The organism is Rhodococcus sp. 05-2254-2 (assembly GCF_002259095.1).
GTDB lineage: Bacteria > Actinomycetota > Actinomycetes > Mycobacteriales > Mycobacteriaceae > Rhodococcoides.
Window position 1 is genome coordinate 1 of the sequence record NZ_NOZJ01000001.1, and the last position, 114411, is coordinate 114411.

At 65.4% G+C, this 114411-nt stretch carries 110 protein-coding genes, 1 tRNA gene, 1 pseudogene and 1 riboswitch (1 of these 113 only partly in view); of the genes and pseudogenes, 70 read left to right on the forward strand and 42 right to left on the reverse strand.

Annotated elements, in window-relative coordinates:
* Window positions 1–660 (reverse strand): AMP-binding protein (locus CH283_RS00005; RefSeq protein WP_141216246.1); only part of this gene is annotated, 660 nt, incomplete at its 3' end.
* A 444-nt stretch (window positions 661–1104) separates the two neighbouring features.
* Between CH283_RS00005 and CH283_RS00010 the strand changes: the two genes are divergently transcribed.
* The 5 genes from CH283_RS00010 (at window position 1105) to CH283_RS00030 (ending at window position 7181) form a co-directional block, all read left to right on the forward strand.
* On the forward strand, window positions 1105–2727 hold the full coding sequence (locus CH283_RS00010; protein ID WP_094638619.1) for a peptide ABC transporter substrate-binding protein: 1623 nt from the start codon (window positions 1105–1107) through the stop codon (window positions 2725–2727).
* Between the two features lie 147 nt (window positions 2728–2874).
* Window positions 2875–3798 (forward strand): ABC transporter permease, encoded by a 924-nt coding sequence (locus CH283_RS00015; RefSeq protein ID WP_094638620.1) that lies wholly within the window; start codon window positions 2875–2877, stop codon window positions 3796–3798.
* Window positions 3791–4729, forward strand: coding sequence for an ABC transporter permease (locus CH283_RS00020; RefSeq protein WP_094638621.1), 939 nt, complete (start codon window positions 3791–3793; stop codon window positions 4727–4729). Before CH283_RS00015 ends, CH283_RS00020 begins: the two co-directional genes overlap by 8 nt.
* A 1-nt stretch (window position 4730) precedes the next feature.
* Window positions 4731–6404: an ABC transporter ATP-binding protein gene (locus CH283_RS00025; RefSeq protein WP_094638622.1), complete on the forward strand. Its 1674-nt coding sequence runs from the start codon at window positions 4731–4733 to the stop codon at window positions 6402–6404.
* A gap of 30 nt (window positions 6405–6434) precedes the next feature.
* Window positions 6435–7181, forward strand: coding sequence for an oxidoreductase (locus tag CH283_RS00030; RefSeq protein ID WP_094638623.1), 747 nt, complete (start codon window positions 6435–6437; stop codon window positions 7179–7181).
* A gap of 397 nt (window positions 7182–7578) precedes the next feature.
* On the opposite strand, the gene CH283_RS00035 is transcribed toward CH283_RS00030, so the two are convergent.
* Complete coding sequence (locus CH283_RS00035) at window positions 7579–8424, reverse strand: HAD family hydrolase (protein WP_373454860.1); 846 nt, start codon at window positions 8422–8424, stop codon at window positions 7579–7581.
* A gap of 334 nt (window positions 8425–8758) precedes the next feature.
* Between CH283_RS00035 and ssd the strand changes: the two genes are divergently transcribed.
* The 7 genes from ssd (at window position 8759) to CH283_RS00070 (ending at window position 13364) form a co-directional block, all read left to right on the forward strand.
* Window positions 8759–9874 carry a septum site-determining protein Ssd gene (ssd, locus tag CH283_RS00040; RefSeq protein WP_094638624.1) on the forward strand — a complete coding sequence of 372 codons (1116 nt, stop codon included), beginning with the start codon at window positions 8759–8761 and terminating at the stop codon, window positions 9872–9874.
* Window positions 9871–11055 (forward strand): TadA family conjugal transfer-associated ATPase, encoded by a 1185-nt coding sequence (locus CH283_RS00045; RefSeq protein WP_094638662.1) that lies wholly within the window; start codon window positions 9871–9873, stop codon window positions 11053–11055. Before ssd ends, CH283_RS00045 begins: the two co-directional genes overlap by 4 nt.
* Window positions 11052–11831, forward strand: a complete 780-nt coding sequence (locus CH283_RS00050; RefSeq protein ID WP_094638625.1) for a type II secretion system F family protein — start codon at window positions 11052–11054, stop codon at window positions 11829–11831. The genes CH283_RS00045 and CH283_RS00050 overlap by 4 nt, the downstream gene beginning before the upstream one ends.
* Window positions 11828–12400, forward strand: coding sequence for a type II secretion system F family protein (locus CH283_RS00055; RefSeq protein WP_255183027.1), 573 nt, complete (start codon window positions 11828–11830; stop codon window positions 12398–12400). The genes CH283_RS00050 and CH283_RS00055 overlap by 4 nt, the downstream gene beginning before the upstream one ends.
* A 63-nt stretch (window positions 12401–12463) precedes the next feature.
* Window positions 12464–12667, forward strand: coding sequence for a DUF4244 domain-containing protein (locus tag CH283_RS00060; protein ID WP_068054150.1), 204 nt, complete (start codon window positions 12464–12466; stop codon window positions 12665–12667).
* Window positions 12668–12690: 23 nt separating this feature from the next.
* On the forward strand, window positions 12691–13002 hold the full coding sequence (locus tag CH283_RS00065; protein ID WP_094638627.1) for a TadE family type IV pilus minor pilin: 312 nt from the start codon (window positions 12691–12693) through the stop codon (window positions 13000–13002).
* Between the two features lie 20 nt (window positions 13003–13022).
* Entirely contained in the window at window positions 13023–13364 is a 342-nt protein-coding gene (locus CH283_RS00070) for an Rv3654c family TadE-like protein (RefSeq protein WP_094638628.1), read from the forward strand.
* Window positions 13365–13552: 188 nt separating this feature from the next.
* On the opposite strand, the gene CH283_RS00075 is transcribed toward CH283_RS00070, so the two are convergent.
* Entirely contained in the window at window positions 13553–14815 is a 1263-nt protein-coding gene (locus CH283_RS00075; protein WP_094638629.1) for an alpha-hydroxy acid oxidase, read from the reverse strand.
* 52 nt (window positions 14816–14867) lie between these two features.
* Window positions 14868–16517, reverse strand: coding sequence for an L-lactate permease (locus CH283_RS00080; RefSeq protein WP_217901085.1), 1650 nt, complete (start codon window positions 16515–16517; stop codon window positions 14868–14870).
* Between the two features lie 157 nt (window positions 16518–16674).
* On the opposite strand from CH283_RS00080, the gene CH283_RS00085 reads away from it, so the two are divergent.
* Window positions 16675–17442 (forward strand): FadR/GntR family transcriptional regulator, encoded by a 768-nt coding sequence (locus tag CH283_RS00085; protein ID WP_094638631.1) that lies wholly within the window; start codon window positions 16675–16677, stop codon window positions 17440–17442.
* A gap of 266 nt (window positions 17443–17708) precedes the next feature.
* On the opposite strand, the gene CH283_RS00090 is transcribed toward CH283_RS00085, so the two are convergent.
* Window positions 17709–20078: a DEAD/DEAH box helicase gene (locus CH283_RS00090; protein WP_176460166.1), complete on the reverse strand. Its 2370-nt coding sequence runs from the start codon at window positions 20076–20078 to the stop codon at window positions 17709–17711.
* Window positions 20079–20469: 391 nt separating this feature from the next.
* On the opposite strand from CH283_RS00090, the gene CH283_RS00095 reads away from it, so the two are divergent.
* The 6 genes and pseudogenes from CH283_RS00095 to CH283_RS00115 all read left to right on the forward strand — a co-directional run bounded on the left by CH283_RS00095 (window position 20470) and on the right by CH283_RS00115 (window position 25972).
* Window positions 20470–20673 carry a cold-shock protein gene (locus tag CH283_RS00095; protein ID WP_005248460.1) on the forward strand — a complete coding sequence of 68 codons (204 nt, stop codon included), beginning with the start codon at window positions 20470–20472 and terminating at the stop codon, window positions 20671–20673.
* A gap of 147 nt (window positions 20674–20820) precedes the next feature.
* Window positions 20821–21408, forward strand: a complete 588-nt coding sequence (locus CH283_RS00100; RefSeq protein WP_094638632.1) for a hypothetical protein — start codon at window positions 20821–20823, stop codon at window positions 21406–21408.
* Between the two features lie 109 nt (window positions 21409–21517).
* Complete coding sequence (gene topA, locus CH283_RS00105; RefSeq protein ID WP_094638633.1) at window positions 21518–24526, forward strand: type I DNA topoisomerase; 3009 nt, start codon at window positions 21518–21520, stop codon at window positions 24524–24526.
* Window positions 24527–24642: 116 nt separating this feature from the next.
* A pseudogene (locus CH283_RS29110) lies at window positions 24643–24681 on the forward strand (hypothetical protein).
* Window positions 24678–25814, forward strand: coding sequence for a DNA polymerase III subunit delta' (locus CH283_RS00110; RefSeq protein ID WP_373454862.1), 1137 nt, complete (start codon window positions 24678–24680; stop codon window positions 25812–25814). The pseudogene CH283_RS29110 and the gene CH283_RS00110 overlap by 4 nt, the downstream one beginning before the upstream one ends.
* Window positions 25815–25899: 85 nt before the next feature.
* Window positions 25900–25972 (forward strand) — tRNA-Thr (locus CH283_RS00115).
* A gap of 878 nt (window positions 25973–26850) precedes the next feature.
* Here CH283_RS00115 and CH283_RS00120 read toward each other — a convergent pair.
* Window positions 26851–27357: a hypothetical protein gene (locus tag CH283_RS00120; protein WP_094638635.1), complete on the reverse strand. Its 507-nt coding sequence runs from the start codon at window positions 27355–27357 to the stop codon at window positions 26851–26853.
* Between the two features lie 258 nt (window positions 27358–27615).
* On the opposite strand from CH283_RS00120, the gene CH283_RS00125 reads away from it, so the two are divergent.
* A complete protein-coding gene (locus tag CH283_RS00125; RefSeq protein ID WP_094638636.1) occupies window positions 27616–28125 on the forward strand; it encodes an ImmA/IrrE family metallo-endopeptidase in 510 nt (169 codons plus the stop codon).
* On the forward strand, window positions 28122–28658 hold the full coding sequence (locus CH283_RS00130; RefSeq protein ID WP_094638637.1) for a hypothetical protein: 537 nt from the start codon (window positions 28122–28124) through the stop codon (window positions 28656–28658). Before CH283_RS00125 ends, CH283_RS00130 begins: the two co-directional genes overlap by 4 nt.
* A gap of 70 nt (window positions 28659–28728) precedes the next feature.
* Here the strand turns inward: CH283_RS00130 and CH283_RS28595 are convergent, their stop codons facing one another.
* The gene (locus tag CH283_RS28595) at window positions 28729–28860 is read right to left on the reverse strand and encodes a hypothetical protein (protein WP_255183028.1); all 132 of its coding nucleotides are present in this window, start codon (window positions 28858–28860) and stop codon (window positions 28729–28731) included.
* A 749-nt stretch (window positions 28861–29609) separates the two neighbouring features.
* On the opposite strand from CH283_RS28595, the gene CH283_RS00140 reads away from it, so the two are divergent.
* On the forward strand, window positions 29610–30653 hold the full coding sequence (locus CH283_RS00140) for a zinc-binding dehydrogenase (protein ID WP_217901080.1): 1044 nt from the start codon (window positions 29610–29612) through the stop codon (window positions 30651–30653).
* 21 nt (window positions 30654–30674) lie between these two features.
* The gene (locus tag CH283_RS00145) at window positions 30675–31484 is read left to right on the forward strand and encodes an esterase/lipase family protein (RefSeq protein WP_094638639.1); all 810 of its coding nucleotides are present in this window, start codon (window positions 30675–30677) and stop codon (window positions 31482–31484) included.
* Here the strand turns inward: CH283_RS00145 and CH283_RS00150 are convergent.
* The 4 genes from CH283_RS00150 to CH283_RS00165 are packed head-to-tail and all read right to left on the reverse strand — an operon-like array spanning window position 31474 to window position 35489.
* Window positions 31474–32286: an ABC transporter permease gene (locus CH283_RS00150; protein ID WP_094638640.1), complete on the reverse strand. Its 813-nt coding sequence runs from the start codon at window positions 32284–32286 to the stop codon at window positions 31474–31476. The two genes, CH283_RS00145 and CH283_RS00150, sit on opposite strands and share 11 nt — an antisense overlap.
* On the reverse strand, window positions 32283–33245 hold the full coding sequence (locus tag CH283_RS00155) for an ABC transporter ATP-binding protein (RefSeq protein WP_094638641.1): 963 nt from the start codon (window positions 33243–33245) through the stop codon (window positions 32283–32285). The genes CH283_RS00150 and CH283_RS00155 overlap by 4 nt, the downstream gene beginning before the upstream one ends.
* Complete coding sequence (locus CH283_RS00160; protein ID WP_094638642.1) at window positions 33242–34369, reverse strand: LolA family protein; 1128 nt, start codon at window positions 34367–34369, stop codon at window positions 33242–33244. The genes CH283_RS00155 and CH283_RS00160 overlap by 4 nt, the downstream gene beginning before the upstream one ends.
* Window positions 34370–34391: 22 nt before the next feature.
* Window positions 34392–35489, reverse strand: coding sequence for a DNA alkylation repair protein (locus CH283_RS00165; protein ID WP_094638643.1), 1098 nt, complete (start codon window positions 35487–35489; stop codon window positions 34392–34394).
* A gap of 312 nt (window positions 35490–35801) precedes the next feature.
* Here CH283_RS00165 and CH283_RS00170 point away from each other — a divergent pair, with 312 nt between their 5' ends.
* Entirely contained in the window at window positions 35802–38327 is a 2526-nt protein-coding gene (locus CH283_RS00170) for a putative bifunctional diguanylate cyclase/phosphodiesterase (protein ID WP_094638644.1), read from the forward strand.
* Between the two features lie 47 nt (window positions 38328–38374).
* Window positions 38375–39466 (forward strand): spore photoproduct lyase family protein, encoded by a 1092-nt coding sequence (locus tag CH283_RS00175; protein WP_094638645.1) that lies wholly within the window; start codon window positions 38375–38377, stop codon window positions 39464–39466.
* A gap of 52 nt (window positions 39467–39518) precedes the next feature.
* Here the strand turns inward: CH283_RS00175 and CH283_RS00180 are convergent, their stop codons facing one another.
* The 3 genes from CH283_RS00180 to CH283_RS00190 form a co-directional block, all read right to left on the reverse strand.
* A complete protein-coding gene (locus tag CH283_RS00180) occupies window positions 39519–40469 on the reverse strand; it encodes a manganese catalase family protein (RefSeq protein WP_068054204.1) in 951 nt (316 codons plus the stop codon).
* Between the two features lie 109 nt (window positions 40470–40578).
* A complete protein-coding gene (locus CH283_RS00185) occupies window positions 40579–41610 on the reverse strand; it encodes a DUF2087 domain-containing protein (RefSeq protein WP_094638646.1) in 1032 nt (343 codons plus the stop codon).
* A 61-nt stretch (window positions 41611–41671) separates the two neighbouring features.
* Window positions 41672–42040, reverse strand: a complete 369-nt coding sequence (locus CH283_RS00190; protein ID WP_068054212.1) for a winged helix-turn-helix transcriptional regulator — start codon at window positions 42038–42040, stop codon at window positions 41672–41674.
* A gap of 81 nt (window positions 42041–42121) precedes the next feature.
* Between CH283_RS00190 and CH283_RS00195 the strand changes: the two genes are divergently transcribed.
* From CH283_RS00195 to CH283_RS00205, 3 genes are all read left to right on the forward strand, one after another.
* Window positions 42122–42532 carry a RidA family protein gene (locus CH283_RS00195; RefSeq protein ID WP_068054214.1) on the forward strand — a complete coding sequence of 137 codons (411 nt, stop codon included), beginning with the start codon at window positions 42122–42124 and terminating at the stop codon, window positions 42530–42532.
* Between the two features lie 69 nt (window positions 42533–42601).
* Window positions 42602–43159: a dihydrofolate reductase family protein gene (locus CH283_RS00200; protein WP_068054217.1), complete on the forward strand. Its 558-nt coding sequence runs from the start codon at window positions 42602–42604 to the stop codon at window positions 43157–43159.
* A 40-nt stretch (window positions 43160–43199) separates the two neighbouring features.
* Complete coding sequence (locus tag CH283_RS00205; RefSeq protein ID WP_094638647.1) at window positions 43200–44426, forward strand: AGE family epimerase/isomerase; 1227 nt, start codon at window positions 43200–43202, stop codon at window positions 44424–44426.
* 30 nt (window positions 44427–44456) lie between these two features.
* Here CH283_RS00205 and CH283_RS00210 read toward each other — a convergent pair whose 3' ends face one another.
* The 4 genes from CH283_RS00210 to CH283_RS00225 are packed head-to-tail and all read right to left on the reverse strand — an operon-like array spanning window position 44457 to window position 48313.
* Window positions 44457–45284, reverse strand: coding sequence for a fumarylacetoacetate hydrolase family protein (locus CH283_RS00210; RefSeq protein WP_094638648.1), 828 nt, complete (start codon window positions 45282–45284; stop codon window positions 44457–44459).
* Between the two features lie 3 nt (window positions 45285–45287).
* The gene (locus tag CH283_RS00215) at window positions 45288–46220 is read right to left on the reverse strand and encodes a VOC family protein (RefSeq protein WP_094638649.1); all 933 of its coding nucleotides are present in this window, start codon (window positions 46218–46220) and stop codon (window positions 45288–45290) included.
* Between the two features lies 1 nt (window position 46221).
* Window positions 46222–46725: a DUF3237 domain-containing protein gene (locus CH283_RS00220; RefSeq protein ID WP_176460167.1), complete on the reverse strand. Its 504-nt coding sequence runs from the start codon at window positions 46723–46725 to the stop codon at window positions 46222–46224.
* 1 nt (window position 46726) lies between these two features.
* A complete protein-coding gene (locus tag CH283_RS00225) occupies window positions 46727–48313 on the reverse strand; it encodes an MFS transporter (RefSeq protein WP_094648534.1) in 1587 nt (528 codons plus the stop codon).
* Between the two features lie 147 nt (window positions 48314–48460).
* On the opposite strand from CH283_RS00225, the gene CH283_RS00230 reads away from it, so the two are divergent.
* The 4 genes from CH283_RS00230 to CH283_RS00245 are packed head-to-tail and all read left to right on the forward strand — an operon-like array spanning window position 48461 to window position 53944.
* On the forward strand, window positions 48461–49246 hold the full coding sequence (locus CH283_RS00230; RefSeq protein WP_094638652.1) for an IclR family transcriptional regulator: 786 nt from the start codon (window positions 48461–48463) through the stop codon (window positions 49244–49246).
* A gap of 59 nt (window positions 49247–49305) precedes the next feature.
* Window positions 49306–50937: an FAD-dependent monooxygenase gene (locus CH283_RS00235; protein ID WP_255183029.1), complete on the forward strand. Its 1632-nt coding sequence runs from the start codon at window positions 49306–49308 to the stop codon at window positions 50935–50937.
* Window positions 50930–52453 (forward strand): carotenoid oxygenase family protein, encoded by a 1524-nt coding sequence (locus CH283_RS00240; RefSeq protein ID WP_094638653.1) that lies wholly within the window; start codon window positions 50930–50932, stop codon window positions 52451–52453. The genes CH283_RS00235 and CH283_RS00240 overlap by 8 nt, the downstream gene beginning before the upstream one ends.
* A 39-nt stretch (window positions 52454–52492) precedes the next feature.
* Window positions 52493–53944 (forward strand): aldehyde dehydrogenase family protein, encoded by a 1452-nt coding sequence (locus CH283_RS00245; protein ID WP_094638654.1) that lies wholly within the window; start codon window positions 52493–52495, stop codon window positions 53942–53944.
* Window positions 53945–53977: 33 nt separating this feature from the next.
* Here the strand turns inward: CH283_RS00245 and CH283_RS00250 are convergent, their stop codons facing one another.
* Both CH283_RS00250 and CH283_RS00255 read right to left on the reverse strand, forming a co-directional pair.
* Complete coding sequence (locus CH283_RS00250) at window positions 53978–54289, reverse strand: hypothetical protein (protein ID WP_068284000.1); 312 nt, start codon at window positions 54287–54289, stop codon at window positions 53978–53980.
* A gap of 83 nt (window positions 54290–54372) precedes the next feature.
* Window positions 54373–54906, reverse strand: coding sequence for a CGNR zinc finger domain-containing protein (locus tag CH283_RS00255; protein WP_068054245.1), 534 nt, complete (start codon window positions 54904–54906; stop codon window positions 54373–54375).
* 39 nt (window positions 54907–54945) lie between these two features.
* On the opposite strand from CH283_RS00255, the gene CH283_RS00260 reads away from it, so the two are divergent.
* Complete coding sequence (locus tag CH283_RS00260) at window positions 54946–55947, forward strand: EamA family transporter (RefSeq protein WP_068054252.1); 1002 nt, start codon at window positions 54946–54948, stop codon at window positions 55945–55947.
* A gap of 23 nt (window positions 55948–55970) precedes the next feature.
* Here CH283_RS00260 and CH283_RS00265 read toward each other — a convergent pair whose 3' ends face one another.
* On the reverse strand, window positions 55971–56615 hold the full coding sequence (locus CH283_RS00265) for a TetR/AcrR family transcriptional regulator (RefSeq protein ID WP_068054255.1): 645 nt from the start codon (window positions 56613–56615) through the stop codon (window positions 55971–55973).
* Between the two features lie 73 nt (window positions 56616–56688).
* On the opposite strand from CH283_RS00265, the gene CH283_RS00270 reads away from it, so the two are divergent.
* From CH283_RS00270 to CH283_RS00280, 3 genes are read left to right on the forward strand one after another with little or no spacing between them, the layout of a single operon-like run.
* Entirely contained in the window at window positions 56689–57555 is an 867-nt protein-coding gene (locus CH283_RS00270) for an SDR family oxidoreductase (RefSeq protein WP_094638655.1), read from the forward strand.
* A 26-nt stretch (window positions 57556–57581) separates the two neighbouring features.
* On the forward strand, window positions 57582–59072 hold the full coding sequence (locus tag CH283_RS00275; RefSeq protein WP_094638656.1) for a flavin-containing monooxygenase: 1491 nt from the start codon (window positions 57582–57584) through the stop codon (window positions 59070–59072).
* Between the two features lie 39 nt (window positions 59073–59111).
* Window positions 59112–59771, forward strand: a complete 660-nt coding sequence (locus CH283_RS00280; RefSeq protein WP_094638657.1) for an NADPH-dependent F420 reductase — start codon at window positions 59112–59114, stop codon at window positions 59769–59771.
* Window positions 59772–59817: 46 nt separating this feature from the next.
* Here the strand turns inward: CH283_RS00280 and CH283_RS00285 are convergent, their stop codons facing one another.
* The 5 genes from CH283_RS00285 to CH283_RS00305 all read right to left on the reverse strand — a co-directional run bounded on the left by CH283_RS00285 (window position 59818) and on the right by CH283_RS00305 (window position 64714).
* Window positions 59818–60099 (reverse strand): protealysin inhibitor emfourin, encoded by a 282-nt coding sequence (locus CH283_RS00285; RefSeq protein WP_082899002.1) that lies wholly within the window; start codon window positions 60097–60099, stop codon window positions 59818–59820.
* Window positions 60100–60109: 10 nt separating this feature from the next.
* Window positions 60110–61198, reverse strand: a complete 1089-nt coding sequence (locus tag CH283_RS00290; RefSeq protein WP_094638658.1) for a M4 family metallopeptidase — start codon at window positions 61196–61198, stop codon at window positions 60110–60112.
* 87 nt (window positions 61199–61285) lie between these two features.
* Window positions 61286–62035, reverse strand: coding sequence for a 5'/3'-nucleotidase SurE (gene surE, locus CH283_RS00295; RefSeq protein WP_068054267.1), 750 nt, complete (start codon window positions 62033–62035; stop codon window positions 61286–61288).
* Window positions 62032–62985: a 1-phosphofructokinase family hexose kinase gene (locus CH283_RS00300; RefSeq protein ID WP_068054270.1), complete on the reverse strand. Its 954-nt coding sequence runs from the start codon at window positions 62983–62985 to the stop codon at window positions 62032–62034. The genes surE and CH283_RS00300 overlap by 4 nt, the downstream gene beginning before the upstream one ends.
* Before the next feature lie 55 nt (window positions 62986–63040).
* The gene (locus tag CH283_RS00305) at window positions 63041–64714 is read right to left on the reverse strand and encodes a phospholipase D family protein (protein ID WP_068054273.1); all 1674 of its coding nucleotides are present in this window, start codon (window positions 64712–64714) and stop codon (window positions 63041–63043) included.
* 54 nt (window positions 64715–64768) lie between these two features.
* On the opposite strand from CH283_RS00305, the gene CH283_RS00310 reads away from it, so the two are divergent.
* Window positions 64769–65617, forward strand: coding sequence for an aldo/keto reductase (locus CH283_RS00310; RefSeq protein WP_094638659.1), 849 nt, complete (start codon window positions 64769–64771; stop codon window positions 65615–65617).
* 56 nt (window positions 65618–65673) lie between these two features.
* Here the strand turns inward: CH283_RS00310 and CH283_RS00315 are convergent, their stop codons facing one another.
* Window positions 65674–66312 carry a 3-oxoacid CoA-transferase subunit B gene (locus CH283_RS00315; RefSeq protein WP_094638660.1) on the reverse strand — a complete coding sequence of 213 codons (639 nt, stop codon included), beginning with the start codon at window positions 66310–66312 and terminating at the stop codon, window positions 65674–65676.
* Window positions 66309–67070 carry a CoA transferase subunit A gene (locus CH283_RS00320; RefSeq protein ID WP_094638661.1) on the reverse strand — a complete coding sequence of 254 codons (762 nt, stop codon included), beginning with the start codon at window positions 67068–67070 and terminating at the stop codon, window positions 66309–66311. Before CH283_RS00320 ends, CH283_RS00315 begins: the two co-directional genes overlap by 4 nt.
* Before the next feature lie 143 nt (window positions 67071–67213).
* Here CH283_RS00320 and CH283_RS00325 point away from each other — a divergent pair, with 143 nt between their 5' ends.
* A complete protein-coding gene (locus CH283_RS00325; protein ID WP_176460168.1) occupies window positions 67214–67987 on the forward strand; it encodes an IclR family transcriptional regulator in 774 nt (257 codons plus the stop codon).
* On the opposite strand, the gene CH283_RS00330 is transcribed toward CH283_RS00325, so the two are convergent.
* Window positions 67984–68253, reverse strand: a complete 270-nt coding sequence (locus CH283_RS00330; RefSeq protein WP_068053513.1) for a hypothetical protein — start codon at window positions 68251–68253, stop codon at window positions 67984–67986. The two genes, CH283_RS00325 and CH283_RS00330, sit on opposite strands and share 4 nt — an antisense overlap.
* 142 nt (window positions 68254–68395) lie before the next feature.
* On the opposite strand from CH283_RS00330, the gene CH283_RS00335 reads away from it, so the two are divergent.
* Window positions 68396–70876, forward strand: coding sequence for an HNH endonuclease signature motif containing protein (locus CH283_RS00335; protein ID WP_094653723.1), 2481 nt, complete (start codon window positions 68396–68398; stop codon window positions 70874–70876).
* 33 nt (window positions 70877–70909) lie between these two features.
* Here the strand turns inward: CH283_RS00335 and CH283_RS00340 are convergent, their stop codons facing one another.
* The gene (locus tag CH283_RS00340) at window positions 70910–72055 is read right to left on the reverse strand and encodes an NADH:flavin oxidoreductase (RefSeq protein WP_176460424.1); all 1146 of its coding nucleotides are present in this window, start codon (window positions 72053–72055) and stop codon (window positions 70910–70912) included.
* 65 nt (window positions 72056–72120) lie between these two features.
* On the opposite strand from CH283_RS00340, the gene CH283_RS00345 reads away from it, so the two are divergent.
* The 3 genes from CH283_RS00345 (at window position 72121) to CH283_RS00355 (ending at window position 75051) form a co-directional block, all read left to right on the forward strand.
* On the forward strand, window positions 72121–72942 hold the full coding sequence (locus tag CH283_RS00345) for a sulfurtransferase (RefSeq protein WP_094640880.1): 822 nt from the start codon (window positions 72121–72123) through the stop codon (window positions 72940–72942).
* 72 nt (window positions 72943–73014) lie between these two features.
* Window positions 73015–73836, forward strand: a complete 822-nt coding sequence (locus CH283_RS00350) for an SDR family oxidoreductase (RefSeq protein WP_094640881.1) — start codon at window positions 73015–73017, stop codon at window positions 73834–73836.
* 69 nt (window positions 73837–73905) lie between these two features.
* On the forward strand, window positions 73906–75051 hold the full coding sequence (locus CH283_RS00355) for an acyl-CoA dehydrogenase family protein (RefSeq protein ID WP_373454783.1): 1146 nt from the start codon (window positions 73906–73908) through the stop codon (window positions 75049–75051).
* 7 nt (window positions 75052–75058) lie between these two features.
* Here CH283_RS00355 and CH283_RS29000 read toward each other — a convergent pair whose 3' ends face one another.
* Together CH283_RS29000 and CH283_RS00365 are read right to left on the reverse strand one after the other, a co-directional pair.
* Window positions 75059–76096 carry a TIGR03086 family metal-binding protein gene (locus tag CH283_RS29000; RefSeq protein ID WP_094640882.1) on the reverse strand — a complete coding sequence of 346 codons (1038 nt, stop codon included), beginning with the start codon at window positions 76094–76096 and terminating at the stop codon, window positions 75059–75061.
* A complete protein-coding gene (locus CH283_RS00365) occupies window positions 76093–76452 on the reverse strand; it encodes an ArsR/SmtB family transcription factor (RefSeq protein WP_094640883.1) in 360 nt (119 codons plus the stop codon). Before CH283_RS00365 ends, CH283_RS29000 begins: the two co-directional genes overlap by 4 nt.
* A 94-nt stretch (window positions 76453–76546) precedes the next feature.
* Here CH283_RS00365 and CH283_RS00370 point away from each other — a divergent pair, with 94 nt between their 5' ends.
* Entirely contained in the window at window positions 76547–77176 is a 630-nt protein-coding gene (locus tag CH283_RS00370) for a hypothetical protein (protein WP_094640884.1), read from the forward strand.
* A gap of 87 nt (window positions 77177–77263) precedes the next feature.
* On the opposite strand, the gene CH283_RS00375 is transcribed toward CH283_RS00370, so the two are convergent.
* Both CH283_RS00375 and CH283_RS00380 read right to left on the reverse strand, forming a co-directional pair.
* Window positions 77264–78373, reverse strand: coding sequence for an NDMA-dependent alcohol dehydrogenase (locus CH283_RS00375; RefSeq protein ID WP_068053551.1), 1110 nt, complete (start codon window positions 78371–78373; stop codon window positions 77264–77266).
* A gap of 142 nt (window positions 78374–78515) precedes the next feature.
* Window positions 78516–80144, reverse strand: coding sequence for a sigma-54-dependent Fis family transcriptional regulator (locus CH283_RS00380; protein WP_255183030.1), 1629 nt, complete (start codon window positions 80142–80144; stop codon window positions 78516–78518).
* Window positions 80145–80276: 132 nt separating this feature from the next.
* Between CH283_RS00380 and CH283_RS00385 the strand changes: the two genes are divergently transcribed.
* Genes CH283_RS00385 through CH283_RS00395 form a run of 3 tightly spaced genes read left to right on the forward strand, consistent with a single transcriptional unit; the run spans window position 80277 to window position 82580 of the window.
* The gene (locus CH283_RS00385; protein ID WP_094640885.1) at window positions 80277–80876 is read left to right on the forward strand and encodes a DJ-1/PfpI family protein; all 600 of its coding nucleotides are present in this window, start codon (window positions 80277–80279) and stop codon (window positions 80874–80876) included.
* Window positions 80873–81337, forward strand: a complete 465-nt coding sequence (locus tag CH283_RS00390) for a MarR family winged helix-turn-helix transcriptional regulator (RefSeq protein ID WP_068053555.1) — start codon at window positions 80873–80875, stop codon at window positions 81335–81337. Before CH283_RS00385 ends, CH283_RS00390 begins: the two co-directional genes overlap by 4 nt.
* Before the next feature lie 7 nt (window positions 81338–81344).
* The gene (locus CH283_RS00395; RefSeq protein ID WP_094640886.1) at window positions 81345–82580 is read left to right on the forward strand and encodes a hypothetical protein; all 1236 of its coding nucleotides are present in this window, start codon (window positions 81345–81347) and stop codon (window positions 82578–82580) included.
* On the opposite strand, the gene CH283_RS28600 is transcribed toward CH283_RS00395, so the two are convergent.
* The gene (locus CH283_RS28600; protein WP_255183031.1) at window positions 82562–82900 is read right to left on the reverse strand and encodes a dihydrofolate reductase family protein; all 339 of its coding nucleotides are present in this window, start codon (window positions 82898–82900) and stop codon (window positions 82562–82564) included. The genes CH283_RS00395 and CH283_RS28600 overlap by 19 nt on opposite strands.
* A 323-nt stretch (window positions 82901–83223) precedes the next feature.
* On the opposite strand from CH283_RS28600, the gene CH283_RS00405 reads away from it, so the two are divergent.
* From CH283_RS00405 to CH283_RS00420, 4 genes are all read left to right on the forward strand, one after another.
* Window positions 83224–84228 carry an aldo/keto reductase family protein gene (locus tag CH283_RS00405; protein ID WP_068053562.1) on the forward strand — a complete coding sequence of 335 codons (1005 nt, stop codon included), beginning with the start codon at window positions 83224–83226 and terminating at the stop codon, window positions 84226–84228.
* A gap of 45 nt (window positions 84229–84273) precedes the next feature.
* The gene (locus tag CH283_RS00410) at window positions 84274–85746 is read left to right on the forward strand and encodes a carboxylesterase/lipase family protein (RefSeq protein ID WP_094640887.1); all 1473 of its coding nucleotides are present in this window, start codon (window positions 84274–84276) and stop codon (window positions 85744–85746) included.
* Between the two features lie 63 nt (window positions 85747–85809).
* Window positions 85810–87180 carry an NAD(P)/FAD-dependent oxidoreductase gene (locus tag CH283_RS00415; protein ID WP_094640888.1) on the forward strand — a complete coding sequence of 457 codons (1371 nt, stop codon included), beginning with the start codon at window positions 85810–85812 and terminating at the stop codon, window positions 87178–87180.
* 8 nt (window positions 87181–87188) lie between these two features.
* On the forward strand, window positions 87189–87566 hold the full coding sequence (locus tag CH283_RS00420) for a VOC family protein (RefSeq protein ID WP_068053571.1): 378 nt from the start codon (window positions 87189–87191) through the stop codon (window positions 87564–87566).
* Window positions 87567–87616: 50 nt separating this feature from the next.
* Here CH283_RS00420 and CH283_RS00425 read toward each other — a convergent pair whose 3' ends face one another.
* Complete coding sequence (locus CH283_RS00425; RefSeq protein WP_094640889.1) at window positions 87617–89458, reverse strand: flavin-containing monooxygenase; 1842 nt, start codon at window positions 89456–89458, stop codon at window positions 87617–87619.
* A gap of 229 nt (window positions 89459–89687) precedes the next feature.
* Between CH283_RS00425 and CH283_RS00430 the strand changes: the two genes are divergently transcribed.
* The 13 genes from CH283_RS00430 to CH283_RS00490 all read left to right on the forward strand — a co-directional run bounded on the left by CH283_RS00430 (window position 89688) and on the right by CH283_RS00490 (window position 100625).
* On the forward strand, window positions 89688–90746 hold the full coding sequence (locus CH283_RS00430) for a 2,3-butanediol dehydrogenase (RefSeq protein ID WP_094640890.1): 1059 nt from the start codon (window positions 89688–89690) through the stop codon (window positions 90744–90746).
* Window positions 90743–91510: an acetoin reductase gene (locus CH283_RS00435; RefSeq protein WP_068053580.1), complete on the forward strand. Its 768-nt coding sequence runs from the start codon at window positions 90743–90745 to the stop codon at window positions 91508–91510. Before CH283_RS00430 ends, CH283_RS00435 begins: the two co-directional genes overlap by 4 nt.
* Window positions 91511–91554: 44 nt before the next feature.
* The gene (locus tag CH283_RS00440) at window positions 91555–92847 is read left to right on the forward strand and encodes a GAF domain-containing protein (protein ID WP_068053582.1); all 1293 of its coding nucleotides are present in this window, start codon (window positions 91555–91557) and stop codon (window positions 92845–92847) included.
* A 22-nt stretch (window positions 92848–92869) separates the two neighbouring features.
* A complete protein-coding gene (locus tag CH283_RS00445) occupies window positions 92870–94924 on the forward strand; it encodes an FUSC family protein (protein ID WP_094640891.1) in 2055 nt (684 codons plus the stop codon).
* A 34-nt stretch (window positions 94925–94958) separates the two neighbouring features.
* On the forward strand, window positions 94959–95585 hold the full coding sequence (locus CH283_RS00450) for a HEAT repeat domain-containing protein (RefSeq protein WP_094640892.1): 627 nt from the start codon (window positions 94959–94961) through the stop codon (window positions 95583–95585).
* 9 nt (window positions 95586–95594) lie between these two features.
* A complete protein-coding gene (locus tag CH283_RS00455; RefSeq protein ID WP_094640893.1) occupies window positions 95595–96569 on the forward strand; it encodes a HEAT repeat domain-containing protein in 975 nt (324 codons plus the stop codon).
* Between the two features lie 23 nt (window positions 96570–96592).
* Complete coding sequence (locus tag CH283_RS00460; RefSeq protein ID WP_094641386.1) at window positions 96593–96934, forward strand: cupredoxin domain-containing protein; 342 nt, start codon at window positions 96593–96595, stop codon at window positions 96932–96934.
* Window positions 96935–96965: 31 nt separating this feature from the next.
* A complete protein-coding gene (locus CH283_RS00465) occupies window positions 96966–97376 on the forward strand; it encodes a DUF2752 domain-containing protein (protein ID WP_094640894.1) in 411 nt (136 codons plus the stop codon).
* A gap of 113 nt (window positions 97377–97489) precedes the next feature.
* Window positions 97490–97687, forward strand: a complete 198-nt coding sequence (locus tag CH283_RS00470; RefSeq protein ID WP_094640895.1) for a hypothetical protein — start codon at window positions 97490–97492, stop codon at window positions 97685–97687.
* Between the two features lie 123 nt (window positions 97688–97810).
* On the forward strand, window positions 97811–98467 hold the full coding sequence (locus tag CH283_RS00475; protein ID WP_094640896.1) for a GntR family transcriptional regulator: 657 nt from the start codon (window positions 97811–97813) through the stop codon (window positions 98465–98467).
* Window positions 98464–99720, forward strand: a complete 1257-nt coding sequence (locus tag CH283_RS00480; protein ID WP_094640897.1) for an MFS transporter — start codon at window positions 98464–98466, stop codon at window positions 99718–99720. The genes CH283_RS00475 and CH283_RS00480 overlap by 4 nt, the downstream gene beginning before the upstream one ends.
* Before the next feature lie 30 nt (window positions 99721–99750).
* Window positions 99751–100371 carry a hypothetical protein gene (locus CH283_RS00485; protein ID WP_094640898.1) on the forward strand — a complete coding sequence of 207 codons (621 nt, stop codon included), beginning with the start codon at window positions 99751–99753 and terminating at the stop codon, window positions 100369–100371.
* 59 nt (window positions 100372–100430) lie between these two features.
* Window positions 100431–100625 carry a hypothetical protein gene (locus CH283_RS00490; RefSeq protein WP_094640899.1) on the forward strand — a complete coding sequence of 65 codons (195 nt, stop codon included), beginning with the start codon at window positions 100431–100433 and terminating at the stop codon, window positions 100623–100625.
* 85 nt (window positions 100626–100710) lie between these two features.
* Here the strand turns inward: CH283_RS00490 and CH283_RS00495 are convergent, their stop codons facing one another.
* Window positions 100711–102048, reverse strand: coding sequence for a M1 family metallopeptidase (locus tag CH283_RS00495; RefSeq protein ID WP_094640900.1), 1338 nt, complete (start codon window positions 102046–102048; stop codon window positions 100711–100713).
* Window positions 102049–102054: 6 nt separating this feature from the next.
* On the reverse strand, window positions 102055–105987 hold the full coding sequence (locus tag CH283_RS00500; RefSeq protein ID WP_255183068.1) for a Pls/PosA family non-ribosomal peptide synthetase: 3933 nt from the start codon (window positions 105985–105987) through the stop codon (window positions 102055–102057).
* 208 nt (window positions 105988–106195) lie between these two features.
* A riboswitch (SAM riboswitch) is annotated at window positions 106196–106311 on the forward strand.
* Between the two features lie 54 nt (window positions 106312–106365).
* Here CH283_RS00500 and CH283_RS00505 point away from each other — a divergent pair.
* Both CH283_RS00505 and CH283_RS00510 read left to right on the forward strand, forming a co-directional pair.
* On the forward strand, window positions 106366–107721 hold the full coding sequence (locus CH283_RS00505; protein WP_094640901.1) for an aminotransferase class V-fold PLP-dependent enzyme: 1356 nt from the start codon (window positions 106366–106368) through the stop codon (window positions 107719–107721).
* Window positions 107722–107872: 151 nt separating this feature from the next.
* Complete coding sequence (locus tag CH283_RS00510) at window positions 107873–108373, forward strand: hypothetical protein (RefSeq protein ID WP_094640902.1); 501 nt, start codon at window positions 107873–107875, stop codon at window positions 108371–108373.
* 30 nt (window positions 108374–108403) lie between these two features.
* Here CH283_RS00510 and CH283_RS00515 read toward each other — a convergent pair whose 3' ends face one another.
* The 3 genes from CH283_RS00515 to CH283_RS00525 form a co-directional block, all read right to left on the reverse strand.
* The gene (locus CH283_RS00515; RefSeq protein ID WP_068053615.1) at window positions 108404–108877 is read right to left on the reverse strand and encodes a YbaK/EbsC family protein; all 474 of its coding nucleotides are present in this window, start codon (window positions 108875–108877) and stop codon (window positions 108404–108406) included.
* Window positions 108878–108963: 86 nt separating this feature from the next.
* Window positions 108964–109938, reverse strand: a complete 975-nt coding sequence (alc, locus tag CH283_RS00520; RefSeq protein ID WP_094640903.1) for an allantoicase — start codon at window positions 109936–109938, stop codon at window positions 108964–108966.
* A 4-nt stretch (window positions 109939–109942) separates the two neighbouring features.
* The gene (locus CH283_RS00525) at window positions 109943–110947 is read right to left on the reverse strand and encodes a hypothetical protein (protein WP_094640904.1); all 1005 of its coding nucleotides are present in this window, start codon (window positions 110945–110947) and stop codon (window positions 109943–109945) included.
* Between the two features lie 52 nt (window positions 110948–110999).
* On the opposite strand from CH283_RS00525, the gene CH283_RS00530 reads away from it, so the two are divergent.
* Window positions 111000–111644: a TetR/AcrR family transcriptional regulator gene (locus CH283_RS00530; RefSeq protein WP_176460423.1), complete on the forward strand. Its 645-nt coding sequence runs from the start codon at window positions 111000–111002 to the stop codon at window positions 111642–111644.
* 29 nt (window positions 111645–111673) lie between these two features.
* Window positions 111674–111898 (forward strand): DUF6480 family protein, encoded by a 225-nt coding sequence (locus CH283_RS00535; RefSeq protein ID WP_068283967.1) that lies wholly within the window; start codon window positions 111674–111676, stop codon window positions 111896–111898.
* Window positions 111899–111935: 37 nt separating this feature from the next.
* On the opposite strand, the gene CH283_RS00540 is transcribed toward CH283_RS00535, so the two are convergent.
* Complete coding sequence (locus CH283_RS00540; RefSeq protein ID WP_094640905.1) at window positions 111936–112433, reverse strand: 2-oxo-4-hydroxy-4-carboxy-5-ureidoimidazoline decarboxylase; 498 nt, start codon at window positions 112431–112433, stop codon at window positions 111936–111938.
* Between the two features lie 119 nt (window positions 112434–112552).
* Between CH283_RS00540 and CH283_RS00545 the strand changes: the two genes are divergently transcribed.
* The 3 genes from CH283_RS00545 to CH283_RS00555 all read left to right on the forward strand — a co-directional run.
* Window positions 112553–113380, forward strand: a complete 828-nt coding sequence (locus tag CH283_RS00545) for a crotonase/enoyl-CoA hydratase family protein (RefSeq protein ID WP_068053633.1) — start codon at window positions 112553–112555, stop codon at window positions 113378–113380.
* Window position 113381: 1 nt separating this feature from the next.
* Complete coding sequence (locus CH283_RS00550; RefSeq protein WP_255183033.1) at window positions 113382–113846, forward strand: MarR family winged helix-turn-helix transcriptional regulator; 465 nt, start codon at window positions 113382–113384, stop codon at window positions 113844–113846.
* 78 nt (window positions 113847–113924) lie between these two features.
* Window positions 113925–114411, forward strand: partial view of a GGDEF domain-containing protein gene (locus tag CH283_RS00555; protein ID WP_094640907.1) — the start only. Its footprint extends 590 nt past the window's final position; the window shows 487 of its 1077 coding nt (coding positions 1–487); the start codon lies at window positions 113925–113927; its stop codon lies off the right edge, out of view.

The window sequence follows — 114411 nt, forward strand, 5'->3', positions numbered from 1 at the left end:
GGCAGCGTTCTCGAATGCACTGCCGGCGGCGCCGTCGACGGCTTCGTCGACGGTGTCCTTGATGGGAGCGGGCTTGCCGCGTCGCCACTGACCGTCGGTCGTGATGACGAGTTTGGCTTCGGCATCGTCGATGCGCGAGCGCAGCGCGGTGGCCGAGAAGCCGGCGAAGACGACGGAGTGGGTCAGTCCGAGGCGGGCGCACGCGAGCATCGAGACGATGGCCTCGGGAATCATGGGCATGTAGATCGCGACGCGGTCGCCGGAGACGAGGCCGAGTTCGGTCAGGGTGTTGGCGGCCTGGCTGACGTCCGCGAGCAGATCGGAGTAGGTGACGTCGCGGCTGTCGCCGGGTTCGCCTTCCCAGTGGATGGCCACCTGGTCGCCGTGACCATCGATCACGTGGCGGTCGACGCAGTTGTAGGCGACGTTGAGCTCGCCGTCGGCGAACCACTTGGCGACGGGGGCGTCGGACCAGTCGAGTACCTCGGTGAACGGGGTGTGCCAGTGGAGTCGGCGAGCCTGCTCGGCCCAGAAGCCGAGTCGATCGTTCTCCGCGGCGGCGTAGAGGTCGGCTCCGGCGTTGGCCTGAGCGGCGAACTCGGCCGAGGGCGCGTAGGAGGCAACCGCGGTCTCGTCGGTTCCGGAGGTACTGGTCGTCATCTCGAATAGCTCACTTTCGTCCGGTGCATTTCGCTCATGAAACTGCACTTCCGTGCCTGTCTCGAGCCCCTTGTGAGGGTAGTCACATGTGATGGCAATCGCACCGTTGCAATCGCCTGCAACCCCCTGATCTGCGGTGATCGGTAGTTTCTGCACGCTGGGCGGTAATCGGGACCGCCGGCGTGCACCCCGGGCGACGCCGATGTCCGAACTGTGAGAAATCGACTTGCCGAAACGTTTCGATCATGTTTCCGGCTTACTCACGGGTCAGCAAAATCTGGGGGAGTTCACATGTTCGTTTCAGGATGTGTCTAAAGTCCATCCCATCAGATCGTTGGAACGGCCCACCTGCCGTGCCATGCGGTCGCCCACGAATCCCCGGGCGTCGCGCCCGAGGAACTGAGCACGGACGACCCCGTGTTCACATCTGGATGGAGGATTTTCTTGCGTATCAAACGTGCCGCGGTAGTCACCACGGCTGTGCTGATGAGTGCGAGCCTGCTCGCCGCCTGTGGCGGCGGAGGCTCGAGCTCCGGCGGTAGCGCCGACGGTATCTACAGCATCTACATCGGCGAGCCCGAGAACCCGCTGATTCCGGGCAATACCACCGAGAGCGAGGGCAGCCAGGTTCTCGAGGCGCTCTTCACTCCGTTGGTCACGTTCAACGACGAGGACAACAGCGTCGAGTACAACGGAGTTGCCGAGTCCGTCGAGTCCGAGGACAACACCACCTGGACGGTCAAGCTCAAGGACGGCTGGACCTTCCACGACGGCACCCCCGTCACGGCCGAGTCCTACACCAAAGCCTGGAGCTACAACGCGTTGAGTACCAACGCTTTCGGTGCCTCCTACTTCTTCGAGAACATCGAAGGCTACGCAGACCTGCAGGGCAGCGACACCGCCGAGCCCGTCGCGACCGAACTGAGCGGCCTGAGCGTCGTCGACGACACGACCTTCACCGTCAAGCTCAACGGACCGTTCGCGATCTTCCCGCTCACGCTGGGATACACCGCATTCGACCCGCTGCCCGAGGCGTTCTATGCCGACCCCGACGCCTACGGCGCTCGCCCGATCGGTAACGGCCCGTTCAAGGCCGACGAGGACTTCGTTCCCGGACAGGGATTCACCGTCACCAAGTACGACGATTACGCAGGCGACAATGCGGCACAGTCCGCAGGCGTCAACTTCAAGGTCTACACCGAGGTGAGCACCGGCTACAACGACGTTCAGGGTGGCGGACTCGACGTCATGCTCGACCTCCCCGAGGACGCATGGGCCACTGCCCGCGACACGTTCGGTGACCGGTACGGCGAGCGCGCACGTCCCGACATCACCTCGCTCGGCTTCCCGACGTACGATCCGCGATTCCAGGATCCGAACGTGCGTAAGGCATTCTCGATGGCCATCGATCGCCAGGCCATCGCGACCGCGATCTTCACCGATACCCGCACTCCGGCAGGATCTTTCGCATCGCCCGTCGTCGACGGCTACCGCGAGGACGCCTGCGGTGCCAACTGCGAGCTCAACGCGGACGAGGCCAACCGTCTGCTCGACGAGGCCGGATTCGACCGCAGCCAGCCGGTGGATCTGTGGTTCAACGCCGGTGCGGGCCACGACTCGTGGATGACCGCCGTGGGCAACCAGTTGCGTGACAACCTGGGCGTGAACTACGCACTGCGCGGTGACCTCCAGTTCGCGCAGTACCTGCCGCTGCAGGACGCTCAGGGCATGACCGGCCCGTTCCGTTCGGGCTGGATCATGGACTACCCGTCGATCTACAACTTCCTCTCCCCGTTGTACTCGGCAGCCGCAACCCCGCCTGCAGGTAGCAACTACGTCTTCTTCAACGATCCGGCATTCGACGCCGCGCTGGCCGAAGGCAACAACGCTGCAGACATCGACGCTGCAACCGCGGACTACCAGAAGGCAGAGGACATCCTGATCGACCAGATGCCCGCTACTCCGCTGTTCTACGGCCTGAACCAGGCTGTGTGGTCCGATCGCGTCTCCGACGTCAAGATCGACAACCGAGGCAACATCATCCTCGAGGACGTCGTAGTCAGCTGACGACACACCCAGGTGGGTGGCAGCCGAGCGTGATGGGCTGTCACCCACCGGGTCTCGTTCAACCGTGGGGCGCATCCGCCCCACACCGACCTGCGCCGGCAAGACCCGAGGTGCAGGTTCGTCCCTTGTTCAAGGAGAAGACACACAGTGGGTCGCTACATCACTCGCCGATTACTGCTGACGATTCCCGTCCTGATCGGCTCCTCGTTCTTGATCTTCGCGATGGTCTACGCGCTGCCGGGTGATCCCATCCGCGCCCTCGCCGGAGATCGCCCCCTCGCCCCGGGCGTCGTCGCCCAGTTGCGAGACGAGTTCAACCTCGACGACAACCTGTTCGTGCAGTACTTCAAGTACATCGCCGGCTTCTTCCAGGGCGATTTCGGTACCGACTTCTCCGGACGCCCCGTTCTCGACACCATCGAGCGGGCGCTCCCGGTGACAGTCCGGTTGACCATCGTGGCCGTCGTCATCGAAACGATCATGGGCATCGCTGCAGGCGTGCTCGCCGCCCTCAAGCGCGGATCCTTCTTCGACAACCTCGTGCTCATCTCGACGACGCTGCTGGTGTCGGTGCCGGTGTTCGTTCTCGGCTTCATCGCCCAGTTCACCCTCGGTCTCAAGTTGGGGCTCTTCCCGATCTCCGGCATCAACGACGGCTGGTCGAGTTACCTGCTTCCCGGCCTGGTGCTCGCGTCGCTGTCGATGGCGTACGTGGCTCGTCTGACCCGCACCTCGGTGGCCGAGTCGATGGCCGCGGATTACATCCGCACCGCGAAGTCGAAGGGAATCAGCAACCGGCGCATCATCGTTCGACATGCGTTGCGCAACTCGCTGATTCCTGTTGTCACCTTCATCGGTGCCGACGTCGGTGGTCTGCTGGGCGGTGCCATCGTGACCGAAACGGTGTTCAACCTGCCCGGGCTCGGCCGCGCCATCTACGACGGTCTCGCCCGTCAGGAAGGTGCCGTCGTCGTCGGCATCGTGACGCTCTTCGTGTTCTTCTACATCTTCTTCAACCTCGTGGTGGACGTTCTCTACGCGGTTCTCGATCCAAGGATTCGCTATGAATAAAGAAGATTCGAGCGCAGCTCAGCACGCCGCGGACGAGGGCCAGCCCGGAAACGTCGTCACCGGCGAGGCCGTCGAGCTGGTCGGTCAGGCCAGCCTGTGGGGCAACGCGTGGAAGTACCTGCGCAAGAGCCCGTTCTTCATCATCGGCACGTTCCTGCTGTTGGTGCTGTTGGTCATGGCGGTGTTCCCGCAGCTGTTCGCCCGCGGCATCGATCCGCGAGTGTGCTCGCTGTCCGATTCCGGTCAAAAACCCAGTGCAGCACACTGGTTCGGCACCGACATCCAGGGCTGCGACTACTACGCCAACGTCATCTACGGTGCGCGGATCTCGCTGTCGATCGGTGTGCTCTCGGTGATCGGCGTGCTGATCATCGGCGTCCTCATCGGTGCTCTCGCCGGCTACTTCGGCGGTGCGATCGACAGCATCCTGGCGCGCTTCACCGACGTGTTCTTCGGGATTCCGCTGCTGCTCGGTGCTCTGATCCTGCTCACCGTCACCGCCCAGCGCACCATCTTCACCGTGTCGTTGGCCCTGGTGGCCTTCGGTTGGATGACGGCGATGCGCCTGGTGCGATCGTCGGTGATCTCCATCAAGAACAGTGAATACGTCCAGGCGGCACAGGCATTGGGAGCGTCGACCTACCGCATTCTGGTGCGACACATCCTTCCCAACGCGCTGGCCCCGGTGATCATCTACGCCACGATCTCGGTGGGTACGTTCATCGCGGCCGAGGCGACATTGACGTTCCTCGGAATCGGATTGCAAGCCCCCGAGATCTCCTGGGGCCTACAGATCAACCTCGGTCAAGCCAGGTTCCTCACGTCACCGCACCTGGTGCTGTTCCCGGCCGCGTTCCTCTCCGTCACGGTGCTGGCGTTCATCATGCTCGGCGACGCACTCCGTGACGCACTCGATCCGAAACGGAACTGACATGAGTATTCAGAAGGACACGGTTCTGAGCGTCACCGATCTGACGGTCGAGTTCGAGGTCGAGAAGGTCTGGCGCAAGGCGGTCGACACCGTCTCGTTCACGGTCGCCTCCGGTGAAGTTCTCGCCATAGTCGGTGAATCCGGATCCGGTAAGTCGACGACGGCGATGGCCGTCCCGGGCCTGCTGGCCGATAATTCGCGGGTGTCCGGCAGCATCAAGCTGGGCGAGAAAGAGCTGGTCGGGCTGCCCGAGAAGCAGCTCGCACCCATCCGCGGCAAGAACGTCGCGGTGATCTTCCAGGAGCCCATGACGGCGCTCAATCCGGTGTACTCGATCGGCTGGCAGATCACCGAGGCCATCCGCGCGCACACCTCGCTGTCGAAGAAGGAAGCTAAAGCGCGGGCCGTCGAGCTGCTCAAGCTCGTCGAGATGCCGGATCCGGAGACGCGGGTCAACTTCTACCCGCACCAGCTCTCCGGTGGTCAGCGTCAGCGCGCGATGATCGCCCAGGCGCTGTCCTCGGATCCGTCGTTGCTGATCGCGGACGAGCCGACCACGGCCCTGGACGTGACGGTGCAGGCAGAGATCCTCGACCTGATGCGTGATCTCCGGAACCGCATCGACGCGTCGATCGTCCTCATCACTCACGACATGGGTGTGGTGGCCGACATGGCCGACCGCATCGCGGTGATGAAGGACGGCGTCATCGTCGAAACAGACGCTGCGCAAACCATATTCAAGAACGCGTCGCATCCGTACACGCAGCAGTTGCTCGCCTCGGTTCCACACCTGGGCAGCAGCATCGAGGCCGTGACCGCGGGGAAGATCGCCGAGCCCAGTGCCGTCGAGGAGACCCGGGCTCTGAGCATCGTCGACGGTGTCATCGAGTACCCGGGCCGCACCGTGTTCCGGGCCGTCGACGGGGTCAGCCTCGACATCGAGATGGGTGAGGTGGTCGGCCTCGTCGGTGAGTCCGGCTCGGGCAAGTCCACGATCGGTAAGGCCGTGGTGGGACTGAACAAGCTCACCGGCGGCTCGTTGTCGATCGCAGGCGTCGACATCACCAACCTGTCGAATCGCGAACTGCGGTCGGTGCGAAGCAAGGTCGGCATCGTGTTCCAGGATCCGGGTTCGTCGCTGAACCCGCGCTGGCCGATCGGCCAGTCCATTGCCGAGCCGATGCTGTTGCACACCGAGCACAGTGCTGCAGACCGAAATCGAAAGGTCGAGGAACTGCTCGACCGGGTTCACCTGTCGCGGACCATGCGCAACCGCTACCCCCACCAGTTGTCCGGTGGGCAGCGTCAGCGCGTCGGTATCGCCCGGGCGCTCGCCCTGGAGCCGACGCTGCTGGTGGCCGACGAACCGACGTCCGCACTCGACGTGTCGGTGCAGGCCAAGGTGCTCGAGCTGTTCAAGGAACTACAGCGTGAGTACGGCTTCGCGTGCCTGTTCATCAGCCACGACCTCGCTGTGGTGGAGGTACTGGCCAAGCGCATAGCGGTGCTGAACAAGGGCAAACTCGCCGAGTTCGGTACGACGGATCAGATTCTGCGTCGTCCGACCAACGAGTACACCAAGCGGTTGCTCGCGGCCGTCCCGGTGCCCGACCCGGCCGAACAGGCCAAGCGTCGCCAGGCCCGCGCCGAGCTGTTGGCGGCAGGGGCAAAGTAAAGGCAAGGGGAGGGGGTACCGTCGTCTGTCGTGACGGACCCCCTCGCCCCGCTGCTGGAATTGCCCGGAGTTGTCGACTCCGCCGAACGGGCGCGTGACGCTCTCGGCGCGGTGCATCGACACAAGGCCAACCGTCGTGGCTGGCCGGCCACCGCGGCCGAGGCCGCGGTCCGCGCGGCCCGCTCGTCCTCGTCACTCGAGGGCGGGTCGATGGATTTCCCCCGCGAGGGCGAAGAAGGCGACCCCGTACTCGCCGGCGCGCTTCGAGTCGCGGCCGCCCTCGATGGCGACGCCCTGCAGAACACGCTCTCGACGTGGAAGCGCGCTCCGCTGCAGACCCTGGCTCGACTCCACTTGTTGGCAGCTGCAGATCTCGTCGACGACGCCTCCGCGCTCGGTCGTCCGCGCGGTGATGCGGGGGTCGGCGAGCGACTCGATCTGCTCGCTCAGCTCGTGACCGGTGGAACCTCTGCACCCGCTCCGGTGATCGCGGCGGTGGTGCACGGTGAGTTGTTGACGCTCAAAGCTTTCGGATCGGCCGACGGCATCGTTGCGCGGGCTGCATCGAGACTGGTGGCGGCGTCGTCGGGCTTCGACCCCCACAACCTCGGAGTGCCGGAAGTGAGCTGGATGCGTCGAGCAAATGCCTACCGGGACGGCGCGACCGGATTCGCCGAGGGCACCGCGACGGGCGTCGGGAGTTGGGTGATCCTGTGCTGTGGAGCCTTCGAAGCCGGTGCGGCAGAAGCGACTTCGATTGCCGAAGCCGCGGTGTAGCGAGCGCATAAAAGGGCCGCGAGCGGAGCCTGCAGCAGCGAGCACATAAAAGGGCGGCGATGCCGACTTGCGTCGACTTCGCCGCCCGTTAGCACGGAGCGCCTGGTTACCAAGCGTGCTCAGGTGGGCTGTGATGGAAAACCACGTGGCCTCGGCGAGGGTTCGACGGTGATGAGGTCATCCCTGCAACCGGTGCAGGGTTCTTGCTGATCATCGACGAATCTCGCAGGCCCACAGCGCTTCTGCCATTAGGTGGCCGCTCCGCGTGGGTGCCTGGTGTCCGTGCTGGGAATCCCGGTCGGGAGAGCGAATCTTCTCTTCCGATTCGTTCTTGGCCTTCCGTTCTTCCGTACGTCATTTGTACCCCGTGACGCGCCTCACATCAAGGGGTTGAGCGTCATCTTTTTCTTCGGAGCAGTCCGTAGGTGATCGCGCCGGCCGCAAGAGCGCTGAAACCTGCTGCCGCACTTGCCGCTACGGTCTTGCCGGACGGGGTCTGGATCCGTGATCGCAGCGAGACCGGGTTGGAGAACGTGAGGATCGGCCAGCCGCGGGACGCGGCTTCCTTGCGCAGCGCTCGGTCGGGGTTGACGGCCGTGGGATGCCCGACGGCGCGCAGCATCGGCACGTCGGTGATCGAGTCCGAGTACGCGTAGCTCGACGCCAAGTCGTAATCATGTTGCGCGGCCAGGGAGTTCATGGCGTCGACCTTGCCCTCGCCGTAGCAGTAGAAGTCGACTTTGCCGATGTACTTGCCGTCCACGGTCACCATCGTGGTGGCCATGCTGTGATCGGCACCCAGGAGTTCTGCGATGGGGTGCACGATCTCGTCGCCGGACGCCGACACGATCACCACATCGTGGCCGCGGAGCTTGTGGTCTGCGATCAGGTCGGCGGCTTCGGCGAACACGAGGGGGTCGACGATGTCGTGCAGGGTTTCGGCGACGACCGCTCGTACCTGTTCGACGTCCCAGCCGGCGGTCATGCTCGCGATGTGTGCGCGCATGCGCTCCATCTGGTCGTGATCGGCTCCGGAGAGCAGGAACAGGAACTGGGCGTAGCTGCTCTTGAGAACGGCGCGCCGGTTGATGAGTCCTTGGTCGAAGAACGGTCTGCTGAATGCCAACGTGCTGGACTTGGCGATGATCGTCTTGTCGAGGTCGAAGAATGCCGCGACGCGCGCTGCGCGTCGGCCGGCCGGGGCGTCGTCGGTGCTCGCGCTCTGGGTCACGTTTGTCACCATAGTGGCCGGTGGTGACCGGTGGATGTTGCGCGGCGCCACTGGCGGACTCGGTCCGAAACCGTCGAGAAAAAGCGACGGTTGAACTTGCAAACAAGGAAGTCCACGGGTGTAGTATTTGCTATGAGCCCGGTTCATTCCGGGCGGTGTTCAGCCCGACCCCCCGGGGCTGAACCAGACGACCCTCGCCTCCTCCCCCCCTGGCGAGGGTCGTCCTCTTTTCGGGGTCGGGGCAAAAACTGGTACAGCAGTACCGGTATTCATCCACAGGCCCCGATCTATCCACATTTTGCCAAGTCGCGCGCACCTCGAGCAGATTCTCACGCAGGCTTGGCGCATGGAAACGGACCCGCGACAGCGAATCGCGCACCCGACTGTGGCGATGTCGATCGAACTTCGCGGACTCCGCGAGGACGTCTATCGAATAGCCGCGGCCGCGGATTGTGTTGTGGAAGAGCCGAACTTACTGGTCGGTATCGGTTCGGCACGGTCGATGTGGGACCGACCCGGAACAATTTTGGTCGATTTCGAGTCCGCAGAGACGGCATTGGCGTCCGGATTTTCGCGACGCTCGCGCGTCATTCTGGTCACGGACGAGCAACCGACACTCGACGACTGGCGCATCGCCACATCGCTCGGTGCCGAGCATGTGCTCTCACTGCCGCAGGACGAAGACGCACTCGTGCGCATACTCGGCGAACCCGCATCGGTGCCGTCGGGAGACGGTGGAGTGATCGCCGTGGTCGGCGCTCGCGGTGGCGCGGGCGCATCGACATTCGCCGCCGCACTCGGACTCCGCAGCAGCCGCTCGGACCGACGTGCCCTCCTCGTCGAGGGTGATCGGTACGGCAGCGGCCTCGACCTGTTACTCGGCTGGGAGAACGCTCCGGGTCTGCGATGGTCCGGCTTGGTCGTCGAAGGCGGCCGAGTCTCCGGCGACGCTCTGCACGGGGCGCTGCCTTCCCGCGGCGGGTTGTCGGTGCTGGCGCTCGGCCGATCCCAGGACCGGGGTGTCGGACTCTCGGCCGTTGCAGTGGCGGCTGTGGTCGATGCAGGACGCGCAGCGGGAGATCTGGTGGTGTGCGACGCTCCGCGCCATCCGAGCGACGTCTCCGACGCTCTGTACGCCGCGGCGGATCTCGTCGTGCTGGTACTTCCGGCCGAACTGCGAGCCGTGACGTCGGCTGAGGCGGTGGCAGCGCAGGTCGTGGATCGAAACGCCAACGTCGGCCTGGTCGTTCGTGGGCCTGCGCCGGGTGGGCTGAGGGCAGACGACATCGCCGTCGCCCTCGGTCTTCCGCTGCTGACCTCGATGCGCGCCGAGCCCGCGTTGGCCGAGCGCCTCGAACGAGGAGGACTGGTGCTGGGCCGACGTTCGCCGCTGGCCGCGGCAGCCGACGCTGTGCTCGATACGTTCGCGCACAAGCCCGGTGGTCAGCGGTGGGCGGCATGAGCGCCGTCGTCACCGCGGATCTGCTCGACCGCGTCCGTGATCGCCTGGCGGCATCGGCCGATGCTCCGGTTCCCGCGACCGTCGCCGCGGCGATTCGAGCGGAAGCAGGCGGGGTGATCGGCGACACCGATATGCTTGCGGCCCTTCGTGTTCTGCAGACCGAGCTGACCGGTGCGGGGCCGTTGGAGCCGCTGCTGTCCGAGCCCGGAGTGACCGATGTGCTGGTCACCGCACCGGATCAGGTGTGGATCGATCGTGGTCGCGGACTCGAGCGCACCGGCATCCGATTCGCCGACGAGGCTGCCGTACGTCGTTTGGCGCAGCGACTCGCGTTGTCGGCCGGCCGCCGCTTGGACGACGCGCAGCCTTGGGTCGACGGTCGATTGCCGGGCGTCGGGCAGGGGGCCTTCGGCGTCCGCTTGCACGCGGTACTGGCACCGGTGGCGAGCGGAGGAACGTGTGTCTCGCTTCGGGTGCTGCGACCCGCGACGCAGGGACTCGCTGCGCTCCGTGCATCGGGAGCCGTGACCGCAGACGGGTACGAGCTGCTGCGTCGAATCATGTTCGGCCGCCTGGCATTTCTCGTTGTCGGCGGTACCGGCGCGGGAAAAACTACGCTCTTGGCCGCACTGTTGGGCGAGGTGGATCCGGCCGAACGGATCGTCTGCGTCGAGGACGCCGCCGAGTTGGCCCCGGCTCATCCGCACGTGGTCCGACTGGTGGCCCGCGCACCCAATGTCGAAGGCGTGGGTGAAGTATCGGTGCGGCAGCTGGTGCGTCAGGCCCTGCGAATGCGACCCGATCGTCTCGTGGTCGGTGAAGTGCGCGGTGCCGAGGTCATCGACTTGATGACGGCACTCAATACAGGTCACGACGGCGGAGCCGGAACCATTCACGCGAATTCCCCGGCCGAGGTACCGGCCCGACTCGAAGCCCTTGCGGCACTGGGCGGAATGGGCAGAGACGCGCTACACAGCCAACTCGCCGCTGCGGTCCAAGTGGTGTTGCACGTCCACCGCAGCTCCGACGGTACTCGACGGCTACGTGAGATCGGAGTGGTCGACGTCGATCCCACCGGCCGAGTGCACATCGCGGCGGCCTGGTCGGTGACTGCCGACGCGACGCCGGGCGAAGGTCGGCTCCTCGAACTGCTCGACCGCCGTTGCGGTGACGCGCGATGACGGCGTCGGTGATGGTCCTCGCCCTCGCGGTTGCCCTGTGGCCGAGCAGTTTCCGTCGGTTGTCTGGTGAAGAACGGGCGGCTTCCTCCGCGCCGCGATGGCTGGTGCCGGCCTGCTGCGTTCTGCTTGCGGCAGGGGCGGCGTGGTGGTTCGGCGGAATCTGGGCCGTGAGCGCAGCAGCGGTGGCGGGCGGTACCGGATGGCGTCGCTATCGTCGGCGACTCGAACGTGACCGGCGTGCCGAGGAATTGAACTGGCTCGCAACCGGAGTCGAGGTGGTCATCGGAGAGCTACGCGTCGGATCCCATCCGGCCACGGCCAGCGCGGTCGCGGCCGACGAATGCGGCGGTATCGCGTCGACGGCACTGCGCGGTGCGGCATCGCGGTCCCGACTGGGCGGCAGGGCTGCCGACGGTATTGCTTCGTCCGATTCGTTGTTGGACGCCGAGCTCGGCCGGCTGGCCGCCGCATGGAGAGTGGCAGACGAGCACGGGCTCGCGCTCGCCGAACTGCTCGACGCGGTCCGCGAGGACATGCTGGGACGCCGACGGTTTCGCGAACGAACCGATGCATCGCTCGCCGGTGCCCGTGCCACCGCGCTGGTGCTGGCTGGTTTGCCGATTCTCGGAGTGGCTCTCGGTCAGCTGATGGGAGCCGATCCGCTGCATATTCTGCTCGGCGGTGGGCTCGGCGGAATGCTGCTGCTCATCGGCACGGCGCTGGGCTGTGCGGGACTGCTGTGGACCGATGCGATCACCGGCAAGGTGACGACGTGATGTGGGTGGCGGTTCTGTGTCTGGCCACGGCATCGATCACGCTGCCCTCGGTCTCGGGTGGGTTGCACAGGCTGGCATCCGAGCGCCGGGCGGACACCGACACCGTCGATACGCCGACACCCGACCCGCTCGCGGTGGCCACGACCTTCGATCTGCTCGCCGCCTGTCTGCGGTCGGGCTTGCCGATATCGACCGCCGCTGCGGCAGCAGCACATTCCGCTCCGACCTCGTTCGGTATCGCGCTCCGCAAGGCAGCCGATCTGCTCGAACTCGGTGCCGACGCCGCGACCGCGTGGAACGCCGTCGCGCAGGATCCCGAAACCGAGGCGCTGGCCAGGATGGCCCGCCGATCTGCCCGGGCCGGGTCGTCCATGGCGTCGGCGATGACGGAACTCGCTGCGACACAACGAACTCGCGCCGAGGACGCGTCGGCCGCTGCGGCCGATCGCGCGGGTGTGCTGATCAGCGGGCCGTTGGGCCTGTGCTTTCTGCCCGCTTTCATCTGCCTCGGCATCATCCCCGTGGTGATCGGACTGGCGGGCAACGTACTTGGCGGCGGTCTGCTGTGACCGCTGCGCACACAGAATTCCGTTGCGGAACTGCCGCATCGGAGAACAGGGAGGGGAATCGAGATGATCGAGAACGCACTGCAGGAGTTGAAGACTCGAATCGTTCTGTTCGGCGTGGAGGACGATGGCATGTCCACCGCGGAGTACGCGATCGGGACCATCGCGGCCGCGGCGTTCGGGGCGGTGCTGTACACGGTGGTGACCGGCGACAGCATCGTCACGGCGTTGACGGGGATCATCGATCGAGCGCTGAACACAGCCGTCTGATCCTGGCCGATGACGACGGTGCCGTGACGGTGGAGGCGGCGTTCGCGATCGCGTCCATCGTCGCGGTGATCGTGGTCTGTATCGGGGCGATCGTGTCGGTGACGATGCACATCGGCTGCGTCGATGCGGCCAGGGAGGCGGCGCGGTTGGCGGCCAGAGGGGATACGAACCGGGCTGTCTCGGTGGGGGAGAGGGTCGCGCCGGACGGTGCTCGCATCACGGTGACCGAGGACGGGGAGTTCTTCGTCGCGCGGGTGGAGGTGGCGAGTCCGCTGCCTGGGTTGACGTTGTCTGCGGAGGCGGTCGCTGCTGCGGAACCGATTGCCGCGGAATGAGGCTCGCTTTCGGAAGAGCGATGCGTGATGACGAAGGTGGCGCGACGGTGTTGGCGGCGCTGGCGATGTCGGCCTTGATCGTTGTCGTGGTGATGGTGATGCACGTCGGCTCGGCGGTGGGTGCGCGTCATCAGGCGCAGTCGGCGGCCGATCTCGCGGCGCTGGCCGGGGCGGGGGCCCTCGATCGTGGAGTGGCCGATGCGTGTGAGACGGCGCGGGGTTTGGCGGGGCGAATGGGGACCGTGTTGCGAGAGTGCACGATCGCCGAGTGGGACGTGATCGTGACGGTGGGCCAACCGGTGTTCCTCGGTCGCTTCGGAATGTCCGACGCCATCGCCTCGGCGCGGGCGGGTCCGGGGTGAGGATCGGACCGCTTGCCCGCCCCGGTCCGCCTCGCCCGCTGGCCGAATTCGCAAATGCGCGCGCGTTGGTCAGGTGCGCGGGGATTCGCCTCGTCTGGCCAGCGATTTCGCGAGCGTTCAGCGAATGCGCGCGCGTTTGCCGTGAGCCTTTGCCGTGAACCCAGGCCACGAACCCCGGCCTACAGCGGTCAGCGCGTCGTGAAGGTGCGGGCCCCGGACTGTAGAGGAGCGAATCGAGTGAGTTGAGTGACGTGCTCCGGGGTCAGTTCCGCGAGTGAATTGACCTGCAGCAGTTGCATGGTGCGGACTATTTCTTCGCGCAGGATCTCGATCATGCGGTCGACGCCGGCTCGCCCTCCGGCCATCAGGCCGTACAGGTACGCGCGTCCGACGAGGGTGAACGACGCTCCCATCGCGATGGAGGCGACGATATCGGCACCGTGCATGATTCCCGTGTCGACGGCGACCTCGAAATCGGAGCCGACTTCGCTCACCACCTGAGGCAGCAGGTGGAAGGGAACGGGGGCCCGATCGAGTTGTCGGCCTCCGTGATTGGACAGGATGATTCCGTCGACTCCCAGCTCGGCGAGACGGACCGAATCCGCCACCGACTGAACACCTTTGACGACCAGCTTGCCAGGCCAGATCCCTCGGATGACGTCGAGATCCTCGAACGAGATCGATGGATCCATCGCTGAATTGAGCAGCTCTCCTACCGTGCCGCCGGTAGAGGACAGCGATGCGAATTCGAGCTTGGCCGTGGTGAGGAAGTCCCACCACCACCAGGGCCGCGGGATGGCGTTGGCGATCGTCGACGCGGTCAACTGCGGCGGGATGGAGAATCCGTTGCGCTTGTCGCGCAGTCGTGATCCGGCTACGGGCGTGTCGACCGTGAACAGGAGTGTGTCGAAGCCTGCCTTCGCGGCGCGTTCGACCAGCCCGAACGAGATGTCGCGGTTGCGCATGACGTAGAGCTGGAACCAGTTTCGTCCGTTCGGATTGGTGGCCTTGACGTCCTCGATCGACGTGGTGCCCAGGGTCGAGAGGCAGAACGGGATTCCGGCAGCTCCGGCTGCGGCAGAACCGGCGTATTCGCCCTCGGTCTGCATCAGGCGGGTGAATCCCGTCGGAGCGATGCCGAACGGCAGCGCGGACGGCCCGCCGAACACCGTCGTCGAGGTGTCGACGTGAGAGACGTCCCGCAGAATCGAGGGATGGAATTCGACGTCACGGAAGGCCTGACGAGCCCGCGAGAGCGAGATCTCGGCGTCGGCGGCACCGTCGGTGTAATCGAATGCTGCCCGTGGGGTGCGTCGACGTGCGATGGTGCGGAGATCGTCGATGGTGAGTGCGGCGCTGAGGCGTCGGCGACGCAGGTTCAGATCGGGCTTTTTGAACGAGAGGACCTCGCGCAAATCGGTAGCTTTGGGCATCTGCCGGGTGATGGGCATGTCACGTTCTCGATTCTGTGGACTGATTGTGGTGAGTGGTGGGGACGACGGGTCAGGGGAGCATCCAGGCCAGTACCGAACTCTGGAGTCCGACCAGGAGACAGATCGCAAGCAGCAGGCCGAGGCTCCACCCGATGACTTTTCGGAAGATCTCGGACTCCCGCCCGACCAACCCCACCGCGGAAGCAGCGATGGCGAGATTCTGCGGGCTGATCATCTTTCCCACCACACCACCCGAGGTGTTGGCGGCGACCAGCAGGGTGGGGTCGATGCCGGCGTTGATCGCTGCAGTCTGCTGCAGCGTCGCGAACAACGCGTTCGCGCTGGTGTCCGAGCCGGTGACCGCGGTTCCCAGCCACCCGAGAATCGGGGAGAGGTAGGCGAAGAATGCGCCGGTGCCGGCAATCCAGGTTCCGATGGTGATGGTCTGCCCCGACTGGTTCATCACGTAGGCGAGCGCCAGAACCGCGCCCACCGTGAGTGCGGAGAATCGGAGTTTGATCAGAGTGCTTCCGAACAGCCGGGCGGCGTCGGGAGCGCTGACGCGGTAGACGGCGGCGACGATGACACCGCAGATCAGGAGCAGTGTTCCCGGCGTGGACAGCCAGGTGAACTTGTAGATGGTGGTGGTGGCGGGGGAACCGGCGGCGGTGAGGATGTTGCCGTCGAGACCGGGCCACGGTACGGCGATGTCGGTCGAGGCGAGGAACCCGGCGACCGGGGACCACAGCTTGGCCATGGAGAACACCGCGATGACGAGCAGGTACGGGAACAGTGCGAGCCACACTCGTTGGGTCGTCAGCGGCGCGGCCTCGACGGTGCGGGTGGCGACCGGCGCAGGCGTGACCGGCGCAGTGCCGGAGCTCCCCGAATCGAGGTCGGCATCTCTGGCCAGGAGGATGCGTTCGCGCGCCTCATCGGATCCGGTCGGCTTCCAGAACCGCAGAACCACGACTGCTGCGGCGATGCCCGCCAGTGAGGCGATGATGTCGGTCAACTCGACCGAGATCCAGGTTGCGCTGACCCACTGCGCGACGGCGAACACGACACCGACGGCCAGTGCGACCGGCCACGTCTGGGCGACGCCGCGTCGACCATCGGTGAGGAACGCGATGAACAGCGGTACGAACAGGGCGATGAACGGGGTCTGGTGACCCACGTACGCGCCGATCTCGTGGTAGTCGATTCCCGTCAAGTTTCCGGCGGTGAGGATCGGAATGCCGATGGCACCGAAGGCGACCGGCGCGGTGTTGGCGAGCAACACGACGACGGCTGCGCGCATCGGAGCGAAACCGATGGCCAGAAGCATGACACCGGTGATGGCGACGGGAGCACCGAATCCGGCGAGGGCTTCGAGTAGCCCGCCGAAGCCGAACGCGATGATGATCGCCTGGATACGCGGATCGTCGGAGATGGCATCGATGATGCGGCGCAGGTCGTCGAACCGTCCGCTCGTCACGGTCAACTCGTACAACCAGATCGCACAGATCACGATCCACACGATGGGAAATAACCCGAAGGCGAAGCCTTGTGTTGCCGACAGTCCGGCCAGGTTCACCGGCATGTCGTAGGCCAGAACCGCCACCGCCAATGCGACGACGAGCCCGGCCAGACCGGCGAAGTGGGCTTTCCACCGAAGAAGTCCGAGCGTGACGAAGACCGTCAACAGCGGCAGGCAAGCCACCGCTGCGGACAATCCCATGCTGTCCGCGAGCGGTGCGAGATCGGGTGTGTACACAGCTACTCCATTCAAGACCTTCAAGGTGTGTGAGGTCTGACCACACAGAGAATGATATGGATCACACTCAATGGGGTCAAGAGGCTCGAGGCACAGACCAACTTCTGGTTGGATGATCGCTATGGCAGACGACGCTGGACGGACGCATAACGAAACGCTTTCGTGGAAGCCGGTCCGGCGCGCCCGCGCGCACGAGCTGGTCATCGACGCAATCGAGGAGCGCATCATGGCTGGTGATCTCCGCGTCGGGGATCCGCTGCCGCCCGAGCGGGAGTTCGCAGCTCAGCTCGACGTCAGCCGGGCTGGGGTCCGTGAAGCCGTGCGCGTCCTCGAGAGCAGTGGAATTCTGCGGTCGTCACCGGGTTCCGGTCCCGGAGCCGGCACCTTCGTTGCGGCACTGCCGCGGCCGGCACTCACACGTCTCCTTCGCCTGCACGTCGCGCTGACCAACTTTCGGATCGATGACTTGATCAGCACGCGAGTTGCGCTCGAGCGGGCAAGTGTTCACCTTGCCGCGGTGGCCCCCGATCAGAACAAGCTTGCGCAGGCGAGGGCCGCCGTGGAAATCATGGCAGCGCGGGGTGTCACCCGAGAGGTCTTCAACGACGCCGACACGAACTTTCACATCGCCTTGGCCGAGGCCTCGGGTAACGACTTCGTCGCGTCCCTCACCGCAGCAATCCGGGAGTCGATGCGTGCGCCCATCCTCGCCGCGCTGTTGGAGATCGAGGATTGGGACTCGTTGGCCGACAAGCTGAATACCGAACACCGGCAGATTCTGGCGGCCGTCGAAGCCGGTGACGCAGAGCTCGCAATGAAGTCGGCCGAACAACACATCCGGTCGTCCGCTGCGTCCCTGTCCATTCGCAACAGCCCGGAACCGACGTAGCATCGGCTGTCGCAGGTTCGCGTACCCGCGGATCTACGAATGTCGTTGTGCAGGTAACGGATTCCGCTGTACGCCCGTGAGTTCGCGCCTTGCGCCCAGCGACCGCGAATGCGCGCGCGTTTGTCAGGTGCGCGCGATATAGCCCCGTTCAGCAGCCGATTTTGCACGCGTTCAGCGAATGCGCGCGCGTTTGCGCCCATCGCTGGACCGTCACTGGACCGGCGCTGGACCATCACTGGACCGGCGCTGAATCGGAATCCCCGGACTCAACCCTCCCGAGTGATGGCCGCCAGTACCGCCGTCAACACTCGAACAGCACCGTCTTTGTCCAATGGATCGTTGCCGTTTCCGCATTTGGGTGATTGCACACAGGAGGGGCAACCTGTTTGGCATTCGCAGGAGACGATGGCGTCTTTGGTGGCCGTGAGCCAATCGGCGATGGCCATGTGACCGCGGTCGGCGAAGCCTGCTCCGCCGTCGTATCCGTCGTAGACGAACACCGTAGGCAGGCCGGTGTCGGGGTGCAGAGCCGTCGACACTCCGCCGATGTCCCAGCGATCGCACGTCGCCACCAGGGGCAGCAGCCCGATGGCGGCGTGCTCGGCCGCGTGCAGTGATCCGGGGAATCGTTCGTACGGAACTCCGCTGTGCTCGAGCAACTCCGGGGTGATGGTGTACATGACGGCTCTGGTGTCGAGTGTCTGTGCGGGCATGTCGAGTTCGATGGAGTCGAGTACCTCGCCGGAGAGGAGGCGTCGCAGATATCCGACGACCTGATGCGTGACGTTGACCTGCACCAGTGCGACGCGTACCTCGCCGTAGTCGACGGATTCGTGCACCGCGGTGATCGAGATGTCGGTGATCTCGCGGGCCGAGGTGTTCCACTCGGGCTGCTCGGCGTGCACCAGTGCGAGGCCGGCATCGAGATCGAGGTCGTCGACCACGAACGACTCACCCTGGTGAATGTGGACGGCACCCGGGTGGGCGGTGGCGGGCGCTCTGCCGCCGTCGACGGTGCCGAGCATGCGACCGGACTCGCCGTCGACGATGGCCACCTGCACCCCGTTGCCGCCGCGAATGTTCACCGCACCGTGCGGCGACAACTGCTGCCCCTCGGGAGTGATGAACCACCCGTGCGGACGCTTGCGCACATAGCCTTTCAGTTCGAGTTCCTCGAGCACCGATTCCGCGCTCAGCTCCTCGGCCTCGACGAGGGTGATCGGTAGTTCGACTGCAGCGCAGAGTAATTGCGGAGCCAGGATGTACGGGTTGGTGGGGTCGGTGACGGTCGCCTCGACGGGCTTGTCCAACAGAGCCGCCGGGTGATGCACCAGATATGTGTCGAGTGGATCGTCGCGCGCAACGAGCACCAGCAGCGAGCCCTCCCCGCGTCGACCGGCCCGGCCGCCCTGTTGCCAGAACGACGCGACGGTGCCGGGAAAGCCGGCGACGATCACCGCGTCCAAACCGGCGATGTCGACGCCCAGTTCGAGCGCATTGGTGGTGGCGACGCCGAGCAACGTGCCGTCGGACAGATCGGATTCGAGTTTGCGCCGATCCTCGGCCAAATACCCTGCGCGATAGGCGGCGACGCGTCGTATCAATTGCGGATCGACGTCGGCGAGAATTCTCTGGGTCCCCAGCGCGGTCACCTCGGCTCCGCGCCGGGACCGCACGAATGCCAGAGTTCGCGCGCCCTCCACCAGGAGGTCGGCCATGATGCGCGACGCTTCCGCACCCGCGGATTTCCTGACCGGAGCCCCGTTTTCGCCGGTGATCTCCTTCAGCAACGGCGGTTCCCACAGCGCGACGGTGCGGGCTCCGTGCGGGGATCCGTCTTCGGTGACTTCCGCGCACGGCGCTCCGATGAGTCGGCTCGCGGCCCGCCCCGGTTCGGACGTGGTGGCACTGGCGAGAACGAACACCGGCGATGCTCCGTACCGGGCGCACAGGCGTCGTAGCCTGCGGAGCACCAATGCGACATTGGATCCGAAAACACCACGGTAGTAATGGCATTCGTCCACCACCACGTAGCGGAGGTTGCGGAGGAAACGCGACCACCGCTCGTGCGAACCCAGGATACCGAGGTGCAGCATGTCGGGATTGGTGAAGATCCAGCGCGCGTTCGTGCGGGCCCACTGGCGAATCTCGATCGGCGTATCGCCGTCGTACGCGCTCGGGAACACCTCGGCGAGTTCGTCTGATACCGAACGCAACTCGTCGGTGATCGAGATCGTGGTGCGCAGCTGATCGGCACCGAGAGCCTTGGTGGGGGCCAGATACAGCGCGGTCGCTCGGGCATCGGCGGACAGCGTCGTGAGGATGGGGAGTTGATACGCCAGCGACTTGCCCGACGCGGTGCTGGTCGAGAGCACCACATGGCTACCTTCGGCGGCGAGTGTTGCCGCACGCGCCTGATGCGTCCAGGGTTGTGAGATCCCACGAGAGGTGATCACCTGCACCACTTCCGGGCCCACCCATGATGGCCAGGAGGAGAACTGGGAGGCGCGTGCCGGCAGTTCGGCGACGTGGGTCAACGGGCTCTCGCTCGCGGGCGATCCCGCCAAAACTCGATCCAGCAACCGCTGCCCGTAGCTCCCGGCCTCCGCACCGCCCAGCGGATTCTTCTCGCTCACGGGCCTCCATGCATTCGTTCGATCTACAAGCGCCGTCGGGCTGTTCGCGACAACCCCATGCTAGCGGGGACCTGCTCAGCTCCTTCGCGCCCTGGTGGGAGCAGGAATTCGCTTGTCGGATGTTGTCCGTTTCTACAACACGGACAAAATGTTCGAAAACGGTCGACTTTCGACTGTTGCGAACGCGGAGTTCATGGTTCACTTGACGCGGTCGCAGCTTCTGTGTTCGTTCTACGCTCGCAGGATCTAATGTTGCGGGCGCGGTACTGGAAGAGCTCGTCCGTCAGGGGGAATCCTGAGGGGGATTCGTAGAAAGTGCAGCGGTCGGAACCGGCCCGATGGACCGAAAGTGCGCTCCATCGAATCCGGTGTTAGAAAGAGAAGGAAAAGCATGGCACAGGGAACTGTGAAGTGGTTCAACGCCGAAAAGGGCTTTGGATTCATCGCACCAGAAGACGGCTCCGCTGACGTCTTCGTTCATTACTCCGAGATTCAGGGCAGCGGCTTCCGCACCCTCGAGGAGAACCAGCGCGTCGAGTTCGAGGTCGGCCAGGGCACCAAGGGTCCTCAGGCCACGGGCGTTCGCGCAGTCTGATTCTCTTCTCTTTGGAGTCGAGAACCGTCATCCCCCTTTTCATCGGTCTTACGAGGCCGATCGAAAAGGGGGATGTTTCGTTTCCACGAACCACCGGGGAGCGCCGAAAGCCGTGAGTGCGGGCGTCGATGTCCTAATGTCCATGCTGTGAACCAGCTGTCCTTCTTCTCCGCCGAGTCGTTGCCGCCCGCGGTGACCGATCTCGGTGGGCTGCTGGCTGCCACCGGCCATGTCGTCACCTCGGCGGGTGCGGCCCGAATTTCGGTCGTGGTCGACGCTCAGTGGCGCGCGGATGCCATCGCCGAACTCATCGAGCAATGCGGTCTGACGCCGGAGCTCGGTCGATCGGAGGAGGACAGGCCTCTGGTGCGTACTGCGTCGGTGCCCGAACTGTCCGCATTGGCGTCTCTGTGGACCAAGGGCGCTGTCAAGGCCGTGCCGCCCGGTTGGGTACCGGGTTCCCGCGAACTGCGCGCCTGGGTGCTCGCGTCGGGTCGTCCCGAGGCAGAGGGGGAGCGGTACGTGCTCGGTCTGGATCCCCACGCGCCGGAAACTCACGCCGTCCTCGCTCAGTCGTTGATGCGCGCGGGCATCGCACCGACGCTGATCGGCACGCGTGGGTCCAATCCGGGCCTCCGAATCACCGGTCGACGCCGGCTGCTGCGGCTCACCGAGAACGTCGGCGAGGCTCCACAGAACGTGGACGCACGTACCAATTGGCCCCACGCCGAGTAGGCCGATCTGTGACTGATCTGCGAGTATTTGGCCGACGTATGTCAGTCTGTTAGTAGTGGGACAGGCAAATCTGCCTGTGAAAACGCACTAGGGAAGGTTCGGCAGCAAGGTGGCAGCACGTAACAACGGCACGGGGGACAGCTCCGCCGAGCCACGTCGTCTGGTCATCGTCGAGTCTCCGACCAAGGCAAAGAAGATCGCCCCGTACCTCGGGAGCAACTACGTCGTCGAGGCCTCCGTCGGCCACATTCGCGACCTTCCCCGCGGTGCCGCGGATGTTCCCGCGAAGTACAAGGGTGAGCCCTGGGCGCGTCTCGGCGTGGACGTCGACCACGACTTCGAGGCCCTCTACGTCGTCTCGCCGGAGAAGAAGGGCAAGGTCGCCGAGCTCAAGAGCCTGCTCAAGGATGCCGACGAGCTCTATCTCGCCACTGACCCCGACCGCGAGGGTGAGGCCATCGCCTGGCATCTCCTCGAGACCCTGAACCCCAAGATCCCCGTTCGACGCATGGTGTTCCACGAGATCACCAAGCCGGCCATCCTCGCCGCAGCGGCCGATACCCGCGACCTGGACCAAGACCTGGTCGACGCCCAGGAGACGCGTCGTATCCTCGACCGTCTCTACGGCTACGAGGTCAGCCCGGTGCTGTGGAAGAAGGTCATGCCGAAGCTCTCGGCAGGCCGAGTGCAGTCCGTCGCCACCCGCATCGTCGTCCAGCGTGAGCGCGAGCGGATGGCTTTCCGCAGCGCCGAGTACTGGGACATCTCCGCCACGCTCGACGCCGGAGCCGAGGCAACGCCGCGCAGTTTCGGTGCCCGTCTGGTCAATGTCGACGGCAATCGCGTCGCCGCCGGTCGCGACTTCGGGGCCGACGGCAAGCTCAAGTCCGATGCAGTGACCGTCCTCGACGAACCCCGTGCCCGACGCCTCGCCGAGGCTCTCGAGGGCGTCGATCTGACGGTCGCGTCCGCCGAGGACAAGCCCTACACCCGCAAGCCGTACCCGCCGTTCATGACGTCGACGCTGCAGCAGGAAGCCGCCCGCAAGTTGCGCTTCAGCTCCGAGCGCACCATGCGTGTCGCGCAGCGGCTGTACGAGAACGGCTACATCACCTACATGCGTACCGACTCGACGACGCTGTCGGCGTCGGCGATCTCGGCGGCACGCACACAGGCGACCGAGCTCTACGGGCCGGAGTACGTCCATCCCTCGCCGCGGCAGTACACCCGCAAGGTCAAGAACGCGCAGGAGGCCCACGAGGCCATCCGCCCGTCCGGTGACGTCTTCCAGACGCCCGGTCAGTTGCACTCGGCCCTGCAGACCGACGAATTCCGCCTGTACGAGCTGATCTGGCAGCGCACGGTCGCGTCGCAGATGGCCGACGTGCGCGGCACCACGCTGACACTGCGCATCACCGGAACCGCCGGCACCGGCGAGGAGTGCACCTTCTCCGCTTCGGGTCGCACCATCACGTTCGCCGGCTTCCTCAAGGCCTACGTGGAGAGCGTCGACGATCAGGCCGGCGGACAGTCCGACGATGCCGAATCACGTTTGCCCGCACTGGTTCAGGGCCAGGCCGTCACCGCCACCCAGCTCGATCCCGACGGTCACACCACCAACCCGCCCGCGCGTTTCACCGAGGCGTCGCTCATCAAGACGCTCGAGGAGCTGGGCATCGGTCGGCCGTCGACGTATTCGTCGATCATCAAGACCATTCTCGACCGCGGTTACGTCTACAAGCGCGGCAGTGCACTGGTGCCGTCGTGGGTGGCGTTCTCGGTGGTTGCGTTGCTGGAGGCTCACTTCGGGCGTCTGGTGGACTTCGACTTCACCGCAGGCATGGAGGACGACCTCGACGCCATCGCGGGAGGCCGTGAGCGACGCGGCAATTGGCTGCAGAGCTTCTACTTCGGCGGCGACACCGGTGCCGAGGGTTCGGTGGCTCGCTCCGGTGGACTGAAGAAGATGGTCGGCCAGAATCTCGAAGAGATCGACGCCCGCACCATCAACTCCATCCGTCTGTTCGACGACTCCGAGGGTCGCGAAATCCATGTGCGCGTGGGCCGTTACGGTCCGTATCTCGAGCGCATGGTCGTCAGCGACGATGATCCCGACGGCGATCCGATCAGCCAGCGCGCCAACCTGCCCGACGATCTTCCGCCGGACGAGTTGACGATCGACTTCGCCGAAAAGCTTTTCGCCACACCGCAAGAGGGGCGCAAGCTGGGTGTCGATCCGCTGACCGGTCACGACATCGTCGCGAAGGAAGGCCGTTTCGGTCCCTACGTCACCGAAATCCTGCCCGAGCCGGAACCCGAACCCACGCCCCCCGAGCCCGATATCGTCCCGGTGCCGTCCGGCAACGACGGTGACGGTGGCGGTGGCGTCAAGACCGCGGTGAAGAAGGCGGCGGCCAAGAAAGCTCCGGCCAAGAAGGCGGCTGCGAAGAAGGCAACCGGCCCCAAGCCGCGCACCGGTTCTCTGCTCAAGTCCATGGACCTGGCGACCATCACGCTCGAGGATGCGCTCAAGCTGCTCTCGCTGCCCCGCGTCGTCGGAGTCGATCCGGAGTCCAAGGAAGAGATCCTCGCGCAGAACGGTCGATACGGCCCGTACCTGAAGAAGGGCACCGACTCTCGCTCGCTCGCCGACGAGGATCAGATGTTCACCGTCACCCTGGAAGAGGCGTTGAAGATCTACGCCGAGCCCAAGCGTCGGGGTCGTCAGGGCGAAGCCAAGCCGCCGCTGCGTGAGCTGGGCGTCGACCCGATCAGTGAGAAGCCGATGGTGATCAAGGACGGTCGCTTCGGGCCGTACGTCACCGACGGCGAGACCAACGCCAGCCTGCGCAAGGACGACGAGGTCGAGTCGATCACCGACGATCGTGCGTCGGAGTTGTTGGCGGACAGGCGTGCTCGCGGTCCGGTGAAGAAGAAGGCACCGGCGAAGAAGGCTGCCGCCAAGAAGGCTCCGGCAAAGAAGGCCGCAGCGAAGAAGGCTCCGGCAAAGAAAGCTGCAGCCAAGAAGACGGCCTCCAAGACCACTGCCTCCAAGACCACTGCCGCGAAGAAGACCCCGGCCAAGAAGGCACCAGCGAAGAAGACCGACACCGAGTAGCCGCCGAGCTCGAAGTTATGGATGTGAAAACGGTTCAAAGCCGCCGTAACTTCGAGTTCGCGGGTTCGGGTTGTCGGCCCCAACCACTAGGGTTGCGTGCATGGCGGGTGTGTTCGATCGATTGGTCGGTCAGGAAGATGTCGAGGCCGATCTGACGGCCGCTGCGGTGGCCGCTCGCACAGGCGTCGACTCGTCGGCGATGACGCATTCGTGGCTGTTCACCGGCCCGCCCGGGTCCGGACGTTCCATCGCTGCCCTGTGCTTCGCTGCGGCATTGCAGTGCACCACCGAGGGCACTCCCGGGTGTGGGCACTGCCAGGCCTGCTCGACGACCATGGCCGGTACCCACGGCGATGTGCGACGCGTCGTACCCGAGGGATTGAGCATCAGCACCAAGGAGATGCGAGACATCGTCTCCATCGCCTCGCGTCGACCCAGCACTGGCCTGTGGCAGGTGGTGGTCGTCGAGGACGCCGATCGGCTCACCGAGGGTGCCGGAAATGTGTTGCTCAAGGTCGTCGAGGAGCCGCCGGCCAAGACGGTGTTCCTTCTGTGTGCGCCGTCGGTCGATCCGCAGGACATCTCGGTGACTCTGCGCTCGCGGTGCCGGCACGTTTCGCTGGTGACACCCACGGTGCCGGCGATCGCCCAGGTTTTGCAGACCCGCGACAAGCTCGACGCCGAGACGGCAGAGTGGGCCGCGTCGATCAGTGGCGGCCACGTGGGCAGAGCGCGTCGTCTCGCCACCGACGAGGACGCTCGAGCGCGTCGTAAACGTGCACTGGCGCTGGCGTCGGCTGCAGCTCGGCCCAATCAGGCGTACCTCGCGGCCGAGGAGCTGGTGAAGGCCGCCGAGGACGAGGCCAAGGAAATGAGTGCCTCCCGCGACGAGGCCGAGACCGAGGAGTTGCGGACGGCTCTCGGAGCCGGTGGTACCGGCAAGGGTGCGGCGGGTGCGCTACGCGGCTCGGCCGGAGTGCTCAAGGACCTCGAGAAGCGGCAGAAGTCGCGTGCCACCAGAACCGGTCGCGATTCACTCGATCGCGCGCTGATGGATCTGGTGGGCCTGTATCGAGATGCGCTCGCGCGCTCGTACGGATCGACCGCCACGGCGACCCATCCCGACATGGCCGAGCAGGTCGAGCGAATGGCAAAAGCCGTCTCGCCCGAGGCGCTGCTGAAGAGTATCGAGGCAATCCTCGAATGTCGAGAGTCGTTGGCAGTCAATGCAAAACCGAAGTTCGCGATCTATGCGATGGTCGCGACGCTGGGCGACGTGCTCCGCTAGCGGCCGAGCCCGCCTCGCGGCTCGAGGGAGGGCGATTTTCGTTTCGACGTGATGCTCCGTTAGACTCACCAACGCCGAAAGGCACGCCGCCTTAGCTCAGTCGGTAGAGCATTTCACTCGTAATGAAAAGGTCAAGAGTTCGATTCTCTTAGGCGGCTCGCATAGGGCAGGTCAGGGGCAGTTTCTACAGCCTCGGTCCTGCCCTTTTTCGTACCCAGGGCACGTTTACGGCTCGGTTTCAGCGTCAGATCATCAACTCTTATTGACCTGGTCCGACAGGGAGCGAGTTTGTCGAGTCCTCCGCTGACATTTGAAGCCATCGCTGCACGTTCAATGTAGTGCTTCTCGGTGACCGCGCTACCCGAGTGGCCTAACTGCGCCGACGCGGCCGACAGCCCCAACTCGCGCTCGACCAGGGTGCCCACCGTCTTTCTGAACGAGTGCGGCTTCACCCAGTCGTAGTCCTCGCCGCGGACCTGACGCCACGATGTCCGCACGTTCCCGATCTGCTCAAGGTGGTTGCGTTCGATCCGCGCATCCCACAGGTCGATAGGCTGCTGCTTGGTCGGAAGCGTGCTCCGAGATCAAGGAGAGTGCCGGCGACCCGACCGGGATATGGGTGGCTCGCACTCGATACCCGGACTACGACGGTGTGACCCGACAGTCTAAAGCCAACGGGAGCAGCTCCGCCAAGGCCGAGACTGTCGTTGAGGGTGGGAAGGGTGCTGCGATCCGGGCTCATCTGATATCGAAGTACGGAGAGCGAGCGGTCCCGGCGGCACAGCGCAGGGCTTCCCAAGAATCCGGCCGGGATGTACGCGGACAGGCTGGAGGCTGGTGGTGCCCACGAGTTCTACGGCTAGATGGTCCCGAAGGAGTTGCTGCCGGTGCCGCCGGCGGGCATCGAGCGGTCTGAGCGGGTTCGGATCACCGAGGACCACGAGATTGTTCCTCCGTTGTCTCTCGAGCGATTCCGTCCGTAGCTGGCGACCCTTCCGCCTTCGATGTTGAGGTCTCGATAGGGCGGGGGTGCTCCTTATTCGTCGGTGAGTACCCGGGTTGGGGCGTTCATGCCTGTCTTGGTCCAACGCAGTCCTGCAGCGTCGAGGAAGCTGAACGTGAGCTTGTATTCGCCGGTGCGGTGGTTCAAGACTGTTCCCGTCGTGTCGAGGTGCTCGACGGGAATGATGAAATAACCTTGGGCGTCGATGGTGTTCGTTTCTGCTCGTGCGCCTCGGACCCGCGGGTTAACCCTCCAGGTGGCATCGGGCGAGTCGACCTTAACCACATCGTCGACAGACACGTGGTGAATCGGTGCTTCGCTGCGGTTGACGATTGTAACTTTCATGCCGCCGAAGGCGCTCAGCTCGAAGAAGATCAGGCGTGCTTGCGCTGCCTCGAGATCGCGTCGCTCGGCAGCGCGAATGTCTTCGTCTGCGGCATATCGGCGGCTGTCGCGGACTGCGAGTGTGAGGGCAACTATCACGGCGCTGATCGTCCCGACCGCGCCGAGCCAGGCTGGTACGGATCCCCAATCAACCATGACGTGGACCCTAGGTGAAGTCGGAGTCCCGAACCAGGACCGATCCGGGGGCACTGCTCAGTCGTCGGCGATGACCGGCGCGACGTAGCGCAACCCGCTGGCATCAATCCAGCTCGGAACGCAGAGCGCACGCACGATGGAAGAACCGCACATCGTAGTTCAGCTGGTTATACCAAACGTGTCGGAAGGGTGTGCATAATGATGGGTACAAGTTGGGTACACGTAGTTGATGATGTGTGAGACGGGGTGAGGTGTGACGTGCTGATCAAAGACATGGCGAAACGTGACGCTGAAGACGTTCTCCGTACCTACTGGAACGACGAGGGTTTCCCTGTTGATCCTTTCGTGATCGCCGAGCGAATGGGTATCCGCGCAGGACGGATGGAACTCGATGACGACACATCGGGTTTGATCGTGGCACGGCTCGAAACTCAATCGCAGATATGGGTGGAGATTAGAGATACCCGGCCGCGCCAGAGATTCACCTGTGCTCACGAGTTGGGCCACTACGTCGAACGTACGCAGACCAAGTCGGATTTGAGCAAAGGGTTCTCCTTCGTCGACAAGCGGACATCGAAGCGTGACGCTCACGAGTTCTACGCCGACGAGTTCGCGGGAAATCTACTTATGCCCGAGCAGCGTGTCCTCGAACTCGAAGATCGACTGTCTCTGATCCGAATGGCCGGTTACTTTGACGTGTCCGTACCCGCAATGGAAGTGCGGCTTCGTCGCCTAAATATTGATTTGAGAGCGGCTGCCGCGGGGTGAACGGCCCAGAACCGTCTGACGAGGAATTCGACCACCTCGACGAAACCGAATTGTCGGACGACTCCGCGGAGGTCGCGAAACCGGCGGCACCTCAATTGGATCCAGGCGTGTCCCGGACGTCCGCAAAGAGTGCGGTGGCCGCCTGGTTTGATTTCACCACTGCAAATCGGTCTCAGTTGCAGAATGGCTCGCCAGCCAATTCTCAAGATCCATCCGCCCTCGAAGCTCACCTCTCTGCCATGCGCAAGACACAGCAGAAGAAGGAGGAGCAAGCAAACGACCAACGTGAGAAATTCTTCAAGTGGTCCGTGTGGGCCGTCTCTGGGACTTTGGTCGGCAACTTCGGGATTTTTGTTCTCTACCTGAAGTCGCAGTGGGGAGAAATTTCCGACCTGGTGATGACGGCATGGATTTCGGCAACTGTCGTTGAAGTCTTGGGGATCGCTTACATAATTGCATCGCATCTTTTCCCTAATGGAACACGCAACGCTCAGCGTCGACCCTCACGAGACGAACCCGGCCAAGATTCGTAGTGCGACGCAGCAATGCGGCGCATCTAACGCTCGGCGCGGACGCCGACGCTCGTCGTAGACTCCCTCAATGTCAAACAAGATCATCAGTAGCCAGGTTCGAGAGCAGGGCAAAATCGATGGGAGTGTCACCGTTGTAGATGGCGGTGATTTCACCCTCCAGGGCATGGTGACAGGCACCGTCGTGGTCGAGCGGGGCGGCCACGCACGCATCCTCGGGATGGTCGGTACTTTGGACGTGCACGAAGGTGCGGTAGTCGCCCTGAACGGGACTTGCACGGGAGACGTTGTCGACCGAGGAGGCGACCTGACGGTCAACGGTGTGATCGCAGGAGCACGTATCCGGCCGTAGTGGTAGCGATGTAGGTACGGTCTCAACATGGCTGGAGAGTGGCGTCTGACAGATGTGTCCTGTGTGCAGTGCGGGGATCCGCTGTGGAGGGTGTACCGCAGCTTCGGTGGATTCAACTTCGAGTATCAGAAGGCCGGCGAGTACGAGTGCAGGTCTCTGTCGAGCTGCGTCGGCGCGGTAGCACCGAGCTAAGCCTCACACCGCCGACATCGGAACCCGAATCGTCCGACCCAGACGCAGCGACCGCACCTTTTACTCGGAGACTTGTACGTAGCGGCGCGGCGGGATGGCTCGCGGGGCATCCTGCGACGGCCCGAGACGGCCCCAGGGCACTTTAAGGGCACGAAAAAGCTGTTGGAGTGACCGACTGTTCCTCGGAACGGACCAGAACGGCAACGCTCGTGGCCTGTAATACGCGGACTCGTTACGACCCGACGGAATAGTTGCTCAGCGGGTCCGTTATGAAAAGGTCAAGAGTTCGATTCTCTTAGGCGGCTCCACCAGCAGGCCCTCGATACGCACCAGCGCGTCGGGGGCCTTTTTGGTTGTCGATCCAGCGCTGCATCGGCCTGTTCGTGACATCGGTCCTGCAAGATGACTTCATGCGAACCGATAGCACCCGCGGTGATCTGATGACAGCCATCGTCACCACCGGCAACGGTGGGTACGACAACCTCGTCGTGTCCGAGGTGCCGATACCCGTGCCGGGCCCCGGGGAGGTGCTCGTTCGAGTGTTGGCCGCGGGGATGAACAACACCGAAATCAACACACGCGTGGGCTGGTACGCGGACGGCGGGTGGAACGACGCGACGCCTTTTCCGCTGATTCAGGGCACGGACTGCTGCGGTCTCTTGTGTGCGAGTCCGGGGACGGACGAATCCATCGTCGGCAGCCGTGTCCTGGTTCGATCGTGCATGCGCGTCGACGGCTTCTCGTCGGGCGAGACGCGCTGGTTGGGTTCGGACATGGACGGCGCGTTCGCACAGTTCGTCGTCGTTCCGGCGAGCGAGATCTTTCCGGTCGACTGTGGGTGGACCGACGCGGAACTGGCGACGATTCCGTGTGCCTACGGCACGGCGGAAAACATGATCGCCCGCGCGGGGGTGAATCGAGGGTCGACAGTGCTCATCACCGGCGCATCGGGCGGAGTCGGTTCTGCCGCAGTGCAACTCGCCGCTCGACGCGGCGCCCGCGTGATCGGCGTCGCGAGCCGGGCCAAGCACGACCAGCTCCGCGAACTCGGCGTCCACGAGGTCTACGGGCGTGATGTCGACGTGGTGGACGCCCTCGGCAAGCGCAGCGTCGATGTGGTGATCGACAACGTCGCAGGCGACGGTTTCGGTCCTTTGCTCGACGTCCTGGTTCGCGGGGGAACGTACGTGTCCTCGGGTGCGATCGCAGGACCCATCGTCGCGTTGGATCTACGGACGATGTACCTGAACGACCTGACGCTCCTCGGCTGCACGGCGTGGGACGAGGACGTGTTTCCGAACCTCGTGTCGTACATCGAAGCCGGTGAGATTCGTCCCCTGTTGGCCGAGTCGTTTCCGCTTGAGCAGATCGCGGCCGCCCAGCAGCGCTTCCTGGAAAGGGACCACGTGGGGAAGTTCGTGCTCGTTCCTCCGGTGGTCCGCGATCAGGCGTGATCGCCAGGCACACTGGACAGAGTGTTCGCCTCCCTCGCCCCGGCTCGCCGCCGTCTCGTGTTCGTCTTATTGGCCCTCGTATTGGTCGCGGTCGTCGCGGCTGTGGGGGCCTTCGTCGCATCGCGCCCCGCGAACGACCCCGTCGCGAGCGTCGACCAGTCCGTTCCCGGCCCGGTGCTGCTGATCCCCGGGTTCGGCGGATCCACCGACTCGCTGGAGGTGCTCGCGGCCGAACTACGGGAGGACGGCCGCGACGCCACAGTGGTGGCCCTGCCCGACGGTGGCGTCGGCGATCTGACCGTGCAGGCGCAGACCCTGCGCGACGCCGTCGACGCGGCTCTGGCTCGGACGGGAGCGAGCTCGGTCGACGTCGTCGGGTATTCCGCCGGTGGGGTGGTGGCCCGGCTCTGGGCCGCCGACCTCGGCGGTGCCGAGCAGGCCCGACGCATCGTCACTCTCGGCTCCCCGCACCACGGCACTCAGGTGGCGGCTCTGGCGGCCCAGTTCGTGCCCGACCAGTGCGCGACCGCCTGTCAGCAGCTCGCCCCGGACAGTTCCGTGTTCGCCGCCCTGAACTCCGGGGACGAGACCCCGGAGGGGCCGCAGTGGGTGTCGATCTGGACCGAGTTGGATCAGGTGGTGACCCCGCCGACGTCGGCCGAACTCGACGGGGCCGTCAACATCCCCGTTCAGAGCGTGTGTGCGGACTCGACCGTCGATCACGGGAACCTGCCCCGCGATCCTCTGGTCGGCGCGATGGTCTCCGCCCAGTTGGACGGCGACTCCACCACCCAGCTCGGCGCAGCCGATTGCAGCCGTCTCAGCTCGTGATGTCCTTGGTGGTGAAGTTCGCCCACGCCGCGCCGAGAAGAACGACGACGTAGACGCCCTGCACACCGACGCCGCGCATCAGGTCCCGCGTCGGCACCGGGTCGCGGAACAGGTCGACGAAAGCCAACCAGTATCGCGTCGGCAGGTACGGCGCGATGGCGTCGGCGGCGTCCAGCGTCAGCAGCAGCGAGCTCGCGATGAGGAACGCCAACGCGCCCAATGTCGCGGCGAGCGGGGAGTCGGTCAGGGTCGAGAGGAACAGGCCCATGGCGGCGACTCCGAGCATGGACATGGTCACGTAGAGCACGGCGATAACGGTGCGCGTGGCGACCTGTTCGTCGGTCAGCACTGTGCCGGACACGCTGGAGACGCCCCCCAGGGTCGTGACGTCGAACAGCGTCGTGCCGACGAAGTATGCGATGACGGCCACGACGACGACGGCCAGCAGCACGAAGGCGGCAACCGAGACCAGCTTCGCCACCAGTAGTTTGGTTCGTCCCACCGGGCGGGCGAGCAGGTAGCGCAGCGTGCCGGCCTGGGCCTCCCCGGCGACGGCATCGCCTGCGATCACCGACACGGCGACGGGCAGGAACAGCGGGAGCACGATGGCGAGCGCGGCGAGCGGAAACAGCTGGCCGTTGGTGGTCACCGCAGAGAGGAAGGCGGGGCCTTCGCCGGGACGCGGACCGACGTCGGTCAGGGCGAGGAGGCCCGCGACGATGGTCGGCAGCAGATTGAGCAGAAGGATTACGACCCAGGTGCGGGGTCGGCGCAGCATTGCGCGCAGTTCGACGCCGATCATGCGGTCACCTCGGTCCGGGTGGCGCTGTCTCGAAGTGCGCCGGGGGCGTCGACTCTGTCGGAACTGGCCCCGGTGACAGCCAGCACGGACTGTTCGAGGCTCATCCGCTGCTCGCTCAGCTCGCTCACCCGGACTCCGCCCTCGACGAGGAGCCGGTTCAGCTCGGCTGGGTCCTGATGCTCGACGACGATTTGCTGACCCACACGTTCGAGCACCGTGGCCCCCTCGACGCCGGAGAGCACGGAGACCGCGTGAGCGGGATCGGCGGTGCGCACCGACACCCGGCCGGTGGACCGCTGCATCGAGGACAGCTGGTCCTGCAGGACGAGTCGACCTCGGTCGAGCACTCCCACTCGGTCGCACAGTTGCTCCACCTCGGCCAGCAGATGGCTGGAGAGGAACACCGTGGTGCCCTGAGAGTGCAAGCCCAGCAGCAACTCTCGAATCTCGAGGATTCCCTGTGGGTCGAGTCCGTTGGTCGGCTCGTCGAGGATCAGCAGTTCGGGGGTACGCATCAGCGCCGCCGCCAGCCCGAGACGCTGCCGCATGCCGAGCGAGTACTGCTTGACCGGTCTGCGTCCCACTCCGGCGAGGCCCACCTGCTCGAGGGCTTCACCGACCCTGGTTTTCCGGGTCCGCCGGGACCCACCCGGACCGGCCGCGTCGAGCAGCGTGAGGTTTCTGCGTCCGGACAGGTTGGGGTAGGCGGCGGGGTTCTCGATCAGCGCCCCCACCCGTGGCAGCACGCTTCGGCGTCGCCGGGGCATCTCCTCGCCGAGCACCTGTATCTGCCCGGAGGTCGCCAGCACCAGGCCGAGCAGCATGCGCACGGTCGTCGTCTTGCCGGAGCCGTTTGCGCCCACGAAGCCGTAGATGTCGCCGGCGCGCACGTCGAGGTCGACACCGTCGACTGCCCGCACCGATCCGTAGCTCTTGGTCAGGCCGGTCGTGCGGATCATGTGGCTGCTCCTCCGAGCTGTTGGGCGGCGGTCGTCAGGGTCTCCGCGGTGACGGTGCCGGACAGCAGATAGCGACGCCGGTCGTCGGTGGGTTCGGTGACGAGGACGTTGAGTGGTCCGATCGACACCGCGACGCTGTCGTCGGTGACGACCGCCCCGGGGGCGGACTGCAACTGTTCGACGAGTCCGCCCGCGGCGCGTCGCGGCAGGGGAACGGCGAACAGTTGGGTCACGCCGCGGCCGTAGATTCCCACCGAACCCTGGCCTTCGCGGGGGCGCAGATCGAGGCCGGACAGGGTCGACGGCAGGCCTGAGGTGTCGAGCCGGTCGGCGAACGAGGCGATGTCGCCACCGTCCTGCTGCTGCACGTCGGTACCGGGCGGGGGAACGAAACGGACGGTGTCGGCATCGGGAATCTCGGAGGAGAAGTCGAGGAACGCGGTGCTGACGACCGGACGGGTGGCCCCGGCTCCCAGCACGTCGACCTGCAGCGGGAGCCCGCTGTCGGGGTCGACCCAGACGTCGACTCCGGTGACGGTGCTCTGCGGCTGGCTGGGGACGAGCCTCAGGCCAGGGGCGTCGCGACCGGCGATCCGGCGTGCCGGAAGCCGGGTGACCTCATCCGCGGTCGCCTCGCTCAGCAACCGCCGGCCCAGCTCCGGGGGGAGCAGGTCGGCCTCGCGTGGCAGGCGCAGGCTCGGTTCGGGGACCGGGGTCACCACGGCCGTGTTCTGCTCGTAGTCCCATCCCCACAGCCGCGTCGGGCTCCGGTAGAGACCGCGCTCACCGGCCAGACGCACGGTGTCGACGCGCCAGCTGTCCGGGGCGCGATACCAGGCACGCAGAGAGGTGGTGTCGCCGAGCAGATCCGGCAGGCCGCCGAGCCCCTCGGTCACCGGAATGATGACACCGCCGACCGCCTGGGCGTAGCCCGAGTACGGCGTCTCGGTGGAGGACTTGACCTGTTCGAGCAGTTCGGCCGCGCCGATGTCGGACGGGTCGACGGGCAAGCGCGAGATCACCGAGGGAGTTGCGACGAGCACGGCGATGCCGAGCACCACCGCCAGCCACCGCCACTTCTTGCGCACCTCTTCGACCGTACGGACGTACCCGAGGTGCTGCATGTGAGCTGCACGACGCTCGCCGCTAGCCCCCGAGCGAGAACTCCGCGCGACCGTAACTCACACCGTTGATCTGGAGCTCGATGGAGTGTGGGCCGGGGTAGTACTTCCGTGTGGTCAGCGGCTTGAACGAATGCTGCCGCCGCACATCGATGCTGTCACCGGGCGTGATCGTTCTCGTCGTCAGCTTGAACGTCTTCCCCGTCACCCCACCGTTGGCTTTGGTGTGATGCACGATGTAGTCGATCGCAACCTTGGCCGGTTCGGTGCCGACGTTGCGGATCGAGGCCGTGAACTCCACTTCTCCGCCCATGGGCAGCTCCGTGACGTCGAGGGTGGGGCCGTCCACATCGAGGTCGGCCGGAGCGAACCCGAGCAGCTCGAGCGCGTCCCGGTTTCCCTTCTTGATCACCGTCCGAAGTGCATGTCGCACAAGCTTTTCGGTGTGTGCGTCCGGGCTGTCGAGCCACCGGGTGGTGGTCCCGACGACCAAGTCCGGGACGTCTCGGCTGACATCGTTGAGATGGTTCGCGACAGAACGTCGAACGTAATCACTGTCGTCTCGGTAGAGCCGGTCCAGGATCGGCACCGTGACGCCCGGGCGCGCGAGTATTTCGGGGACGCGCACCGACCACGGAAGATACGGGCGGGTGCCCTCAGACGCCAGACGCCGCACATGCTCGTCCGAGGATGTCGTCCAGTCCGACGCGATTGCGAGCGACCGATCCAGGTCGGCTCGAAGAAACGAGCGGATGGCGAATTCCGAGCTGAGTCGGCCGGTGAGCTCGGCGAGCAAGGCCATTCCGTCGTCGAATGCGCTCGAGGTGTTCTCCTCGACGGCCTTCGATGCGACAGCGCTCGTGACCGGCCAGACCGCCCAGCCCCGGAAGTCGGGATCGGTGGCGGCACGTCGGATGATGCGGGCGAACTCCGTGTAGGTGCCGGGCAGTGCCGAGAGCAGGCCGTCACGCAACAGATCTGCGCGGGCTCGAAGCGCGAGTGGACCCAGTCGATCGATCGATCCTTCGAGTACCGACAGATTTGCGCCCGGAGCGGCGGTGCGCATGGTCCGAAACAGCGTGCCGGCCGCATCCGGGCCGAGGAGTTCGTCGGCGAAGGGCATGAGAGCTTCTTACCCGACGACTCTGCTCTACGGAGTCGTCGGGGTTCGACGCTGTGTCGAGGGCTGCGAGGGAGGGTGAAATCACCAGGCCGACACCTTTTTCCGGGCTGCGCCAATGGCGGCTGTGGTAATCGGAGTGGGATAACCTTCGTCGAATATCAAAGTGCTGAGCGGCTGGTCGACTCGGTTTCTCCGGCCGGACCGGTCTTTCTGCGCGGTGGGCTACAACCCTGGGGGTCGCGTCATGCCCGTCGTCTGTGTCGAGTGGAACCAGAGCCACCGTTGTCGGACTCGATTCGGTGAGCACGCACTGTGAGCGGCTGGGTGTGGGTGGTGGTCCTCAACGGGATCACCGCTGCCGCGTATCTGGGGATCGTGCTGTTCATCGTCCGTGGGCTGATGCGGACCGGACAGCTGCGCAACAACAGGTTGGCGGTGGCCACAGCAGCGATCTTCCTGACCTGCGCCGCGCATCACCTGGTGCACGCGGTGCACCTGTGGACAGGATTCGACGGCCACGCCTCGCATCTCGCTGCAGGTTCAGGCGGGGGGATGCTCGACGCGATGCGGGAGTCGATGGGCGGCACCCTCGACGTCGCGGTGACGGCATCAACGGCACTTGCCGGTGTGATCTACCTGGGGATGCGTCGCTTCTACGGTCCGTTGCTCCGCTCGCCTTCGATGTTCGACGATGCGAGCGAGGCTCGATACCGGCAGTTGGCAGCGAACCTGCCGCACACGTCCGTTCTGGTCGTGGACTGCGATCTACGATTCGTCCTCGTCGAGGGTGCCGGTCTGGTGGCCGAGGGCTACGACCCGCGGCGGATGGAGGGGCAGCTGCTCCGAGACACGGTGTCGCCGGAAGCCTTCGCGATGCTCGAGCCGCATTACCTGGCGGCCGTGGCGGGTGAGGAGATTTCGTTCGATACCGTCAGCCCCCGAACGGGCGCAATCTTTCAGGTCGAAGCGAGGCCGTTGCGGGATGATTCGGGCCGGATAGTCGGTGCCATGGTGCTCTCCGAGGACGTCTCCGCCGAGCGGGCGGCGCGAGCCGAACTCGAGCAGGCCCGGGCCTTTCGTGACGCGGTGTTGACTGCTTCACCGGACATCACGACCGTCACCGCCGTCGATACCGGCCGGGTGACGTGGGCTTCTCGCAGCCTGCGGTCGCTACTGACCGGACCGACTTCGGATGGAGCGGTCGAGGACGGTCGGGTGCCGTGGCTCGGACTCGGTCGGTCCGACGACTCCACTGACGGCGAGGATCGATTGGACGGGGTGGTGGAACAAGATGTCGAGGTCGTCCGAGCGGCGGACCGAACCGCGGCGTCGCTTCCGGAGGGTGAGAGCGTCAGTATCCGCTATCGGGTGGTCGCGGCCGACGGCTCGCTGCGGTGGTTGTCCCGACGCACCACGCCCTTTCGACGTGGGCCGTCGGGTGAGGTGTCGGAGGTCCTCTCGGTGGTGCGGGAAGTGACCGACGTCGTCGAGGCAGAACTCGCGCTCGAGCGAGCGGCCCTGCAGGATCCGCTGACCGGGCTGCCCAATCGGATGCTGCTGCTCGACCGTATCGGCTCGGCGATCGCACGCGGTGAGAGCACGGGAGCCGCTGCTGCGGTGCTGTTCTGCGATCTCGACGGATTCAAACGAGTGAACGACACCGGCGGGCATGCTGCCGGTGATGCGGTTCTCGTCGAGGTTGCGCGACGGTTGCGGTCGGTGCTGCGAGCCAACGATTCGATCGCCCGTGTCGGCGGTGACGAGTTCGTCCTCGTCGTCGATGCGTTGCCGGCCGAGCGCGGTGCCGACAAGCGTGCCGGTGCCGGGTTGGCGGAACGCGTCGCCGAGCGCATCCGAGCGGTTCTCGCCGCGCCGATCGTGTATCAGGGCAGCCAGTACGTGGTGTCGGCCAGCGTGGGCATGGTGTTGGTTCGCAAGGGTGCCAGCGCGCAGGAGGTACTGCGGGACGCGGATTCCGCGATGTACCGGGCCAAGCAACTCGGTAAGGACCGGATCGAATTGTTCGACGACGCGCTGCGGGCGAACGCCCTCGAGCGTGCTTACATCGAGCGGACCTTGCGGGGTGCCCTCGATCCCGAACACCGCGGAGCTGCGAGGCTGAACGTCGTCTATCAGCCGGTCTACGACCTGGACAGCAGAGCGCTCACGAGCTTCGAGGCACTCGCGCGCTTGCGTGACGACGACGGCGCAGGGATTACGCCGGACCGATTCATCCCGGTGGCCGAGGACACCGGTCTGATCTCCGAGCTCGGGGAGCGTGTGCTGGACGACGCACTGGGAACTCTGGTGCGATGGCGTACGGCGAACCCGCTCGATTCGGACTCGGGTGTCCCCGTCACGATTGCCGTCAATCTCAGTGCCCGGCAGGCTCAACACGTGGACATGGCTGCTGTGGTGAGCGCGGCTTTGGGACGGCACCGAATGGCTCCGGCGGACCTGATTCTCGAACTCACCGAGTCGGTGCTGCTCGAGTCCGGCTCCTCGATGCTGCGTCAGCTCGGTGAACTGCGTGAGTTGGGTGTCGGCATCGCCATCGACGACTTCGGTACCGGATTCGCGAGCTTGCGGTATCTGGCCACACTGCCGGTGAGCGCAGTGAAGATCGATCGGTCGTTCACCGCCACGATGACCAGCGACGAGACGAGCAGCAGTATCGTTCGGGCGATCATCAACCTCGCCCGAGATCTCGAGTTGGGGTGCGTGGTCGAAGGTATCGAGACTCTCGACCAGCTCGACGCCTTGCCGAGTTTCGTTCAAGGACAGGGCTATCTGTTGGGTAGGCCCGCCGAGGTACCGTCGAACACCTGGATCTCGTAACCCCGAAACGGGAAGGATCCACCGTGTGCGGGCGTTGACTCCAGATAATGGACGACACCCTCTCTGCACCCACTCGACTCTGGACGCCGTCGCGCGTCCTGATCACGCGGTCTGCATCGGAGCTTCCCCGCACTGCGGAGATAGTTCGACGGTGCGAAGCGGCCGGTGTGACCGAGATCGACGTGCTGCCCGGTGACCGCCTGACGGGTCTACGGGGCGAGACCGAGCGAGAGACCTACGCGCGAGCCAAGACGACGATGGCCGTGGTGGTCGCACCACCGAGTGTGCTGAAACCACAACCGATTCCGCCGAGCGCCGACTGGCGTATCGATCTGGCGAAGGGATGCCCGGCCCACTGTCAGTACTGCTATCTGGCGGGGTCGTTGTCCGGGCCGCCGATCACCAGAGTGTTCGCCAACATCGACGACGTGCTGTCCGGCATCGGTACCCACGCAGGCCGCGGCACGATCACCTCCGGCACCGAGGAACGTGGGCACGAGGGAACCACTTTCGAGTTGTCCTGCTATACGGATCCGTTGGGTATCGAGCATGTGACCGGATCCCTCACCGAGGCCGTTCGTCGAGTGGGCGCGGGGGATTACGGCGATGACGTGTCGTTGCGCTTCACGACCAAATTCGACGACGTCACCGAGTTGGTGACGTTGGACCACCGACGCCGTACCCGAGTTCGCTTGTCGGTCAATGCCGATGACATCGCTCATCGGTTCGAGGGCGGAACTGCGCGGATGCCTGCTCGAATCGAGGCGCTACGGCAGCTTGCGCTGGCCGGATATCGAGTGGGGCTCACCATCGCTCCGATCATGCCCATCCCGGGGTGGCGAGAGCAGTACGGCCGACTTCTCTCGAATGTCGCCGAGGCGTTGGGTGACGTTCCCGATCTGGACCTGACCGCCGAGATCATCACCCACCGATTCACGCCGTCGAGCAAGGACGTGCTGTTGAGCTGGTACCCGGGGACGAAGCTCGAGATGGACGAAAGTGCCCGCACAGCAAAGAGAAACAAGTTCGGTGGCGTGAAGTACGTCTACCCGAAGGACACCATGTCGGAAATGCGGACGTGGTTCGTGGAAGAACTCGAATCAGTCCTACCCGAAGCGCAGCTGCTGTACTGGACGTGACGAAGCCCGACCTCCGTCGTGCGATGGAGGTCGGGCTGCGAAAGCGTAGGAGTTACTTCATCTTTCCGAACGTGGCGTCGATATCTGCCATCTCCATCTCGGCCGTCTGCTGAATGAGCTCCATGAGGTCGGTGTCGAGTCCGGGCGCGAACTCCTCGAGTCGCTCGGGTGAGATCTTCATCGGAGCGCCGGCGGGGGCCTGCTCACTGGCATCGAGGTCGGTGCCGTCCTTGGACGGCGACATGCCCTGGTAAATGCGTCCGGCCTCGGACGCCCCGGTGAGGTCGAAGCTGTACTGCTTGCTCTGCAGGCCGAGTTCGACCAATTTCTGGACCTCCGGGAACTTCTCGGCGTTGGTCTTCGGAATCGGCAGCGTCTTCTTCCACTCGACGCCGAGGGTTTCGAGGGCCTTCGCGTAGCCGTTCTCGTGCGCCTGGTCGCGCACGATCAGGTACGAAATAGTCGATCGCGCAGCCTTGTTGGCGGTCATCTCGTACATCCGGCATTTCTGGAGGCGGCCGGTCGACTCGAGCATCAGGTTGTACATGAGGTCGAGAACCAGATTGCCGGAGTTGTAGACGTAGCTACCGCTCCACGGGTTGCCGACGGAGTCGACCGGCAGTGCGCCCTGTGCTCCGACGAGGTAGTGGTGGATATTGCCCTGTGACAGAGCGAGATTCAACGGAGTGGCTCCGCCCGCACCGGGCGTGTCCAGCGGGTCTTCCAGCTTGCCCTGGTACTGCGGCGAGCCGTCCAGCAACCGTGAGATGGTGGTGCCGATGAGCTCGACGTGACTGATCTCCTCGGTGCCGATTCCCTGGATCAGATCGCGGTACGGCTTGGCCGCAGCCCCACGAAAGTTCATGGCCTGGAACAGATACTGCATCATCGTGCGCATCTCGCCGAACTGTCCACCGAGGCCCTCCTGAAGGGCGTTCGCGGCGGCCGGATCGGGCTCGTCGGTGGCAATGTCGTGAATGAGTGACTGAACGTGCAGGTACATGGAAACCTCCGAATGGCGACCAGCAAAGTTTGCTGCCCTCACCCAGTGGTTGCCCGCAACGCCGTCGTCCGAATCCTGGGCCCCCTCCGCATGGCCGTGGGCAGGCGATCTAGTCGTTGCTCTGCGCCCGGTACATCGAACCTGCGCTGTTTCGCTTGAGAAACCCAGTGTCGACGAGCTCGCGTCGCAATGTCGCGTAGTCGTCGCCGAAGAAGCTGCACAATTCGTTGACCTGATGCTCCGAGGACCATCCCGTCGTACTCAGCTGGCGTGCGATTGCCTTCAGAAATTCGGGTCGGTCCCGGCTGTACCGAGACATGTCGGTCGGTGGGGGCGTCGTGCGCGGAAGATTCCGAAAACTCTTCACGGTGTTCTCGTCCACAACGAGTCGATCGTCCACCCGGGTCACCACCGACAGGGTCAGCAGGCGTGCGATCGCTTTGTGTGTCGCACGGACCGACAGTGACGTGTGGGATTGCAGCGCAGCCAGTGTCGAGACTCCACTGCCGATCGCGAAGAGGACCGCCCGAAGATCCGAATCCGCGAGAGCATGAAGCACGCCGGTCGCGTGGTCCAGCAGCGGCGCATCGTCGTGCACGCCGATGGACTCGAACCGCAGCGGAACCCCGGTGGCGGACACCATCTCGTCGGTGAAATCGACCTCGCGAACGGGCTCCGATCGCTTCTTCAGAAGGCCGATTCCCGGAAGCGTCAGGGTCTCGATGTCGTCGGCACCGAAACGCAGAATGGCATTCCACAGAGGATTCGACCCGGCCGGAGAGAACGAGTTCTCTACGGCGGCAACGCCTCCCTTCGCAACGTGTGGCCACAGAGTACGGAGGATCCGTGCGTTCGACACCAGGGATTCATCGTCGATCCAGACGAGGTCGAATGGGCCGATGTCGTGCAGATCCCGAGGGGGCAAGTCGAACAAGGACTCGGTGACCGACTCGATCGGATCGGTGCCAAAGTTCCAGAGTTGGGGCGAGACTTCGGGTGCCGCCGATTCGAGAGCCCTCGACAATGCGATTCCGGCACTGCTGGCACCCACGGTGACCACTTTCTTCGGTTGCAGCATCGAAACCAGGCCGGACAGCAACGCGTCAGCGCGTGCGGTGGAGTGCTGTGGATTGCTCGCCATGGGTGTACCTCTTCTCCGAGATATCGGAACATCAGGGCAGCACGCTGCTGCGGTGAGCGGATCAGAGAGCGTCGAATCGATCTCGTGCGCTGTCGATTTCGTGCATGTGAGCGGCCGCCCAGGCCAACAGCACGTCGACGGGTGCCCGAAGAGTTTTGCCCAGTTGCGTCATTCGATACTCCACCGCTACCGGGCGAGTGCTGAGAACCGTCCGTTCGATGATGCCGTTGCGTTCGAGTTTTCGCAGCGTTGCGGTGAGGGATTTCTGAGTCACCGCGGGAATTGTGCGGCGCAGATCGTTGAATCGGCAAGGGCGCTCACACAGTTCGTTGAGCACCTGAAGCGACCACTTGTCCAGCACCTGGTCCAGCAGCTCACGGTGTGGGGCGCTGATCGTCAGTTCTGTCGCGCCATCTGCGGTATCGGTCATGAAACCAGGTTCCCTTGAAGTGTCCTTTGTGTACCAAGTATCAATGGTATACCCCGATTCGATCACCACGAGAGGAACTTCATGAGCGTCACTCGATTCACCCCGTCCGGCATGATGCAACCCACCCCGTATCACCACGTAGCAGTGGGCCAGGGGTCTCGACATATCCACGTCAGCGGTCAGATTGCGCGCAACGAGGACGGGTCGGTGATCGCCGAGAACGACCTCGCCGGGCAGGTGGCGCAGGCGCTGCGCAACACCGCGATCGGATTGGCCGGTGCAGGAGCAACATTCGAGGACGTCCTGCGGCTGACGTTCTACGTCACGCACTGGGCTCCGGAGCGGATCGGTGAGTTCATGGACGGCGTCACCCGCGTCGTCGAGGAGATCGGACTACCTACTCCGATGCCACCTGCGTCGCTGATCGGCGTGGACTACCTGTTCGAGCCCGACGTTCTCGTCGAGGTGGAGGCCACCGCGATCCTGGACTGACCTGCTGGCCGGTGAATTCCGGGGGCCGTCGAAGTCATACTCTCGAATCCACCCGACCCCAGGAGTGACATGGCCATACTGACCTACAACATGCATGTTTCCCTCGACGGCTACATCGAAGACTCGGCGGGCAGTCTCGACTTCTCGGTGCCCGACGCGGAGTCACATCGATTCTCCAATCGGCAGACCGAAGCGACCGCTGCGTTTCTGTTCGGACGCCGACTGTACGAGGCCATGGAAGACTTCTGGACAGATCCGGAACGCCTCGACGGCGACGAAGTAGAGGCGGAGTTCGCCGAGCTGTACAAGGCCACTCCCCGGATCGTCTTCTCCGACACCCTCGACTCCGTTCCCGACGGCTGCCGCCTGGTGCGCAGCGCAGACGCGATCGCCGAGGTGGAGCGGCTCAAGCGGGAGACCGAGGGAACGCTGGCTGTGGGAGGAGCAGCCTTGGCAGCCTCACTGGTCGACCTGATCGATCAATTCGAGGTCATCCTGCTGCCGACGATCCTGGGCAGTGGCAAGCCCTACTTTCCGGTGGGACATCACCTCGACCTCGTTCTCGCCGAACAGAAGCTCTTCCCGGTATCGGGATGGATGTACCTGCGCTACAGCGTCTCTCGCTGACCGGCGTCGGGTGCTTTCTCGTCGGGCGCACAATGAACACATGGATACCGGAGATGGTCGCAGCTGGCTGACGCTGCCCTCGCATCAGTTGTGGCTCGACACCGAATCGTCGAGGCTTCTCGATTTCGGAACCACACTCGACCACCCGACCGGTGGTGCCGCGTGGTTGGACGACCGAGGGAACCCCGACCTCGATCATCCGGCCCATACATACATCACCGCGCGGATGGCGCATGTGCACTTTCTCGCCTCGATGCTGGGACGGCCGGGGTCTCGGAGGAAAGCCGATCGGGTGTTCGAGGGATTACTGACGACGTTGCGAGACAGCACGAACGGTGGTTGGTTCGAGTCCAGTGCCGACGCGTTCTCGCCCGAAGCAGTGAAATCGGCCTACACGCATGCCTTCGTGGTACTTGCCGCGTCGGCTGCTACCGCAGTGGGGCACCCCCATGGCCGACAGCTTCTCGAGGAGGCACTCGATACCGTCGAACGTCGTTTCTGGGACGATCATCACGGGATGTGTTCGGACACATGGACTGCGGACTGGTCCGTGCTCGACGACTACCGCGGGATCAATGCCAACATGCACATGGTCGAGGCGCTGCTGGCCGCCGCCGACGCCGGTGCGCCCGAGCTCTGGCGCGAACGTGCACTGCGTATCTGCGACAACGTATGTCGCTGGGCCGAAGCGAACGACTGGCGTGTTCCGGAGCATTTCACCGCCGAGTGGATCCCGCAGCTCGAGTACAACAGCGACGACACCGCCAACCAGTTCAAGCCCTACGGAGCCACAGTCGGCCATGGATTCGAGTGGGCCCGGCTTCTCGTGCAGGCAAGCCTCGATGCGAGCGGGCACGACCGTATCGCCGCCGCCCGAGCGCTCTACCACCGCGCAGCGGTCGACGGCTGGCAACTCGGGCCAACGCCCGGATTCGTCTACACCACGGACTGGTCGGGGGAGCCGGTCGTGACCGAACGTCTGCACTGGGTGCTGTGCGAGGCGATCGGTGCGGCGGCGACACTCGCGCGCCACACCCGAGAAGACCGCTACGAGCAGGACTACCGCACCTGGTGGGATGTCGCCGCCGAATACTTCCTCGACCGCGCCGACGGCTCCTGGCATCACGAACTCGACAGCAGCAATCGTCCGGCCGCTACGGTGTGGAGCGGCAAGCCCGATCTCTACCACGCCGTCCAGGCGACGTGGATCAGTCGATACGAACCGGGTTCGAGCATGGTGGCTGTGCTGCAGCGCAATTCGCACTGACGTCCATCAAAGACAGCCAAGCACCAAGCCTCAGAGCACTTCCGCCACCAGTCTGTTGCTGACCGATCCGACACCGTCGATCTCCACGCTCACGTAATCGCCCGGCTTCAGCAACAGCTGCGGCTTCCGGCGATATCCGACGCCACCGGGGGTGCCGGTGAGAATGACGTCACCGGGCTCGAGGGCGGTGAACGTGGAGATGGTCGCGATCAAGTTCGGCACCGTGAACAGCAACTGCGACAGATCCGATTCCTGTACCTTCTCGCCGTTGACGACGGTGCGGATGCCGCAGCTCGCAAGGTCCACCTCGCCGGGGCAGACGATGCGGGGGCCGAGGGGAGTGGCTGCGTCCCATGCCTTTCCCTGCATCCACTGGTGCGTCCTGTACTGGAAGTCACGCATCGTGATGTCGTTGGCGACGGTGTAGCCCAGAACGTGATCGAGCGCGCTCTCCTCGGTGATGCGCCGACCGGTGCGTCCGATGACGACGGCCATCTCGCCCTCGTAGTCCACCTCTGCACTCTCCGGCGGGACGGCGATGTCGTCGTAGGCCCCGATGAGACTGGAGGCGTACTTGGGAAACATCACCGGATACGTGGGGAACTCGCGTCCGGTTTCGGCGATGTGGTCGCGGTAGTTCAGGCCGACACAGATCACTCGGGCCGGGTCGGTGACCGCCGGGAGCACCCGCACGTCCGAGATCGGCAGGCGCTCCTGGGTCAGCCGATCCGCGCCGGCAAGTGCCTCGAGCGAGCTGGTCCGTCCGATCGCGTCGATGCCCTGCAGCGGAATCAGAGTGTCGCCGTCGACCTCGCCGACTCCGCGAATGTCGTTGTGCTCGTAACTGATGTAGGCCATCGGTCAGATCTCGCTCTCACTCGTCTTGCGCCAGCTCGCCAGTTGTCCGCCCCACAGATTCACCGACGCGGGTACCGGACGCCACTGCCGCGTCACGTACGTGGCTCGGTCGTCGTGGAACTTCTCCATCTCGGCCGAGAGCTCGATGTGGTTGCCGGCGGGATCGTCGAAGAAGACGAACAGGTTGTTGCCGGGGCCGTGACGGCCCGGGCCCCAGACGACGTCGACGCCGATCTCGGTGAGGCGATCGCACCAGGACTTGAAGTCCTCCCACTCGGCGAGGTCGTAGGAGTAGTGGTCGAGATTGCCGGGGTTGCCGTTCTCGACGACGGCCAGGGTGTGGTGATCGCGGTCGCTGCGTAACCACGCGAACTTGCCGTCCTCGAGCTGATCGGAGATGCGGAACCCGACGGTGTCGACGAAGAACGAGACCATCTGCGCCACGTTGTCGGTGCCGAGAGTGGTGTGCTGGAACTTGATCGGGCGTCGTCCCGGATCGGCAGCGTTCTCACCCTGGCGCGCGACCGGCCCGTGGAAATGCACCGTCGTGCCGTCGGGGTCGGTCACCGAGATGCCCGACGGTACGCCGACGGCATGGTCGATCACGGACGGATCCAGATCCGCGACATCGTGGCCTGCGTCCTTCAGTCGCGCGGTGATTCCGGCGATACCGTCGGAGTCGCGGACTTCGAAGCCGTAGTGAGACAGTCCTTTCGGACCTTCGGTCAGATCGAGAACATGGTGTCCGAGGCCCCAGCCGAGGCGCAGGCCGCCGCTCGCGAGTTCCTCCTGCACCGTCAGACCGACGGTGCGGCCGTAGAAGTCGGCGGTGGCGGCGACGTCGGGAACGGTGAAACCGATGTGCGAGACGGCTGTCTGTCGCAGCGTGCCCACAGCACCACCTTCCTGCAGTGTGTTCCTGGTCGGAGTGGTCATGTCAGTGATCCGCCTTTCGGGGCGTCGATGGGGTGGGAACGGGGGCGTCGGTGTAGACGGTGATCCGAACCCGGTCGCCGCGGCTCGGGGGCAAGAGGTGTCCGACGAACACGCTGTGGTTCAACCAGTTCCACTCTTGGTCGGCCACTTCGAATCGAGGGTTGGTCGAGCAGTACCAGCGGTCGACGTCGGCACCGCCGCCGGCGAAGATGCGGTCCATGGTGGCGTCGTCCTGGGTGCCCCAGCCCTCGTTGGTGACCATGATGGGCACGTTGTCGTCGGTGACGATCGTGTAGCGAGCCCACAGATGGGTGATGCCGTCGGCACGCACGAGGTTCCAGTCCGCACCGCCGGGCAGGATCGTTCCGGATCCGGCCGGTCCGTGGAATCGACCGCCGGTGATCGGGATGACTCGACGCATTCCGTGCGGGGTCGGCCCGATGAGCACCGGGGGAGCCAGCTCGACGTCGAGGGTGAAGACGTGATTCAGAGTGGGCGTGGACATCTCACTCACCTGCCGGCAGCAGTCGCCCGGCCACAGGTGACGCTGCCGCATCGATCGGGGCCGCATCGAGGCCCTTCGGGGCTCCGCCGGGGATGACGAGGGCGATGAGCGCAGCCAGGACGGTGGCCCCGGCACAGACGTAGATGCCCATGTCGAGTCCGGTTTCGAGAGCCGTCCGAGCAAGGGGTGCAACGAGATCCGAGATCGGGCCGAGGTCGGCGTTGGCCACCGCCAGCGGTCCGCCCTGTTCGGCGACGCCGGAGGCCACGCCCACCGCCTCGGGAGGGAGGGAACCGTCGGACAGGTTGGAGGTGAGGGTGGCTCCGGCAACTCCGAAGGCCACGGCGCTGACGATCGCGGGGCCGAGGCTCTGGCCGGTTTCGCGAACGAGACTGGTGACCGCGCTTGCCATTCCGGCGTAGTCGATGGCGACGGCTCCGACGGCGACGGCCGTCAGTGCGGTGAACATGGTGATGAATCCGGTGCCGAGCAGCAGGATCGGGCCGGTCATGGCGAGCAGTGAGGTGGAGTCGCCCGGTAGCTGAGCCATCCATATCTGACCGATGGCCAGTGCCGAAAGCCCGGTGACCAACAGGGTGCGGGCCGCGACGCGCATCAACAGGCGCGGGAGCAACGGAGTGAGGAGCAGCGGTACGGCTTGGATGAGGGCGAACGGTAGAGCTGCCTGCAGCGGGCTGACGTGCAGGATCGCTTCGAGTTTCACGCTGAGTGCGTAGGCGGTTCCGATGAACCCGAACATCGCGAGCAAACCGATCAGGGCGGCCGCCGCGAAGGCGGGCGTACGGAAGAGCGCGAGGTTCAGCATCGGGGTGCGGGCTCGCTGCTCGCTGATGACGAACGCGACGAACGACGCTACGGCGAGAACGAAAGTGCCCACGATGACGGGGCTCGAGTAGCCGTCCACGGAGCCCTGGATCACCGCGTACAGCAGCGCAAGCAAAGCGACGGCGATGGTGATCTGGCCGGGCCAGTCGAGTCCGCGTCCGGCGGGATGACGCGAGTCGACGATCACCGCGGCGCTGACGGCTGCGGTGACGAGACCCAGCACGGCGGGAATGGCGAACGACCAGCCCCAGCTGAAGTGTTCGGCGGCGAAGCCGCTGATCAGCGGGGCGATCATGGCACCGAACGCCAGGCTGACCGCCCAGAGAGACAGGGCGCGGGCTCGTTCCTGACGTTCCGGGGTTGCCGAGACCAGCATGGCCAGTGACGTGGGAAAGATTGCGGCAGCGCCGAGTCCGGCGATGGCCTGCCCGGCGATCAGCTGCGTCAGAGTTCCCGACGTTCCGGCGACGACGTCTCCGACGAAGACGAGCACGCCGCCCCAGACGAGCAGCCTCTTGCGGCCGAACATGTCGCCCAGCACGCCGAAGTTGAGCTCGAGGATGGCGGTGGGAAGGATGAACGCGGCCGGGATCCAGGCCAGCGCCGCAGCGCTCGCTCCGAGGTCGCGTTGGATCACTCCGAGAATGGGCGCTGCGAGCGAGACGCCCATCTGGGCGACGCCGATCGCGAGGCAGCAGGCGATGAGCGTGCCGCGATCCAGCGTGTGTTGGGTGGGTTTCATGAGTTCCTCGTCCAGAGGCCGTGTCCTGTAAAGCAGGACTTCTGTTGTCTAATACAGGACAGTGTTCATGGCCTGGATCACAGCTGTCAAGAGTGTTGGTTCGTTTGATGACACTGCAGTCCTGATAATCAGAACTATGATGGCGACATGGCTTCGGAAACGAGTGGATACAGAGAACGCAACAGCACGGCCGACCGCGCGCTGATCATCCTGGGCATGTTCACCGAGGATCGCCTGCAGATCAGCGCGAACGATGTCGCCGAGGCTCTCGGCAGTGCCCGCTCCACGGCATATCGATATCTGCAGACATTGGTCGGCGCATCGTTTCTCGAGGAAGCCCCCAACGGCGGGTTTCGGTTGGGTGTCGCGGTACTCGAACTTGCTCGATTGGCCCGGCGCGGTTACGGATTGACGACGATCGCCCAACCGGTGATGCGGGAATTGGCGGACGAGGTGGGCGAAACGGTGTTGCTCACCAGGCTCGTCGACGACACGGCAGTGTGCATCGAGCGGTGTGAGGGAGCCAAGCAACTGGTGCGCCTGAGCTACGAGCGGGGGAGTCGGCTGCCCATCAATGCCGGCGCGTCGGCGCTGACGCTGTTGGCCTGGTTGCCGGAGAAGGAAATCCGCTCGATTCTGGGTCGTCACGAGCTGCAACGCTTCACCGATCGAACGTTGACCGACGTCGATCGCCTCGTCGATCGCCTCGAGCGGATCCGCACCACCGGCTACGGCCTGACCGTCGCCGAGGTCGATCCGGATGCGATGGGAATCGCCGCACCGATCTTCGACGAGTCCGGTTCGGTGGCAGCGGCATTGAGCATCGTCGCGATCAGGCGTCGAGTCCCGGAGGACCGGACCGACGTGCTCGTCACCGCAGTGCGGGCCGCGGCGCAGACGCTGTCGACGAGATTGGCCGTCGTCAGTTCGTAGCGTGTCCTATTTTGTGGGACAGCATTCCTATTTAACGTGATGCACGCTACGTTGGTGGTGTGGATACGAGATTCGACACCCTCTACGACGTAGCGATCTGCGGCGCCGGTCCGGTCGGGATGACCACGGGCCTGCTGCTCGCTGCACGAGGGCTCCGTGTCGTCGTTCTCGAGCGGCGCTCGACGACGAGCGACGAACCCAAAGCGATCAGCATCGACGACGAGGCGCTGCGCACCTATCAGCAGGCAGGTGTGATCGACAGAATCCTGCCGATCGTCGTGCCCGGCACCGGAACCCGCTACTACGGACTCGACGACGAACCGCTGTTCCACGGCGGCGCGGAGAGCGCCTACCGATTGGGCTACCCGTTCAAGAACCCGTTCGCGCAACCGGACCTCGAGCGTGTGCTGGCCGAAGCGCTGCACACGGCGCGCAATGTCACCGTTCGGTTCGACACCGAGGTCACGTCGATCGTGCAGGACGCGGACGCCGTGGCCATCGAAGCGGGCGGACGCACGGTGCGAGCCCGCTACCTCCTCGGTTGCGACGGCGGACGATCGACCGTCCGAAACCTGCTCGGTATCGGGATGATCGGACGCAGCCACCCGGAATTGTGGTTGGTGGTCGACACGCTCGGCGACCCGCACATAGAGCGCTACGGCATGCACCACGCCGATCCGAGCAGGCCGCACGTGGTGGTGCCGGGTCTCGGTGGCCGCTGTCGATACGAATTCCGCCTGTTCGAGGGGGAGGGTACGGCCACCGACGCGCCGCCGTTCGAGCTCATCGAGAAACTCGTCTCGCGCTACCGGCCGATCACACCCGCCCAGGTCGAACGAGCCGTCAACTATCGATTCCACGGCCTCGTGGCCGATCGATGGCAATTGGGGCGCTGCTTCCTGCTCGGCGACGCCGCACACATGATGCCGCCGTTCGCCGGTCAGGGTCTGAACTCCGGCATTCGTGACGCCGCGAACCTGACGTGGAAGTTGGCCGGCGCGCTCGACGGTTGCCTGCATGAAAGTGTGCTGGCCACATACCAATCCGAGCGCGGCCCGCACGCCGCCGCGGTTGTTCGCGCGTCCGAGCGGTTGGGTCGCGTGGTGATGACGACCAACCCTCGCATCGCGGCCAGGCGCGACGAGTTGGTCCGGGCCGCACTGGCCACCGAGAACGGGCGACGCTGGTTCGAGACCATGGCCTATCGTCCGCCGTACCGATTCGCCGACGGGCTCGTGCTCCCGGGTGACGACACCGGGAGCGTCATCGGGCAGCCCCGGGCCTTCGACTCGGCGACCCGAACCATCCGCCCGCTCGACGAGATACTCGGAACCGGTTGGGCGCTGGTGGGAGTCGACGTGCACGACACGGCGGAATGGGCGCACGCACGTGATATCGGGCGCGGCCTACACGCCGTCGAGGTCGCCGTGCCCACCGATCGCACGGTGCCGAGAATCGACGGCATCAACGTTCTACTCGACGTCGACGGCGGTCTGGACGACGAGATGCGGACGTACACCGGAAGATTCGTGCTCATCCGGCCCGACCGCTTCGTTGCGGCCGCGTGGCATCCGCACGACGGTGACGACGTTCGAGCTGCAGTGAGAGCCGCGGTGGCGTCGTGGATCGGAACTTCGGCGAGTCCTTCCGAACTGTCCTACATCGAGACGAAAGGCATCAGCTATGCGTGAACTTCCCACCCCGCTGCCGACGACAGTGGTCCGCCGCACCGCGCCCCCGACTCCGCGGCACGAGGCGGACGTCGACTGGAACACGTCCAACAAGTTTCTCAACGGGCCGTTCGCGCCGTGGCACGAGGAGACCGAGGCGTTCGACCTCGAGGTCATCGGGAAACTCCCCGACGATCTCGCCGGCGCGCTGTTCCGAGTGGCCGACAATCCACGCTTCGAGCCACTCGACACCGACCGCTACCACTGGTGGGAGGGCGATGGCGGCGTCGCGGGCACCTACATCCGCGACGGTAAGGCGTCGTTCCGGATGAAGTGGGTGCACACCGACACCATGAAGATCGAGGTGGAGGCCGGGGAAGCGCTGTACAGCGGTTTCGTCAACGGCTCCGGCAAGGCCAAGCGAGATCTGCCCGCGGGCGCGCCGCCGTCCAAGAGCGTCGCCAATACCAACGTCGGGCTGTTCGCCGACCATCTGCTGGTGTACTACGAAGGCGGACTTCCGCATTCGATGCACCCCGAAACTCTCGATACGCAGGGCACGTACAACTTCGGTGGTGCACTCGACATCCTGTGCACGGCGCACTACAAGATCGAACCGTCGACCGGAAACATGCTGTTCTACTCGGCCATCGGGCCGAGACTGACGTGGTACGAGGCCGATACCAACGGCACCGTCGTCGATTCCTTCGGTTTCGACATGGGGTGCCCGGCAATGGTTCACGATTACATCGTGAGCGAACACCTCGCGATCTTCCTCATCTCGCCCAACCAGTTTCGCCTCGACCGCATCATGGAGGGGCGACCCGGCGTGCTCTGGGACGAATCGGCGACGCCGAACGGCAGTAGGTTCGCCGTGCTCGACCGTCGCACCCATGAGGTGAGCTGGTACGACACCGGCCTGATGCTGGCCCCGACGCACTTCTTCAACGCGCACGAAACCGCCACAGGAATCGTGGTGGATCTGCACGTCATCGCGCGTCTGGGCAATCCGGCCGACGACTCGGACGAGCCGATCGACTCGCACTCCTGGTTTCCATCCGCGATGGCCTGGCGGTTCGTGCTCGATACCGCGACCGGGACGACCACCCAGCACATGCACAGCGGGATCGCGGGTGAATTCCCGAAGATCAACGACGCGTGGCTGGGCAAAGAGAATCGCTTCGGCTACTTCGCCACCACCCGAGATCTGTCTCCGCTGACTCTGACGGATGGGCTTGCGCGCCATGACTTCTCCACCGGCCAGACGATCGTGCTCGAAGGGCCCGACGGATTGACCAGCCCCAGCGAACCGGTCTTCGTCCAGCGTCGAGGAGCGAGCGGCGAGAACGACGGATATCTGCTGACCCTGTGGTGGAATCCGGCGACCGGACTCTCCGAGCTGCTGGTGCACGAGGCCGACGCGTTCACCCGCGAACCTCTCGCGCGGGTGAAGCTTCCCGTCCGAGTTCCGTTCGCGTTCCACGGATCCTGGGCCGAGGCCGAGGTGCTCGACGCAGCGATCGCAGCCCAGCGGTAACGAAGAAAAGAACACCGAGAATGAAAGAGCAGGACTGACATGGCGAACACACTGGCGTGGACGGCGAAGATATTCGACGGCGGATGGCTGGACGGCGGCGGTGGAACCCTCGACGTGACGGCTCCTGCCGACGGGGCCCTCGTGGCCACCGTCGGTGCTGCGGACGTCGCGGACCTCGATCGAGCTGTCGCTAAAGCTGCACGTGCGCAGCAAGAATGGGCCGCCAAGCCCTACCCGGAGCGAGCATCGGTCATGACGAAGGCTGCAGCGATTCTCGAGCAGAACCCCGAGCGTCTGACGCGGTGGCTGATTCCCGAATCGGGATCCAGCCACGGCAAGGCAGGGGCCGAAGTCGGCTTGGTCCTTGCCGAACTGACCGAGGCGGCCACGTTGGCGTCCCAGCCCTACGGGCAGGTCCTGCGCAGCGCGAAGTCCCGGTTCTCGGTAGGGCGATACGTTCCGATGGGCGTCATCGGCGTGATCAGTCCGTTCAACTTCCCGGCGGTATTGTCGATGCGGTCGGTCGCGCCAGCTCTGGCCGTCGGCAATGCCGTAGTGCTCAAACCCGATCCACGAACTCCGATTTCGGGTGGGCTGGTCCTGGCCGAGATTCTCGCCGAGGCCGGCCTGCCGGACGGTCTGTTGCACGTACTGCCCTCGGGTGCCGACGTGGGAGCGGCGCTCGTCTCGCACCCCGACGTGCCGTGCATCTCCTTCACCGGATCCACCGCGGCCGGCCGCCGAATCGCGGAAGCCGCTGCGCCGTTGCTCAAGAAGGTCCACCTCGAGCTCGGCGGGAACAACGCATTCCTCGTGCTGCCCGATGCAGACATCGAGGCCGCCGCGTCGGCGGGTGCGTGGGGATCGTTCCTGCACCAGGGGCAGATCTGCATGGCGTCGGGTCGGCACCTCGTTCCCGAGCATCTCGCCGAGCAGTACACGGCGGAACTCGCGAAGATCGCCGCGCGCATCACCGTCGGAGATCCGACCGACCCGTCGAATGCGTTGGGGCCCATCATCGACGAGAACCAGCTGAAGCGAGTCGACAGCATCGTGCAGGCCACGGTGACGGCCGGTGCCGAACTGGCTGCAGGCGGAACCTTCGACGGGCTCTACTACCGACCGACCGTGCTCGGTAACGTGCCGAAGGATTCACCCGCGTTCACCGACGAGATCTTCGGTCCGGTCGCACCCATCACCACGTACCGCACCGTGGACGAGGCCATCGACATCGTCAATTCCTCGGAATACGGTCTGTCCGTTGCGATCGTCACCGCAAATCCGTTCGCGGCGTACGAGCTGGCGGACCGAATTCGTTCCGGCGCAGTGCACATCAACGATCAGACGATCGACGACGAGGCCGTCGCGCCGTTCGGCGGCGTCAAGGCCTCGGGTTCCGGTGGACACTTCGGCACCACCGTCAACCTCGATACGTTCTGCGATCTGCAGTGGGTCACGATGCAGTCGGACGTTCAGAAGTATCCGTTCTGACCGACCCCGCCGGGCGAACCCGCACCGATCGCGCTACTCGCGGTGCGGGGTTCGCTCACCCGTATTCGGGTCGACGTCGAACAGCTGGTCGGTGTTGTCCGGGGCGTAGACGACGGTGTTCGTTTCGAGGGCTCGTCGTCGAGCGCCGTCGCGAATCGCGAGGAATCCGGCACCGAACAACACGATCACGGCGATTCCGGCGACGATCGCCCAACCCTCGAAGCCGCCCGCCAATGCGGCGATCAGACCGCCTGCGGCGGCGATACCGGCGAAGATCAAGATGACGGCCAGCATGTTCTCGACAGCTCTGGCCCAGCTCGTTTTGGTAGGCCTTTTCTCGACCATAAGGGCAATTCCTTTCGATCAGCTCGGAGCGGGGGATACCCGAAAGCCGACCGATTAAGCCCCGCACTGCCCAGTGGCCGTCGTCACTGAGCCTTGCGCGCGCGGTATGCGGCAACGGCCGCTCGGTTCCCGCAGGTAGTGCTGCAGAACCGGCGGGACCGGTTGCGCGAGAGGTCGAGGACCAGCCCGTTGCAGTCCGGATCCGCGCAGACGTCGAAGCGCGAGAGCTCGTCCGCTCGGATGACGTCGATCATGGACATCGCGGTCTCGACGACGATGCGGGTCGCGAGCGGACTGTCGTCGGCGACGGCATGGATGTGCCAGTCGAGATCTCCGTGACGAACCAGTCTGGGCAGGGCCGAGGATTCGGCGAGCAGCCGGTTCACCTCGACCACGGCGTCGTCTCGGCTGCTGGTGAGCAGCGCGCGCAGGGTCGGGCGCAGTGCTCTCACGGCCTCGAGCTCGGCGTCGTCGCCGTCGAAGCGGCCGGAGTAGCCCTGTTCGGTGAAGAACTCGGCGAGCTGCTCTCGGGTGGTCAGCGTGTCCGGCTCCTCGGCGGAATTGATCAACGCCACGGCCGCCAACAGTGACAGTTCCGCGTCATGAGCAAAAAGCATGTTGACACCTTACCAAGTCGGTCCCTACTGTCACATGTCATGACGGCTTACACTCATGACGCGAATGCGGATCTCGCGGCCACCCACGATGCTGCCGCGCGGTCGCGTCGACTCTCGGGACTCGGTTTCGCGCTGCTCTCCGCGGCGTCCTTCGGGCTTTCCGGCTCACTCGCCACGGGCCTGCTCGACGCAGGCTGGACGGCCGGGGCGGCGGTGACCGCGCGAATTCTGCTCGCCGCAGCCGTCCTGCTGATTCCGTCGATCCTCGCGTTGCGCGGGCGGTGGAACCTGCTGGCGAAGAACTGGAAGCTGCTCCTCGCCTACGGTGCCTTCGCGGTGGCAGGGTGTCAGCTCGCCTTCTTCAACGCCGTCGGACGCATGGAGGTGGGTGTCGCGCTGCTGATCGAGTTCACCTCGCCTGTGGCCGTCATCGGGTGGATGTGGTTCCGGCACCAGCAGCGTCCCGGTCGCCTGACCGTGGTGGGCGCACTGCTGGCCGCAATGGGTCTGGTGCTCGTGCTCGATCTGATCTCCGGTGCGGACGTGGACTCGGTCGGCGTGCTGTGGGCGCTGGGCTCGATGGTCGGTGCGGCCGTGTACTGGGTGCTGTCGGCGGACGAGAGCAACGGCCTCCCGCCGATCGTGCTCGCCGGAGCCGGTCTGCTGACGGGTGGGCTCATCCTGCTGGTCGCCGGTCTCATCGGGATCGTCCCGTTCGCTGCTCCGCTCACCGACGTCACCTTCGTCGATGCGGTCGTTCCGTGGTGGGTGCCGATCATCGGCCTCGGCGTCGTGACCGCCGCGCTGGCCTACGTTCTCGGCATCGCGGCGGGCCGACGCCTCGGGTCGCGGTTGGCGTCGTTCATGGGTCTGATGGAGGTCGTTGCGGCCTTGGTGTTCGCGTGGCTGCTGCTCGGGCAGGCACCGGCACCGGTCCAATTGGCCGGTGGCGCACTGGTTCTGCTCGGCGTGGTCGTCGTCAAATCAGGAGAACGCGCCACTGCGGACGAGCCGGTGGAGCCGTTGCAGAGTAGGCCGTGAGCCTGTAGGTCCTACATCGCAGCTCAGCTGTCGACGCGTCCGAACACCACGGCGGCGAGGATGGTGTGGGCGCTGGCGATCACCGAGTCCAGCGGTTCGCGTTCGGGAGAGAGCAGCCATTGTTGGGCGATGGTGAGGACCGCGCCCACCAGGCCCATCGCCAGTGTTCGACGGTTGGGCCCGGCGAGCCCGCGGCTGGATCCGGCGGCCTCGGCCACCTGCAGCACCGTCTCGGAGAACGAGGTCGTCGTCTTGCGGTAGAGCGCGTCGACGGTGGGCGAGACTCCGAGAATCTCGACGAAGGCGATGCGCGCGGATTCAGGATTCTCGGCGACGAACGTGAAGAAGCCGGTGAGAGCTCCCCGGAGAACCTGCTCGGTGGAGTCGGCCTCGGCCTGCGCACCGGCCAGGATGTTCTCGCGCATGGCGTCGGTCGCTCGGCCGTAGGCGGCCATGAGCAAGTCCTCGCTGTTGGAGAAGGACTCGTAGAAGTAGCGCTTGGTCAGCCCGGCCTCGCTGCACACCTTCTCGACGGTTGCCGTCCGGTAGCCGGTGGTGCCGAAGACCTTCACGGCGGCGTCGAGCAGGCGAATTCGACGCTCCTGCTGCCGCTGCTGCGGGTCGGCGCCTCGGTAGGTACGGCCGGGTTCGCTGTGATGGGTAGTCACAGACAGATCTTGACACCGCTCGGTATCAGATGCAAAGTGTTCGCAGACAAGCATTCCGATCGAGGGGGAGCAGATGGCGGCGTCGACGCTGCGGAACAAGGTCGTTCTGATTACCGGAGCGGCACGGGGAATCGGTGCCGCAACGGCACGTGCGCTGGCGGGCCGAGGTGCCCAGCTGGTTCTCGTCGACGTCGACGAGGCACCCCTCCTGGAACTCGCAACCCAGCTGAAAGCAGCGGCATTCGTTGCCGACGTGCGGAATCTCGACGACATGCAGCGCGCCGTCGACGGGGGAATCGAGGCGTACGGCGGCATCGATCTGGTGCTGGCGAACGCAGGCATCGCCAGCTACGGATCGATCATGCAGGTCGATCCCGCCACGTTCCAACGCGTCATGGACATCAACGTGATGGGCGTGTTCAACACCGTCCGCGCGGCCCTACCTTCGCTCATCGAGCGCAACGGCTACGTACTCGTCGTCTCCTCGCTCGCGGCGTTCACCCCGTGCCCCGGCCTGGCCGCGTACAACGCCAGTAAGGCTGCGGCAGAACACTTTGCGAACGCCCTCCGGCTCGAGGTCAACTATCGAGGTGTCGATGTCGGCTCTGCGCACATGGCATGGATCGACACACCGATGGTGCAGGACGCCAAGTCCGATCTCACCGCATTCCAGGATCTGCTCGCGGTGCTGCCCGGCCCGCTGGGTAAGACGATGACCGTCGAGCAGTGCGTCGACGCGTTCGTCGACGGCCTGGCCAAGCGCAAGCGGCGCGTCTACGTGCCGCGGTGGGTGGGCGCAGCGTCGTGGTTCAAGGCCGTCATCACCTCGCGGGTCGGTGATCGCAGCATGCTCGAGCACGTGCCGACGATCCTGCCGAAGATGGACGAAGAAGTAGCCCGCCTCGGCAGGTCCGAGAGCGCTCGCAACAAGACCAGCTGACACCGGACATCGAAGGAATCGCTGACATGACTGCCGTACTGCCCTCTCCCGAGGTCGACGTTCTCATCATCGGTGCCGGCCTGTCCGGGATCGGGGCCGCGCGCCACCTCGGGCACGATCTGCCCGGTAAGACCTACGCCATCCTCGAAAGTCGCGGCGCGATCGGGGGAACGTGGGATCTGTTCCGCTACCCCGGGATTCGCTCCGACTCCGACATGTACACCCTCGGATACAGCTTCAAGCCGTGGATGGGTGAGAAATCCATCGCCGACGGCACCGACATCCGCAACTACATCGTCGAAACCGCGCAGGAAGCGGGTGTCGACAAGCACATCCGGTTCCATCACAAGGTCGTCGCGCTCGAGTGGTCGTCCGAACAGCAGTTCTGGACGGTGACCGCGCACCGTACCGATACCGACGAAACAGTCACGATCACCGCGTCGTTCGTGTTCTCCTGCAGTGGCTACTACAACTACGACAAGGGATTCACCCCCGAGTTCGCCGGGCAGGAGAATTTCGGCGGCCAGGTGATCCACCCGCAGCACTGGCCCGAGGATCTGGACTACTCCGGCAAGAAGATCGTCGTGATCGGTAGCGGTGCAACGGCAATCACGTTGGCTCCCAACCTGGCTCGCGACGCCGAGCACGTCACGCTGCTGCAGCGCTCGCCCAGCTACGTCCTCTCGCTTCCGTCACAGGATCCGATTGCGCAGACGCTACGTAAGCGGCTGCCGAAGAAGTTGGCGTACAGCGTCACTCGGCTCAAGAACGTGTCGATGGCCATGTTGATCTACACGCTGAGCCAGAAGTACCCGGAGTTCATGAAGAAGCGGATCCGGACGATGCAGGAGGGGTGGTTGCCGAAGGGATTCGACCTCGACACCCACTTCACCCCGTCCTACAACCCGTGGGATCAGCGCCTGTGCCTGGTGCCCGACAACGATCTGTTCCGTTCGATTCGCAAGGACGAAGTCTCGATCGTCACCGATCACATCGACACGTTCACCGAGACCGGCCTGAAGCTGAAGTCGGGCCAGCACCTCGACGCCGATATCGTCGTCACCGCAACGGGATTGAACCTTTCCGCTCTCGGCGGTGCGCAGTTCCGGGTCGACGGCAAGGATGTCGACCTGCCCAGCACCATGGCCTACAAGGGCATGATGCTCACCGGTATCCCCAACTTCGCCTTCGTCGTCGGTTACACCAACGCCTCGTGGACGCTCAAGGCCGACATGGTCTCGAACTACGTGATGCGACTGCTGGCGCACATGGACGAGAAGGGCTACAGCACAGTCGAGCTCGAACGCGACCCGTCGATCGACGAGGAACCGTTCCTCGATTTCGCGGCGGGGTACGTGCTGCGGGCGGTGGACAACTTCCCGAGACAGGGCAGCGAGACCCCGTGGAAGCTGCGCATGAACTACTTCCGCGACCTGCCGGTGCTGCGCTACGGCAAGGTGGTGGACAAGGCCATGAAGTTCGGTCGTCCCCGGGGTAAGGTCTCCGTCGGATCCTGACGGGAATTGTTCGGGGTCGGGCGTGCGTTGGTTCCGAGTATGAAAATTGGAATCATCGGAAGCGGATTCATCGGCGGTACTCTCGTCCGTCGCCTGACGGCACTCGGTCACGAGGTTCGGTTCTCCAACTCACGTGACCCGGAGACCCTGGCAGACCTGGCGGCCGACACCGGGGCGACGGCAGTGTGGGCCGCCGACGCGGCTCAGGACGCAGACCTGGTGATTCTGAGCATTCCGCAGAAGAACGTGCCGGATCTGGCACCGGGGGTTGCCGGTGCCCGTAAGCCCGGGGCACCGATCATCGAGACCAACAACTACTACCCGCAGCAGCGGGACGGGCTGATCGAGGAGATCGAGGGTGGTACACCCGAAAGTGTGTGGGTGTCTCAGCAACTCGGCGAGCCGGTGATCAAGGCGTTCAACGGAATCTACTGGAAGCACCTGTTGGAAAAGGGTGTGCCCAGCGGTACCAGCGACCGTATCGCACTGCCGATCGCAGGCGACGACGAGGATTCCAAGAAGCTCGTGTTCTCGGTGATCGACGAGCTCGGATTCGACCCCGTCGACGGCGGCACCCTCGCCCAGTCGTGGCGTCAGCAGCCGGGAACGCCCTCGTACGGCAAGGACTTCGGAGTCGACGCCCTCGTCGAGGCACTGGGGCAGGCGACCGAAGAACGCAGTGCGGAGTGGAAGGCCTGAGCTCGGTTCCTCCTGCTCCCGACACGACAGCTACCTGACGCGACAGCTACTTGACGCGGCCCTCGCGGAGAGTGCGCTCCGCGAGGTCGCGTAGTGGTCCGGTCAGGTTCGAATCGCCGACGCGGCACGAGTGCTCACCCACCGACACGTTCCAGACGAACGTGTCGCGGGCATTCGAGTCGGCCGAGTCGGTGGCCTGCTGATCGGCGATGTACGGCTGCGCGGCCTCGACCAACGACTGCCATTCCGGCTCGTCGGTCTCGACTACTCCGCGCTTGGACATACCGGCGACACCGCCGGTTCGCAGTACCTCGATGCGCAGGCTCATTTGCCCTCGATCACACCCGATCGTCGCTCGGCCTCGGTATGGACTCGATCCCTGTTGTCCGAACTCCCACGGTAGACCACCCGGTCGACACAGCCTCGGCAACGTCGGAACCGGCTCCGTACCGCTTGTTCGCCGCGGCGAGCGTGGCGGCCGCGAAGCCGGCGAAATCGACCGTAGGAGACAGTCCGCCGACCGTCATCGTGTCGAACCACACCTGCCCGACGCGATCCCAGGCCGGACCGCCCAGCGTGGTGGCGGCGACGGCGAACGCGCGGTTCGGGATACCCGAATTGATGTGCACACCGCCCTCGTCCTCGGTGGTGACGACGAAATCGTCCATGCTGGCCGGCTGCGGATCCTTACCGAGCACGTCGTCGTCGTACGCGGTGCCGGGCTCGAGCAGAGAACGCAACGCTTTCCCCTGAACGGCCGGAAGGAACAGCCCTTCGCCGATCAGCCAGGACGCGTCCTCGGCGTTCTGCCCGGCGGTGTACTGCTCGACCAGTGCGCCGAACACATCGGAGATCGACTCGTTCAGCGCGCCGGCCTGGTCCTTGTATTCGAGCGGGGTGGTGTACTGCGTGAACCCGTGCGCGAGTTCGTGTGCGATGACGCCGAGCGAGACGGTGAATCGAGCGAACACCTCGCCGTCACCGTCGCCGAACACCATGCGCGAGCCGTCCCAGAACGCGTTGTCGTAGTCCTGCCCGTAGTGCACCGTCGCGTCGAGGGGCAGGCCGCTGCCGTCGAGACTCGAGTAGCCGTAGACCTCGTCGAAGAATGCGTACGTGGCCCCGAGACCGTCGTACGCCTCGTCGGTCGCAGCGTCGCCGGTTGCTTCCTCGCCCTCGGCGCGCACCTGCTGGCCGGGGAGATCCCTGGTGGACTTCGCGTCGGAGATCGTGCGTTCGAGCGTGCCGCCGGTGCGCGGAGCGATGGCGGTGCGCGCCTGCACCACCTCGCGTCCCGCACGCATTTCACGATCGGCGAGCAGTGTGGCGCGAGCGCCCGCACCCTGGAGCCTTTCGAGCAGGAACGGTGGAACAACCCCGTGGAAGTGCTGGCTGCGCGATGATCCGGAATCGAGAACTGACGTCATACTCGGTGACCCCCTAGGTCCGTGGCATGTGCGGTGATGGTTTCAGTGTGCCCGAGGGCGCCGACACAGTCGGTCTCGTCGGTGAGATCACGCGCCCATCGTGGACAGGTCGACGCCGTCCACCTCGCTCGGCGGACGAAGCGCAGTGACGGTCGCCCAGTGTCGGGCCAGCAGGGAGGCGTCGGAATCGTCGTCCTCGGCTCGGATCTCGTCGAAGCGAACGGTGACGAAATCCTCCCCGCGATCGCCTATCTCGGCCTGTACCGCGCCGTAGCGGGCGAGCGATGCCGGCACGATCCCCGCCAGATCCGCCAGCGGAACGTCCGGGATGTTGACGTTGACGACGGCGTCGGACGGTCCGTGCGACACCATCCACGTCACCGCGAGGTGTGCGACGTGCTCGGCGGTGTCCCAGTGAGCAGGCTCGGTGGCGATCGACGACAGGGCCATGGCCGGAACTCCATGGGTCAGCGCAGTCAATGCGGCCCCGACGGTGCCCGAATGCAGAACGGCTGCACCGGTGTTGGGGCCGTGGTTGATGCCCGAGAGCACCAGGTCCGGCGCGTCGCCGAAGGCTCCTCGGGTGGCGACGAACGCGATCAGAGCGGGCGACGCCTGCACCGCGTACGCCGGGACATCGGGCAGACCGTCGATCTCCACCGCTGCGACGCCGAGATGATCGTCGACGCCCATGCCGGTCAACGATGCGCTGGCCCCGCTGCGCTCCTCGTGGGGTGCGGCCACGACGACGTCGAGACCGGCGTCGACAGCCACCCGCGCGAGCAGGGCGATGCCCGCGCTGTGCACGCCGTCGTCGTTGGTGATCAGGGCTCTCATTTCTTGCCTGCCTTCTTGTACGGACGAACCTCCACCGATTCGGTCAGGCCGAGAACCAGGTCGCGTCGCCCGCTGCCGAGGCCGCGTCGGGTGACGTTGGCCGTGCCCGCGCCGCCGCCGAGACGCAACGCCTCCGGGACCGACAATCCCTGCGCGAGCCCTGCGGCGATGCCGGCACTCATCGAATCGCCTGCTCCGTGGTGATCGACCATGCGTAGACCCGGCGTGACAATTTCGAGCACGTCGCCGTCCACCAATGCCAGGGCTGGATCTCCGGCCCGCGAGATCACGACGATCTCCGCGCCGTCGTCGTGCATCTTCCGCATCGAGTCGATGAGGTGCGCCGGGTCCTCGGACTCGGCCCGGCCGTCGGCGATGAGGTCCTCGTGGCTGACCTTGAGCACCGTGAGGCCGCCGGCGAGCGCAGCGATCATGGTCGGCCCGGACAGGTCGGCCACCACCGTCTTACCCAGGGCGGTGAGGTCCGCGCACAGCCGCTCGTACACCTCGGGCGGGACGATGTCCTCTTCGTGCGGTCCGCCGAGGATGGCGACGTCGCTGCGGGCACCGGCTGCGAGTGCCGCGCTGAACAGGTCGTCGAGCGCATGCCTGGCCAGGGGCGGCGGGTCGACCGTGGCAAGGATTTCACGCTCACCGCTACGGCGATCGTGCACGTACGAGCCGCTCTCCTGGCCGATGTCGACCGAGACGACGGAGATGCCCTCCCGCTCGACGATGTCGCGCAGAATGCCCCCGATCTCGCCGCCGAACACTCCCGTCAGTGTGACGTCGAGACCGAGCACCGTGGCCATCCGGGCGATCCAGTGGCCCTGACCACCCGCGTGCACGTGCAGTTCGGTGTTGCCGTTGGGAGCTTTGTCGAGGGTCACCGTCAACAGCGGAGACGGAGCGAAGACGAGGGCACTGAGGGATTCGGAGGAGGGAGGCATCGACTGCGAATGCCCGATATGTCAGGACCGAAACGGCTGGTGCTCGGCGATAGCCTCAGAAGCGACGACGCAGACGCATTCCGATCGGGCGGCCGTCGGGATCCACGAACAGGCGATAGGCGAATGCGGCGAGTCGCTGTTGCCACACCGGTGGCACGGAGATCTCGTGTCGGCGAAGCCTGCCGGCAGGGCGCGGGCCCGAGGACGGGTTGTGGTGCCACTCGTCGAGCGCGGTTGCACTTGCCGAGATGGCGTCGAAGAATGCCTGCGGGTCCACCAGATCGGCGTCGTCACCGTCGGCCCGGCCGAGGTGTTCGCGAATCAGTTCCAGGCGCAGGTTGCGGGCGTGGGTTCGGGCACCGTCGCCCAATCCGGCGGGGTCGAGAGGTTCGCGGTCGTCGTGTTCGTCGTCGACGATCGCCGCCGTCAGCTCCGAATCGTGAGTCCAGGAGCGACGATTGAAGTTGTCCGAGCCCACCGCGGTCCACACGTCGTCGATGATGCAGACCTTCGAATGCACGTAAACCGGTATGCCGCGGTCGTTTTCGATGTCGAGAACCAACACGCGATCGCCACCGGCGGCGCGGATGACCTCCAACGCAGCCGAGTGTCCCAGCAGCGCAGACGGAATGGTGAGTGCACTGTCGTCGTCGAGATGCTTGGGAACCACCACCACCAAGCGCAGGTTCGGCTTACGGCGCAGTGCCGCGGCGAAGACGCGTGCGACATCCACCGACCACAGGTACTGGTCCTCGATGTAGATCAGCTCGGTTGCCCGGTTGAGCGCCTTGGCGTATGCCCGTGCCGCGCTGCGCTCGCCCTTGGTGGCGAACGGGTAGGCGGGGCGTCGACGCGGGTAGGTGCGCAACAACTGCACCGAGCACGTGCCCTGCGGTTCCGGCGGTGCAGCCGCAGGCGGCAGTTCCGACGGCTCCCGAGTCACTCCGCGCAGCATGTCGGGGATGGCGTGCCAGGGGAGGCGGGACAGGGCTGCGGGATCCTCCCAGCGCTCGCGGAAGACGTCCTCGACGTCCCGCACCGCGGGTCCCTCCAACTGGACCTGCACGTCGTGCCAGGCCGCGATCTCGCCGTACTCGGGAGGGAAGGGACGGGAGACCGGATCGCCGAAATGATCGGCGTCGTCGCGTCGAGCACGGGCCAGGTCGATGCCGCCCACGAACGCGACGTCGGGCAGATCTTTCCTGCCGTACCGCACCACCACGAACTTCTGGTGGTGGCTTCCGGTGACCAGCACGCGCTGGTCGAGGATCACCTCGCCGCCTGCCTCTTCGAGCTTCATGGCGAGCTTGCGATTCTTCGGGCCGGTGAATCCGAGCGTCTCCATGTGCGAGCGCCACACCATGCCCTTCACGACGCCACCGCGGTGCGCGACGGCCGTGAGCGCGTCCTCGACGGTCACGCCGTCGTCGGTGAGCAGCTGTTCCGGATCTCCGCGCCAATCGGTGAACAGCACCAGGTCGTCGCGCTCGGTGCGGTCGAGGGCTCGGGCGAGTGCGGCGAAATAGGTCTTGCCGTGCACCAGGTTCTCGACGCGGTTGCCCTCGGTCCAGGCGGTGATTCGGGTGTCGTCGTTGCCGCGCTCGACGGCAGTGAGGAACCAGGGGTGCGCCGGATCGAAGTGTCGCTCCGGTGCGATGAGGGCGGAGGTGGATCTGCCGAGGCTCTCGGCGACACCGTCGACGACGCGCCGGATGCGCTGCACTATCACGTTGGCATCATTTCATCCGGTTTGAAGCGCGGGGAGGGCGGGCACCCGAGCGATATGACTCAGGTACCCAACGTCACGCTCAGAAACGGCAAGCAGATCCCGCAGCTCGGCTTCGGCGTGTTCCAGATCGATCCCGAGAAGACTGCGCAGGCCGTCGAGACGGCCCTCGAGATCGGCTACCGCCACATCGACACCGCCGAGATGTACGGCAACGAGAAGCAGGTCGGCGAAGGTATTCGGAACTCGGGTATCGACCGCGACTCGGTGTTCGTCACCAGCAAACTCAACAACGGCTTCCACAAGCCCGACGACGCGCGCAAGGCGTTCGACAAGACGCTCAGTGACCTCGGTACCGACCACGTGGATCTTTTCCTCATCCACTGGCCGCTGCCCACCCGCTACGACGGCGACTTCGTCTCCACCTGGAAGACGCTGGAGGAGTTCGCCGCAGACGGCCGTGCACGCAGCATCGGCGTCTCCAACTTTCAGCCCGCCCACCTCGATCGCCTGGCGGAGGAGACCGAGACGGTCCCCGCGGTGAACCAAATCGAAGTGCACCCGTACTTCGTCAACAACGACGTCTGGGCCTACGGCCGCGAGCATGCGATCCCCACCGAGGCGTGGTCTCCGATCGCCCAGGGCAATGTTCTCGACGACGCGGAATTGAAGCAAATCGCCGACGCGGCAGGCAAATCCGTCGCACAGGTGGTGCTCCGCTGGCACATCCAGCGCGGAAACATCATCTTCCCGAAGTCGGTCACGCCGGAGCGAGTGAAAGCCAATTTCGACATCTTCGACTTCGAGCTCAGCTCGGCAGATGTGGATGCCATCACGGCTCTGGACAAGGGTGAGCAGGGTCGTACCGGACCGAATCCGGACACCTTCGACATGATCCCCGACTGATCACGTAACCCTGTGGGCTCGAACATCTTCGGATGTTCGAGCCCACAGTCGTTCGATCAGTGCTTCAGGGCCGATCCTGTTGCCGCGGTGACCTGCTCGGTGGTCACGCCCGGCGCGAGTTCGACCAGGCCGAGGGTGCCGTCGCCGACGACGTCGATGACGGCGAGGTTGGTGATGATGCGATCGACGACGCCTTGGCCGGTCAGCGGCAGGGTGCAGGCGTCGAGGATTTTCGGGTTACCGTCGCGGTCGGTGTGCTCCATGACGACGATGACGCGCCGGGCGCCGTGTACGAGGTCCATCGCGCCGCCCATGCCTTTGACCATCTTGCCGGGCACCATCCAGTTGGCGAGGTCGCCGGTGCGGGAGACCTGCATGCCGCCGAGTACGGCGGTGTCGATGTGGCCGCCGCGGATCATGCCGAAGCTCAGTGACGAATCGAAGTATGCGGCACCGGGATTGACGGTGACGGTCTCTTTGCCTGCGTTGATGAGGTTGGCGTCGACTTCGTCCTCGGTGGGGTAGGGCCCGGTGCCGAGGATACCGTTCTCCGAGTGCAGGGTGACCTTGACCGCGTCGGTCAGGTATCCCGGGATCAAGGTCGGTAGTCCGATGCCGAGGTTGACGTATTCGCCGTCGACCATCTCCGCTGCGGCGCGTTCGGCAATCTGATCGCGGGTCCATCCTGTGCTCATGCTCGAACTCCTGAACTGACGGTGCGCTTTTCGATGCGCCTGTCCTGTGGGCCGGTGTGTACGACGCGTTGGACGAACACGCCGGGAAGGTGTACGTGGGCCGGGTCGATTTCGCCCGGTTCCACGAGGTTCTCGACCTGGGCGATGGTGATCTTTCCTGCCATCGCGGCGAGGGGGTTGAAGTTCATCGCAGTTTTGTCGAACACGAGATTGCCTGCGGTGTCGCCGATCTCGGCGTGCACGAGTGCGAAGTCGGCGTTGATCGACTCTTCGAGTACGTACCGTTTGTCGCCGAACACTCGGGTCTCTTTGGGTGGGGAGGCGATCGAGACGGAGCCGTCGGTGTCGTAGCGCCAGGGCATTCCGCCGTCGGCGATGGGGCTGCCGACTCCTGCGGGGGTGAAGAATGCGGGGATTCCGGTGCCTCCGGCGCGGAGTCGTTCGGCGAGTGTTCCCTGCGGGGTCAGTTCCACTTCGAGTTCGCCGGCGAGGTACTGCCGGGCGAACTCCTTGTTCTCGCCGACGTAGGAGGCGGTGACGCGGCGGATTCGTCCGGCGGCCAGCAGGATTCCGAGTCCGTAGCCGTCGACGCCGCAGTTGTTGGAGAATACTTCGAGCTCGGTGGCGTCGGTGTTGGCGATGGCCTCGATGAGGGCGTCGGGGATGCCGCACAATCCGAAGCCGCCGACCGCGAGGGTCGCTCCACGGCCGATGTCCGCAACCGCGTCGGCGGCGGACGCGTAGGTCTTTCCAGTCACTTGCAGCTCCTGATGTGTTCGTTGAGCAAACGTTGTAGTCAGTGAACCTGAGCTGTGTATTTCGGTGAAGCGAATGCTGGTATCTGCTCGTTCGGTGAACGGATGTGGACTAGGCGTCCGGTGAGTGGACGTACGATGGCCGGGTGACGACACCGGATGCCAACGCAAGTGTGATCGACAAGATCTGTTCGTTGCTGCGCGCAGCGGGGAGCGAGGAGCCGTCGGGTGCCTCGACCACCGCGCTCGCGCGGGCGACCGGTATCGCGCGACCGACCGCACATCGCCTACTGGCGTCGCTGGCCGACCAAGGATTCGTCGACCGCGACGCGACCGGCAACTGGTCACTGGGTCCGGAGATCTATCTGCTCGGATCGATGGCGGCATTGCGGTACGACATCACCGACCAGGCTCGAAAGATAGTGCAGGCGTTGGCAACCGAGAGTGGAGAGAGCGCGTTCCTCTCGGCCCGGCGCGGTGCGGAGACCGTGTGCCTGCTTCGGGTGGAAGGGAGCTTTCCGTTGCGCTCGCACGTGTTGTACGAGGGCATTCGGCTACCGCTCGGGGTGGCGTCCGCCGGTTTGGCCATTCTCGCGCACCTGCCCGATCGGGAGGTCGACGAGTACCTCGGCGACGTCGACCTGGTGCCGGAGTGGGGCGAGACTCATTCCGCCCCAGCGATTCGGCACCGCGTCGGCCACACTCGGACAACAGGTTTCGCCGTCAATCCAGGTTTGCTCGTGGAAGGCAGCTGGGGTCTGGGTGCTGCTGTGTTCGACCGCGCCGGAGGTCCTGCGTGGGCACTGAGTCTGACGGGCGTCGAGACGCGATTCCGCGACGACCGACGCCGGGAATTGGGCAAGATGCTGCTCGACGCGGCACACCGACTCACCGTGCAACTGGGGGAGCGGCCCGCTTAGCTGTCTAGTTCCTCCAGAATGTCCGCGGCGTCTCGGCTGCCTGCGGCGGCCAATCTCTGCAGCTCGGCGCGGTCGCCACGTTCACCGGCGAGCTCGACGAGAATGTCGACGGCATCGCTGCTGCCTGCGCCGGCGAGAGAGCGGAGTTCTCCGAGGTCGTTGCGCTCGCCTGCGAGTTCGACCAACTGGTCGATGGCATCCTGATCGCCGCCGGCCGCACGCCGGCGTAATTCGATCGGTTCCGACTTCGAATCGGGCTCGCTCATGGAGTGCAGTGTAGAACGATTCCGTGGATAGCGGCAGGTCAGCCTGTGCTTTTTCGGCTCGAGCGTTCTTGTCGGTGGGTCGGGATAGTCTTCATCTTGTTCGAACAGGCGTTCTTGTTTCGGCTCACCGGGGGGTGAAAAAATGGGTGCAATACCGACCGTGTCACTGGAGGCGTTGACCGCTGCCGCGCGTGAGGAGAATCGGCAGGCGGCCCGCAAGATCACCGCCTGCTACCGCGTGCACTGCGACTGGATCACCCGCGACACAAAACACAAGCACTACAGCCGATACGGACGCACCGAAATGGCAGTGGCGTTGGGCTGCTCGGCGACCGTCGCCGAAGCGTACGTCTCCGTCGGCGTCGCCCTGCACACCCGAATGCCGCTGCTACGGGCAGCGTTCGAGGCCGGTGAGATCGACCTCCCCCGCGTGCGGACGGTATGCCGGATCCTCGACAACCTCTCCGACGACATCGTCACCCGCGTCGAAGCCGAGGTCGTCGAGGCGGCGCGGAGATCGTCCCCGGGCCCGCTCGAACAGGCGATCTGGGACATCCTGCTGCGCGTCGCACCCGAGGAAGCCGCCGCGTTGCGGGAGTTCGCGAAGAAATTCCGGACCGTCACCTACAGTCCCGCCGGCGAACTCGCCCGCATCCGAGCCGAGTTGACCGCCCCCGAAGCCGCCGCCGCATGGCAACTCCTCGAAGAGATGGCCGACACCCTCTGCCCGAAAGATCCGCGCGGTAAGAAAGAACGCCTGTGCGATGCATTCATGGCCCGCATGCACGGCGAACCCCGACTGGCATGCCTGTGCCAACGCACCGATTGCCCGAAGAAAGACACAGCGTTGCCGGATCGACGGGTGCCGCTCACGATGATCACCGTCGACATCGCCACCCTCATCGGACTACTCGCCAACCCCGCCTACCTCGCCGGGCATGGTTCCATCGATCCCGACCTCGCGCGAGAGTTGGCACGCAACAGTCACTGGCAGATCCTGCTCACCGAAGCAGTGACACTTGCCGAGAAACTCGGACTCGCCGTGCAGAACCCGGACACCGGGGAATGGGAACGAACCCCGAAAAATCACAAGCAGGAGTCGGACTCAGCGTCGGATCCGGCGAACGACCCGGACATGAAATCTGAGACGAACGCTGCTTCGGGAACAAACGCTACCGAGACTCGCAGCTGGATCGGTAATGACTCGAAAACGGTGACCGAATCCGAATCATGCACGAGTACAGGCACTTCCACCGACGCCGAGACCGACACCGACACGGCGACCGACACCGACACGGCCACCGACGCGGCGACCGACACCGACACGGCCACCGCCACCGCAGCCACCGAATCATCCACGGCACCATCACCCGCCTCCGCGCCCTCGCCGACCGGCGCGACCGCAACGGCCACTGCGCCGGCACCGGCGACAGCAGCGGACTCTGCCGCCGGCAAGGAAACAGATCCCGGCCGTGGCTCCGATCCAGCACAACCACCGCATGCAGCATCGGCCCGAGGTCCGGTCGGCACATCGAGTTCGACACCCGCCCCGACCGGCGAATCACCTCGAACATCGGACGCAGCACAAGCACCTGTGCCGGAGCCGGACCCTGACCCGATGCCGGAGCCCAGCAGTGCATCCGATCGAACCGAAACCCGGACTGCTTCAAATGAACCCGAGGAAATCAGGCCAGTCACACCGGCACCTGGACCAACACCGAAAACAAATCTCGAGCGAGGAACAGCTCGCACGCCGGAAGCGGGGGCAACGACATCACCGGATCTGACGCAGGGCCACGCAGGGGACACCCCTGCCCATCCAGCGGCAGACTCAGCTCCACCTGACCTCGGCGGAGGAGAAGACAGACCACGACGGACCCAATCACTGACGTCCGCTGCAGCCCTGTTCTGCACCCACACCCCCGTCGGCCGGGGCACACAGCACAGCTCTGCCCTCGATCTGGACGACATCAGACATCCCGCCCGCAACATGAGAGCACTCGACCTACGCTCGGCAATCCGCCTGGACAACCGAACGACCCCCACTGCAGGCCACACACCCGCAGGCCGCACACCGTCAGGGCTCTACCTCGGCAACGCATCGCTGGCCGCCGCGCTCGAAGCCGCGATCGCCGCCGACCCCACCCTCGGAAAATCGGTCCCCCGCGACCCGCTCACCGACCGAGCCCTGATCTACCGACCCGACGCCCTCACCACAGCCGCGGTCCGCCTGCGCGACAAACACTGCCGATTCCCTGGCTGCCACCGACCCGCCGCACGCTGCCAACTCGACCACATCGTGGCCTTCGACCACGCCAACCCTCGCGGCGGCGGCTGGACCACCGTCAACAACCTCCAATGCCTCTGCGACTACCACCACTCCGTCAAAACAGCCGGCTACTGGAAGGCCGTCATGCTCCCCGGCGGGGCGATCCTGTGGACATCGACCTCCAAGACCACCCGAATCACCCTGCCCACCAACGGCACAGCCGTACCCATCCTCGGAAACGACCTCAGGCCACACATCCCCACCCGACAGAAACGATCCGGCCACATCGCCTACCCCAACCCACCCGACAATCAACCGCCCGAGACAGACGAAACGGCAGCACCGCCGTTCTAGGCGATGCTGCCGTGGATTCCGGTGCCCGATCCGTCAGACCAAGTGCTGAATGTGGTCGCGGGTGAATTCGATGCGCTCGTCGACGCGTCCGTCTCCGACCTTGTTCACCCAATCCGGGTCGGACAACAGCGCACGTCCGACGGCAACGAGATCGAACTCGTTGTCCTCGAACTGGCCTACCAGGGCATCGAGTCCGGTGACACCGGATGCGGCGTCCTCCGACCACGCCGAGGTGAACACCGAGTCGAGGCCCACGGATCCGACGGTGATCGTCGGGACACCGGTGAGCTTGCGGGTCCACCCGGCCAAGCCCAGCTTGCCGTCGTTGCCGTCCAGCTCCGGGAACGCCGGATCCCAGTGGCGACGGGTCGAAGCGTGCAGAATGTCCACTCCGGCGTCGACCAGGGGAGTCAAGACACGTCCGAGTTCCTCAGGGTTCTGGGCGATCCGGGCGTCGAAGTGATTGCTCTTCCACTGCGAGAACCGGTAGACGATGGCGAAGTCCTCGCCCACCGCAGCACGGATCGCCGCAACGACCTGCGCGGGGAAGCGAGTCCGAGCTTCGAGGGAGCCACCGAATTCGTCGTCACGCACATTGGTTGTGGCCCAGAGGAATTCGTCGAGCAGGTATCCATGCGCGCCGTGCAGCTCGAGACCGTCGAATCCGGTGTTCTTCGCATTGACCGCGGCCTGCACCCATTGCGAGGTGAGTTCGTCGAGGTCGGCGTCGGTGAATGCGCGACCCACCGAAGAACCGTCGAGTGCAATACCGGACGGGCTCACGGTGGTGACGTCCGGGAACAGGCGAGGCTCGGTGCCGCGCTCGACGCCGAGGTGCCACAGCTGCGGGATGATCGCGCTGCCCTCGGCGTGCACGGCGTCGACGACGCCCTTCCAGCCCTCGAGGCTGGCGTCACCGTAGATCCGCGGGACACGGGTGTCCGGGCCGGCTGCGGGATCGGGAATGTAGGTGCCCTCGGTGATGATGAGGCCGGTGCCGCCGGCCGCGCGCTTGCGGTAGTACTCGGCGACATCCGGGCCGGGAATGCCGTCGGGAGAAAAGGCGCGCGTCATCGGGGCCATGGCGAAGCGATTGCGCAGCTTCAGCGACTTGACCTCGAACGGCTCGAAGAGCCCGGCGGTGGACAGATGCTGAGTTGTGGATGCAGTTTCGGTCACGCCTGCGCACAACCGGCATGCAGCCCGAGCTATTCCCGGCGCAGGGCTGTTAGCGTCGGAGCCTTATGAGCCCTTCGCCGCTGATTTCTGCCGCCGAACTGCACGACCTCTTCGAGATGGGACGGGCGCCGGTCGTCCTCGACGTTCGTTGGGCGCTCCAGACCGGCAGCGACAGAGCAGGTTACGAGGCCGGCCACATCCCGAACGCGCAGTTCGTGGACCTCGATGCAGAGCTTGCCGGGGTCCCGGGTTCGGGCGGCCGCCACCCATTGCCCGACGAGGAGACCTTCGTCGCAGCGATGCGCAGCGCCGGGGTGAGCGACGATTCCTCCGTGGTGGTCTACGACGCAGGACCCGCAACTGCCGCGGCGCGCGCATGGTGGCTGTTGCGCTACTACGGCCATGCAGACGTGCGAGTCCTCGAGGGCGGTCTGGCTCAGTGGGTGGCCGAAGGGTTTGCCACCGGCACCGAGCCGTCGATCGTCGCAGCCGGATCTTTCAGCGCCCGGCCGTCCCTGGCACGAGTCCTCGACGTCGGCGATGTACTCGAGTTCGCCCAGAGCAACGTCCTGCTCGACGCCCGAGCACCCGAGCGATTCCGCGGCGAGGTGGAGCCGGTGGATCCGGTGGCCGGACATATCCCCGGCGCAATCAATCGACCGACCACAGACAACGTCGATTCGGACGGCAAGTTTCTGGACCCCGGGGTACTCGATGGCACATTCGGTGGACTTGTGCCCGAGGGAAAGGCCGTCGCCGTCTACTGCGGATCCGGCGTGACCGCCGCCCATCAGATTCTGGCGCTCGAGTTGGCGGGCTTCGATGCTGCGTTGTATCCGGGCTCGTGGTCGGGGTGGATCACCGATCCGACGCGTCCTCGGGCCTAGATTCCGCGCTCTGACCAGCATCTTCATGCAACCAGGGTTGAACTTGAATCCGACTTCAACTATACCTGGGGCATGAAGGTAGAAGGCAAAGTTGGCATCGTCACCGGCGGTGGTGGCGGAATCGGCGGGGCCATCGCCGCTCGACTCTCCGAGCACGGCGCACGCGTCGTCGTCTCCGATCTCGACGAAACCACGGCCCGATCCGTGGCCGACGCCATCGAACGCGACCGGCCGGGGACGGCCGTCGCCGCCGCGGCGGACGCGTCGAACACCGAGGACATCCAACGGCTGATCGCACTGGCCGAGGACTCGTTCGGACCTGTCGATCTCTACTTCGCCAACGCAGGAATCAGCGGCGCACCCGGACTGGACGCCACCGACAAGGACTGGGACCTCTCGTTCGATGTCAACGTCCGCGCACACATTCGCGCCGCGCAGCTGTTGGTGCCGGGTTGGCTCGAGCGCGGTGAAGGCTATTTCGTCAGCACCGCCTCGGCGGCCGGTTTGCTCACCCAGATCGGCTCGGCGACATACGCGACGACCAAGCACGCCGCGGTCGGATTCGCCGAGTGGATGAACGTCACCTACGGCAACCGCGGTATTCGCGTCAGCTGCCTGTGCCCGATGGGCGTCAACACCAAACTGCTGTACGAGGGACGCGAATCCGGAGATGCGTTGGGAGCGGCCGCAACTGCCGCGGTTCTCAGTGCCGGTGCCGTACTCGAACCGCTCGATGTCGCCGATGTGGTGCTCGACGCCATGGACCGCGAGCAGTTCCTGGTCCTGCCGCACGAGAACGTGCTGGACATGTACCGCAACAAGGGTGCCGACTACGACCGGTGGTTGCGCGGCATGCGTCGCTACCAGGACAGCTTGCTCGACAACAACCGATAGGGGCCCACCGTGGCATTTTTCGAGACCTCCGACCGTGCGAAGAAGTACGAGTCGGATCTGTTGGAGTTCATGGACTCTCACATCTACCCGGCCGAGGCAGTGTACGAGCAGCAGATGCTCGAATCCGGTGACCCGCACTTCCAGCCGCCGATCATCGAGGATCTGAAGAAGGAAGCGCGCTCGCGCGGACTGTGGAATCTGTTCCACCCGCACCCCGAATGGGGCCCGGGCCTGACCAACCTCGAGTACGCGCCGCTGGCCGAAATCATGGGCCGCAGCCTGCTCGCGCCCGAGGCATGCAACTGCAACGCTCCCGATACCGGCAACATGGAGGTGTTCACGCTCTTCGGTACCGACGAGCACAAAGAGAAGTACTTGAAGCCGTTGCTGGACGGGACTATTCGCTCTGCCTTTGCGATGACCGAACCCGATGTCGCCAGCTCCGACGCCACCAACATCGCCATGAAGATGGATCGCGACGGCGACGACTTCATCCTCAACGGGCGCAAGTGGTGGACGTCCAATGCGATGCACAAGAACTGCAAGGTTCTCATCGTCATGGGCAAGACCGATCCCGAGGCGGCCACGCACCGCCAGCAGTCGATGTTGGTGGTGCCCATCGACGCACCCGGAGTCACCGTCCTGCGCAATCTGCCGGTGTTCGGCTACATCGACCGCGAAGGTCACGCCGAGGTGCTCTTCGAGAATGTACGGGTACCGGCGAAGGACGTGCTGAAGGGGCCCGGCGAGGGATTCGCCATCAGCCAGGCTCGCTTGGGACCTGGTCGTATCCACCACGCGATGCGCACCATCGGCGTGGCCGAACGCGCACTCGAATTGCTCTGTCGCCGTGCGGTATCCCGAGTGACGTTCGGCAAGCCGGTGGCGATGCGCTCGAACATTCAGGACTGGATCGCCGAGGCGCGCATCGAGATCGAGAAGACCAGGTTGCTCACGTTCAAGGCGGCGTACCTGATGGACACCGTCGGGAACAAGGAAGCGCGTACGGAGATCGCAGCGATCAAGGTTGCGGCACCGGAGATGGCGCTGAAAATCATCGACCGGGCGATCCAGGTCCACGGCGGAGGAGGAGTGTCCAACGACTTCCCGCTGGCCATGATGTACGCGCACATTCGCACGCTGCGGCTCGCGGACGGTCCCGACGAGGTGCACAAGATGTCGATCGCGAAAATGGAGCTGAAGAAGTACCTCTGAACGGAGGTTATCGACCCGGCTGCCAGGCCGGGTCGCGGCCGATGAAGGCCATCAGCTTGTCCTGTGAGGAAGCGTCGTCGGCAACGGGGGCGGCGGGGCCGTACTGCCCGCTGTCCCGTAGCACCTGCTCCATCGGTCGCATGGCCTCGAGCGCTGCAGCGCAGCGTTCTCGGCCCAGATCAGACTCTCGGCCAATGGCTTTCGCCAGGTCCCAGGAGTGCATCCAGACGTCGGCGGTGTAGAACATGTCGATTGCCTCGTCCACCGGCATGTCTCCGGTGTGCGGGTTGCTCAGCACCCGGCCGGCGGGGTCGTCGAGAATTGCTTGGATATCGGCGACGTGCTGGGTCCAGGCTGCGGCCGGGTCGGCTCCGACGTCCAGCGCCGGTAGTTCGATACCGGCCCCGCCGGCGAGAAAGCCGCGGGACCACTCGACCAGGTGCCGCACCACATCGATTGCAGCCCAACCCGATACCGGGCTCGGCCGAGACCAGTCCGCCGGTGATGCGGACTCCACCAGCGCAGTGAACATGGCCGCGTCCTGCAGGTGTTGCTGCGCCGGGCCGGTCCTGTGCCCGAGCAGTTCGTCCAGCTTGTCGTAGCCCTCCTTCACGCCGACGTCCATGCCACTGGACAGCATGCCGTCGCGCGTCGCGAAGTCCGACATCACACTCAATACCTTCAGACGTGTACCGCCATCGCCTCGGCTCTCGAAAGTGAGCGTTTCGAGCGCGACCGAATCGGGTGCACCCTTCCAGGTGAAGGTCCACACGATTCGCTCGCTCGCACGCACCTCGTGAAAGCTGCCGAAGAAGGCAGCGATCTCTTCACCGTCCCGGTCGTTGGCGAAGGCCCAAGCGCCTCCGGTGTGCCCCTCCCACTTCAGGATTCGGGTCGTCAACGATCGCGGCCCCACCCACCGCCGATACAGCTCGGGGTCGATGTGAGCGCGAAACACCTGCTCCGGCGTCGCGTCGAACTCTCGGACGATCTCGATCGTGGGGACTTTCTCGTCCGCAACGATTTCGGTTTCGTGTGCAGTCATGACACTTCTTTCGACTCGGTGGTCTCGTCGTCTGCGATGCTGTCCAGCAGGGCGTCGAGGCGTCGGTACCGCTGTTCTGCTTCCTGGCGATAACGCTCGATCCATTTCGTCAACAGGCCGAACACCTCGGCATCGAGATGCACCGGACGACGCTGGGCATCCCTGCTGCGCGTGACCAATCCGGCCTCCTCGAGCACCTTCACGTGTTTCGAGACCGCTTGCAGGCTCATCTCGTACGGCTCGGCCAGTTCGCTGACATTCGCGTCACCGCTGGCCAGCCGGGCAACCATGTCACGTCGAGTGGGATCGGCCAATGCCGCGAACGTCCTGTTGAGCTGCTCTGTTCGATCGTCCATGGGGTTCCTCGCTGTGCGTTGTTCCTGAGGGTAAGCCGCCCGCTCGACGTAGTCAACCACTTGGTTGACTAAGTTGATCGCCTACCCTCGAGCCATGAGCGTCGGTGATGACCTGGTGCAGGATGTGCTCTCCCGGGCCCCGGGGCACCCGCTACGGGTGGCGATCGACGGGGTGACGGCTTCGGGCAAAACCACCTGCGCGCGGTGGCTGGTCGATGCTGTTGCAGCACAGGGTCGTCCGTCCGTGCACGTGACGATGGACGGCTTTCATCATCGGCGCGCCCATCGGTATCGGCAGGGTCGGGCGTCGGCTCTCGGCTACTACCGGGACGCGTACGACTTCGACGCGTTTGCGGCACACGTGCTGATCCCGTTGGGGCCGAACGGAAGCGGGGCCATTCGGCGTCGGGTCATCGATCTGGCGACGGATGAGCCGGTGGACGATCCGCTCGAGCCGGTGCCGGCCGGCGCGATCGTCGTGGTGGACGGAACGTTCTTGCATCGGCCGCCGCTGCCCGAGTACTGGGACTACACAGTCTTCGTCGATACCCCCATGGACGTCGCACGGGCTCGCGGTATCGCCAGGGATGCGGAGGCGCTCGGTGGCACGGAGGCGGCAGGTCGCGCCTTCGACCAGCGCTATCACGCAGCATGCCGGATCTATCTGGACGAGGTGGACCCGCGTGCTCGGGCAACGCGAGTGTTGCCGATCGACTGGAGATGACCACCATCGTTCGTGCATTCGGATGCTCACAGCGGTGCGGTCGAGTGCCACCCAGCGCACTTGACCGCACCACTGCCGCAGCGTGTTTCAGAAGTGAATCACCCCGCGCATGTTCTTGCCGTCGCGTAGGTCCTGGTAGCCCTCGTTGACCTGCTCCAAGGAGTAGGTCGAGGTGATGAGTTCGTCGAGCTTGAGTTGCCCGGCGTCGTAGAGGCGTAGCAGGCGCACGATGTCGTACTGCGGATTCGCGGACCCGAAGAGCGTGCCCTTGATCGTCTTCTGATTCAACGTCAGATCCGTGCCGGACACGTGCACAGTCAGCTTCTCGGGATCGGCGAGCCCGGTGATGACGACGGTGCCGCCCTTGCCGATGGCCGCGGTTGCGGCTTGCACGACCTCCTCGTCGACGGTTCCGACCAGAATCAGAGCCTGGTCCGCTCCCTGACCCCACGTGAGTTCGGTCAACTTCTCCTGCGCCGACGCGTAGTCCGCGAACGCGTGAGTCGCCCCGAACTTCAGCGCCTGGTTACGCTTGAACTCGAGCGGATCGACGACGAGGACATGCTTCGCGCCCGAATGCACCGCTCCCTGAACGGCATTGATGCCGAGGCCGCCGATGCCGTAGATGATCACGGAGTCACCTGCGCGTACACCGCCCGCGTAAACGGCGGTACCCCAGCCGGACGGAACGCCGCAGCCCACGAGAACTGCTGTCTCCAAGGGCAACCAGTCGTCGATCTTGACGACGGAGTGCTGCGAGATGGTGGCGCGTTCGGAGAAGGTGCCGAGCATGCACATCGCTCCGAATTCGGTGCCCTTGCTGTCGCGGCGACGGAACGTGCCGTCGGGCATGCAGCCCTCGAGGATCGTTGCGCCCATGTCGCACAGGTTCTGTCGGCCGGTGGAGCAGTAGCGGCAGGTGCCGCAGTTCGGGATGAAGGAGCAGACGACATGGTCGCCGGGCTTGACCTTGGTGACGCCGGGACCGACTTCTTCGATGATGCCGGACCCCTCGTGGCCGCCGACGATGGGGAAGCGCGGTGGCAGGTCACCGTCGAGCAGATGTAGATCCGAATGGCACAGTCCTGCGGCCACGTACTTGATCAGGACTTCACCGGGGCCGGGGCCGTCCATGTCCAGTTCGATGATCTCGAACGGCTTGTGTGGCTCGAACAGTACTGCTGCTTTGGTCTTCACGGAGATTCTCCTGACGTCGATTCAGCGGTCGATGGATGTGGCGTGTCCGACGGTGCCGCTGCTCTCGTATTGCCGGGCGCGCATCCATGCATGGAATTGTGACCCCGATCACGGGTGGAGAGTGTTCAGAAAGTGGACAACCTCAGCCGAGGATGCCGAATTCGCGCATCCGCTTGTACAGCGTGGTTCGACTGATTCCCAGGCTCTCCGCCGTCGTGCGTTTGTTCCCGCCCTGCCGCGCCAACTCGTGCACGATGGCGTCGCGCATCGCGGTGTCGAGGGTGCTCATCCGTGTGGTCGACGCTTTCTTGCGCGGCCGGACCAGTTCCCGTTCGGTGATATCTCCGACGGATCTGCGCGACGCGGCCTCGGTGACCTCGGCTCGGAGTTCGCCGATGTTGCCCGGCCAGTCGTAGTCGATCAACGCCGACAACGCTGCCGGGGTGAAGTGCGCGCGGGACTCGAGCTCGGCCATGATGGCGCGGACCAGGTCCGGAATCTCGTGTCGGCGAGAGCGCAACGGGGCCAACTCGATGGTCTCGGCGCACAGGGACAGAAGTTGGCGATGTTCGAGTTCGGCCGAGTCGGTGGCCGAACTCGACAGCGCGTACCACCCGGGAGCGGACGACAGAATCGAATGCAGCCGGCTCGCCACCGGGCCGGTGAGGAAATGCACGTTCTCGACCACGACATCGTGTGCCGCCCGGATCTGATGCTCGACGCCTGCCAACCACTCGGCCGCAGTCGTCGTCACCAGATCCGACGCGTCGAACCAGCGTGGTGACGTCGTTGCTGTCCATCGGGCCAGAGTGGTGGATTTTCCGGTGCCGGGTTCACCGTTGACGCACAACGGCTTTCGCGTCTTCGGTGCCGGTGGTGGTGTACGCACGGTGTCGTGCGGATCGATCTCGATGACGATGCCCGCGGCCGACACCGGACGTTCCCAGCGCACGGTTGCATGCAGTCCGGAATTGAGAATCACATCCTGTACGACGCCGCTGCGCCGGACCGCATCGTCGGTGAGCGAGCGTAGTGCGGAGTGATCGACTGTGTCCACTATTGTTGCAGCGCTGGTGTTTTCGAGCAGGATTTCGTCGGCTATCGCGATGACGGGTGCACCGCGGCGCTGTGAGGATGCGTACTGAAAAGCCTGGAAGAGTCGTTGTTCGCCCGAACGCGTCTCTTCGAGGAGCCTGCCCTGAATGTCCTGTGCGGCATGGACGAGCATCGGTTGGAGCAGCGGGTTGTCGTCGGAGGCCAGGAAGGTGATGTCGAGGACGCCCTCGATGCGGCGGGTGACGGGGTGGATGAGGGGGTGGCCGTAGCAGCCGAAGGTTTTCATCGACTCGATGTAGTGCTCCTCGGCGTGCACAGCGCACGGGGCGCGCATCTCGAAGCTTGTCGAGATCGAATTGGTGCCCGACGCCTGTTCGGTGAACGACCGGCCGACGACCGCGCCGACCGAGGACACGGCATCTCGTAGCGAATGGGTTCCGAAACGGAGATCGACCAGCCGGGCATCGCGATCCGCGAGCAGAACGCAGTACCCGGAGCCGTGGAGCACACTCTCCATCCGATCGAGGATGGGATTTGCCGCGGCGAGGAGGCGGCTACGACGGTCGACGTCACGCAGGCTCGCCTGCTCCAGGGTGTCCGCCGGTGCGAGACCGCTCTGCGCCGACCGTTGCCAGGACTTGGCAATGGAATCTCGGAGCTTCTCGGCACCGCTGGGCATCTCGCGCACCTCCGTCGGCCGGCGCATGGTCGTCATACGACGGTATCGCCGACTGCTCCGCTCGACGCACGTTTCGACGGAACCTGCCCGATCGGGCAGTGGTGTATTGACAGCGTGCTGTCATGTGCGCAAAATGACAGCACACTGTCGAAATTCTGGAGGTTCGAGATGACAACGATCGCTCTGTACGCCACCGACACCATGGCCGACTGGGAGTACGGATACCTCACCGCCGGGTTGGCCATGGCTCGTGAACAAGACCCCGACGCCAATCGGCTGATCGTTGCATCCGAGACAGAAGACGTCATCACGACGATGGGAGGTCTGCGAATCACTCCCGATGTCGCGGTGGCAGACCTTCCCACTCTCGATGCGTTGATTCTGCCCGGCGCGCCCAGTTGGGACTCCGGTCACGACGCGGTGCTGAGGCTCGCAGTCGAACTCGTTGCGGCGGGAACGCCGGTCGCGGCGATCTGCGGCGCAACGTTGGGTTTGGCCCGAACCGGACTGCTCGACGACCGGCCACATACCTCCAATGCCGCCGAGTTCCTCACGCAGGCAACCGAATACCATGGTTCGGAGTACTACCGCGACGAGAAGGCAGTGTCCGACGGCACCGTGATCACCGCAGGCGGCGTGAGCCCGTTGGAATTCGCGAAGCTCGTGTTCGAGCGGTTGAACGTGTTTCCCCAACCCGTGGTCGACGCCTGGTACGGCCTCTACACGACGGGGGAACGCAAGTACTACGACCAGCTGGCCGGCGCATGAAGCAGCGCACTCCCGAGGGAGATGCGCTGACTGCGCTGGTTCTGCCCGTCTTCGAGCTCAACGGTGAATTCCTCGCCGCCGCACAGGACATCACCGAGCCGACGGGTCTGACTCCGGCGTGGTGGCAGGTTCTCGGAGCCACCTTGGACGAGCCGCTCTCGGTAGCCGACATCGCGCGACGCGTCGGGCTGGGGTTGGCGCGTCAGAGTGTGCAACGCACCGCAAATCTGTTGGTGGACAAAGGGTGGGCCGTGTACGTCGACAACCCGAACCACAAGCGCGCGAAGCTGTTGGAACCCACCGCCAAGGGCCGCGACACCGTTGCCGAGCTGCGGGATGCGCAACATGCATGGTCCGATGCCGTGGGAGCCGCTGTGGGAGAGGGCGAGCTGCAGGCCTTTGCGGCAACCCTGGAGAAGATCCTTAGGGCATCCAGGGACTATCGCGGCGGCAGTGCATAATTCGGGCATGGTTACGCTCGGGGTACTGCTGACCGGATTGCTGGCCGGGTTGTCGATGCAATCGGACGGCATCGACATCCTCGGCGACACCAGCGTCGGCGGGCTGCTGCTCTCCAGCGGCGGTGGGGGAGTCGCGGTCGCGCTGATCCTTGCGTCGGGTACGGCGATGGTCGTTCGTCGGCGCAGCGTTCTGGCCGGACTGTCCATCGCCGCTGCAGTTGTCATCGGGGGATCGGCACTGCTGTTCTCGTCCGATTTCGCCGAGGTGATGGCAGGCGGAGTCCTGTTGGGATGCAGTGCAGTGCAGGCGAACAGCACGCGGGTTCGGCAGGCGCTGCTGACGGCATCGTTTCTGCTCGGGCTGCTCAGTGTGGGTGCAGTAGAGGCGTTACAGCACAGCGCAATTCCCCGGCGCTACGCCGACTACCTCACCGAATCCGACATGGGCACACCGGTGGTCGTGCCGGTGCTCTGTGTGCTCGTGATGGTGGCTGCGGCGTGGGCAGCGCGCGCCGAACAGGGCGAAAGCCCGGCCACCGATCGCGACATTCGCACAGTCGCGGCAATACTGCTGGTGGCGATCGGTGGGCTGCTGCTCAATATGGTGTTCGTGTTCAGCATGTTCCAGAGCCTGTACGGGTTCGGCGGCCGCTGGTACTACGGACTCTTCGTCGTACCCGTGTTGTTCGCGGCGGCCGGCCTGCTACCGGGCCGCGGCGGCGTCATGGTTCTCGCCGGAACGGCGGTGTTGCTCACCTCGACCACCACGGCCGGGGTGGGTATCAGTGTCTCGGCCCGGGCCTGGACACTGGGACTGGTAGCTGTCACCGCAATCGCGGTGGCCGCCGGTGCCGCGCTCGGATTGCGTTGGGGGCGTCCGTTGATCGGCGTCGCAGTTCTGGCGGTGGTCTGCGTGACGGCACTGTTCGAGCAGCCGCCGCTGGACAACGTTCACTACGTCGCGACCCTGATCGTCTTTCCGGCCGCCGCAGCGTACCTGTACGTGGCGTGCACACCGGCCGCACCGACGCCGTCGACCCTCGGCCTCGCAATCCCGGCGGCGATCACGGTGCCGATGGTCGTCACCTACGGATGGACGTCGTACACGCCGTTGACCTCTGCACTGACGGACACGTCCTGGCCCCGCGTCGAACTCTGGCTCTCGACGGGCGGTGCATGTGCCGCCGTCGTGCTCGCTGGTCTCGGGATGTGGGCTCTGAACCGCTACCGGGCTCTGTTGTAGACGACGTGGTTGTAGACGACGTGTAGCACCTGATCCGATCCCACCGTCTCCGTCCGCTCGAACGCTGCCGGATCCCAACCATCGTAGATCGGTTCTTCCGCTCCGAGAATCACAGGCGAGACCGCAAGATGGAGGTGATCGACGAGCCCTGCCTTCAAATACTGCCGAACCGTCGATGCCCCGCCGCCGAGGCGCACGTCTTTGCCCGACGCCGCCTCGTGGGCGCGATCGAGTACGGCCTCGATGGGGTCGTCGGTGAAGTGGAACGTGGTGCCGACCATCTCCAGAGGTGGCCGCGGGTGATGGGTCAGTACGAACACCGGATGATGGTACGGCGGCTCCTCTCCCCACCAGCCGCGCCAGTCGTAGTTGGGTCACTCGTCGCGGACCGAACATGTTGCGGCCCATGATGGTTGCGCCGATGTTTTCGGTACCGAGGTCGCGCATCCGCTGATCGGCATCCGAATGATCGGCGAACACCCACTGGTGCAGCGCCATGCCGCCGACGCCCATGGGGTTGTCCTGGCTCTGATCGGGACCGGCGGCGAAACCGTCGAGCGAGACCGACAGATTGTGTACGCGAAGTGTCATAACCGAGTAGACCAGCAGCGAACCGCGAAGTCACCGGAGTACCGTTTTCTTCATGGCTTACAGATACCTCGGAAACAGCGGACTGAAGATTTCGGAGATCACCTACGGCAACTGGTTGACCCACGGATCGCAGGTGGAGAACGACATCGCCACCCAGTGCGTACGCGCGGCCCTCGATGCCGGCATCACCACGTTCGACACGGCCGACGTCTACGCCAACGGAGCAGCCGAGACCGTGCTGGGCGACGCGCTGAAAGGCGAGCGTCGGGAATCGCTGGAGATCTTCACCAAGGTCTACTTCCCGGTCGGACCCAAGGGCCCCAACGACACCGGACTCTCGCGCAAGCACATCCTCGAAGGCATCGACGCGTCGCTGCGTCGGCTCGGCACCGACTACGTCGACCTCTACCAGGCCCATCGCTACGACGTCGAGACTCCACTCGAAGAGACCATCGCCGCATTCGGTGACGTCGTCCGCCAGGGCAAGGCGCTGTACATCGGCGTCTCCGAGTGGACCGCCGATCAACTGCGTGCCGGGCAGGAACTCGCCCGTCAGGACGGCTTCTCGATCATCTCGAACCAGCCGCAGTACTCGGCCCTGTGGCGCGTCATCGAGGATCAGGTGATCCCGACGTCGAAGGAACTTGGTATCTCGCAGATCGTCTGGTCGCCCATCGCCCAGGGAGTGCTCACCGGCAAGTACCTCCCCGGCCAACCTCTGCCCGACGGCTCGCGCGCCAAGGACGACAAGGGCGGCGACAAGATGATCGCGCGCTACCTCGACGACCAGACGCTGACCCGCGTGCAGCAGCTCAAGCCGATCGCCGACGATCTGGGAATCACCATGGCGCAGTTGGCTGTTGCGTGGGTGCTGGCCAACGACAACATCGCCGCCGCACTCGTCGGTGCCTCCCGCCCCGAGCAGATCGCCGAGAACATCAAGGCCTCCGAGGTCACCCTCGACGGCGACGTGCTCGCGAAGATCGACGATGCGCTCGGCGATTCGGTCGAGCGTGACGCGGGGAAGACGGGCTCGCCGGAAGCACGTCTGGTCTGACCGCCTGCCGGCGTCGGTCCGAGGCGAACAGGGTAATAAGGACGTATGGACATGATCACCGTCGATACACCTCAGGGCCAGGTTCGCGGTCGGACCGACGCCGGCGTCACCTCGTTCCTCGGGGTGCCGTATGCCGAGGCCCCGTTCGGCCCCCGTCGATTCCAGGCACCGTCGCGGCCGCCCACCTGGGACGGAGTGCACGACGCGCTCGAGCTCGGGGCCACCGTTCCCAAGGTGGGCTACCGGCCGCCGACCAGCGAGATCCTCAGCGAGCCGGTGGTGCCGGGCGAGGACTGCCTGAACGTCAACGTCTTCACCCCCGATGTCGGCGGCTCGGCACCGGTGTTCGTCTGGATCCACGGCGGCGCATTCGTCAACGGCAGCAACGCGATTCCCACGTACGACGGTTCCGCGTTCGCCCGGGACGGCGTCGTGGCCGTGGTGATCAACTACCGACTCGGAGTCGACGGCTTCGCACTGATCGACGGTGCCCCGGCCAACCGCGGAATGCTGGACCAGGTCGCGGCTCTCGAATGGGTCCGCGACCACATCGCTGCCTACGGCGGTGACCCGGCGCAGGTGACCATCGCCGGTGAATCCGCGGGCGCGATGAGCGTCGGCACCTTGATGTCGATGCCCCGTGCCGAGGGACTCTTCCAGCGGGCAATTCTGCAGAGCGGAGCCGGGCACCATGTCATTGCCGCCGAGACCGCAGGCAAGGTCTCCGCAGCATTGGCGTCCGCGCTCGGTGTGGAGGCAACGGTCGACGGATTCGCGTCGGTGTCGGTGGACGCGTTGGTCGACGCTCAACGTGAACTGTCCGATCGCATCACCGCCGAGGCCCCGACCGGGGCGTGGGGTGAGCTGGCCCTGAACGTCATGGCCTTCGAGCCGTACACAGACGGGGATGTCGTTCCGGCGCTGCCTATTTCGCGCATCAGCGACGGTGCGGGCACACAGGTGGACGTGTTGATCGGAACCACCAGTGAGGAGCACGCGTTCTTCATCGTGCCTGCCGGCCTGGTCCCTCACATCACCGAGGACTACGTGAAGATGGTTCTCGCCGGGTACCGAGCCGACCCCTCGGCGCTGGACCGGTACCGCGAGCAGCTGCCCGAGGCCTCGGCCGGCGAGCTGATGATCGCCGTCATGACCGACTGGTTCTTCCGCATCCCGGCCACACGCCTGGTCGAGGCCCGTTCCGGAAATGCATTCGTCTACGAGTTCACTTGGCGCTCATCGCTGTTCGACGGCGCACTCGGAGCCTGCCATGCACTGGAGATTCCGTTCGTGTTCGACATGCTGCACAAGCCCGAGACCGCCCGCATCACGGGCCCGAATCCGCCGCAGCAGGTGGCCGACCAGATGCACCGTGCCTGGGTCGATTTCGTGCGCGACGGCTCTCCGGGCTGGGACCCGTACGGCACCGACCGGGCCGTGATGATGTTCGGCAACGAGCCGGGCGTCTCCCTCGACCCGAGGCCGGCAACCCGCGCGGTGTGGGACGGGGTTCGCTGACGTTCTCTCGGCAACCTCCGAACGTCGTCTGCGGGGTGGCTCACCGGCGGGTTAATCTCGGATATGCGCAGATTCCTTCCTGGTTTCGGTACGAGTTCTCCGGTCCCCGCGCGGCCTGCTCGCGTCGTAGTGGTCGGTGGGGGCTTCGGCGGATTCAACGCCTTGCAGCGGCTGACGAAGCTGCTGGGGCCAGATCGCGCCGTGCTGACGTTGGTGGCCCCCACCGACTACCTGCTCTACAGTCCGCTGCTACCCGAGGTCGCCACCGGCGTTCTCGATCCGCGGGACATCGCCGTCTCGACCCGTCAAGCGCTGCCGCGCGTCAAGTTGGTGCTCGGTCACGTCACGACCGTCGATTTCGACGCGCGCGAGCTGACGGTGATCGGACCCGACGGCGACTCGACGCTCGAGTGGGACAAGCTGATACTCGCGCCCGGGTCGGTGACCAAGCAGTTCGACATCCCCGGCGTCGATGAGCATGCGTACGGGCTCAAGACGCTGAGTGAAGCCGTCTACATCCGCAACCATGTGCTCGCGCAACTCGACGCAGCCGATGCTCTGCCCGACACCCCGGAAAGCCGGAGCGAACGAGCCGAGCGGCTGACGGTGGTGGCCGTGGGGGCCGGTTACACGGGCACCGAATTCGTTGCGCAGATGCAGAATTGGGTCAAAGGCATTGCGTCCCGTTGGGCGAGCGTCGACCCGGACGAGGTGCGCTGGGTACTCGTCGACGTGGCCGACGCGGTGCTGCCGGAACTCGGCGCGCGACTGGGCAAGGAAGCGCTCGCTGTACTCGCCGAGCGAGGTGTCGACGTCCGGCTGGGGGTGTCGGTGGCATCGGCCACCGCAACGTCGGTGACGCTCACCGACGACGAGGTGATCCCGTCCCGGACGCTCGTCTGGGGAGCAGGCGTCGCCGCGAGCCCGCTCATCGCACGGCTGGGTCTGCCCACAGCGGGCGGACGCCTGGTGGTGGGCGCGGACATGACCGTCCCCGGCGTAGAAGATGTTTGGGCGATCGGCGACGCGGCGGCAGTCCCCGACCTCGCCGCCGACCCGTCGAAGCCAACGCCGCCGACGGCGCAGCACGCCCAGCGCCAAGGTGTGGCCGTCGCCCGGAACGTCGCGGCGTCCCTCGGTGTCGGGCAGGCGCGTCCGTACAAGCACACGGATCTGGGGCTCGTCGCCGATCTCGGCGGATTCGACGGTGTGGCAAAGCCTCTGGGCATTCCGTTGACCGGACCCGTCGCGAAGTTCGTCGCGCGCGGCTATCACCTGTACGCGTTGCCGACGGTGTCTGCACGAGTGCGGGTGGCCACGGACTGGCTGTACTCCTCGGTGCTGCCGACGCGCGTCGTCAACCTGGCCCAGGTGCGATCCGAGGACGCGCTGATCAAGAAAGCTCAGGCAATCGATCTGTACGACCGAACGTAGGGAAGCTCATGGCATGCCGCATCGGTGAACTCGTCCTGGAGTGCCGTAGCCCGGAACTGCTGGCGCAGTTCTGGTGCGAGGTATTGGGATTCGTCGAGCTCGATCGTGAGGGTGGGGAACTGATCGAGATCGGGCCGGCCTCGGGGTTCGGTGGCCTGCAGCCCACGATCATTCTGAGCAGGCACGAGCAGCCGAGAACGGGAAAAGGTCGGCTGCACATCGACGTCAACCCCACCGACCGGGATCAGGACGACGAGCTCGAGCGGCTGCTCGCGCTCGGTGCCCGCCCGGCCGATGTGGGCCAGACGGGCGACGAGCAATGGCACGTCCTCGCCGACCCCGAAGGCAACGAGTTCTGCCTGCTCAGAGCGCAACTTACGGAATAGCCCATGTGCGCGGTAACTCGTAGCAGGCTACGAGTTACCGCGCACATGCATCACCGAAGGTGATGCACTTCCTGCAGTCCGTAGACCGGGGTGTCGATGCCCTCGTAGCGCGCCTTGATCTGCAGTGCGAGGTAGAGCGAATAGTGCCGCGACTGGTGCAGATTGCCGCCGTGGAACCAGAAGTTCTCCTGCTGCGTCGGCTTCCACATGTTGCGCTGCTCGCCCTCCCACGGACCGGGATCCTTGGTGGTGTTCGAGCCGAGGCCCCAGCACTTGCCGACCTTGTCTGCGGTCTCCTGATCGATGAGGTCTGCCACCCAGCCGTTCATCGAGCCGTAGCCGGTGGCGTAGACGATCAGATCGGCAGGCAGTTCGGTGCCGTCGTCGAGCACGACGCCGGTCTTGCTGATCCGATCCACCTGCCCGGCAACGAGTTTGATCTTGCCGTCCGCGACCAGCTCGGACGCGCCGACATCGATGTAGTAGCCCGAGCCGCGGCGCAGGTACTTCATGAACAGTCCGGACCCGTCGTCGCCGAAATCGAGCTGGAAGCCGGCCTTCTCGAGCCGATCGTAGAAGTCCTTGTCTTGCTCCGCGATCTGCTGATACACCGGGATCTGGAACTCGTGCATGATTCGGTAGGGCAAGGACGCGAACGTGAGATCGGCTTTGCCCGTGGTCATTCCGGACTCGACGGCCCGCTCGGAGTACAGATCACCCAGCGCGATATCGCAGAGCGAATCGGATTTGACGATGTGTGTCGACGAGCGCTGCAGCATCGTCACATCGACACCCGTCTCGTACAGCGCCTTGCAGATGTCGTGCGCGGAGTTGTTGGAACCCACCACCACGACCCGCTTGCCGACATACGCGTCGGGACCGGGGTGTTCGCTGGAATGGTGCTGCTCGCCCTCGAATTCGTCCATGCCGGGGAAGTTCGGCACGTTCTTCTTGCCGGACATTCCGGTGGCCATCACCAGCTGCTTGGGCCGCAGGATCACTTCTTCACCGTCGCGGTCCACGACGACCGTCCACTCCTTCGCCACCTCGTCGTAGGTAGCGGACTTGGCAGTGGTCTTGGTCCAGTAGGGGACCTCCATGACCTTGGTGTACATCTCGAGCCAGTCGCCGATCTTGTCCTTCGGCGCGAAAACCGGCCAGTTCGGCGGGAACGGCAGGTACGGCAGGTGGTCGTACCAGACCGGGTCGTGCAGACACAGGGACTTGTAGCGGCCGCGCCACTGGTCGCCGGGGCGCTCGGCACGGTCGACGACGATCGCAGGCACACCGAGCTGACGGAACCGAGCGCCGAGAGCGATACCGCCCTGGCCGCCGCCGACGACGAGGGCGTACGGCTGCACGCTGTAGCCGAGTTCCTTCTCCTCGATCTCCTTCTTCTCCGCCCAGTTCTGGGTATCGGCATTCGAGCCGTGCACCGCGCCCTTGATGCGCGAGCTGCCCTGACGCTCCTCGTAACCCTTGAGCTCCTGCATCGTGGTCAGCAGCGTCCACGCGACGTCCTGGCCGGTATCGGCGTCGACGGTCAGTCTCAGATGACCCTTGCCGCGGCTGGTCGCGGTCTCGAACTCGATCCACGCCGACACCACGCCGTCTGCCTCGTCGGGAGTCTCGGTGGTGTGGAAACCCGTCGGATCGGTGTCGTCGAGCCGCTCGGAGAGCATGTCGGACACGCCGTCGCGCCCCTCCACCGTCTTCAGATTCCAGGTGAAGGTGACGAGATCGCGCCAGAAGCTGCTGACGGCGAACATGCCGGCAACGCGAGGAATATCGCGCGCGACCAGCGCCTGCTCGAACTCCGACAGCCAGGCGTCGACCCGTTCCTGCGGGGTGTGGGTGCGGGCGATGTCGACCGGCTCGATGGTCTGGGTCATCAAAACTCCTAGCGGTGTGCGGGACCTTCTGTGTGACCCAGCACACACCTTCAGGGGTGGGTGGTCGAGAGTTGCAGGGGGTTGCAGTGCGAATCCGGTGCAGCTGACCGCGCTCAGCGCGGTCGAATGCACCCGATTCCGAGGGCAGTGACTGCAACGCGCTGCAACCCTGTCCGAAGTGGTCGGCGTCACATAGACATGAGTGCATCCGACGATCAGGAGTGAAGCGATGCGCGCAGCTGTGTACTACGGCCCCAACAAGGTGGAGATCACCGACGTACCCGAGCCGAATCCAGGTGAAGGGCAGGTCAAGATCCAAGTCGGGTTCAACGGAATCTGCGGAACCGACCTGCACGAGTACTACGCCGGCCCCATCTTCATCCCCACCTCGCCGCATCCGCTGACCGGTCAGGAGATGCCGCTGGTGCTGGGCCACGAGTTCTCGGGCACGGTCACCGAACTCGGCAAGGGTGTCACCGGCATCAACGTGGGCGACCGCGTCGCCATCGAGCCGCTCTACCGCTGTGGGCACTGCGGCCCGTGCCGCGCGGGCAACTACAACATCTGCGCGCAGATCGGCTTCCACGGACTGATGTCCGACGGCGGAATGGCCGAATACACCGTGGTGCCCACCGACATGATTCATGCCTTGCCCGACAACGTCTCCCTCGAACTCGGTGCGCTCGTCGAGCCGATGTCGGTCGCCTATCACGCTGCGACACTCGGGGATCCGAACCCCGACGACACCGCGATGGTGTTCGGGGCCGGCCCTATCGGCATCGGACTGTGGTTCGCGCTGCGCGGCAAGGGCGTCGAGAACGTGTACGTCGTCGAACCATCGCCGACGCGTCGAGCATCGATCGAAGCCCTGGGCGCGAAGACCCTGGACCCGACGGCTGTCGACGTCCCCGCCTTCATCGCCGATCTCACCGACGGCAACGGAGCCGATGCGATCTACGACGCGGCCGGCGTGCAACCGGCCGTCGAGACAGCGCTCGGATGCATCGGTGCGCGAAAGCCACTGGTCAGCGTCGCGATCTACGAAAAACCCCTGACCACACCGCTGCAGAAGCTGGTGATGAACGAATCTCGCATCCAGGGCTCGCTCTGCTACACCTCGGCCGACTACGAGGCCGTCATCGATCTGATGAGCCAGGGCCACTACGACACGACGGGCTGGGTGGACAAGATCACGCTCGACGGAGTCATCGACGACGGCTTCGAGGCGCTGCATGCGGGCACCAAGATGAAGGTTCTGGTCGACCCTTCCACCGGGGCAGCGTCATGAGCGCGGTGCTGGTGACCGGTGCGGGCCAGGGCATCGGCCGGGCCATCGCGCTGCGGTTGGCGAACGACGGACACGACATCGCCCTGGTGGATCTGGTCGAGGACAAGATCGCCGGCGTCGCCGATGAGGTACGTGAAACCGGCTCGAAAGCAACGACATTCGTGGCCGACGTCAGCGACCGCGATCAGGTGTTCGCCGCCGTCGAGCACACGCACGAGGCGCTCGGCGGGTTCGACGTCATCGTCAACAACGCGGGCATCGCGCAGGTTGCGCCGCTCGACGATGTTCGACCCGAGGACACGAAGAAGATCTGGGCCGTCAACGTCGACGGTGTGCTGTGGGGAATCCAAGCTGCCGCAGCGAAATTCAGGTCTCTCGGCCAGAAGGGCAAGATCATCAACGCGTCGTCGATCGCCGGTCACGACGGGTTCGCCATGCTCGGGGTATACAGCGCAACGAAATTCGCCGTTCGTGCCCTCACCCAGGCTGCAGCGAAGGAATACGCGGCCGAGGGGATCACCGTCAACGCGTACTGCCCCGGCGTGGTGGGCACCGATATGTGGGTCACCATCGACAAGCGTTTCGCCGAGCTGACGGGCGCAGCGGAAGGCGAGACCTACGACAAATTCGTCGGCGGCATCGCCCTCGGTCGCGCGCAGACCCCCGAGGATGTCGCGGCGTTCGTCTCGTATCTCGCCGGGCCCGACTCGGACTACATGACCGGCCAGGCTCCGTTGATCGACGGCGGTCTGGTCTATCGGTAACCCCCGTTGATGTCGATCTGTGAGCTGGAGCACAATTGACTGTGATGACGCAGTCGACAGGTCCTGAACCTGCGCTGGCGGCCGGCGAAGACCCGCGCCGCTACGCGCAGATTCTCACTGCCGTGTACGACGCGACCATGACCGGCGGCAAGTCGCCCGCACGTCCCCGCGAGGTCATCGGGGACTCGTGGCGGCGGTTGCAGACCCTGGGCATCGACCCGGAACTGGGCAACCCCGCCGAGACGCAGATGGACGTCTCCGACCTCGAGCTGAGCCGTCGGGAATCGGGGCTGTTCGACATCCTCGACGATCTGGCCCGCGGCCTGGAATCGGTGGTGCAGGACGGCGACAACATTCTCGTCGTCGCCGATCGGCACGGCCGGGTGCTGTGGCGCAGCGGATCGACCGCCGTACTGGACCGCGCCGACGACCTCGGCTTCGTGGAAGGCGCCAACTGGGCCGAGGACTCGGTGGGCACCAATGCCATCGGCACCGCGCTGGTCTCCCGGCGCGCGGTGCAGATCTTCTCGGCCGAACACTATGTGCGCAGCCACCATTCGTGGACGTGTGCCGGTGCGCCGATTCGGGACCCTCGGACCGGTCAGGTGCTGGGAGCCATCGATGTCAGCGGCCCGGCCAAGACTGTCCACCCCACCACCATCGCACTCGTCGACGCCGTCGCACGGTTGGCGGAATCGCAACTGCGGGAACTTCATCGGAGCACCCTCGATCGACTGCGCTCGGTGGCCGCACCGATGCTCGCGCGCCTGCAGTCCCCGGCCCTCGCCGTGGACGCGAACGGTTGGGTCGCGGCTGTCGAATCGGTGGCGCTGCGCAATCGCATTCTGTTGCCCGAGGATCTGGCGACCGGACGCTTCTGGCTGCCGACCCTCGGCGTGTGCGACTTCGAGCCGCTGCCCGGTGGATGGCTCGTCCGACCCACCAGCACGATGGATTCCGGCGTCGCCGATGTCGGATCGACGAGAATTCGCATCGACCTGCGCAATTCGCAGAAACCTCGCATCGAAGTGCGCAGCGAGGTGGGGGAGTGGACCCACGAGCCGACGCCTCGGCACGCCGAAATTCTGTACCTTCTCGCCACGCATCGGCAGGGGCGAACCGCGTCGCAGATGGCCGCCGATCTGTTCGGCGACGACGGACGTGCCATCACCGTGCGGGCCGAGATGTCGCGGCTGCGCAAACACCTCGCCGGCATCATCTCCACGCAGCCGTACCGACTGGACGAATCCGCGACCGTCGAACTGGTCATGCCATCGGACATGAGCCGATTGCTGCCGCATTCGTCGGCCCCGGCGATCCGGGCGGCACGGGGCTGAGCCGTAGCGCAGAATCGAGGGAATGAACCGCCTCGCCCGAATCCTCGACGCCTCGGATCCGGGACAAGTACGGTTGCGCGGCGCGTCGGCGACGACGCTGACGGTACTGCTGGCGATGGTGACGTTGGTGCTGATCACGCGCGCCATCGGGCAGCCGGTGACGGTGGCGATGCTCGGAACCGTCGTGGCGATGCAGGCGTCGGCGGCGGTGAAGGACAAGGACCAGCACAGTCGGCTGGTCACCACCGCACTGATGGCGCTGCCGGCCTCGGCGGCAGTGACGTTGGCGGCGTTGCTCTCCGAACTCGGCAAGGTGGCCGACGTCGGATTCATCGTGGTGTTGTTCACGGCCGTGTGGGTGCGCCGTTTCGGCCCGCGCGGCACGGCGCTGGGCATGGTCTCGTTCATCTCGTACTTCTTCGCGCTGTTCCTGCGCGCGACGCCGGGGCAGCTGCCGATGCTCATCGCGGCGATCCTCGGCGGCTTGGTGATTGCCCTGTTCGTGCGAGCGGTCATCTTCCCCGATCGGCCGATCGTGGAGGTTCGTCGATTGCTGTTCGCCATGCGGGCGGTCTCGGTGTCGGTGCTCGAGGCGGCGTCGGCAGGGGAAAGCCGCGACCTGAACCTGGTGCGCCGCAGACTCGACCGACTCGGCAACACGGCGCTGATGATCGACGACTGGCTCGACCGACACGATGCCGGGCAACTGCTCAGCGTCACGAGCACAGATCTGTCGCTCCGCGTGTTCGACGCCCAGATCGCCACCGAGCAGCTCGTCAGCTCACTGTGGGCTCTGGATCCCGCGAAGCCCTGGCCGACAGCGCTGGGGCAGGCGACCACGGCACTCGGGTCGGTTCTGCAGAACACACCGTCGCCAGAGCAGTTGCGTGCAGCCCGTCGGTTGGCGTCCACAGCAGCCGAGCGCGCCGACCCGTCCACCCCCGCGGGGATTGCCACGGTCTCGGCTCAACGAGCTGTGCAGGCGCACATCGCTATTCATCACATCACCACCAATGCGGTTGCCGTTGATGCGGGTCCCCGAGTCGTCCCCGAACCTGCGACGAAGGACACGCCGAGCGGACTCAATCCGAGCACCAAGGCCGCCATCCAGGTGGCCGTCGCCACCAGTGCGGCGACCGTGCTGGGTGAACTGGTCTCACCCGACCGTTGGTACTGGGCCGTACTGACGGCGTTCCTGGTGTTCACGGGGGCGTCGACGCGCGGTGAAATCCTCACGCGCGCTGGCCAACGCGTCCTCGGGACCATCGCGGGTGTGCTCGCCGGGGTGGTGATCGCCGCACTGGTGGGCAACAATCAACCCCTGCAGTTGGTGCTGATCGTCGTCTGTGTCTTCTTCGCGTTCTATCTGGTGACGGTGGCGTATGCGCTGCTGTCGTTCTTCGTCACCATTCTGCTCGCGATGCTCTACGGGCTACTGGGAACGTTCAGCATCGAAGTGCTCGAGCTTCGGATCGTCGAGACCGCGGTCGGCGGCACGGTCGGTATGGTCTCCGCTTACTTCATCTTCTCGACAAGTACTCGAAAGACATTGGTGGACAAGGTCGATACGTACCTCGAACAGCTGGATACGTTGATCGAATCCAGCGTGGAATCGGTCATCGCTCCGGGCGAGGAGACCGACCTGGTGGCGTCGACGCGCACGCTCGACAATGCGTTGAAGGACGTCGTGTCGGCCGGAAAGCCGCTGGTGCTCGGGCCGACGACCCGCAGCAGGCGAGGCGCGAAACGACTGCTACGAGTGCTGGCAGTCAGCGGCCGATCGGCGCACGCTCTGGCCCGCGCGGGCGTGCTCGCCTCCCGCGCCGAGGCGGAAACGGCTCCGACGGCCGAGACTGCCCAGGCGCTACGCGACGCTGCGGCTCTGGTGCGCGACACTGTGCGTCACGTCGAGGCAGCCGTTGCCGGAAATCACGTCGAGCCGCCGGAGAAGATCACCGAGACAACGGTATTGGATGTGCTGCTCACCTCCACCAACGCGCCCGGTCCGCTGCGGGGTGCGGTGCGCGCACTGAACACGATGAACCGAACACTCGCCGATGTGTTGACTCGGAGTTGACCTTCACATCGTGACAAGGTCTTGGCTGACGGCCATGAACGAACTACTTCGGCACCACGCTTCTTCGGTTCGGCTTCGAGCAGCGCTCGATATCGGCACCACGCCGGACCTACAGTTTCTCGACGCGTTGCTGCAGCGGTGTGCCGTCGAACCGGATTTTCAGGTGCGAGAGATGTTGACGTGGGCGCTGATTCGACTTCCCGCGTCGGCGACGGTTCCGCGGTTGATCGAGAAGGTGAGATCGGGCGGCGCGCAGGCACGCAGCCAGGCGCTACACACGTTGTCGAAAATCAAGGACGAGTCGGCGTGGGAGGCGATCACCTCTTCCGTGCTTGTTGATCCGGACGACGAAGTGGCCCGAAGCGCATGGCGAGCCGCAGTGGTTCTGGTGCCGGCAGGAAGCGAATCAGCATTGGCGACAATGCTCGCCACCCAACTCGGCCGTGGTGGGCACGACGTCCAGCGGAGCCTCAGCCGCGCGCTCGTTGCGCTCGGATCGGTGATCGAGGAGATGCTGCGCGAGGCCGCGTCGAGCACGGATCCAGCCGTTCGCGCCCATGCGCTGGCAACCGAGGCGCTGCTCCGAGACCCGGATGCCGGATTCGCAGTGTTCGAGGCCAAACGTGTCGATGCCCTTGGCGTGAACGACTGTGCGGGGTGAGATGGAACGATGTTGATCGGTGAGGTGGCGCGGCGGTCGGGCGTCAGTGCGCGCATGCTCCGGCACTACGACAGGCTCGGGCTGGTGCAACCGACGTCTCGCAGCGGCACCGGTTACCGCGAGTACTCGCCGGATGATGTGCGGCGCCTGTTCCACGTCGAGTCGCTGCGTTCGCTCGGGTTGTCCCTGCACGACGTCGGCCGAGCGCTCGACGACCCGAACTTCGCGGCCTCGGGACTCGTCGACGAGCTCGCCGCCCGAACGGAGGAACGCATCGCTCGGGATACCGAGTTGCTCACGCGGTTGCGTCGCATCGGCGACCTGCGGCCGGCGGACTGGGAGGACGTACTCGACACTGTGGCGCTGCTGAGTGATCTCGGGTCTGTCAGTGCAGGGAAGCGGCAGACGGCGGCGCTGTCCTCCGTCGGAGATCGACCCATTCCGGCGGACGCCCTGGCCGAGGCGGTGCTGCGTGAGCCCGCAACCAACGTGGCCGGCGCACTGCGGTGGGCTCTCGCTCAGTCGGGTGGGGACGCGATCGGGCCGCTGCAGGAGGGCCTGAACTCACCGAACCCCGAGGTACGACGCCGCGCCGTGGATACCGTCGTCGAGATATCTCACCCCGCTTCCACCGAACTGCTGACCGAGTCGCTGGTCCACGACGACGAGCAGGTCCGGCGGGTCGCTGCACTGGAACTGGCAGCGCGAGGCGTCGCCGACGCCATTCCGACGCTGATCGCGATGGTGCACGCCGGAACGAACGATGTGGATGCCGCGGATGCCCTGGGCATGCTGGGATCCGCTGACTCCATAGTGGCGGCGTTGATGGACGGCATCGACGACGCCGTGGTGCGACAGCGAGTGACGCAGGCGTTGGCGAGCATTCCGGGCTCGGCAGCGCTCGCGGCGCTGCAGGAACTGTCCCAGGATTCGGAGCGATCGATTGCACTGACGGCCCAGTACATCCTCGGCCGGAGGGAGTGAAGACCTTCGGTACCGTCGGAGGTATGAAGGCTCTCGGACTGCTCGCGGCATCGATGATCATGTTGACTGCCTGCTCCACCGCAACCACCCCGGCCGCACCCGCCGAACCCGTTGCCGAGAACCAGGTGACCGTCGCCGATCGGATGTACTCGCCGAAGTCACTGACGATCTCCGTGGGGGACACCGTCACCTGGGTGTTCGCCGACCGCGGCATGGCTCACAACGTGGTCGCCGACGACAACTCGTTCCGGAGCGCTTTGATGGAGACCGGTCAGTTCACGCACACCTTCGACACCGCGGGGACCTTCACGTACCACTGCACCCCGCATCCAGACATGACGGCGACGATCATCGTTGAACCCTGATGGATGCTGGAACCGTGATGGACTGGTAGTCATGACGGCACCCACCCGATCGCGCAGCATCGCCGCACCCCTCGGTGTTGCCGTTGCGGCTGTCGGTGGGGCAGTGCTGCTGCACGTTCGTGACCCTCGCACTTCGGCGTACCTTCCCTGCCCGTTTCACGCGCTGACCGGATTGTGGTGCCCCGGATGCGGCACGACCCGGGCTCTCGGTGACCTCACCCGCGGAGACATCGCGGCGGCTGCGTCGAGCAATGTCGTTGCGGTCGTGGTTGCCGTCGGCGCGCTCGCAGTGTGGGCGCTGTGGCTGCGCGCTCGGTGGACCGGACGCCCCCTCGAGCTCCCGCGATTCAACCGCCCGACGGTGATCGTGCTGATCGCCGTCCTCACCGTGTTCACCGTGGTGCGCAACACCCCGTGGGGCACCGCGATCGCCCCGACCTGACATCACTAGGAGTTGGACATGCTGCTGGAAATCTTCTCGATCATCGTGCTGCTGGGCGTGCTCATCGCGCTCATCCCCACGGCCCGCCGCGTCTTCAAGAAGGGTGACGACGAATGAGCGACTCGCTGAAGGATCGCGTCCGCGCGAAGCTGCTCGCGCAACTCGCCGACGACGGAGGAACGGCCGCCGAACAAGCCGAGGGCGACGACCCGCGACTGAACGCACTGCGCGACGACCTCGAAGCACTCGATGCTGCGCAGGACGGAGATCCAGTGATCGACGACATCGCCGCAAGACACTGGGTGCCCTGACCGCCCTGCCCCTGGGGAGTCAATGTGACGTTCGGTGGCCTTTTCGGCAGTCAATGTCACGTTGAGTGGACTTTTTTGGCTCCCGAATTGGTGCACAGTTGAGGTGCATCTAGTATCTATGTTGTGTCCGAGACGAAATCTGCCGCTGATACGGCGTATGTGACGGTCAAGGAGCTCATCGTCTCGGGGGAACTGCCCGGCGGTGAGCTCGTCAGCGAGGGTGAGATCGCCACCCGGCTCGAGATCAGTCGCACGCCCGTACGCGAGGCGTTTCTGCGTCTGCAGGTCGAGGGGTGGATGCGGCTCTACCCCAAGCGCGGGGCACTGGTGGTGCCGATCGCGGTGGGTGAGGCCGAGAGCGTCGTCGACGCGCGTCGACTCGTCGAGGCAGGCAGCGTTCGCGCATTCATCGACGACGCGTCAGCCCGCGAATCCGTGGTGTCCGCGCTGCGGGAGAACCTGCAGCTACAAGAGCAGCTGGCCGTGGACGGTACCGCCGCCGAGTTCAGCGCCGTCGACGCCGACTTCCATCGCACCGTCGTCCATGCGGGCGGCAACCCGTTGCTCGACGCGTTCTACGACGGACTTCGCGAGCGTCAACGCCGAATGACCGCAGCCTCGGTGACGCGTGACCCAGGCCAGATCTCCCGCATCGTCGACGACCATCGCCGGCTGGCCGACCTGATCGAGGCCGGCGACGCAGACGGATTCGAGCGCGCCGTCGAACAACACATGCTCGGGGTGCACGGCCTACGACCGGACAGAGGGGGAGCACGATGAGCGAGACGATCACGAACGATCGAGACATCGAGACGACTGCGCGACGCTGGCTGCTGGTGGCGTCGGGGATGTTCGCTGTCGCCTGGGGCGGCAACGAGTTCACGCCGCTGTTGGTGATGTACCGACTCGACCACGGGTTCTCGGCCGTGGTGGTCGATACGTTCCTGTTCGCCTACGTTCTGGGCATCATTCCGGCGATGCTGATCTGCGGACCGCTGTCCGACCGACTCGGTCGACGCCCGATCATGTTGCCCGCTACAGCAATTGCCGCGGCCGGGTCCATCCTGATCGCACTCGGACCGGACAATGCGTACCTGCTCTTCGGTGGTCGCGTGCTCAGCGGTATCGCGCTCGGAATCGGTATGGCCGTGGGCGGCAGCTGGGTCAAGGAACTCTCGAGCCGCGACGCCACCGCCAAACCCGGTGCCGGAGCGCGCCGTGCGGCGATGTCGCTGACCGCGGGCTTCGCCCTCGGTGCCGGAGTTGCCGGTGTGCTCGCGCAGTGGGCGCCGTGGCCGACGCACCTCGCCTACAGCGTGCACGTGCTGATCTGCATCGTCGCCGGTGTCGGCATGCTGTCGGTTCCCGAAACTCGCACTGCCACAGCGGCATCGAAGAACAAGAAGCTGCTCGACGACCTGAGGATTCCGTCCGCCTCCCATCGACGGTTCCTGTTCGTCGTGCTGCCGTTGGCCCCGTGGGTGTTCGGTGCCGCGAGCGTCGCGTACGCGGTGCTGCCGTCACTGATGGCCGACGCGCTGGCCGACGAGCCCGGGGGCGGCTATCCCGTCGCTCTGTCGGCCGCGATGGCGGTGATCGCGCTCGGTTCCGGCTTCGCGATCCAGGCCGTCGGGCGTCGCATCGACACTCCCGCCAGTGCGCGAGGCGCTCTGGTTGCGCTGACACTGCTTGTTGTCGGCATGGCTGTCGCGGCGTGGGCGGCGTCGGTGCTGACCATCGCCGCGGCCCTGATCGCGGCGGCAGTGCTGGGGTGCGGGTACGGCATGGCATTGGTCTCGGGTTTGCAAGAGGTGCAACGCATTGCGGGCCCCGATGATCTCGCCGGCCTCACCGCGGTGTTCTATTCGCTGACCTACCTGGGCTTCGCGGTGCCCGCCCTGCTGTCGGCATTGACCGAGACATGGCCCGGCGTGGTCACGTATCCGATCATCTTCGGCTTCGGCGCGGTGATGGCGGCACTGTGTGGCCTGGTGGTGCGATCGAAAACGTCTGCGCACTTGCCGAGCGCGTAGGGGCGGTTCGGCTCTAGGATCAGCGGCATCATGCTGCAGTTCTCGCGCACGGTCCCGCCGCATCGGGTGCCTCCGACGGTGGCGATCACGGGTGCGGCAGTATGGAACCGGCGTGAGGCGTACTGGTTCCTCGTCGCGGTGATCGTGCCGGCCGCATGCTGGTCGAGATTTCCGACGATGGTGCCCTACGTCTTCGCGATCGTGCTGCTGGGTGCAGTGGTATTTCGCAGCCGACGGATTGCCTGGTGGGCGTCGATGCTGCGCTGGGGACTGATCGCCGACGTCGAGACCGTGGACACGGCACCGCGTGGTGACCGCAATCTTCGCCTCGCGCACGCCACCGGCTGGAACGTCCAACGACGTTGGTACACAGGGGTTGTCACCGAATCAACGGTGCGGTACCGGGCCGGGGAAGCGCGCGGCCACCTGTTCGTTCGGGGACTGCCGTTCACCACCGGCGTGGTGCTCGCGCACTCGAAGAATCCTGGATCGGCCATGGCCATCAGCGACTTCCCCTGCGATCTGCAACTGGACGGCAGGGGACGCTGGGCGGCGTCGTTCCCGCCGGGCTTCTGGCGACAAGCACTGGCAACGTCAGCGCTGTACGGCTACGCGATGGCCGGCTTGATGTTGTCACTCGGCGTTCGCTGACACAGCCGATGAGGTGGGTACCGTGGAGCGGGCACATCCCTCGTCCGACGGGAGCGAGCATGAAATACAACTACTCCGGACCCTGGCCGATTTTCGCGGTGCTGGGCGTCATCGTGTGTTGGGTGCTGTTTCAGGTCGTGGCACTCGATGCGAGTGTCGGCCGTGCGATCGCGTCGCCGATCAATCTTTTCGCGTTGATGTCGGCGGGCTTCTTGACCATCGGCTACGCGCAGAAGCGGCGTCGGCGGGTCTGACCGGCGGATCGGCTCCCCAGACTTGGATTCAGGCCTCCGATTGCAGGCTGATATCCGAAACTGGGGAGCCGATTGCCCGCGGGAGCTACGGCAACGACGGAAGTTGCTTGTCCACCAGCCATGCGTCCCACAGACTTCGGGGGCAACCGAAGCGGGAGGCGAGGTCGGTGAAGTCCGCGGTTGCGACCGTCGAGTAGCGGTACTTGGAGGTCCATTCCTGGATCAGTCCGAAGAATCGCTCGTCGCCGATGGTGCGTCGCACTGCATGCAGTGCCAGTGCGCCGCGTTTGTAGACGCGGTCGTCGAAGATGCGCTCGGGCCCCGGGTCGGTGAGTTGCAGGTCCATCGCCAGACCACGCTGAATGGTGTGCGCGCGCTTGGCCTTGTCGTGAGCCGTTGCGCCGCCGGAGTTCTCGGCCCAGATCCACTCCGAGTAGCACGCGAATCCCTCGTGCAGCCAGATGTCCGCCCACTTGCCGAGGGTGAGGGAATTGCCGAACCACTGGTGCGCCAGCTCGTGCGCCACCAGACGCTCGTAGTACCGGGAGCCGGAACAGTGGTTGGCACCGAAGATCGACAACCCCTGCGCCTCGATCGGAATCTCGAGGTCGTCGTCGGTCACCACCACGGTGTACGACGCGAAAGGGTAAGGACCGTAGAGCCGTACGAATGTGTCCATCATCTGCGGTTGACGACCGAAGTCGTGATCGAACTGCGCTCGCAGGCGCGGCGGAGTGATCGCCTTCATCGGCACCGGCCCCGGGCTGACGATGCGATGCTCGTACGGACCGATCTGGATGGTTGCGAGGTAGCTGGCCATCGGCTCGGGCTGCTCGTAGACCCACGTGGTGCGGCTGGCGCGAGTCTGCTTGCGCACCAACGTTCCGTTGGCCACCGCGTAGTACGGGGAATCGGTGGTGATGGTGATACCGTAGCTGGCCTTGGACACCGGATGGTCGTCGCACGGAAACCACGACGCAGCGCCGTTGGGTTGGCTGGCGACGAGCGAGCCCTCGGTGAGCTCCTCCCAGCCGACCTCACCCCACAAACCGTTGATGGGCTTCGGGGTTCCGCCGTACGCGACCGTCACCACCAGTGCCGCACCCGACGCGATGGGCTTGGCGGGCGTGATCTTCAGCTTGCCGCGCTGGTGGCTGAACTTCACCGAACGCGATCCGTTGACCGACACCTTCGACACGTTCATCGCCGGGCCGAGATCGAGCGCGAACTTCGACACCGTCGCAGTGGTGACCGCGGTGATCTTCGCCTTACCCGCCAGCCGGTTGCTCTCGACCTTGTACTCGAGGTCGAGTTCGTAGCGCGAGACGCGATAGCCGCGGTTGCCGTTCTGGGGGAGATACGTATCGATCGGATTGTCACTGGAGTCGACGTCGAACACCGGTGCCACGAGCCTGTCCGGCACGGTAGATCACCCCTCGTTTCGGTCGTCGCGAATACGCGGAAAGGGATCACCCTTGGCCCACGGCGCGATCGGATTGCCCTGCCAACGAGTATGCGCGGGAACCGTATCGCCGCGCATCACCAGAGAGGCAGGCCCCACCGTCGCACCATCACCTATACCCGATGCAGGCAACGCGACACAGTGTGGTCCCAGTGTTGCGCCTCTGCCGAGATCGACCGTGTCCATGGACATGATCCGATCATGGAACAGGTGCGTCTGCACAACGCACCCTCGGTTGACCGTCGCACCGTCGGCCAACGTCACCAGATCGGCCTCGGGAAGCCAGTACGTCTCACACCAGACGCCGCGGCCGATATCCGCACCGAGCCACCGCAACCACATGTTCAGTACCGCGGTGCCCTCGGCGGCGCGCGCGAACCAGGGCGCGGCAACGGTCTCGACGAACGTGTCTGCCACCTCGTTGCGCCACACGAACGAACTCCACAGCGGGTGATCGGTCTTGCCGATCCGGCCCACCCACAACCACTTCGCCAACGCCGATACCGCAGCAGCCACAAATCCGGCGACCAGCAGGACGACGCCACTGAGCAACGCAGCCAACCAGTACCCGACGGAGTCGGCGATGGCGGTGAGCGAGAACAGCACTCCGAGTCCGATGCCGAACGTCACGACGACGGGAATCAACCGGCACGTCTCGACGAACGACCGGGCGACCTTGAGCTTGCGGGGCGGATCGAACGTGCGCGACGAATCCGCACTACCGGCGGCCCGACGCAGCCGCACCGGCGGACTGCCGAGCCACGACGAGCCGGACTTCGCCTTGTCCGGCGTCGCGGACAGCACCGCGACCAGGCCGTTCTTGGGAACGGTTCGCCCGGGCCCGGTCATGCCGGAGTTGCCGAGGAACGCCCGCTTGCCGACCTTGGCGTCGCCCAGATGCATCCAGCCGCCGCCGAGTTCGTAGCTGGCGACCATCGTGTCGTCGGCGAGGAACGCGCCGTCGGCGACGGTGGTGAACTTGGGGATCATCAGCACCGTCGACGCTTCGACGTCCTTGCCGATCTTCGCGCCGAGGAGCCGCAGCCAATGCGGAGTCAGCAGTGACGCGTAGAGCGGGAACAGGAAGGTGCGCGCGGAGTCCATCAACCGTTCGGTGGCCCAGACCTGCCAGCCGATACGGCTGCGCACGGGGTGGTAGCCGCCTACGAGACCGATGCTGAGCAATCGCACCGCGACGACGGTGATCACCGCGAACACCGCCAACGACACCATCGTCGCGACGGGCAACATCACCAGACCACGTTCGAAGGCGTCGAACACGGAGTCCGCGGTGTGAATCCACCAGCCCATCAGCACCAGGCTGACGCCGATCGAGAACAATGCCATGCCGGACAGGAACAGAGACGCGACGCCGAACGCGAACACCCATTTGGTCGCGCGCGGTGGCGTTTCTGCGGGCCACGGATGATCGGCCTTGCCGACCTTCTGAGCCGGCGAACCGGACCACATCTGACCGGCCTTCACCCGTCCGACGACGGCGGAGCCTGCCGTGACGACAGCGTTCTTGCCGACCTTGGTGCCGGGCAAGAGCGTCGAGCGGGCGCCGACGGTGGCACCGGCACCGATCTCGACGCCGCCGATGTAGACGAGATCTCCGTCGATCCAATGCCCGGACAGATCCACCTCGGGCTCGATGGAACAGCCGTCGCCCAGCTCGAGCATGCCGGTGACCGGCGGCATCGTGTGCAGGTCGACACCCTTGCCGATCTTGGCACCCAGAGCGCGCGCGTAGTAGACCATCCACGGTGCACCCGAAAGGTTCGACGCACCACTGGCATCGGTCAATCTCGTTGCTGCCCACAGCCTGATGTGCATGCTCCCGCCGCGTCGATACGCGCCGGGTTTCAGCCCGGCCAGCAGGATGCGAGATCCGACCACCGAGATCGCCATCCGGCCGACCGGAGTGATGAACAGGACGAACGCCACGAGTACCCACCACCACGACAGCGTCGGAGCCCAGGGCACGTCGCCGAACCAGGACATGACGTTGAACAGCAGTCCGAGCCAGGTGACCCACTGCAATCCGGTCAGGGTGGTCAACGGAACCGTTGCCGCGATCTGAGCCCACTGCGCGGTACGGGACGTCGGTGCCACGTCACGAGGAACGGCCTCGACGACAGGCTTCAGATCGTCGAGATACTGCGCCAGTGAACCCAGCCGTGGGTGGTCGTAGAGCTGCGCGACGGTGATCTCGGGGAACCGTTCGCGCAACGCCGTCACCAACTGAGCGGCCGACAGCGAACCGCCGCCGTTGGCGAAGAAATCGGCGTTCTCGTCGGAAACCTGCGCGCCGAGGATGTTGGTCCACAATTCGGCCACCCACCCCGCCGTACCGCCGAGCGCAGACGCGCCCGCCATACCGGGCAGGGGCCACGGCAGCGCGTTGCGGTCGACCTTGCCCGAGGTGCGCGTCGGCATCTCGTCCACCAGCGCAAGCCTGGGCACCAATGCCGCGGGCAACTGCTCGGCGAGTAATTCGCGTGCGGCTTCGAGATCGAAATCGGGATTGGTGCTGGCGAGATACCCGACGAGCACCGAGTTTCCGGCAGCGGTCTTGCGGATGGCGGCCGCCGCGCCGCCGACGCCCGGAAGTGCTTGCAGCGCATTGTCTATCTCGCCGAGCTCGATGCGTCGACCGCCGAGCTTGACCTGATCGTCCGCGCGGCCCTGGAACAAGAGCCCTTCGAGCTCGAGCTTGACCAGATCGCCGCTGCGGTACGCCCGGTCCCATCCCAGAGAGGGCATGGGCGCGTACTTCTCGGCGTCCTTGGCCGGATCGAGATACCGAGCGAGTCCGACGCCGCCGATGACCAACTCACCGACTTCGCCGACCTGCACCGGGGTGCCCGAAGCGTCGACCACGGCCAGGTCCCAGCCGTCCAACGGCAATCCGATGCGGACGGGCCCCTTCCCGTCCATGATCGCCGCGCACGCGACGACCGTCGCCTCGGTGGGGCCGTACGTATTCCAGACCTCACGGCCTTCGACGGCGAGCCGCTCGGCCAGTTCCGGCGGGCACGCCTCGCCGCCGAAGATGAGCAACCGCACCGCCTCCAGAGCCACCGCGGGCCAGAGCGACGCGAGGGTGGGCACCGTCGAGACGACACTGATGTCGCGGGAGACGAGCCACGGGCCCAGATCGAAACCGGACCGCACCAACGACCTGGGTGCCGGAACCAGACACGCACCGTGCCGCCACGCCAGCCACATCTCCTCGCACGACGCGTCGAACGCCACCGACAGACCGGCGAGCACTCGGTCGCCCGGACCCAACGGATCCTTCTGCAGAAACATGCGGGCCTCGGCGTCGACGAACGCCGCCGCATTGCGATGACTGACCGCGACACCCTTGGGCGTGCCCGTCGAACCCGAGGTGAAGATGACCCACGCGTCGTCCTCGGGAGTCGGCGGCAGTGGGTCGGTCTCGGGAAGGCCGTCTTGCTTGGGAGCAGTACCGGCGGCGATGCCGCCCGCAGTGACGATGGCCGTCACCTTCGCCTCACCGAAGACCAACTCGGCCCGCTCCTCGGGATCGTCCGCGTCCACCGGCACGTACGCGGCACCGACCGCGAGGATGGACAGGATCGCGACATAAAGGGAGAAGGAACCCGACGGCATGCGGATGCCGACGCGATCGCCGCGCCTGACGCCGGCATCGGCGAGCCACTGCGCGCCCTCGGCGATGTCGTCCAACAACTCGGAGTAGCTGACCGAGACAGCACCGTCGTCGATGGCGGGGGCGTCGGGAAAACGATGAGCGGTATCACGGAGAACGTCGATGAGCGTCCGGGCAGGAGGGGCGAGCGACGAGCGAAGAAACGCCGCCGGTGCAGGCGCGGTGTCCGCGCTCGAACCCGGCAGATCGTTCTCTTGATGCACAGACAACCGGGCGTCCTTCTCGTTCGTTGGCAAGTGACTCTGTGGTGCTGGGACTCTGTGCCGCTGGGGAGCAGCGCCGTTGGTTATCTCACGTTCTGTTTGCCAGCAGGTGAACGAGCGCTCCTTCCCACCGCGGGAATCCTACTGCTGCCCACGCGTGAGTTCCGGCTTGACAAAACCGCAGCGGGTTTGCCAGTGTCTTCTCCACGGTCACGAGTACCAGCGTCAAGCCCCGGCTCGCTGGTCGGCAACCCTCCTCCGCGGTGGGGTGCTCCGGGTGACGACCAGGCTGATGCCGGAAAACCGGCGCGGCAAGCGCGGACTCGTTCACCACATCCTTCGGTTGCGGGTCCCTCGAACGTGAGGGCTTGATCTGTCATGACATTTGTACTTTCCCGCCCCTGTGCTCCTTTTGCCCCTGTTTCGGGCACAGATCTGCAGGTACCCCTGGTGCAGGGCGGCACCTGCACCTACGCCAATTTCGACTACGCTGCCAGCGCGCCGGCTTTGACGGCGGTGACCGATCGGATCGCGGAACTGCTGCCGTTCTACTCCAGTGTTCATCGCGGTGCCGGCTACGCCTCACGGGTCTGCACGGCAGCGTACGAGAAGGCGCGGGTGACCGTCGCCGATTTCATTGGTGCGCAGTCGGATTCGGTGGTGGTGTTCACCCGGAACACCACCGATTCGCTGAACCTGTTGGCCGCATGCGTGCCGGGTGAGACCGTGGTGCTCGACATCGAACACCACGCGAACCTGCTTCCGTGGCGTGACCGACGAGTGGTGGTGGCGGCGTCGACCCTGGCCGAGACCATCGACCGCCTCGACGCCGAACTCGCCGCGAAACCTGCTGCTCTGCTTGCGATCACGGGCGCATCGAACGTCACCGGAGAAGTTCTGCCGGTCGCGGAACTCGCGGCACTGGCGCATCGGCACGGCGCGCGCATCGCGGTGGACGGTGCCCAGCTGGTTCCGCATCGGCGGGTCGACATCGCCGCACTCGGGGTGGACTACCTCGCCTTCTCCGGACACAAGCTCTACGCCCCGTTCGGCGCGGGAGTGCTTGTGGGCAAGCGTGATTGGCTCGACCTCGGTGAGCCACACCTGGCCGGCGGTGGCGCAGTACGTAGCGTGGGCATCGACCACACCGACTGGGCTCCGGCACCGCAGCGGCACGAGGCGGGCACCCCCAACGTGCTCGGGGTTGCCGCATTGGCCGCGGCCTGCGAGGCCATTGCCGGATTCGACGATGCCGAGCTGCAGGCGCACGAGCGCGAACTGTCGTCCCGCCTGCGCGACGGGCTGGCCGCACTGGACGGCGTCGAGCAGCTCGAGGTGTGGGCCGACGCGACCGACAGCGTCGGCATCGTCACCTTCACCGTGGCCGGACGCGACCCCGGTGAGGTCGCCGCGTACCTCTCCGCCGAACACGGAATCGGCGTGCGGGACGGGAAGTTCTGCGCGCACCCACTGCTGAGCAGGCTGGGGCATGCGGCCGGAGCGGTGCGGGCCAGCATCGGCCTCGGCAGTTCGTCGGCCGATGTGGACCGACTCGTCGACGCACTCGCCGCCCTGGTCGAATCGGGACCGAACTGGCATTACGCGGAGGACGCCGGCTGGTGGAACCCCGTACCCGACCCGCGACCCTTCCCCGAGCTGGCCGGCCGGGTGGACGGGGTGGGTGGGCTCAGCACCGCCGGGGTTGGATCCCCGTGCACCCCCGCAGACAGTTAGCATGGCGTCATGACCGTGAGTGTCGTGTGGACGGGCAACCGCCACTGGTGCAACAGATACGTGGACCTGTGCCGCACTGCGTCCGGGTCGTGTTCGAGTTCGGCTCCGCTCCGACCGAATGCCACCGACTGAAGAATCAGGACCACCACTCATGTCGCACAACTTCACCCGCGTCGCCGTCGAATTCACTGCGGGTTGGACCGAACTGACCGCCGCTCCCGAAACGGATGTGGTCCGAATCCAGGCCTCCGACCTGCGGGAATCCCAGCAGCAACGCGCGCGGCTCCGCGCCGAGGCAGTCGACCGCGGCGAATCTGCCGACAGCACGGCAGTGTTTCTCGACCTGGAGATCCACATCGCGGCCGATGCCCGGACGGCCCGTCGGGAACTCGCCGCACTCGAAGTGCCGAGCAGCCCGTCGTCGATCCGTTACGTCGGAACACCGGCGGGACTGGCCAGTCTGATCTCCGACGTCACCGCGGCCGAGGTGGCCGACGGCGTGACGTTGACAGCGCTCGGCGATTCGGTTCGCCAGTCGGTTCTGATCAACAACGGCGTACTGCCGCTGCTGGAATCCCGCGGGACTCGACTCGACATCGACGTGGTCGACGCGGTTCTCGGCGCACCGATCGCCCCGACCCTCGCGTCCTGAGGATTCGCGTCCTCGGGACGTGCGCGGCGGTCAGGTGACGTCGATCGCCAGACCCGCAGTGATGCGCACCAACTCGGTGAACGTGGACCTGAAGATCGTGTTGGTGTGGCCGGCGGCCGCCCACACCTCGGAGTAGCCGGCCAGATCCTGGTCGACGAACGTATCGAGGTTGGTGGGGTGGCCGACCGGGGCGATCCCACCGATCGGCTGGCCGGTGGCATGCTTGGCCGTGTCCAGAGGCGCGCGCGTCAACACGCCGCCGAGACGCTCGCCGGTGTGCTCGAGATGAACGTTGTGGGCACCGGAGACGAGCAGCAGCACCGGCTCGTCGCCCAGTAGAAACACCATCGACTTCACGATCGCGCCCACGTCGACACCGAGGGCGGCAGCAGCATCGGCGGCAGTGTGCGTGCCCTCCGGACTGCTGACCACCACCCCGTGATGACCACGTGAAATCAGCGTGTCGGCAACATGGGCTGCATTCGGATGAAGTAGCCGGGACATACCCCAACCCTATTGCCCCAGCCTTCTTTACGCAGAAGGCTTGCCAACTCCGGTCATTCCGCAGGCTCCACTCCCGCCCTACTGGGTCATTCCGCAGGCTCCACTCCTGCCAGATCACCGAACAGTCTCAATCGCGCCATGCCACCGTCCGGGAAGATGTCCATCCGAACCTCCGAGACCGGGGTCTCGTGGTCGAGTACGAAGCGATGGCGGGTGTCGGGCTGCAACGTCGTTCGCGGCAACAGCTCGATCCACTCGCCCTCACCGAGCCGTCCGCGCAGTGACGCCGCGCCAGGGGCGTTGCCGAGGAAGCAGGTGGTGTCGAGCTCGGCGAGGCGAACGAGCCCGCTGCCTGCCAGCTGAACCTGAACCCAGTCGTTCGCGTCGTTGCGTCGCCGCGAGGTCTCCCAACCCTCACCCATCGACCGCGGCGGGCCGGGGAACAGGAGATTGTTGGGGGAGCTGTAGAACATGTTGGAACACGCCGAGACGTAGGCACCGTTCTCGAGCGCAGCGAGGTCGACCGGCCCGGCCGCGAGGAACTCGGGATCGGGCTTGCCGCGGCCCAGTACCCGCAACCGCGCCACTCCGCCGTCCGGGTAGATCGACAGTTTCACGTGCGTCCACCGCGCGTCGGAGGCGACGGCGAACCTGTTCTCACTGTCGCCGTCGACCGGGCTGCGCGCGACGATGGTGGTCCACTCGGTCTGCGTGCGCAGCTCGTCCGGGGATGGGAAGCCCTGCACCTCGGCGGCCTCGACCGAAATCTCCGGCGGATAGTTTCCGGTGAACCACGAGGTGTCGACGACGATTGCCGAGACGACACCCGGTGCGCCGAGACGCACGATGGCCTCGTCGTAGCCGGCCTCGCGTCGCCGACGCGTCTCCCACCCGTCGTAGATCTGACCCTTGTGCCCGAACGTCGCGGTCGAGTAGTCGGCCTTGCCGGGACTGACGAGATTCTCCTTCTCCGCGAACGTCTCGTCGTTCGCCCACACGACTGCGCCTCCGAGAGTGCGGACAGCGAGATCGGGCAGAGGCAGCGGGAAGGTGGAGGTCATGGGATCACACTTTACTGGTCTCGCGTGAGCTCATCGGGTTGTGTGCGTACCGACGCCGCAGAGCCGCCGCGACCATCAGTAGCGCGCCGATCACGATGTAGAGCGTCAGGCCGAGTGCGGGTTGCCCCAGTCCGATGCCGGAGAAGTACACGATGCTGCGTACGCCCTCGGTGCCGATGCCAGGGGTGATCCACCGACCGATCGAGGCGTAGAGCGACGGCAGTACATCGGACCCGAAAGCGCCTCCTGCACTGGGGTTTCCGAGAATGACGAACAGCGCGATGGCGGCGGGCACCGCCGCGACACCGATCAGGGCGCGCAGGCCCATGGTGAACAGTCCGGTGGCGAAGACGACCCCGGTGCCCAGCAGGGTCAGTGGAAACCAATGGCCGGCAAAGGTTTCCAGTACATGGGTGGTGAGGAATGCGCCGAGAGTGCCGGAAGCGAGGGAGTACACCGCGAGAATGCCGACGTGCATCCAGGTTTCGCGGCGCGAGGTCGGTGCCCCGATCAACAGTCCGAATGCGGCAGCCAGAAGGTAGCCGCCGACGACCCACCCGACCGAGAGATAGAAACCGGACAACCCTCGGTTGTCGTGCACACCGACCGGGATCTCGTCGCGCACCACGAACTGGCGGCCCTGGGCGGCGTCGACCTCGGTGAAGATCGATTCCAGCGCGGTGGCTTCGGAGCTGCCTGCTGCGCTGGCGGTGATGAGCGTGTCCGTCCCGTTCGCGCCGACGACATAGGCCCCGATGACTTCCCTGTCGCGGAGCAGTGAACGGACCTCGGCGGTATCGGCGGCGGTGCGTGCCTCGAGCGGGGCGCCGTCGATGGCGTTCAGGCGATCGGTCGTCTGCTGGTCCAGCCCCTCGGGGAGACCGGCCTCGGTCACCACCGCGATGGGGATCGCATGCGGAGTCGGCTGATGAAAGGCCGAGACGTAGCTGAGGATGAAGCCGAGCTGAAGTATCAGCACCGCGGCGGCGAGCAGTGACATCTTGCGCATGGGTGACTCCTGAATCTTGTCGATACCCGAGGTATTCAATACTCTAGGTATCGTGAATGCCGACGAGCAAGAAAAGTGGGGGTCGACACAGTCGCAGCGACGACCGCAGCGTGCCGACGTTCGAGATCGACTGCTCGCCGCCGCAGCGGACGAGTTCACCGAAAATGGCTATGCCGCAGCCAAACTCACCGACATCGCAGACCGGGCCGGCTTCACCAAGGGAGCCGTCTACTCCAATTTCGAGTCCAAGCAAGCGCTGTTCGCCGAGCTGCTGGCCAGGCGGTCCCTCGACCTCGCGGCCCGCGTACTGGCTCACATTTCCGATCTGGACCCCGGCGCGGCAGCCGGAGCGGGCGGCGGAGAGATCGCGTCGTGGGTGGTCGCCGAACCCCGCTGGCCGCTGCTGACCGTCGAATTCGGGATTCTCGCCGGACGCGACCCGGCCGTCGCGGCGCGCTATCGCACCGACCGTCGAGCACTCCGGCGCGAGCTCGAACGCCTCATCGCCGAGCGAGCGGACGACTGGGGAGTCGGCGAGAAGTTCGATGCCCGACGCCTCGCGACGTCACTGGCGGCCTTGATCTCCGGATTGGCCGTCGAACATTCGGTGGATCCAGAGGAAATCGACGAGGGAGTCATTGCCGACGCGGTCTCCGAACTGTTCGCGGGAGCGATAGCTAGGGCACATCTCGATTGAGGGACCACGGCACCGGGTAACCGGGACAGATGAATGCTCAGAATCCCGATCCCGACGTCACCGCAGGACTCGAAGCCGGTGGCAGTGTCACGCCAGGAGACACCCCGCCCGCCGAAACGGGAGTCGGCGGCCCCAATCACGAACCGCCGCAGCGCAGCCGTGTCATGCCGATCCTCATCATCGGTGTGGTGGCGTTACTGGCGATCCTGATCGCCGGTGGACTGATCGGTCGCGTCGTCGGTCTCTTCGGCTGATCCCGGGTCGGCGGCCCGTCCGTACTCGGCGAACAGGTCAGTACTGCGGCCAGCCGCCCTCGGGCCCGAGCAGGCGATCCAATCGAATGTGGTTGATCTTCGCCAGCTCGTCGCGCATGATCTTGCGTTCGGTCCGATCGTCGTTGTCGAGTCGATGGCCCAGATCCACCAGGATGTCGCGCGGCTCGAAGCCCTCGGGCTCGAACAACCCGCTCCAGATGTACGGATAGGCGAATCGCTCGCAGTACGCGCGCGCCGCGGTCACCAGAGCGCCTCGCGTATCGGCGTTGATGGCTGCGCACACCTTGCTCGGCTCGGGACGCGTTGCGGCCAACATGTCCATGTCGCCGTCCGACAGCTCCGCCAGTTCCGCGTCGGCTGCCGAGAACAGCTCTGCCCGCGAGCGATACCTGCGGCCGTCCGCCACCCTGGACGCCCACGCCACCGAGCAACAACACTCGTACAACGCATGCACCGCCTTGCGGCGCGGCAGATCGTTGAACGTCTCCAGGCCGAGTCCCTGATGCATCAGCATGGATAGATGGTGAGCCTCATTCGGCGTATGCACCAGAGCTGAGCAGGGACTTAGCGCAGACGTTACGCGCCGTAACATGCGGTGCGGAGATGGGCGACTCTGCCGCTAGGCTCGCAGGCATGACGGAACGAACCTGGAAAGCCTTCTCCGTGGAGATCGCCGACCACATCGCGCAAGTGACCCTCCTCGGACCGGGCAAGGGCAATGCCATGGGCCCGGACTTCTGGAGCGAGAGCCCCGAGCTGTTCGCTCAGCTCGACGCCGATCCCGAGGTTCGTGCAGTCGTGCTCGCGGGCTCGGGCAAGAACTTCACCTATGGACTCGACCTCGCCGCGATGGCAGGAACCTTCGGTCCGCTCATGGCGGACAAGGCACTGGCCGGTCCCCGAACGACGTTCCACGACACCATCAAGACGATGCAGAAGGCCATCAACGCCGTGGCGGACTGCCGCAAGCCCGTCGTCGCGGCCGTGCAGGGCTGGTGCATCGGCGGTGGCGTCGACCTCATCACCGCCGCGGACGTGCGCTACGCCAGTGCCGACGCGAAGTTCAGCGTGCGCGAGGTGCGGGTCGCGATCGTCGCGGACATGGGGTCGTTGGCTCGACTGCCCGCGATCATCGGCGATGGGCACATGCGTGAGCTGGCACTGACGGGCAAGGACATCGACGCCGCGCGCGCCGAGAAGATCGGCCTGGTCAACGATGTGTTCGAGGACCATGACGCCGCCCTCGCCGCTGCTCGCGAATGCGCCGCCGCCATCGCCGCCAATCCGCCCCTGGTGGTGCAGGGCATCAAGACCGTGCTGGATCATTCTCGATCCTCCAGTGTCGATGATTCCCTGCGCTACGTCGCGGCCTGGAACGCCGCCTTCCTCGCCTCGCACGACCTCACCGAGGCGATCACCTCGGTGTTCGAGAAGCGACCGGCCCAGTTCACCGGTAACTGACGTGGTCGAGTTCGCCGAGGAGCTGGGCACGCAGCTGGTTCGTCTGCAACGCCTGCGTGAGCGGAACATCGCTGCGATCTCGTCCTCGGGCGGTGTCGACGGTGCTGCGTACGTATGCTTGTTCCGGCTCCTGCGCGACGGACCGATGCGGTCGAGTGAACTCGCCGCCATGGTGAATTCCGATCCGTCGACGGTGAGCAGGCAGGTGGCTCAGCTGGTCGAACGGGGGCACGTCGAGCGGCTGCCCGACGAACGTGACGGTCGAGCGTTCGTGCTCGCGGTGACCGCGTCGGGTCAGGAAGCAGCGGCGGCGATCCAGCAACGACGAACCGACAATCTCGGACGGGTGATCGAGGGGTGGACACGGCAGGACCGAGAATCGCTCGTGACGTTGCTCGATCGATTCTTGACCGATTACGAAACCATCAGGCCGGACCTGCCCGACCGTCGCGCAGGTAGCGTCTGATCGGCGGGCGATCCACGATCGGGGCGATCGAGGCAGTGCGCAGTCGCTCGTAGAGCAAGCGCGGACGGAGGGGATGCTGTGCCGATCGGTCGTGACAAGCCGTCGCTCGCGTCCGATGCCGGGACCCGTCGGAACTCGGTACGACTCGAACGCCGGGTGGCGCGAGGAATCGCCGTGCTGGTGCCCTCGTTCGGTCTCATCGGGGCGATAGCGATGCTGTCCTCGGACGGTCCCGTTGGACCGACGGCTGTTGTCGTGTGCCTGATGGTCTTGCTGTCGACTCTCCCGGTAGGGGCATGGTGGTGGCTGCGCTCGGCGGACGCCTCCCACATGCCGGGATGGTTCGTCGTGTACGCCGACGTGGGCGTGTCGACGATGCTGCTGACCTTCGACGACCGTGATCTCGCGCTGTACGGCGCTGCCCTGTTCGCCGTGATCGGGACCTACATCGCGTACTTCTCGCGACGAACCGTGCTCAAGTTCCACACGGCATTCGTCAACGCGGTCATTCTGCTACTTGCAGTACTCGCCCTGGTCGAGCGGCCGGAGGATCCGGCGTCGATCC

Bases quoted from the DNA above. Each gene is read 5' to 3' on its own strand.
- CH283_RS00470 (WP_094640895.1), top strand. From the start codon at position 97,490: ATGAGCGACTCGCTGAAGGATCGCGTCCGCGCGAAGCTGCTCGCGCAA.
- CH283_RS00020 (WP_094638621.1), top strand. From the start codon at position 3,791: ATGAATAAAGAAGATTCGAGCGCAGCTCAGCACGCCGCGGACGAGGGC.
- CH283_RS00245 (WP_094638654.1), top strand. From the start codon at position 52,493: ATGGCGAACACACTGGCGTGGACGGCGAAGATATTCGACGGCGGATGG.
- CH283_RS00225 (WP_094648534.1), bottom strand. From the start codon at position 48,313: ATGAAACCCACCCAACACACGCTGGATCGCGGCACGCTCATCGCCTGC.
- CH283_RS00365 (WP_094640883.1), bottom strand. From the start codon at position 76,452: ATGGACGATCGAACAGAGCAGCTCAACAGGACGTTCGCGGCATTGGCC.
- CH283_RS00275 (WP_094638656.1), top strand. From the start codon at position 57,582: ATGACTGCCGTACTGCCCTCTCCCGAGGTCGACGTTCTCATCATCGGT.
- CH283_RS00210 (WP_094638648.1), bottom strand. From the start codon at position 45,284: ATGGCCTACATCAGTTACGAGCACAACGACATTCGCGGAGTCGGCGAG.
- CH283_RS00085 (WP_094638631.1), top strand. From the start codon at position 16,675: ATGGCAGACGACGCTGGACGGACGCATAACGAAACGCTTTCGTGGAAG.
- CH283_RS00395 (WP_094640886.1), top strand. From the start codon at position 81,345: ATGGTTACGCTCGGGGTACTGCTGACCGGATTGCTGGCCGGGTTGTCG.
- CH283_RS00175 (WP_094638645.1), top strand. From the start codon at position 38,375: ATGGACGACACCCTCTCTGCACCCACTCGACTCTGGACGCCGTCGCGC.
- CH283_RS00255 (WP_068054245.1), bottom strand. From the start codon at position 54,906: ATGCTTTTTGCTCATGACGCGGAACTGTCACTGTTGGCGGCCGTGGCG.
- CH283_RS00165 (WP_094638643.1), bottom strand. From the start codon at position 35,489: ATGCCCTTCGCCGACGAACTCCTCGGCCCGGATGCGGCCGGCACGCTG.
- CH283_RS00180 (WP_068054204.1), bottom strand. From the start codon at position 40,469: ATGTACCTGCACGTTCAGTCACTCATTCACGACATTGCCACCGACGAG.
- CH283_RS00510 (WP_094640902.1), top strand. From the start codon at position 107,873: ATGTCGCACAACTTCACCCGCGTCGCCGTCGAATTCACTGCGGGTTGG.
- CH283_RS00420 (WP_068053571.1), top strand. From the start codon at position 87,189: ATGGCATGCCGCATCGGTGAACTCGTCCTGGAGTGCCGTAGCCCGGAA.
- CH283_RS00350 (WP_094640881.1), top strand. From the start codon at position 73,015: ATGAAGGTAGAAGGCAAAGTTGGCATCGTCACCGGCGGTGGTGGCGGA.
- CH283_RS00215 (WP_094638649.1), bottom strand. From the start codon at position 46,220: ATGACCACTCCGACCAGGAACACACTGCAGGAAGGTGGTGCTGTGGGC.
- alc (WP_094640903.1), bottom strand. From the start codon at position 109,938: ATGACCTCCACCTTCCCGCTGCCTCTGCCCGATCTCGCTGTCCGCACT.
- CH283_RS00485 (WP_094640898.1), top strand. From the start codon at position 99,751: ATGCTGCAGTTCTCGCGCACGGTCCCGCCGCATCGGGTGCCTCCGACG.
- CH283_RS00540 (WP_094640905.1), bottom strand. From the start codon at position 112,433: ATGCTGATGCATCAGGGACTCGGCCTGGAGACGTTCAACGATCTGCCG.
- CH283_RS00390 (WP_068053555.1), top strand. From the start codon at position 80,873: ATGAAGCAGCGCACTCCCGAGGGAGATGCGCTGACTGCGCTGGTTCTG.
- CH283_RS00405 (WP_068053562.1), top strand. From the start codon at position 83,224: ATGGCTTACAGATACCTCGGAAACAGCGGACTGAAGATTTCGGAGATC.
- CH283_RS00445 (WP_094640891.1), top strand. From the start codon at position 92,870: ATGAACCGCCTCGCCCGAATCCTCGACGCCTCGGATCCGGGACAAGTA.
- CH283_RS00505 (WP_094640901.1), top strand. From the start codon at position 106,366: ATGACATTTGTACTTTCCCGCCCCTGTGCTCCTTTTGCCCCTGTTTCG.
- CH283_RS00425 (WP_094640889.1), bottom strand. From the start codon at position 89,458: ATGACCCAGACCATCGAGCCGGTCGACATCGCCCGCACCCACACCCCG.
- CH283_RS00310 (WP_094638659.1), top strand. From the start codon at position 64,769: ATGACTCAGGTACCCAACGTCACGCTCAGAAACGGCAAGCAGATCCCG.
- CH283_RS00195 (WP_068054214.1), top strand. From the start codon at position 42,122: ATGAGCGTCACTCGATTCACCCCGTCCGGCATGATGCAACCCACCCCG.
- CH283_RS00190 (WP_068054212.1), bottom strand. From the start codon at position 42,040: ATGACCGATACCGCAGATGGCGCGACAGAACTGACGATCAGCGCCCCA.
- CH283_RS00060 (WP_068054150.1), top strand. From the start codon at position 12,464: ATGATCGAGAACGCACTGCAGGAGTTGAAGACTCGAATCGTTCTGTTC.
- CH283_RS00205 (WP_094638647.1), top strand. From the start codon at position 43,200: ATGGATACCGGAGATGGTCGCAGCTGGCTGACGCTGCCCTCGCATCAG.
- CH283_RS00025 (WP_094638622.1), top strand. From the start codon at position 4,731: ATGAGTATTCAGAAGGACACGGTTCTGAGCGTCACCGATCTGACGGTC.
- CH283_RS00345 (WP_094640880.1), top strand. From the start codon at position 72,121: ATGAGCCCTTCGCCGCTGATTTCTGCCGCCGAACTGCACGACCTCTTC.
- CH283_RS00290 (WP_094638658.1), bottom strand. From the start codon at position 61,198: ATGACGTCAGTTCTCGATTCCGGATCATCGCGCAGCCAGCACTTCCAC.
- CH283_RS00075 (WP_094638629.1), bottom strand. From the start codon at position 14,815: ATGCCCATCACCCGGCAGATGCCCAAAGCTACCGATTTGCGCGAGGTC.
- CH283_RS00515 (WP_068053615.1), bottom strand. From the start codon at position 108,877: ATGTCCCGGCTACTTCATCCGAATGCAGCCCATGTTGCCGACACGCTG.
- CH283_RS00140 (WP_217901080.1), top strand. From the start codon at position 29,610: ATGCGAACCGATAGCACCCGCGGTGATCTGATGACAGCCATCGTCACC.
- CH283_RS00070 (WP_094638628.1), top strand. From the start codon at position 13,023: ATGCGTGATGACGAAGGTGGCGCGACGGTGTTGGCGGCGCTGGCGATG.
- CH283_RS00415 (WP_094640888.1), top strand. From the start codon at position 85,810: ATGCGCAGATTCCTTCCTGGTTTCGGTACGAGTTCTCCGGTCCCCGCG.
- CH283_RS00440 (WP_068053582.1), top strand. From the start codon at position 91,555: ATGACGCAGTCGACAGGTCCTGAACCTGCGCTGGCGGCCGGCGAAGAC.
- CH283_RS00330 (WP_068053513.1), bottom strand. From the start codon at position 68,253: ATGAGCGAGCCCGATTCGAAGTCGGAACCGATCGAATTACGCCGGCGT.
- CH283_RS00095 (WP_005248460.1), top strand. From the start codon at position 20,470: ATGGCACAGGGAACTGTGAAGTGGTTCAACGCCGAAAAGGGCTTTGGA.
- CH283_RS00230 (WP_094638652.1), top strand. From the start codon at position 48,461: ATGGCTTCGGAAACGAGTGGATACAGAGAACGCAACAGCACGGCCGAC.
- CH283_RS00545 (WP_068053633.1), top strand. From the start codon at position 112,553: ATGACGGAACGAACCTGGAAAGCCTTCTCCGTGGAGATCGCCGACCAC.
- CH283_RS00120 (WP_094638635.1), bottom strand. From the start codon at position 27,357: ATGGTTGATTGGGGATCCGTACCAGCCTGGCTCGGCGCGGTCGGGACG.
- CH283_RS00300 (WP_068054270.1), bottom strand. From the start codon at position 62,985: ATGCCTCCCTCCTCCGAATCCCTCAGTGCCCTCGTCTTCGCTCCGTCT.
- CH283_RS00220 (WP_176460167.1), bottom strand. From the start codon at position 46,725: ATGTCCACGCCCACTCTGAATCACGTCTTCACCCTCGACGTCGAGCTG.
- CH283_RS00535 (WP_068283967.1), top strand. From the start codon at position 111,674: ATGAATGCTCAGAATCCCGATCCCGACGTCACCGCAGGACTCGAAGCC.
- CH283_RS00315 (WP_094638660.1), bottom strand. From the start codon at position 66,312: ATGAGCACAGGATGGACCCGCGATCAGATTGCCGAACGCGCCGCAGCG.
- CH283_RS00430 (WP_094640890.1), top strand. From the start codon at position 89,688: ATGCGCGCAGCTGTGTACTACGGCCCCAACAAGGTGGAGATCACCGAC.
- CH283_RS00280 (WP_094638657.1), top strand. From the start codon at position 59,112: ATGAAAATTGGAATCATCGGAAGCGGATTCATCGGCGGTACTCTCGTC.
- CH283_RS00240 (WP_094638653.1), top strand. From the start codon at position 50,930: ATGCGTGAACTTCCCACCCCGCTGCCGACGACAGTGGTCCGCCGCACC.
- ssd (WP_094638624.1), top strand. From the start codon at position 8,759: ATGGAAACGGACCCGCGACAGCGAATCGCGCACCCGACTGTGGCGATG.
- CH283_RS00370 (WP_094640884.1), top strand. From the start codon at position 76,547: ATGAGCGTCGGTGATGACCTGGTGCAGGATGTGCTCTCCCGGGCCCCG.
- CH283_RS00150 (WP_094638640.1), bottom strand. From the start codon at position 32,286: ATGATCGGCGTCGAACTGCGCGCAATGCTGCGCCGACCCCGCACCTGG.
- CH283_RS00335 (WP_094653723.1), top strand. From the start codon at position 68,396: ATGGGTGCAATACCGACCGTGTCACTGGAGGCGTTGACCGCTGCCGCG.
- CH283_RS00525 (WP_094640904.1), bottom strand. From the start codon at position 110,947: ATGCGCAAGATGTCACTGCTCGCCGCCGCGGTGCTGATACTTCAGCTC.
- CH283_RS00285 (WP_082899002.1), bottom strand. From the start codon at position 60,099: ATGAGCCTGCGCATCGAGGTACTGCGAACCGGCGGTGTCGCCGGTATG.
- CH283_RS00270 (WP_094638655.1), top strand. From the start codon at position 56,689: ATGGCGGCGTCGACGCTGCGGAACAAGGTCGTTCTGATTACCGGAGCG.
- CH283_RS00185 (WP_094638646.1), bottom strand. From the start codon at position 41,610: ATGGCGAGCAATCCACAGCACTCCACCGCACGCGCTGACGCGTTGCTG.
- CH283_RS00460 (WP_094641386.1), top strand. From the start codon at position 96,593: ATGAAGGCTCTCGGACTGCTCGCGGCATCGATGATCATGTTGACTGCC.
- surE (WP_068054267.1), bottom strand. From the start codon at position 62,035: ATGAGAGCCCTGATCACCAACGACGACGGCGTGCACAGCGCGGGCATC.
- CH283_RS00045 (WP_094638662.1), top strand. From the start codon at position 9,871: ATGAGCGCCGTCGTCACCGCGGATCTGCTCGACCGCGTCCGTGATCGC.
- CH283_RS00455 (WP_094640893.1), top strand. From the start codon at position 95,595: ATGTTGATCGGTGAGGTGGCGCGGCGGTCGGGCGTCAGTGCGCGCATG.
- CH283_RS00410 (WP_094640887.1), top strand. From the start codon at position 84,274: ATGGACATGATCACCGTCGATACACCTCAGGGCCAGGTTCGCGGTCGG.
- CH283_RS00250 (WP_068284000.1), bottom strand. From the start codon at position 54,289: ATGGTCGAGAAAAGGCCTACCAAAACGAGCTGGGCCAGAGCTGTCGAG.
- CH283_RS00050 (WP_094638625.1), top strand. From the start codon at position 11,052: ATGACGGCGTCGGTGATGGTCCTCGCCCTCGCGGTTGCCCTGTGGCCG.
- CH283_RS00465 (WP_094640894.1), top strand. From the start codon at position 96,966: ATGACGGCACCCACCCGATCGCGCAGCATCGCCGCACCCCTCGGTGTT.
- CH283_RS00080 (WP_217901085.1), bottom strand. From the start codon at position 16,517: ATGGGATTGTCCGCAGCGGTGGCTTGCCTGCCGCTGTTGACGGTCTTC.
- CH283_RS00355 (WP_373454783.1), top strand. From the start codon at position 73,906: ATGGACTCTCACATCTACCCGGCCGAGGCAGTGTACGAGCAGCAGATG.
- CH283_RS00380 (WP_255183030.1), bottom strand. From the start codon at position 80,144: ATGACGACCATGCGCCGGCCGACGGAGGTGCGCGAGATGCCCAGCGGT.
- CH283_RS00160 (WP_094638642.1), bottom strand. From the start codon at position 34,369: ATGCAGCACCTCGGGTACGTCCGTACGGTCGAAGAGGTGCGCAAGAAG.
- CH283_RS29000 (WP_094640882.1), bottom strand. From the start codon at position 76,096: ATGACTGCACACGAAACCGAAATCGTTGCGGACGAGAAAGTCCCCACG.
- CH283_RS00450 (WP_094640892.1), top strand. From the start codon at position 94,959: ATGAACGAACTACTTCGGCACCACGCTTCTTCGGTTCGGCTTCGAGCA.
- CH283_RS00155 (WP_094638641.1), bottom strand. From the start codon at position 33,245: ATGATCCGCACGACCGGCCTGACCAAGAGCTACGGATCGGTGCGGGCA.
- CH283_RS00200 (WP_068054217.1), top strand. From the start codon at position 42,602: ATGGCCATACTGACCTACAACATGCATGTTTCCCTCGACGGCTACATC.
- CH283_RS00490 (WP_094640899.1), top strand. From the start codon at position 100,431: ATGAAATACAACTACTCCGGACCCTGGCCGATTTTCGCGGTGCTGGGC.
- CH283_RS00035 (WP_373454860.1), bottom strand. From the start codon at position 8,424: ATGGTGACAAACGTGACCCAGAGCGCGAGCACCGACGACGCCCCGGCC.
- CH283_RS00435 (WP_068053580.1), top strand. From the start codon at position 90,743: ATGAGCGCGGTGCTGGTGACCGGTGCGGGCCAGGGCATCGGCCGGGCC.
- CH283_RS00480 (WP_094640897.1), top strand. From the start codon at position 98,464: ATGAGCGAGACGATCACGAACGATCGAGACATCGAGACGACTGCGCGA.
- CH283_RS00260 (WP_068054252.1), top strand. From the start codon at position 54,946: ATGACGGCTTACACTCATGACGCGAATGCGGATCTCGCGGCCACCCAC.
- CH283_RS00385 (WP_094640885.1), top strand. From the start codon at position 80,277: ATGACAACGATCGCTCTGTACGCCACCGACACCATGGCCGACTGGGAG.